The organism is Dermacoccus sp. CCH2-D9, from assembly GCF_001556795.1.
Classification (GTDB): Bacteria; Actinomycetota; Actinomycetes; order Actinomycetales; family Dermatophilaceae; genus Dermacoccus; species Dermacoccus nishinomiyaensis.
In genome coordinates, this window is record NZ_LSJT01000041.1 from 1 (window position 1) to 112388 (window position 112388).

The 112388-nt window shown below is 69.6% G+C and carries 97 protein-coding genes, 2 tRNA genes and 1 pseudogene; 44 read left to right on the forward strand and 56 right to left on the reverse strand.

Annotated features, from left to right (window positions below; translation table 11 throughout):
• Nucleotides 1-18: 18 nt before the first annotated feature.
• On the reverse strand, nt 19-666 hold the full coding sequence (locus tag AX669_RS02935; protein WP_062256463.1) for a TetR/AcrR family transcriptional regulator: 648 nt from the start codon (nt 664-666) through the stop codon (nt 19-21).
• Between the two features lie 103 nt (nt 667-769).
• Between AX669_RS02935 and AX669_RS02940 the strand changes: the two genes are divergently transcribed.
• Entirely contained in the window at nt 770-2470 is a 1701-nt protein-coding gene (locus tag AX669_RS02940) for an FAD-binding oxidoreductase (protein ID WP_062256465.1), read from the forward strand.
• Nucleotides 2467-3363, forward strand: coding sequence for a diacylglycerol kinase family protein (locus AX669_RS02945; protein WP_062256467.1), 897 nt, complete (start codon nt 2467-2469; stop codon nt 3361-3363). Before AX669_RS02940 ends, AX669_RS02945 begins: the two co-directional genes overlap by 4 nt.
• 20 nt (nt 3364-3383) lie before the next feature.
• Here AX669_RS02945 and crtI read toward each other — a convergent pair whose 3' ends face one another.
• From crtI to AX669_RS02985, 8 genes are all read right to left on the reverse strand, one after another.
• Complete coding sequence (gene crtI, locus AX669_RS02950) at nt 3384-4865, reverse strand: phytoene desaturase family protein (RefSeq protein ID WP_062256470.1); 1482 nt, start codon at nt 4863-4865, stop codon at nt 3384-3386.
• On the reverse strand, nt 4862-5581 hold the full coding sequence (gene idi / locus AX669_RS02955) for an isopentenyl-diphosphate Delta-isomerase (protein WP_074039754.1): 720 nt from the start codon (nt 5579-5581) through the stop codon (nt 4862-4864). The genes crtI and idi overlap by 4 nt, the downstream gene beginning before the upstream one ends.
• Before the next feature lie 55 nt (nt 5582-5636).
• Nucleotides 5637-6845 (reverse strand): polyprenyl synthetase family protein, encoded by a 1209-nt coding sequence (locus AX669_RS02960; protein ID WP_062256472.1) that lies wholly within the window; start codon nt 6843-6845, stop codon nt 5637-5639.
• On the reverse strand, nt 6842-8587 hold the full coding sequence (locus AX669_RS02965; RefSeq protein ID WP_062256474.1) for an FAD-dependent oxidoreductase: 1746 nt from the start codon (nt 8585-8587) through the stop codon (nt 6842-6844). Before AX669_RS02965 ends, AX669_RS02960 begins: the two co-directional genes overlap by 4 nt.
• Nucleotides 8584-8901 carry a lycopene cyclase domain-containing protein gene (locus tag AX669_RS02970; protein WP_038566746.1) on the reverse strand — a complete coding sequence of 106 codons (318 nt, stop codon included), beginning with the start codon at nt 8899-8901 and terminating at the stop codon, nt 8584-8586. The genes AX669_RS02965 and AX669_RS02970 overlap by 4 nt, the downstream gene beginning before the upstream one ends.
• A 1-nt stretch (nt 8902) precedes the next feature.
• Nucleotides 8903-9373 (reverse strand): lycopene cyclase domain-containing protein, encoded by a 471-nt coding sequence (locus tag AX669_RS02975; RefSeq protein WP_040014990.1) that lies wholly within the window; start codon nt 9371-9373, stop codon nt 8903-8905.
• Nucleotides 9374-9404: 31 nt separating this feature from the next.
• Nucleotides 9405-10430 carry a DUF5914 domain-containing protein gene (locus tag AX669_RS02980; protein ID WP_062256476.1) on the reverse strand — a complete coding sequence of 342 codons (1026 nt, stop codon included), beginning with the start codon at nt 10428-10430 and terminating at the stop codon, nt 9405-9407.
• Nucleotides 10431-10509: 79 nt separating this feature from the next.
• Nucleotides 10510-11469, reverse strand: a complete 960-nt coding sequence (locus tag AX669_RS02985; protein WP_062256604.1) for a phytoene/squalene synthase family protein — start codon at nt 11467-11469, stop codon at nt 10510-10512.
• A 327-nt stretch (nt 11470-11796) separates the two neighbouring features.
• Here AX669_RS02985 and AX669_RS02990 point away from each other — a divergent pair, with 327 nt between their 5' ends.
• On the forward strand, nt 11797-13011 hold the full coding sequence (locus tag AX669_RS02990; RefSeq protein WP_062256479.1) for a glycosyltransferase: 1215 nt from the start codon (nt 11797-11799) through the stop codon (nt 13009-13011).
• Nucleotides 13012-13048: 37 nt separating this feature from the next.
• A complete protein-coding gene (locus tag AX669_RS02995) occupies nt 13049-14677 on the forward strand; it encodes a glycosyltransferase family 39 protein (protein WP_197418841.1) in 1629 nt (542 codons plus the stop codon).
• Nucleotides 14678-14792: 115 nt separating this feature from the next.
• Here the strand turns inward: AX669_RS02995 and AX669_RS03000 are convergent, their stop codons facing one another.
• A complete protein-coding gene (locus tag AX669_RS03000; RefSeq protein ID WP_156444898.1) occupies nt 14793-15515 on the reverse strand; it encodes a hypothetical protein in 723 nt (240 codons plus the stop codon).
• Nucleotides 15516-15750: 235 nt separating this feature from the next.
• Here AX669_RS03000 and AX669_RS03005 point away from each other — a divergent pair, with 235 nt between their 5' ends.
• The gene (locus AX669_RS03005) at nt 15751-17166 is read left to right on the forward strand and encodes a tryptophan-rich sensory protein (protein WP_062256606.1); all 1416 of its coding nucleotides are present in this window, start codon (nt 15751-15753) and stop codon (nt 17164-17166) included.
• A complete protein-coding gene (locus AX669_RS03010) occupies nt 17166-17888 on the forward strand; it encodes a CPBP family intramembrane glutamic endopeptidase (protein ID WP_062256485.1) in 723 nt (240 codons plus the stop codon). The genes AX669_RS03005 and AX669_RS03010 overlap by 1 nt, the downstream gene beginning before the upstream one ends.
• Before the next feature lie 203 nt (nt 17889-18091).
• On the opposite strand, the gene AX669_RS03015 is transcribed toward AX669_RS03010, so the two are convergent.
• Nucleotides 18092-18733, reverse strand: a complete 642-nt coding sequence (locus AX669_RS03015; RefSeq protein WP_231729382.1) for a DUF3253 domain-containing protein — start codon at nt 18731-18733, stop codon at nt 18092-18094.
• Nucleotides 18734-19055: 322 nt separating this feature from the next.
• Between AX669_RS03015 and AX669_RS03020 the strand changes: the two genes are divergently transcribed.
• Nucleotides 19056-20240, forward strand: a complete 1185-nt coding sequence (locus AX669_RS03020) for a glycosyltransferase (protein ID WP_062256489.1) — start codon at nt 19056-19058, stop codon at nt 20238-20240.
• 210 nt (nt 20241-20450) lie between these two features.
• On the opposite strand, the gene AX669_RS03025 is transcribed toward AX669_RS03020, so the two are convergent.
• Nucleotides 20451-21512 (reverse strand): GNAT family N-acetyltransferase, encoded by a 1062-nt coding sequence (locus AX669_RS03025; protein ID WP_062256491.1) that lies wholly within the window; start codon nt 21510-21512, stop codon nt 20451-20453.
• Nucleotides 21513-21549: 37 nt separating this feature from the next.
• Between AX669_RS03025 and AX669_RS03030 the strand changes: the two genes are divergently transcribed.
• Nucleotides 21550-22272 (forward strand): GNAT family N-acetyltransferase, encoded by a 723-nt coding sequence (locus tag AX669_RS03030; protein WP_231729383.1) that lies wholly within the window; start codon nt 21550-21552, stop codon nt 22270-22272.
• 191 nt (nt 22273-22463) lie between these two features.
• On the opposite strand, the gene AX669_RS03035 is transcribed toward AX669_RS03030, so the two are convergent.
• From AX669_RS03035 to AX669_RS03080, 10 genes are all read right to left on the reverse strand, one after another.
• Entirely contained in the window at nt 22464-23336 is an 873-nt protein-coding gene (locus AX669_RS03035; protein WP_051805565.1) for a glycosyltransferase family 2 protein, read from the reverse strand.
• Complete coding sequence (locus AX669_RS13800; protein WP_231729384.1) at nt 23336-24859, reverse strand: glycosyltransferase; 1524 nt, start codon at nt 24857-24859, stop codon at nt 23336-23338. The genes AX669_RS03035 and AX669_RS13800 overlap by 1 nt, the downstream gene beginning before the upstream one ends.
• The gene (locus tag AX669_RS03045) at nt 24859-26253 is read right to left on the reverse strand and encodes a glycosyltransferase (RefSeq protein ID WP_062256497.1); all 1395 of its coding nucleotides are present in this window, start codon (nt 26251-26253) and stop codon (nt 24859-24861) included. The genes AX669_RS13800 and AX669_RS03045 overlap by 1 nt, the downstream gene beginning before the upstream one ends.
• Nucleotides 26250-27053: a glycosyltransferase family 2 protein gene (locus AX669_RS03050; RefSeq protein WP_082740547.1), complete on the reverse strand. Its 804-nt coding sequence runs from the start codon at nt 27051-27053 to the stop codon at nt 26250-26252. Before AX669_RS03050 ends, AX669_RS03045 begins: the two co-directional genes overlap by 4 nt.
• Nucleotides 27050-28369 (reverse strand): glycosyltransferase family 2 protein, encoded by a 1320-nt coding sequence (locus AX669_RS03055; protein WP_006946667.1) that lies wholly within the window; start codon nt 28367-28369, stop codon nt 27050-27052. The genes AX669_RS03050 and AX669_RS03055 overlap by 4 nt, the downstream gene beginning before the upstream one ends.
• A complete protein-coding gene (locus tag AX669_RS03060; protein ID WP_156444899.1) occupies nt 28366-29547 on the reverse strand; it encodes a hypothetical protein in 1182 nt (393 codons plus the stop codon). The genes AX669_RS03055 and AX669_RS03060 overlap by 4 nt, the downstream gene beginning before the upstream one ends.
• Before the next feature lie 83 nt (nt 29548-29630).
• Nucleotides 29631-30602 carry a WcbI family polysaccharide biosynthesis putative acetyltransferase gene (locus tag AX669_RS03065; protein ID WP_062256501.1) on the reverse strand — a complete coding sequence of 324 codons (972 nt, stop codon included), beginning with the start codon at nt 30600-30602 and terminating at the stop codon, nt 29631-29633.
• On the reverse strand, nt 30599-32308 hold the full coding sequence (locus AX669_RS03070) for a PIG-L family deacetylase (RefSeq protein WP_062256503.1): 1710 nt from the start codon (nt 32306-32308) through the stop codon (nt 30599-30601). The genes AX669_RS03065 and AX669_RS03070 overlap by 4 nt, the downstream gene beginning before the upstream one ends.
• Entirely contained in the window at nt 32308-33294 is a 987-nt protein-coding gene (locus AX669_RS03075) for an acyl-CoA dehydrogenase family protein (RefSeq protein ID WP_231729385.1), read from the reverse strand. The genes AX669_RS03070 and AX669_RS03075 overlap by 1 nt, the downstream gene beginning before the upstream one ends.
• On the reverse strand, nt 33291-35372 hold the full coding sequence (locus tag AX669_RS03080; protein WP_062256507.1) for a catalase: 2082 nt from the start codon (nt 35370-35372) through the stop codon (nt 33291-33293). The genes AX669_RS03075 and AX669_RS03080 overlap by 4 nt, the downstream gene beginning before the upstream one ends.
• A 246-nt stretch (nt 35373-35618) precedes the next feature.
• Between AX669_RS03080 and AX669_RS03085 the strand changes: the two genes are divergently transcribed.
• The 4 genes from AX669_RS03085 to AX669_RS03100 all read left to right on the forward strand — a co-directional run bounded on the left by AX669_RS03085 (nt 35619) and on the right by AX669_RS03100 (nt 39362).
• Complete coding sequence (locus tag AX669_RS03085) at nt 35619-36629, forward strand: SDR family oxidoreductase (RefSeq protein ID WP_062256509.1); 1011 nt, start codon at nt 35619-35621, stop codon at nt 36627-36629.
• A gap of 78 nt (nt 36630-36707) precedes the next feature.
• Nucleotides 36708-37202, forward strand: coding sequence for a pyridoxamine 5'-phosphate oxidase family protein (locus AX669_RS03090; protein ID WP_062256511.1), 495 nt, complete (start codon nt 36708-36710; stop codon nt 37200-37202).
• Nucleotides 37203-37314: 112 nt separating this feature from the next.
• Entirely contained in the window at nt 37315-38511 is a 1197-nt protein-coding gene (locus AX669_RS03095) for a zinc-dependent alcohol dehydrogenase (protein ID WP_062256513.1), read from the forward strand.
• 209 nt (nt 38512-38720) lie between these two features.
• Entirely contained in the window at nt 38721-39362 is a 642-nt protein-coding gene (locus AX669_RS03100; RefSeq protein WP_231729387.1) for a HEAT repeat domain-containing protein, read from the forward strand.
• Nucleotides 39363-39466: 104 nt separating this feature from the next.
• Here AX669_RS03100 and AX669_RS13545 read toward each other — a convergent pair whose 3' ends face one another.
• A complete protein-coding gene (locus AX669_RS13545) occupies nt 39467-39823 on the reverse strand; it encodes a hypothetical protein (RefSeq protein ID WP_062256517.1) in 357 nt (118 codons plus the stop codon).
• Between the two features lie 207 nt (nt 39824-40030).
• Nucleotides 40031-40513 carry a hypothetical protein gene (locus AX669_RS03110; RefSeq protein WP_062256519.1) on the reverse strand — a complete coding sequence of 161 codons (483 nt, stop codon included), beginning with the start codon at nt 40511-40513 and terminating at the stop codon, nt 40031-40033.
• Nucleotides 40514-40662: 149 nt separating this feature from the next.
• Here AX669_RS03110 and AX669_RS03115 point away from each other — a divergent pair, with 149 nt between their 5' ends.
• The 3 genes from AX669_RS03115 (at nt 40663) to AX669_RS03125 (ending at nt 43616) form a co-directional block, all read left to right on the forward strand.
• A complete protein-coding gene (locus tag AX669_RS03115) occupies nt 40663-41358 on the forward strand; it encodes a response regulator transcription factor (RefSeq protein ID WP_062256521.1) in 696 nt (231 codons plus the stop codon).
• Nucleotides 41359-41521: 163 nt separating this feature from the next.
• Nucleotides 41522-42955 (forward strand): guanitoxin biosynthesis heme-dependent pre-guanitoxin N-hydroxylase GntA, encoded by a 1434-nt coding sequence (gene gntA / locus AX669_RS12920; RefSeq protein WP_082740526.1) that lies wholly within the window; start codon nt 41522-41524, stop codon nt 42953-42955.
• Nucleotides 42948-43616 carry a DUF1989 domain-containing protein gene (locus tag AX669_RS03125; protein ID WP_006946721.1) on the forward strand — a complete coding sequence of 223 codons (669 nt, stop codon included), beginning with the start codon at nt 42948-42950 and terminating at the stop codon, nt 43614-43616. Before gntA ends, AX669_RS03125 begins: the two co-directional genes overlap by 8 nt.
• Before the next feature lie 199 nt (nt 43617-43815).
• On the opposite strand, the gene AX669_RS03130 is transcribed toward AX669_RS03125, so the two are convergent.
• The 4 genes from AX669_RS03130 to AX669_RS03145 form a co-directional block, all read right to left on the reverse strand.
• Complete coding sequence (locus AX669_RS03130; RefSeq protein WP_062256523.1) at nt 43816-44124, reverse strand: hypothetical protein; 309 nt, start codon at nt 44122-44124, stop codon at nt 43816-43818.
• A 63-nt stretch (nt 44125-44187) separates the two neighbouring features.
• Complete coding sequence (locus AX669_RS03135) at nt 44188-46002, reverse strand: GNAT family N-acetyltransferase (RefSeq protein WP_082740529.1); 1815 nt, start codon at nt 46000-46002, stop codon at nt 44188-44190.
• Nucleotides 46003-46125: 123 nt separating this feature from the next.
• Nucleotides 46126-47322, reverse strand: a complete 1197-nt coding sequence (locus tag AX669_RS03140) for a pirin family protein (RefSeq protein WP_062256526.1) — start codon at nt 47320-47322, stop codon at nt 46126-46128.
• 308 nt (nt 47323-47630) lie between these two features.
• Nucleotides 47631-47715, reverse strand: a tRNA-Ser gene (locus tag AX669_RS03145).
• A gap of 195 nt (nt 47716-47910) precedes the next feature.
• Between AX669_RS03145 and AX669_RS13220 the strand changes: the two genes are divergently transcribed.
• Complete coding sequence (locus AX669_RS13220; protein WP_006946922.1) at nt 47911-48345, forward strand: hypothetical protein; 435 nt, start codon at nt 47911-47913, stop codon at nt 48343-48345.
• A gap of 171 nt (nt 48346-48516) precedes the next feature.
• Nucleotides 48517-48792: an HU family DNA-binding protein gene (locus AX669_RS03155; RefSeq protein WP_006947090.1), complete on the forward strand. Its 276-nt coding sequence runs from the start codon at nt 48517-48519 to the stop codon at nt 48790-48792.
• 165 nt (nt 48793-48957) lie between these two features.
• Here AX669_RS03155 and epsC read toward each other — a convergent pair whose 3' ends face one another.
• Entirely contained in the window at nt 48958-49557 is a 600-nt protein-coding gene (gene epsC, locus AX669_RS03160) for a serine O-acetyltransferase EpsC (RefSeq protein ID WP_050786596.1), read from the reverse strand.
• A 116-nt stretch (nt 49558-49673) separates the two neighbouring features.
• Nucleotides 49674-50606 carry a cysteine synthase A gene (gene cysK, locus AX669_RS03165; protein ID WP_062256527.1) on the reverse strand — a complete coding sequence of 311 codons (933 nt, stop codon included), beginning with the start codon at nt 50604-50606 and terminating at the stop codon, nt 49674-49676.
• Nucleotides 50607-50825: 219 nt separating this feature from the next.
• Between cysK and AX669_RS03170 the strand changes: the two genes are divergently transcribed.
• The 4 genes from AX669_RS03170 (at nt 50826) to AX669_RS03185 (ending at nt 55827) form a co-directional block, all read left to right on the forward strand.
• A complete protein-coding gene (locus AX669_RS03170) occupies nt 50826-53171 on the forward strand; it encodes a (Fe-S)-binding protein (protein ID WP_062256530.1) in 2346 nt (781 codons plus the stop codon).
• Nucleotides 53172-53543: 372 nt separating this feature from the next.
• Entirely contained in the window at nt 53544-53924 is a 381-nt protein-coding gene (locus AX669_RS03175; RefSeq protein ID WP_038566703.1) for a hypothetical protein, read from the forward strand.
• On the forward strand, nt 53921-54355 hold the full coding sequence (locus AX669_RS03180; protein ID WP_156444900.1) for a hypothetical protein: 435 nt from the start codon (nt 53921-53923) through the stop codon (nt 54353-54355). The genes AX669_RS03175 and AX669_RS03180 overlap by 4 nt, the downstream gene beginning before the upstream one ends.
• Nucleotides 54352-55827 carry a hypothetical protein gene (locus AX669_RS03185; RefSeq protein WP_156444901.1) on the forward strand — a complete coding sequence of 492 codons (1476 nt, stop codon included), beginning with the start codon at nt 54352-54354 and terminating at the stop codon, nt 55825-55827. Before AX669_RS03180 ends, AX669_RS03185 begins: the two co-directional genes overlap by 4 nt.
• Before the next feature lie 134 nt (nt 55828-55961).
• Here AX669_RS03185 and AX669_RS03190 read toward each other — a convergent pair whose 3' ends face one another.
• Together AX669_RS03190 and dcd are read right to left on the reverse strand one after the other, a co-directional pair.
• On the reverse strand, nt 55962-57185 hold the full coding sequence (locus tag AX669_RS03190; RefSeq protein WP_062256538.1) for an alpha/beta hydrolase: 1224 nt from the start codon (nt 57183-57185) through the stop codon (nt 55962-55964).
• Between the two features lie 2 nt (nt 57186-57187).
• Complete coding sequence (gene dcd / locus AX669_RS03195; RefSeq protein WP_062256540.1) at nt 57188-57763, reverse strand: dCTP deaminase; 576 nt, start codon at nt 57761-57763, stop codon at nt 57188-57190.
• A 200-nt stretch (nt 57764-57963) separates the two neighbouring features.
• On the opposite strand from dcd, the gene AX669_RS03200 reads away from it, so the two are divergent.
• Nucleotides 57964-58037 (forward strand) — tRNA-Gly (locus AX669_RS03200).
• Nucleotides 58038-58081: 44 nt separating this feature from the next.
• Here the strand turns inward: AX669_RS03200 and AX669_RS03205 are convergent.
• On the reverse strand, nt 58082-58720 hold the full coding sequence (locus AX669_RS03205) for a Fur family transcriptional regulator (RefSeq protein WP_082740531.1): 639 nt from the start codon (nt 58718-58720) through the stop codon (nt 58082-58084).
• Nucleotides 58721-58854: 134 nt separating this feature from the next.
• Between AX669_RS03205 and AX669_RS03210 the strand changes: the two genes are divergently transcribed.
• Nucleotides 58855-60702, forward strand: a complete 1848-nt coding sequence (locus AX669_RS03210) for an acyl-CoA dehydrogenase (protein ID WP_062256543.1) — start codon at nt 58855-58857, stop codon at nt 60700-60702.
• A gap of 171 nt (nt 60703-60873) precedes the next feature.
• Here the strand turns inward: AX669_RS03210 and AX669_RS03215 are convergent, their stop codons facing one another.
• The 4 genes from AX669_RS03215 to AX669_RS03230 all read right to left on the reverse strand — a co-directional run bounded on the left by AX669_RS03215 (nt 60874) and on the right by AX669_RS03230 (nt 66242).
• Nucleotides 60874-62109 (reverse strand): acetate/propionate family kinase, encoded by a 1236-nt coding sequence (locus AX669_RS03215; RefSeq protein WP_062256545.1) that lies wholly within the window; start codon nt 62107-62109, stop codon nt 60874-60876.
• Nucleotides 62106-64181 (reverse strand): phosphate acetyltransferase, encoded by a 2076-nt coding sequence (gene pta / locus AX669_RS03220; protein ID WP_062256547.1) that lies wholly within the window; start codon nt 64179-64181, stop codon nt 62106-62108. The genes AX669_RS03215 and pta overlap by 4 nt, the downstream gene beginning before the upstream one ends.
• 157 nt (nt 64182-64338) lie before the next feature.
• Nucleotides 64339-64782, reverse strand: a complete 444-nt coding sequence (gene aroQ / locus AX669_RS03225) for a type II 3-dehydroquinate dehydratase (protein ID WP_062256549.1) — start codon at nt 64780-64782, stop codon at nt 64339-64341.
• Between the two features lie 77 nt (nt 64783-64859).
• Nucleotides 64860-66242, reverse strand: coding sequence for an MFS transporter (locus AX669_RS03230; protein WP_006946954.1), 1383 nt, complete (start codon nt 66240-66242; stop codon nt 64860-64862).
• Between the two features lie 149 nt (nt 66243-66391).
• On the opposite strand from AX669_RS03230, the gene AX669_RS03235 reads away from it, so the two are divergent.
• Entirely contained in the window at nt 66392-66754 is a 363-nt protein-coding gene (locus AX669_RS03235) for a nuclear transport factor 2 family protein (protein WP_006946988.1), read from the forward strand.
• A 161-nt stretch (nt 66755-66915) separates the two neighbouring features.
• Here the strand turns inward: AX669_RS03235 and AX669_RS03240 are convergent, their stop codons facing one another.
• From AX669_RS03240 to AX669_RS03250, 3 genes are all read right to left on the reverse strand, one after another.
• Nucleotides 66916-68826 (reverse strand): NHL domain-containing thioredoxin family protein, encoded by a 1911-nt coding sequence (locus AX669_RS03240; protein WP_040015046.1) that lies wholly within the window; start codon nt 68824-68826, stop codon nt 66916-66918.
• A 654-nt stretch (nt 68827-69480) separates the two neighbouring features.
• The gene (locus tag AX669_RS13810) at nt 69481-70506 is read right to left on the reverse strand and encodes a nitrilase-related carbon-nitrogen hydrolase (RefSeq protein ID WP_006947062.1); all 1026 of its coding nucleotides are present in this window, start codon (nt 70504-70506) and stop codon (nt 69481-69483) included.
• A 2-nt stretch (nt 70507-70508) separates the two neighbouring features.
• Nucleotides 70509-72689: a cytochrome c oxidase assembly protein gene (locus tag AX669_RS03250; protein WP_062256551.1), complete on the reverse strand. Its 2181-nt coding sequence runs from the start codon at nt 72687-72689 to the stop codon at nt 70509-70511.
• A 213-nt stretch (nt 72690-72902) separates the two neighbouring features.
• Between AX669_RS03250 and AX669_RS03255 the strand changes: the two genes are divergently transcribed.
• The 3 genes from AX669_RS03255 (at nt 72903) to AX669_RS03265 (ending at nt 76542) form a co-directional block, all read left to right on the forward strand.
• The gene (locus AX669_RS03255; protein WP_062256553.1) at nt 72903-73394 is read left to right on the forward strand and encodes a MarR family winged helix-turn-helix transcriptional regulator; all 492 of its coding nucleotides are present in this window, start codon (nt 72903-72905) and stop codon (nt 73392-73394) included.
• 18 nt (nt 73395-73412) lie between these two features.
• Nucleotides 73413-75314 carry an MDR family MFS transporter gene (locus AX669_RS03260; protein WP_062256555.1) on the forward strand — a complete coding sequence of 634 codons (1902 nt, stop codon included), beginning with the start codon at nt 73413-73415 and terminating at the stop codon, nt 75312-75314.
• A 136-nt stretch (nt 75315-75450) separates the two neighbouring features.
• The gene (locus tag AX669_RS03265; protein WP_062256557.1) at nt 75451-76542 is read left to right on the forward strand and encodes a hypothetical protein; all 1092 of its coding nucleotides are present in this window, start codon (nt 75451-75453) and stop codon (nt 76540-76542) included.
• 45 nt (nt 76543-76587) lie between these two features.
• Here the strand turns inward: AX669_RS03265 and AX669_RS03270 are convergent, their stop codons facing one another.
• The 4 genes from AX669_RS03270 to hisC form a co-directional block, all read right to left on the reverse strand.
• Nucleotides 76588-78054: a dihydrolipoamide acetyltransferase family protein gene (locus tag AX669_RS03270; protein ID WP_062256559.1), complete on the reverse strand. Its 1467-nt coding sequence runs from the start codon at nt 78052-78054 to the stop codon at nt 76588-76590.
• Between the two features lie 14 nt (nt 78055-78068).
• Nucleotides 78069-79109 (reverse strand): alpha-ketoacid dehydrogenase subunit beta, encoded by a 1041-nt coding sequence (locus tag AX669_RS03275; RefSeq protein ID WP_082740533.1) that lies wholly within the window; start codon nt 79107-79109, stop codon nt 78069-78071.
• Nucleotides 79106-80323: a thiamine pyrophosphate-dependent dehydrogenase E1 component subunit alpha gene (locus AX669_RS03280; RefSeq protein ID WP_311200781.1), complete on the reverse strand. Its 1218-nt coding sequence runs from the start codon at nt 80321-80323 to the stop codon at nt 79106-79108. The genes AX669_RS03275 and AX669_RS03280 overlap by 4 nt, the downstream gene beginning before the upstream one ends.
• Nucleotides 80324-80574: 251 nt before the next feature.
• Nucleotides 80575-81681, reverse strand: a complete 1107-nt coding sequence (gene hisC / locus AX669_RS03285; protein ID WP_038566667.1) for a histidinol-phosphate transaminase — start codon at nt 81679-81681, stop codon at nt 80575-80577.
• A 100-nt stretch (nt 81682-81781) separates the two neighbouring features.
• On the opposite strand from hisC, the gene AX669_RS03290 reads away from it, so the two are divergent.
• On the forward strand, nt 81782-82837 hold the full coding sequence (locus tag AX669_RS03290) for an esterase family protein (RefSeq protein WP_062256561.1): 1056 nt from the start codon (nt 81782-81784) through the stop codon (nt 82835-82837).
• Between the two features lie 68 nt (nt 82838-82905).
• The gene (locus AX669_RS03295) at nt 82906-83310 is read left to right on the forward strand and encodes a phage holin family protein (RefSeq protein WP_062256563.1); all 405 of its coding nucleotides are present in this window, start codon (nt 82906-82908) and stop codon (nt 83308-83310) included.
• Nucleotides 83311-83313: 3 nt separating this feature from the next.
• Here the strand turns inward: AX669_RS03295 and AX669_RS03300 are convergent, their stop codons facing one another.
• Nucleotides 83314-83916, reverse strand: a complete 603-nt coding sequence (locus tag AX669_RS03300) for an NUDIX domain-containing protein (RefSeq protein ID WP_369815054.1) — start codon at nt 83914-83916, stop codon at nt 83314-83316.
• Between AX669_RS03300 and AX669_RS14160 the strand changes: the two are divergent.
• A pseudogene (locus AX669_RS14160) lies at nt 83876-83968 on the forward strand (hypothetical protein); the annotation flags it as partial. The gene AX669_RS03300 and the pseudogene AX669_RS14160 overlap by 41 nt on opposite strands.
• Nucleotides 83969-84024: 56 nt before the next feature.
• On the opposite strand, the gene AX669_RS03305 reads toward AX669_RS14160, so the two are convergent.
• Nucleotides 84025-84600, reverse strand: coding sequence for a DivIVA domain-containing protein (locus tag AX669_RS03305; protein ID WP_062256565.1), 576 nt, complete (start codon nt 84598-84600; stop codon nt 84025-84027).
• A 126-nt stretch (nt 84601-84726) separates the two neighbouring features.
• On the opposite strand from AX669_RS03305, the gene AX669_RS03310 reads away from it, so the two are divergent.
• Nucleotides 84727-84948 (forward strand): hypothetical protein, encoded by a 222-nt coding sequence (locus AX669_RS03310; RefSeq protein ID WP_038566657.1) that lies wholly within the window; start codon nt 84727-84729, stop codon nt 84946-84948.
• Here the strand turns inward: AX669_RS03310 and AX669_RS03315 are convergent.
• Complete coding sequence (locus AX669_RS03315; RefSeq protein WP_062256567.1) at nt 84938-85903, reverse strand: NADPH:quinone oxidoreductase family protein; 966 nt, start codon at nt 85901-85903, stop codon at nt 84938-84940. The genes AX669_RS03310 and AX669_RS03315 overlap by 11 nt on opposite strands.
• A 2-nt stretch (nt 85904-85905) precedes the next feature.
• Nucleotides 85906-86619, reverse strand: a complete 714-nt coding sequence (locus tag AX669_RS03320) for a TetR/AcrR family transcriptional regulator (protein WP_074039683.1) — start codon at nt 86617-86619, stop codon at nt 85906-85908.
• A 40-nt stretch (nt 86620-86659) separates the two neighbouring features.
• Between AX669_RS03320 and AX669_RS03325 the strand changes: the two genes are divergently transcribed.
• From AX669_RS03325 to AX669_RS03350, 6 genes are all read left to right on the forward strand, one after another.
• Nucleotides 86660-87937 (forward strand): acyl-CoA dehydrogenase family protein, encoded by a 1278-nt coding sequence (locus AX669_RS03325; protein WP_062256569.1) that lies wholly within the window; start codon nt 86660-86662, stop codon nt 87935-87937.
• Entirely contained in the window at nt 87934-89106 is a 1173-nt protein-coding gene (locus tag AX669_RS03330; RefSeq protein ID WP_062256571.1) for a phosphotransferase family protein, read from the forward strand. The genes AX669_RS03325 and AX669_RS03330 overlap by 4 nt, the downstream gene beginning before the upstream one ends.
• Nucleotides 89103-89831, forward strand: coding sequence for a histidine phosphatase family protein (locus AX669_RS03335; protein ID WP_074039785.1), 729 nt, complete (start codon nt 89103-89105; stop codon nt 89829-89831). Before AX669_RS03330 ends, AX669_RS03335 begins: the two co-directional genes overlap by 4 nt.
• 125 nt (nt 89832-89956) lie before the next feature.
• Nucleotides 89957-90976 carry a UDP-glucose 4-epimerase GalE gene (gene galE, locus AX669_RS03340; RefSeq protein ID WP_006947110.1) on the forward strand — a complete coding sequence of 340 codons (1020 nt, stop codon included), beginning with the start codon at nt 89957-89959 and terminating at the stop codon, nt 90974-90976.
• Between the two features lie 149 nt (nt 90977-91125).
• The gene (locus AX669_RS03345) at nt 91126-91761 is read left to right on the forward strand and encodes a bifunctional 2-polyprenyl-6-hydroxyphenol methylase/3-demethylubiquinol 3-O-methyltransferase UbiG (RefSeq protein ID WP_062256576.1); all 636 of its coding nucleotides are present in this window, start codon (nt 91126-91128) and stop codon (nt 91759-91761) included.
• Nucleotides 91762-91888: 127 nt separating this feature from the next.
• Nucleotides 91889-92464, forward strand: a complete 576-nt coding sequence (locus tag AX669_RS03350; RefSeq protein ID WP_062256578.1) for an alpha-ketoglutarate-dependent dioxygenase AlkB — start codon at nt 91889-91891, stop codon at nt 92462-92464.
• 58 nt (nt 92465-92522) lie between these two features.
• Here the strand turns inward: AX669_RS03350 and argS are convergent, their stop codons facing one another.
• Nucleotides 92523-94307, reverse strand: a complete 1785-nt coding sequence (gene argS, locus AX669_RS03355) for an arginine--tRNA ligase (protein ID WP_062256579.1) — start codon at nt 94305-94307, stop codon at nt 92523-92525.
• Between the two features lie 200 nt (nt 94308-94507).
• Between argS and AX669_RS03360 the strand changes: the two genes are divergently transcribed.
• The 4 genes from AX669_RS03360 (at nt 94508) to cydB (ending at nt 98903) form a co-directional block, all read left to right on the forward strand.
• Complete coding sequence (locus AX669_RS03360; RefSeq protein WP_062256581.1) at nt 94508-95254, forward strand: hypothetical protein; 747 nt, start codon at nt 94508-94510, stop codon at nt 95252-95254.
• 345 nt (nt 95255-95599) lie between these two features.
• Nucleotides 95600-96121 (forward strand): hypothetical protein, encoded by a 522-nt coding sequence (locus AX669_RS03365; RefSeq protein ID WP_062256583.1) that lies wholly within the window; start codon nt 95600-95602, stop codon nt 96119-96121.
• A gap of 138 nt (nt 96122-96259) precedes the next feature.
• On the forward strand, nt 96260-97798 hold the full coding sequence (locus AX669_RS03370) for a cytochrome ubiquinol oxidase subunit I (protein WP_062256585.1): 1539 nt from the start codon (nt 96260-96262) through the stop codon (nt 97796-97798).
• 16 nt (nt 97799-97814) lie between these two features.
• A complete protein-coding gene (gene cydB / locus AX669_RS03375; RefSeq protein WP_062256587.1) occupies nt 97815-98903 on the forward strand; it encodes a cytochrome d ubiquinol oxidase subunit II in 1089 nt (362 codons plus the stop codon).
• A gap of 118 nt (nt 98904-99021) precedes the next feature.
• Here the strand turns inward: cydB and AX669_RS03380 are convergent, their stop codons facing one another.
• Nucleotides 99022-99549, reverse strand: coding sequence for a hypothetical protein (locus AX669_RS03380; protein WP_156444902.1), 528 nt, complete (start codon nt 99547-99549; stop codon nt 99022-99024).
• A 291-nt stretch (nt 99550-99840) separates the two neighbouring features.
• On the opposite strand from AX669_RS03380, the gene AX669_RS03385 reads away from it, so the two are divergent.
• Nucleotides 99841-101064: an MFS transporter gene (locus AX669_RS03385; protein ID WP_062256591.1), complete on the forward strand. Its 1224-nt coding sequence runs from the start codon at nt 99841-99843 to the stop codon at nt 101062-101064.
• A 147-nt stretch (nt 101065-101211) separates the two neighbouring features.
• Here the strand turns inward: AX669_RS03385 and AX669_RS03390 are convergent, their stop codons facing one another.
• The 5 genes from AX669_RS03390 to AX669_RS13550 all read right to left on the reverse strand — a co-directional run bounded on the left by AX669_RS03390 (nt 101212) and on the right by AX669_RS13550 (nt 107022).
• Nucleotides 101212-101895, reverse strand: a complete 684-nt coding sequence (locus AX669_RS03390; protein ID WP_006947030.1) for a type 1 glutamine amidotransferase domain-containing protein — start codon at nt 101893-101895, stop codon at nt 101212-101214.
• A 271-nt stretch (nt 101896-102166) separates the two neighbouring features.
• Nucleotides 102167-102625: a hypothetical protein gene (locus tag AX669_RS03395; protein ID WP_197418842.1), complete on the reverse strand. Its 459-nt coding sequence runs from the start codon at nt 102623-102625 to the stop codon at nt 102167-102169.
• A gap of 39 nt (nt 102626-102664) precedes the next feature.
• Nucleotides 102665-104035, reverse strand: a complete 1371-nt coding sequence (locus AX669_RS03400) for an NAD-dependent succinate-semialdehyde dehydrogenase (protein ID WP_062256594.1) — start codon at nt 104033-104035, stop codon at nt 102665-102667.
• Between the two features lie 173 nt (nt 104036-104208).
• The gene (locus AX669_RS03405; protein ID WP_062256596.1) at nt 104209-105537 is read right to left on the reverse strand and encodes a sodium:proton antiporter; all 1329 of its coding nucleotides are present in this window, start codon (nt 105535-105537) and stop codon (nt 104209-104211) included.
• A 237-nt stretch (nt 105538-105774) separates the two neighbouring features.
• Nucleotides 105775-107022, reverse strand: coding sequence for a hypothetical protein (locus AX669_RS13550; RefSeq protein WP_062256598.1), 1248 nt, complete (start codon nt 107020-107022; stop codon nt 105775-105777).
• A gap of 258 nt (nt 107023-107280) precedes the next feature.
• On the opposite strand from AX669_RS13550, the gene cydD reads away from it, so the two are divergent.
• Complete coding sequence (gene cydD / locus AX669_RS03415) at nt 107281-108885, forward strand: thiol reductant ABC exporter subunit CydD (RefSeq protein WP_062256600.1); 1605 nt, start codon at nt 107281-107283, stop codon at nt 108883-108885.
• Nucleotides 108882-110693, forward strand: a complete 1812-nt coding sequence (gene cydC / locus AX669_RS03420) for a thiol reductant ABC exporter subunit CydC (RefSeq protein ID WP_082740541.1) — start codon at nt 108882-108884, stop codon at nt 110691-110693. The genes cydD and cydC overlap by 4 nt, the downstream gene beginning before the upstream one ends.
• A gap of 263 nt (nt 110694-110956) precedes the next feature.
• On the opposite strand, the gene AX669_RS03425 is transcribed toward cydC, so the two are convergent.
• Nucleotides 110957-112195: a hypothetical protein gene (locus AX669_RS03425; protein WP_156444903.1), complete on the reverse strand. Its 1239-nt coding sequence runs from the start codon at nt 112193-112195 to the stop codon at nt 110957-110959.
• Between the last annotated feature and the right edge of the window lie 193 nt (nt 112196-112388).

A 112388-nucleotide genomic window follows, 5' to 3' on the forward strand; every position in this document is an offset into this window, starting at 1 on the left:
GGCAGGGGGCGGTCGACATCAGGAGCGGCCTTCCGTGGGGGTGGTCCGGTGGTCAGAGGCTGCCGGGCTGGGCGCGAGGTACCCGTCGAGCAGATGGGCCGCCTCGACGAGCCACACCTGACGAGGGGCGATCTGCTCGAGCGGTCGACGACTGACGAGGTAGGGCATGAGCGCCTGCATCGCGCCCATCGCGAGGACGTCGGCCGGCGCATCGCGCACCGAGCCATCGAGCTGCGCGAGGGCGATCGCGGCGCTCAACGCGTCGAGAATGCTGCGCTGGCTGCGCCCGACACGTTCGACGAGATAGGGCAGGAGCAGTTCGGGGTCGTGCTCGATCAGCGCCTGCGTGAACTCCGTCGAGAGCGCCTCGAGCGTGGTGATCGCGGCGCGGACGATGACGTCGCGGGTGACGGCGCCCGCCTCGTCGTTTGCGGGTTCGCCCGCGGGTTCGTTCGCGGGAACCTGGGGCAGCGCGTCGCTTGCGGCGGCGGCGAAGTCGGCGACGAGGGCCTCGCGCACGAGGTCGTCGAGCGTCGCGCCACGTCGGTAGAGGGTGGCCCGACTCATGCCTGCGCGGCGGGCCACCGACGTCATCGTCGCGCGGCGAAAACCGTAGGCGATGACCTCCGCCCGCACTGCGGCCAGGATTGCATCGTCCTGCGTCATGCGTCCTCCTCGCTGTGCGGTCGCCGCCACGATTGGCCCGTCGAAACGATGAAACATTGAGACAAATCGTGAGTCAGTGTCTCACGCACGGCATGATGGAGACATGAAGGATGACGCGAACCTCGTCGAGACCGCCCCGCGCTCGGTGTGGCACGGCTGGGGAGACCCGCAGCTCAAGAAAGAACTCTCCCCGCTCGTCTGGCGCGGGTTGAAGCTCGCCAAGGGCATCGAACCGGCTGAGCAGGACACTCCGCCCGTCGCGCTCGACGACGTCGAGCTGCCCGCCTCCACCCTCGACGACGACGACCTCGCCGCCCTGCGCACACTCGTCGGCGACGCGCACGTCAGCGTCGAACGACGCGAGCGCATCGAGCACGCCGGGGGCAAGAGCTACCCCGACCTGTACCGGCTGCGCACCGGCGACGGCAGTCACGCGCCGGACGCCGTCGTGTTTCCCGCCGACGGCAGCGAGGTCGTCGAGGTGCTGCGCCTCGCCGCGCAGCGTGAGATCGCCGTCGTCCCGTTCGGCGGTGGCACGAGCGTCGTCGGCGGTGTCGACCCCGTGCGCGGTCGGTTCGCGAGCGTCATCAGTCTCGACCTACGGCGCCTCGACGCCGTCGTCAGCATCGACGAGACGTCGCGCACCGCGACGCTCCAGCCCGGGCTGCGCGGCGCCCAGCTCGAAGCCGTGCTGCGTCCGCGCGGACTCACGCTCGGACACTTCCCGCAGAGCTACGAACAGGCAACGCTCGGCGGATATCTCGTGACGCGCAGCTCCGGGCAGGCGTCCTCCGGGTACGGACGGTTCGAGCAGAACGTCGTCGCCGTCACCCTCGCCACGCCCGAGGGCGAGCTGACGCTCGGCGGGCGGACTCCCAGCTCGGCGACGGCCGCCGGGCCGAAGCTCATCGACGTGCTCATCGGCAGCGAGGGCACGCTCGGCGTCATCACCGAGATGACGCTGCAGCTGCACGAGGGACCGACCGAGTTCGCTTACGAGACCTGGGCGTTCGACTCGTTCACCGACGGGTTCGACGCGTTCCGGGCGCTCGCGCAGGATCTCGGCCACGGCGTCATGCCGGACGTCAGCCGCCTCTCCGACGGTGAGGAATCACGCACGATCCTGGCCCAGTCGGCGCGAGGGCTCGCGGCGATGGCGACCTTCGCCGCGCGCGGCGCCCGCGAGCCGTCGCTCGGGGTGCTGCGTTGGGAGGACACCGACCGCACCACCCTGCGTCGGCGCCGGCGACAGGCGCACCGCGTGCTGCGCGCGTCGGGTGCGCGACGTGCGCCCGCGTCGATCGCCGAGCACTGGATCAGCCACCGCTTCCGCGGGCCCTACCAGCGCGACCACCTCATGGATCGCGGCATCTTCGTCGAGACGCTCGAGACGGCGACGACGTGGGCGAACCTGCCGACGCTCTACCGCGCGGTGCGCGATGCGATCAGCGCCGAGATCGGCCCGCACGCCGTCGTCCAGTGCCACGTCTCGCACCTCTACGACGGCGGCGCCTCGCTCTACTACACGTTCTTCTGCCGCGAGGAGAGCGACCCGCTCGCCCAGTGGCGCCGCGTCAAGACGGCCGCGAGCGACGTCATCGCGGCACACGGTGGCACGATCACGCACCACCACGCCGTCGGCACCGACCACCGCGCCTGGGCCGCTGACGAGATGGGCGAGCTCGGCGCGCGCATCCTGCGCGCGGTGAAGAACGAGCTCGACCCGGCCGGAATCCTCAACCCCGGCAAGCTCGTTCCGCCGGTCGACGACGCCCCCGACGCGTGCGAGGCCGGGGCGTCATGACGCGGCCCGTCACCCTGGTCGTCAACCCGGCTGCGCGCAAGGGTGCGACGCTGCGCATGATCGATCCGGTAACGGACATCCTGCGCGCGCACGGTTGGCACGTCGACGTCGTGGTCACGCGGTCGGCGGACCACGCGTCGCAGGTCGCCGCGGACGCGAGCGTCGACGACCTGCTCGTCACGCTCGGCGGCGACGGGCTCTACGGGCGGGTGGCCGCGGGCGCCGTCGTCAGCGGCTGCCTCATGGCGCCGTTGCCCGCGGGGCGTGGGCACGACCTCGTCCGCGCACTCGGGGGCCCGGGCGACGTGCGACGCGCCGCGCAGCTGCTCGCCGTCGCGCGCGAACGCCGCCTCGACGTCGGACTGGCCGGCGACGGCGACCCGTCGACCGCCACGGTCTTCCTCGGTGTGGCGACGCTCGGCTACGACTCGATGGCGAACACGTACGCCAACGACGCTCCGCGCGCGGTGCCGAGTTCGCTCGTCTACGCCTACGGCGGCGCTCGAACGCTCGTGCACGCGCGGCCGCGACCGTTGACGCTCGTCGTCGACGGGGTGACGCACGAGTTCACCGGGTGGAACGTCGCGATCGGCAACTCGGGGCGATTCGGCGCCGGGATGCGCGTCAACCCCGACGCGTCGATGAGCGACGGGTTGCTCGACGTCACCGTCGTCACCGACATCCCACGCTGGCACTACCCGGCGATGCTGCCGCGCCTGTTTCGCGGCACCCATGTCGACGGGGTACGTGTTCGAGCGCTGCGCGGACGCGAGATCCGCGTCATCACGCCCCACGTCGGGGATGTCTATGCCGACGGCGACCTGCTCGAGGCGTCGCCGACGACGTTCCGTGCGCTGCCCGACGCCCTGCGCGTCCTCGTGCCGGCGCCCTGAGACGCCTGAGCGTCGAGCCGTCAGCGCCCGACGTAGGCCTCGACGCGCGCCGCGGCGAGCTTGCCGCTGACGAGCACCATCGGCACGCCGACACCCGGCACGGTGCCGGAACCGGCGAAGAATACGCCGGGGCGGCGGCGTTCGACGTTCGGCGGGCGGAACGGGCCGGTCTGCAGGAACGTGTGGCTGAGCGCGAACGGCGTTCCCGCGGCCATACCCTGCGCCTGCCAGTCGGTGGGATCGACGAACTCGTCGGTGACGATCGTCGTCGGGTAGCCGGCGTCATCGAGGAAAGCGAGCAGTTCCTCCTTCATGCGCGGCCGCTCGGCCGCCCAGTCGACACGCCCGACGTCGAGGTTGGGTGCGGGCTCGAGGACGTACAACGTCGAACAACCCTCCGGCGCGGCGGTGGCGTCGTCACGAGACGGAATGGTGACGAGCCGCGACGGGTCCTGCATCCGCGTGCCGCGCACGAGCAGATCGTCGAACGACTCCTCCCACGCCGTGCCGAAGTGGATGTTGTGGTGCGCGGCGTCGCTCGGCACACCCTCGACCCCGAGGTGCCAGACGACCGCGGACGGCGAGTACGTCGCACGCTTCAGGACGGCCGGCGGTTCGAGGTCGTCGAGCAGCGTGCGGTAGGCGATGGGCAGGTCGGTCGTGCAGACGATCGCGTCACACGGCAGCCGCTCGTCACCACTCGGGCCGGACATCTCGACCCCGGCGACGGCGCCGTCAGCGCGGGTGAGGATGCGCGTCACCGTCGTGTCGTAGCGCTGTTCGACGCCTGCGCGCCCGAGCGCACGCGCCATCGCCTCGGGCACCTCGCGCATGCCGCCGGCCGGGAACCAGACACCCTCGATCGAGTCCATGTACGTGATGACGGCGTACAGCGCGAGCGCCTTCTCCGGCGCGAGACCTGCATACATCGCCTGGAACGAGAAGATGCGGTGCAGGCGTTCGTCGTCGAAGCGCTCGCGGATGACGGGCCCGAGGTGACGGAACCCGCCGAGCCTCACGAGCCGCGCGGCTGCAGCCGGGTTGCGTAGCAGGTCGAGGGGTGAGTCGAAGTTCGCGTCGATGAAGTGCGGCATCTCGACCTCGTAGAGCCGCCGCAGCCACGCGACGAAGTCGTCGAACGCCGCTGCGTCCTTCGCGCCGCACTCGCGCGCGATCTCCTCGCGCATCGCCTCGTGGCCGTGGCGGACGAAGATCGTCGAACCGTCCGCGTAGCAGGCGCGGTAGGCGGGGTCGAGCAGCGTCAGGTCGAGCACATCGTGTACGCCCACGCCGATCTGCGCGAGGGCTTCGTCGACGAGGTCGATCATCGTCAGGACGGTCGGGCCGGTGTCGAACGTGAACCCGTCCCGCTCGAGGCGGATGCCACGCCCACCCGCCTGCGCCTGCTTCTCGACGATGACGACGTCGTGCCCGGCGCCGCGCAGATGACAGGCTGCGGCCAGGCCGGCGAGGCCGGCTCCGATGACGACGACGCGACTCATGCGAGATCCTTCTCATCGAGGGGTTCGTGTTCTTCGTGCTGCGTGTGCTCGTGCGCGGTCTCATCGTGCGGGAGCGCGAGCGGCGAGAGGCCGTTCTCCCCCAGCTGCTCGGCGAGCAGCACGATCTGCTCGGCCGCCCACGGGCTGAGCAGCGCCGGAGTGCGACGCGCGAGGTGGACCGCGTCGGGCCAGGCGATCCAGGCCCACTCGCATACCTCGTCGGGGTGCGGTTCGAGCTGCGCCTGGTCGATGCGCCCCACCAGCACCGGGCAGATCTCGTGCTCGACGATGCCGGACGCGTCGACCGCACGGTAACGGTAGCTCGGCAGGACGACGCGCAACTGCGTCACATCCAGCCCGAGCTCTTCACGCACGCGCCGGCTCACCGCGTCCTGCGTGGGTTCGTCGGGGCGCGGATGCCCGCAACAGGTGTTCGTCCACACACCCGGCCACGCGACCTTCGTCAGCGCGCGACGGGTGAGCAGCAGGCGACCCGCGTCGTCGAGCAGGTAGCTCGAGAAGGCGCGATGCAGCGGCGTGTCACGGGTGTGCACCTCGGCGCGCGGGCACGTGCCGATCGCGGCGCCGTCATCGTCGAGCAGGACGACGACGTCGTCGGTCGCGGCCGGCACACCCGTAGTAGGAGCGGCGGGCGCGGCACCGAACGTCGCTTCCGCTGGCTTGCCGGGCGCGTCGATCATCGGCGTCTCGCGCATCGGGGGTGCTTCTTTCGAGTCGTCGGCGTGAGGTGCTGGATGATCCTGACGACGTTCACGCATCGCGCACCGCCAGTTCGTCGGCGAAACGCGTGAGTTCGTCACGCACCGCGCCCTGCGGCAGCGCCGCGAGAGCATCGAGGGCATCAGCGTGGCGATCGGCGATGCGGGCGACGGCCTGCGCGCGCACGCCCGCCGCGTCGAGGCGCTGCAACCAGGTGTGTGTCTCGGCCTCGTCGAGTGGTTCGCGACCCGGCGCCAGGCGTCGCGTCAGCTCGCCGTCGAGGGCCGAGTCGGCGAGGCCGAGGACGGTCGTCGGCTTGCGTTCGCGCAGATCCTCGCCCGCCGGTTTGCCCGTGACGGCGGGTTCGCCCCACAGGCCGATGATGTCGTCGGCGAGCGCGAACGCCTCACCGAGCGCGGCGCCGAATCGGCTCAGCCACGCCGGTGGCGCGCTCTCGCCGGCGAGCAACGCGCCGATCTCGAGGGGGCGCTGCACCGTGTACGCGCCCGACTTTGCGTGCGCGACGCGGCGTGTGCTCACCTCGTCGAGGCGTGCCTCGGCGGCGAAGACGAGGTCGAGCCGCTGGCCGGTGACGAGCTCGACGACCGCTGCGTCCCACGCGTCGGCCACGTGCTCCGGCAGAGCGCGGACGAGGCGGTTCGCGAGCGCGAACGCGAGATCACCGGCGAGAACGGCGACGCTGTCGCCGAGGCGCGCAGCGTCGGGGCCGTCGGGCTGAGCTGCGGCGGCTCTCACCTGGTGGTGCGCGGTCGGAGTGCCGCGTCGCGTGTCAGAGGCATCCATGACGTCGTCCTGCAGCAACCCGAACAGGTGCAACAACTCGAACGCCGCAGCGACACGAACGACAGCGTCGGTGGTCGCGGGGTCGTCGTCGGGGTTGGTGCACTCGCGCGCCGCCAGGTACCCGAGGCGGACGAGCCGGGGCCGCACGAGTTTGCCGCCGGCTGCGAGAAGATCACGCACGAGCGTCTCGAGCGACGATGCCTCGACCAGCGCTGACGAGGGCAGTCCGGCCGTCACCACACCGCCGGCGTCGGCCGCGAAGGCAAGGCTCTCGGCCAAGCGCGCCTGCACGGCGTCGAGAAAGCTGGCGGCATCGGTGAGACGGCACGCGTCGCTGCGGCGTCCTCCATCTCGACTCTCGGTGTCGCAGCGTCCCGCGGCGCGCCGCTCGCGCCCGAGTCCTTCGAGCCCGGAACGTCCGGCGTCGGGGGCGACGTCGTTCTGCCGTCCGCTCATCGGCCACGCCCTGACGAATCGCGACCTACCGTCGTGAGGCCACGCTCGCGCAGGCGCAGCGCCGCACGGGTGGCGCGCAGCGACCGCGGGAACCGCGCCCGCGTCGGCACGCTCCACAGCTCGTGCCCGGGCAACCCCCAGTGGCGCAGCAACGCGTTCGCGGCCTGGAAACCGGTCGTCGCCGCCCGCTCCATGAGCGCGACGGGCAGCTCGCAGCGCACGCCGTCACCGGCGAGGACGAGCTTCGGCTGCGGCGTGACGACGCCCGGGCGCGCGGCCCACTCGTCCGTACCGGCGAGGGGGCAGTCGGCCTCGACGAGCACCTCCTCGTGCACCGGCTCGCACCCGGTGAGCTCAGGGTGCAGGCGCTCGAGCTGATGTCGTAGGTCGGCGAGCACTTCGTCATCGGTGACGTCGTCGGGCACCGCGTAAGCATGCAGTTCGACGACGCTGCCGCAGCACCGCTCGGCCCACTGCGCGGCGCCGTCCTCGAGGTCGTGGACGAGAGAGACGTTGTCGAGATGGCCGTACGCGGCCGTGCCGACGAACGGCGTGCTGCCCGCCGCGACGGGGCAGTCGAACCACAGTCGCTGCACGATGAAACGAGGCGCCATCTCCCCGGTCAGCACGGACGCACGCCAGGCCTCGTCGCCGAGGTCGGTGCCGTCGACGAGACGCTGCAGCACGTCACGACTCGTCGCGATGACGACGGCGTCGGCGCGGAGCGAGCCATGGGCATCGTCACGGTCAATGGCGAAGTCAAGGCGGCCGCGACTCGCCTCGTCGGTACCCGCCGCACCCGCAGCCGCGCCGGCGCTGACACGGAAACCCTCGCCGTCGCGCTCGATCGACTCGACGCGACAACCCGTCACGACGTGCGCGCCGAGGTCCTCGAGGTAGGAGCGCAGCGGTCGCCACATCGTCGTGTCGAAGTCGTCGCGGCTGACGTCGAACAGCAGCCCCTCGCCGGAACCGAGGAAGTACATGTGGAACATGGCGACGAGTTCGCCGGCGGAGAAGTCGCGCGGGCCGGCGAAGAAGCTGCGTGCGAACACCTCGAGCGCGAGCGAGCGCATGCGTTCGGGGAACCGCAGCGCGTCGAGGGCGTCGGCGGCGCTCACCCCGTCGTAGCGCGAATACGTGGCGGGGAAATCGACGTCGAGCAGGTCGAGGGCGCGGTCGGCGTCAACGCGCGTCAGGTCGCGCAGACCGAACGAGGGGCTGCGGGCGACGAACGACAGGAAGTTGAGCGGCGGCCGCGTCGCGATCTGCGTGAACGAATCCTGCGTACCGTCCGCGTGACGCAGCGGGTAGTCGTCGACGGGGCGCAAGCATTCGAGGCTCGGGTCGACGCGGCGCAGCAGCGCGCGCAGGTTGTAGTACTGGCGGAAGAACGCGTGAAACCCGCGGCTCATCGTCGCTCGATCGTCCGGGGCGCCCGACGCGTCAGCGCCCCGGGTCGGCACGTCGACGGGCCAGCTGCGCACTCGGCCACCGAGGCTGCTCTCCGCCTCGATGAGCGTGACGCGCACGCCGCGCTCTGCCAGCCCGACGGCGGCGCTGATGCCGGCGATCCCACCACCCACGACGACGACGTGGGGGGCCGCGGCGTCCGCCACCCTCGACGCAGCAGGGCCGCCCCGACCGTCAGGCTCATGCCGTTCGGCCGCCGCATCACGTCCGGGGCGCCACGGCGGCACCCGTCGCAGCCCCGCCGTGAAGGCCTCGATCGTCGCGCTCATCGTGCGTTCTCCTTTCGGCGGCGGCCGTGGTGTTCCCACAGCAGGATCGTCAGCGTCACCATCGAGAAGCCGAACCCGAAGTCCTCGATCGGGATGTCCCACGGAAAGCGGATGCCGAGGAACTGATCGCGCCCGTAGAGGACGATCGGGTCGCTCAGCTTCGTCAGCCAGCCGTCGACGAGGATCTGGAACGCGAACACGATGACCATCGAGCACCAGTAGCGCGCCGAGGTGAAGATGCCGGTGCGCCAACGCCCTTCGAGAGCGACGACGCCGATCATCGACGCGACGGTCAGCACGGTGTACTCGGGCACGTCACACCTCCCTCGACGGGCGATGATCGCCTCGCGCGGACGAGCCATCAGCCGCCACATGGCGTCCCTCGCCCGCCCGCCCGTCCGAATCGACCCGGGCGAGAGCACTTCTCGCGCTCCCGCTCGAGCGCCACGAGGCGAGCAGGCGCAGGCAGAACCCGACGGCTCCGTACGTCAGCAGCCCGCAGATCGGGATGACGACGAAGAACACGAGCTCCTCGATCGGCATCGGGGTGAGCGGCACATCCCAACCCGACGTGAACCGCGGCGAGTACGACCAGTGATCGCGCACGATCCCGACGATGTCCCACACACTGAACAGCACGACGACGGGCAGCAGCGCCGCGAGCAACCGTCGCGGGCGTGAGTACACGCGGGCGCGCAGGACGAGTTCGAGCGGCAGCGTGATGAGCAGGCATCCACCCATGAGCAGCAGGTACTGATAGGGATCCCAGGACGCGGGCAGGCTCATGTCGCCCACCCCACCACGACGTCGGCCGCCGTCACGACTGCCCGTCCCTCGCGAAACCCGAACGCAGTTCGTAGCGACGCTCCGCGTACTCGAGGTCGTCGACCCACAACTGGCCCTGCGTGCGCAGCACGAGCGGGCGGATGAGCGGCGCGAATGCCCGCGCCGCACGGAAACCGGGGCGCTCGGAGTGCGCGATCGTCGCCTCGTGAATGACGCTGCGAGCCGGCTGCTCGGCGCTCGCCGGCTGCACGCACGTCGCGTGGGTCTCGACGGTGCTGCCGACGCCCTCGCCGTCGATGATCGTCATCGTGATCGTGCGGCTGTCGGCGCACGTGAACGCCGCGCGCACCGGAACGCCGTAGGTGTGGTTGAGGCGGAACGTCACGTCGGTGACGAGGCAGTCGTCGTCGCTCGCGTCCTCGTCGACGACGAGGTGGCTGAACGCGTATGGGTGGAACCAGGCCCCGTGCCACGGGTCGAGGCGATTCGCGATGACGTCGGACGTCTCGCAGCGCGCTTCACGCGTGTAGACCGCGACGAGCGCCTCGTCGAGTGGAGCGCGCGGGGGCAGCACCGGCGCATCGCTCGGCGTCTCGCCGTCGCTGGGCAACCGCACCCAGAACAGGACGCCGTCGTCGTGCGCGGGGTAGGTGAGCCATTCGCCCGGCCACTCGCTCGGCAGCCGCAGCCCGTGCCAGCGGCACAGCACGTCGCCGTCATCGGTGTGGCAGTTCTCCAGCAGCGCACCCATGTGCGGGCACGCGCCCGGCCCCGCGAGCGCCGAGCCGTCGGTGCCGCGCCACAACGCGATCTCGCGTCCGAGGATCGTGCGCACCGTCGAACGCCCCGCGACGACGTCCGTGCTCGCCGCCGCGACGTGCCAGCCACCCGCGTCCTGGGCGAGGGCGCGCGCCAGCATCCGCTCGATGCGGGGCACCGCGGCCTGACGCCACGTCGAGCGAATCTGCTCCTCCGGCGGCTGCGGGACGCGTCGGATCGGGTTGCGCCGCGCGATCTCGGCACGCAGTTCGGCGCGGTTGCGGGGCGGGCGTCTCATCTGCGGCTCCTTCGGCGAGTTTCGGTGGGCGAGGGGGTGCGGTGGGTCGAGCCGGTCTCCATCGTCGGGTGCACCTCGCTCATGACGCGGATGACGTCACGGCCGGCTCGTTCGCCACGGCCGATGACGAGGGCGCGACCGGCGCCGCAGTTCGGGCGCGTCCGGTGACGACGACGGCTCCCGCGATGGCGCTCTTGCGTGCTGCGGAGACGCGGTGGCGCGTGCTGAACACGTCGTAGTCGGCCGCCTCGATGAGGCACAGGATGCGTGAGTACATCGCGAGCGCCGCGCCGACGCACCGTCGCGACGAGGCAGGCAGGTGCGGCAGACCGGCTTCGGCGTCGTGGAACAGCGCGCGGTTTCGGGCGATCTGCTCGGCCATGAACGCGCGCCACTGCGAGGTGACGCGGCGCAGCCACGGGTCGGCGCCGTGCGCGGCGAGTTCGTCGGCGGGCAGGTAGACGCGACCGCGTTCGAGGTCTTCGCCGACATCGCGCAGGAAGTTCGTCAGCTGGAACGCGAGCCCCAGCGCGCGGGCCGGAGCGAACGCGGCCTCCCGCGAGCGCGGGCGCAGCACAGGCAGCATCATCTCGCCGATGACGGCGGCCGAGCCCTCCATGTACTCGTCGCGCAGCTGAGGCCACGACGCCCACGACGTGCGGACGAGATCGAGCTGCATGGCGCCGAAGAAGCGGTCGTAGCAACCGGAATCGAGGTCGAGACGCCGGGCGGTGTCGACGATGGCGGCGAACAACGGGTCGTCGCTGCGCCCCGCGGCGAGGTCGGCCTGGAAGCGCTGTTCGAACTGCGCGAGACGCTCCCCCGGCGGCAACGATGCGTCGAGGCCGTGCCCGGTGGCCTCCTCGGGCTCGTCGACGATGTCGTCGGCCAGGCGGCACAGGGCGTACAGGCCGTAGACGTCGCGGCGCTGCTGCGGCGGCAGGAACAGCGTCCCCCAGTAGTACGTCGTGCCGTGCATGCGGGTGATGTCGCGCGCCTGGCGGTAGCCATGCGTGAGGAGGGCCTCGGGGTCTGTCACGAGTGCCTCCACGGGTGGCGGGGTGTGAACGTCCATCGGCCGGTCGCAGGTGAGGGGGACCTGCTCGCGGGTCCGAACCATGAGCATAGCCGCCGACGCGCCGATGCGAGCGCCCCGGAGGCGTTGGAAAATCACGGAATTCGACCATGGGGGTTGGCGTTCGCGACCGTGCCGCGGCGACTCTGCGGGCCCGTTCGTGCCGTCGTGGCGGCACTACGATGAGGGCACCCGTCCGGCTATTCGAAGGTGTGCCATGCGATTCCGACGCCCGCGCGAACGCGACGCGAGCACCGAAACCCCGTGCGTTCACCCGTCGGAGCAAGCTGCATGAGGGTCGTCATCGCCGCCGCCGGCAGCCGCGGCGACGCCGTCCCGTTCGGGGTGCTCGCCGCGCGTCTCGTCGCCCGTGGGCACGACGTCACCGTCGTCACCCACGCGTCGCTCGCGCACGTCATGCCTGACGGCCCGCGCGTCGTGACGGTGGCGAGCGATCCGGGCGCCCTCCTCGCCGGCCCGGCGGGCACCGCACTGCGGCGTGGTGATCTGCGCGCGCTCAACCGCACGCGCAACGTGTTCGCCGAGTTCCTGCAGTCGTTCGGGCCGACCACGCGTGAGGCGCTCGCGGGCGCCGACGTCCTCGTCGCCTCCAGCTTCGCCATCGCCGCCGTCGACGAGGCGATGCGCGCCGACGTCCCCGTCGTCCGCGCGCACCTGTGGCCCGAGTTCGACACGCTCGACGGGCCGATGCCGCTGCTGCCGTACGCGTGGACGCTGCCCACCGGTGTGCGGCGTCGCGCGCGTGGAGCGCTGCGGCGCGTCGAACCGTACTTCGCGGGCGTCGACGGCGGATGGGCCGACGGCCGACTCGACCTGCGCGCCGCCCACCCCACGGGCCTGACGACGGCGACTCTTGGCTCGCTGCACGCGTACAGCCCGCTGCTCGCCGAGCCGGTGGACGACTCCCGCACTGTCGTCACGGGGTGGTGGCGCGAGGCGCCGCACGAGGGCTTGTCGGAGCGCACCCGGGCGCTGCTCGCCTCCGGCGACGAGTGGATCGCCGTCGGGTTCGGCTCGATGCACCAGAACTCACCGGGCCGCGTCGTCGACGTCGTCACCGAGGCGTGCCGGAGACTCGGCGTGCGCGCGCTCGTCCAGCTCGACGGTGCGCCGCGCGAGGCGGATGGCGTCGTCGTCGGCATCGATGACGAGCCGCACCACGCGCTGTTCGCGCAGGTGCGCGCCGTCGTCCACCACGGCGGGTCGGGGACGACGGGTACCGCGCTCGCCGCGGGCGCGCCCAGCGTCGTCGTCCCGCACTTCGCCGACCAGTACCACTGGGCGCACCGCCTCCACACGCTCGACCTCGCACCCGCGCCGCTGCCGCGTCGATTGCTCACCGCGGGGTTGCTGACGCGTCGGCTGCGCGCGGCGATGAGTGCTGGAATGCGCGAGCGTGCAGTGGATCTCGGACGTCAGGTGGCGACCGAGGACGGCGCGGGCGTGGCCGTCGCCGCCATCGAACAGTTCGTCGGCGGGGCATGACATGACGCCGTCCGCGTCGAGTTCATCGAGGTGGCGTGTGTCGGCGCGGTTCGTCGAGGCGCAGCCGTGGTGGCGCCCCGGTGCTCCGGCAGCGCTGGCCGTCATGATCGTGCTGCTCGCGACGTCGTCGCGCCACGGTTTTCACGGCGACGAGCTGTACTTTCGCATGTTGCCGCCCGCGTGGTGGTACGACGATCAGCCGCCGCTCACCGTCTGGCTCGCGCACGCAGCGGCGTCGGTGAGTGACGCGGTGTGGGTGCAACGGCTGCCGGCCGCGCTCGCGGCGGGGGCGGGCGCGCTCGTCGCGGGGCTGTTTCCGCGGCTTCTCGGCGCTGATGTGAGGGTGCAGCGCATCGCCGCGTGGGCGCATGCGTTCACCGTCTATCCGCTGCTCATGGGGCACGTCATGCTGACGGCGAGCCTCGATCTGCTCGCGTGGCAGCTCGTCGTGCTCGGTGTCGTCGCTGCGCTGACGGGGCGTCGCCATGCGCTGACGTGGGCCGGCGCGGCGGCTGGGGTGGCGTGCTGGAACAAGCTGCTCGTCCTCGTGCTCGTCGCGGCGGCCTTCGTCGCGCTCGCCGCGTGCGCCCGGTGGGTGCTGCGCACCCGTGACGCCTGGTGCGGCGCCGCGTTGCTCGTCGCGGTCGGCGGGTTCCAGGTGGGGGCGCAGATCGTTCACGGCGTGCCGATGCTCGACGTCTCGGCCGACCTCGTCGCCCGTCATGGGGCACTCAACCGGTGGCTCGTCGTGCCACTGCTCGTCGTGTTCGTCGGACCGCCGTTCGTGCAGGTCGCGTGGCGGGGGTTGTGGTGGCGCCCGGGAAGTCGTCGCGCCGCCCACCCCGGAGCTGACGACGGCCACGACGGCGGTGGGCGCGTCGAGGCGGGCGGCTGGCGCAGCGGTCCCGCTGACGACGCCCGCGTCAAGGCGTTCGGCGGCGTCACGAACGATCCTTTCTCCACCGACGACGGTCACGCCGGCCGCATCGCCCCGGACCCACCACAACAGCGCACCGGGCCGGTGTTCGCCGTCATGGCCGCGATCGTCCTTGTGTTAGCGCTCGTCTCCCCTGCGCAGCCCTACTACGCGGTCGCGGTGTTCTTTCCGCTTGTCGCGGTCGGTTGGGCGCGGGCGGCTGTGGACGAGGAGCACGTGTGGCGGCGCGCGCCCATCGTCGTGACGGCGAACGCCGTCGTCGCAGCCCTCATCTGCCTACCGATCGTGCCCGCTTCGTCACCGGCGTTCTCCATCGTCTCCGCCCTCGACCCCATGCAGCGCGACCAGACCGACTGGCCGTCACTCGCCGCCCAGATGGCGACAGCCCGTCCGACGGGTGCGGCCATCGTCACCGATTCGTATGCCCTCGCCGGAGCTGCACATCAGTACGGCCCTGCGCTCGGGGTGCCGCGTGCCGACGTTGCCTCGTGGCACAACGCGCTCTGGAGCCTCGGGCCGCCACGCAGCGACGGGGACACGCACGACGTCCTCGCCGTCGGTGGGGACGAGCACCGCATCCGTGCGGCGTTCACACGCTGCGACCCCGCTGGACGGCTCATCGCGCCGCACGACCCGTTCGGCCTCGACGGCACGACGATGCTGCGATGTTCCGACCCGCGAGGAGGATGGGGCGCCGTCTGGCCGACGTTGCGCCGCCTCGGCGGTTGAGGCGCACTCCCCTACTCCTCGTGTGGCGCGGCGCGCGTCCAAGGCCGCGATGTTGCCCACTTCTTGGGGCGCGGGCGCCGTGACACCCGGGCAACATCGAGGGAGGCGGGGTGTGTCAGGGTGCGGTGATGTCGCGCGGGCGTCGCAGCAGGTCGAACGCCACGACGACGAGAGCAACTGCGAGCGCCAGCAGCGAGACGCCCTCCGCCACCCCGCGCGGGATGAGCGCCGGCGCCGGCATGACGTGGTCGAGACTCATGAGCGACGACACGGCACCCAGCGCCCCGAGCGCGCGCGTCAGCGTGTGACGGGGCTCGCGCTCGCTCGCGAACCGATCGTGATCCCCTCGTGAGTCGGCCGACCGCACCCCCACCAGCCCATGTGCGAGCAACAGGACGGACGGCGCCGGCAGCGCGAGCACGCCGCCCACCATGTGCACCCCGATGGCTCCGTCAGCGGGAAAGACCGCGACCCACACGAGTCCGACGCCGAGGCAGACGAGCGCCGCCGTCAGCAATCGTCCGAGTCGATCGTGCGTCAGAACCCCCGCCGTCAGGATGCAGGCTCCTGCGACGCCCACGGCGACGTTGAAGAGGTCGGCGCGCGGCGAGCAGACCCAGAATCCGTGCCAGTCGCGGCAGATCGTGCGTCCGAGGTCGCTGATCATCGCGCGCCGCCAGGAGAACGACGCACCCCGAGCATGCACCGCCGCGACGTACGCGCCCACGCACAGCACGAGCCCGAGGACGAGCAATGCCGCCGCCGAACGCTCGCGCCGAGCCGAGCGGCGCTCGACTCGGAGCGGCGGGTGCGAGGGCTCGCCCTGAGGTTCGGACACGTCGAGGAGTGTAGGCCGCAGCCGCCCAGCCCCCTCTGGGCGCCGGCAGGCTGGAATGACGGCGAACCGTTCCCCACGCACCGCGGCGCTCAGGTGCGCCCGCATGAGCGGCGCAGCTGACGCCCGCGCTGAGCAACCCCGCTGTGACCGGCGCCGCTGACGCCGACGTCAGGTACGACTATCCTGAAATTCCAACGTGATCCACGCGCATTCCTCGATGAAACGGATGGACTTCATGACCTCTCGCCTCGCCCTCGTCACCGGGGCCACCGGATACGTCGGCGGCCAGGTGGCCGCTGAACTCGTCGAGCGGGGATGGCGCGTGCGCGTGCTCAGCCGCAGCGAGAAGAAGGTGCGTGCGCTGCCGTGGGGCGAGCACGTCGAGGTCGTCGAGGGTGACGCGTCCGAGGCCTCCGACGTCGCGCGCGCCATGCAGGACGTCGACGTCGCCTGGTACCTGCTGCACTCGATGAGCACGTCCGACGACTTCGTCTCCGAGGAGAAGGAGATGGCCTCGACGTTCGCCGACGCCGCCCGCGACGCCGGCGTCTCGCGCATCGTCTACCTCGGTGGCCTGCACCCGGACGACGAGGACGTCGAGCAGTTGTCCGACCACCTGCGCTCGCGCGTCGAGGTGGGCCACGTGCTCATCGACTCCGGCGTTCCGACGGCGGCGCTGCAGGCGGGCGTCGTCATCGGTGACGAGTCGTCGTCATTCATCATGCTGCGCAACCTCAGCGAGCGCCTGCCCGGCGCGATCGCGCCGAAGTGGATCAAGAACCGCATCCAGCCGATCGCCGTCGCCGACGCCGTGCACTATCTCGTCGGTGCCGCCGACCTGCCCGCCGACGTCAGCCGCACCTTCGACATCGGCGGCCCCGAACCGATGCCGTACGGCGACATGATGAAGCGCTACGCGAAGGCGACGAAGCGCTGGCTGCCGCGCATCGTGGGCACCGCGCCGGTGACGACGGCCGGACTCGCCGGGCACTGGATCGGCCTCGTGACGCCCGTCTCCAGCAGCCTGGCGGCGCCGCTCATCGGCAGCCTGCAGCACGACACCGTCGTCCACGAACGCGACCTCGACGACCTCGTCGGCGCACCTCCGGGCGGTCACACGACGTTCGAGGATGCCGTGCGCGCGGCCGTGAAGGACCTCGACACCTCGCGCTGGGTACGCACGCTCGGGCTGACGTCCGCCGCCGTCGCCGCGACCGCCGTCGCCGGCTCGCTGCTGACCGACCCGAAGTCGGCGTGGTACCGCACGCTGCGCAAGCCGGCGATCCAGCCGCCGCCCGCCGCGTTCCCGATCGTGTGGAGCGCGCTCTACACCGACCTCGCGCTCATCTCGAGCCTGACGATCGCCGACCTCGCCGAGACGGGCCGCACCAAGGAACAGCGGGCGTACATCGCGGCGCTCGCCGCGAACCTGGCCCTCAACGTCGGCTGGAACGGCACGTTCTTCGCCGCGAAGAAGCTGCGTCCGGCGGTGCTGGAGGCTGCGGTGCTCGCCGCCAGCTCGGCCGACCTCGTGCGCCGCGCGCACAAGGCCTCGCCGGAGAAGGGCGTCGTGCTCGCGCCGTACGCGGCGTGGACGGGGTTCGCCACCGTCCTCAGCGCCGTCATCGCCCGTCGCAACCCGGGACGCTGATGGCGACATCGCACCGCTCACCTCGCCACGTCTTCGGCGCCGCGCTCGCAGGGGCACGCGACGTCGAACTACGTGACGCCGCAACCGATCCCGTGCCCGAGCATCGTCTCGGGGCGACGCGGGTGATCATCGGCGCGACGGGCGTCGCGGCCGCCGTCGCACTGTCGTGGTCGCTCAATCTCGAGCCGGGGCAGGCCCTGTTCTACCCGGCGACGTTCCTCGTCGCCGTCATCTACGGAGCGGGGATCTTCGCGGCCGGCCGGGTCGGGGCGACCAGGCTGCGCTGGCGCGCTGACGGACGCGAACTGCTCGAGGCGTTCGGCATCGGCATCGCGTTGGCGCTGTTGTTCGTCGTCGGCGCGTTTCTCGTGCGCTTCATCCCGGCGCTGCGCGACCCCGTCTCGCACCTGCTCGACCATGCCCGCAAGGGCAGCCTGCCGATCGTCGCACTGACGACGGCCGTCAACGGCATCGCCGAGGAGGTGTTCTACCGAGGCGGGCTCTGGCGCGTGCTGTCGCCGAGGAAGCGCGTGCTGTGGACGACGGTCGCCTACACCGCCGTCACGGCCCTGACCGGCATTCCGCTGCTCGCACTCGCCGCGGCGATGCTCGGCTTCGTCGTCGCCGTCCTGCGTCAGCAGTCGGGCTCGCTCGCGGGGCCGATCGTCACGCACCTGACGTGGTCGATGCTCATGCTGTTCGTCCTGCCGCACGTCGTGTAGTGAGATCGGCCGCCCGACGCCCTTGACGTGGGTGTCCCCCCTCTGCGATCTACGGTGGATGTCAACCTGTGGTGCCAGGCTGACACTCACGGCGGCGTCGGGGGACGGTCGCGGCGGATCTCGAGTGATACGCCCGTCGTCAGACTGAGCGTCAGCGATTTTCGCCCGACATCGCGTCGGCAGCGACGCGATGTCGGGGAACATCACGACGTGGGGCGCTCCCCAGCGTCACCACGAATGTCATCGTCAGCGCCACCGTCGGCAAAGATGATCCTGACGGGCCCGCGAGCTGTCTCGTCGACGGCCTTGCCCTTCTGGGTGACGAGCACCTCGCCTGCCGCTCGCATTCGATGCGTCACGGCGCGGACGGCGGGCATGAGGTCGCGCCACCCGTCATCGCCGTTCGTCGCATCGCTGCCCCCGGTAGTGGTCGACTCGCCTCCGACTTGGGTCGCCGTCTCGTGGCCACTAGCCTGCGAAATACCGCCGCCATGGATGTCAGTGTGCGCGCCGCTGCCGACCACGCGCGCGACGTCGCTGGGGCAGATGCTCTTGCCGGCGCGATGACGCAGCAGCGCGCGGATCGTCGCTTCGATGCGGACGTCGCGTTCGTCGTCGGACGGAGTAGTCCACCATTCGTAGCCCCGTTCGCCGAGAGCGATCTTGGCCGCCTGCACGCGCGGTCGGGCGTGCTCGGCGTCCGTGCGCACGAGGCGACGGGCGGCCATCAGTTCGTCGACGAGTTCTTGCCGCAGCTTCGGCGGGATGCCGGGGTCGGACGCGCGCCAGCGTCGACCGTTCACGACGATGTAGCGACCGTCCGGGGTGCGCTCGGGTTCACTCACCCGCCCACTGTGACGGCCCACGCCGCCGCGTGTCCACCGGAGCACGTCTGACATGCCCGCGCCGATGAAGACGGGGCTGCCTCGCGCCGCCTCCCCGGGGCCTGGCTCATGTCGGCGGCACCGTCTGACTGCAGATGCGCGATGCACTTGTCAGGCCGAGGGACGATCGTTGCCCGGATTGGCGTCGAACATGACGCGAATCCGGGCAACGATGATCCGTCAACGGGCGAGCCTGCGGGTAGGGTGACGGCGCCCGCCCTCGGTCGCGTTCACTGTGTCGTGCTCAGTGTCGTAGCCGATGAGATCGCCTCCAGGAGAAGCCATGATTCGTGTCGCGTCGGTTCCGGCCGATCACTCCTACGTCGCGCACCTCTCCCCGACCGGCGAGACACCAGGCGACGGGTGCGACGAGGTGATCCGCCTGCCCGACCCGCTCGTCATCGCTGACGACGGCTCGACGCGCTGGTGGCCGCCGCGCATCCTCGATCCGGCCTGGCTACGCGAGCATGCCGGCGAATTCGACGTGCTGCACGTCCACTTCGGGTTCGAGTCGTTCAGCCCTGAGCACCTGCGCGAGGTCGTCGAGGTGGCGCACGAGCTGGGCAAGGGCGTCGTCGTCACGGTGCACGACCTGCGCAACCCGCACATCAAGGACCCGGCGGCGCAGCTCAGCCGACTCGACGCGCTCGTGCCGGCGGCTGACGCCGTCATCACGCTGACCCAGGGCGCGGCTGATGCGATCCAGGCTCGCTGGGGTCGCGACGCCGTCGTCGTGCACCACCCGCACATCGTGCCGCTGGACGTGATGGCCACGCTCCTGCTCGATGACACTTCCTCTCGGACGAACCGCGCCGACGCGCGGTCGAGCGACGACAGCACAGCGGCGCCCGCGCGAAATGATCGTCGGCGAATCGGCTTGCACCTCAAGAGTCTTCGCACGAACGTCGACGCAGCGGGAGCGCTCGACGCGCTCGCCCTCGTCGCCGATGAGCGGCCTGACGTCGAGATCGTCGTGACGATGCACCGCGCCGTTGCGGACCCGACCGATCGCGGTCACGACGCCTGCGTCGTCGAGCGCGCCGAGGCGCTGGCGGCGCGCGGCGCCATCACGCTCGTCCTGCACGAGCCGATGGATGACGCGACGCTGTTCGCGTTCGTCGGCGGCCTCGACGTCAGCGTCATGGCGAACGTCTGGGGCACCCACTCGGGGTGGATCGAGATGTGTCACGACCTCGGCGTGCGCGTCGTGGCACCGAACATCGGGTTCTACGGCGAACAGCACGCGCCCGTCCTCTACGATCTCGCGGGCAGGGGCGATGAGGCCGAGGACGGTGATGCCGCCAGTGAGGACGCCACCGTCGACGCTCGCAGGCTTGCCGACACGATCCTGGTCGCCGTCGACCAAGGGCGCGCTGCCCCGGCCGACGTCGCCGAACGCCGCGACGAACGCGATGCCGGAGCACGCGTTCACTCCGAGATCTACCGCGCCAGCATTCCCACTCGTTGACGCGACGTCGCCCCTGGCGCGTCTGTGAGCGACATACGTCGCGTGCCTTAATGTGCACGAAATTCGCGATTTTCGTCCACCTCTGCGAGCCGCGTCCCGGTCTGCGGATCCTCGTCACATCGGCGATGTCGTGGTCACCAGCGCTGCTCCGTCGCCCCCCCCGCGGACTCTATGACGCTCCAGTCGCGCCGTTGACCCGTCGGCCAATCGTCAGTGCGGCACCGAGCTGTTCTCCGCTGACACCGTCGTCGGCACGGTGCTCGCCACGGGCGCCGACGAGTCCGCGCTGTCCTGCGGGCCTCGAGCCCGCTGCGTCTGACGACGTTCCGCGAGATGTTCGCGGGCTTCGAGGGCACGTCGCGCTCCGGGCACGATGTCGCGTTCCCAGGTGCCGAGGTGGGTGACGTCCTCGCCACCGAAGGAACGCTTGAAGGCGCTGAATCCCGCCCAAGGATGGTTCGGCTCGTCCGGTGGTGCGAGGCCGAAGAGGTCAGCGGTCCGAATGCCTGCGTCGTGGGCGTCGAGCAGCGCGCGCGTGATGAGGGGCTGGTTCGGACGCAGTTTTCGATGCTCCACGGGCATCGCGGCGTGGGCGAAGAGCCGTTGGGTGGGGCTGTCGTAGACGAGGGTGGCGCACAGCGGGGCGCCGTCCTTCCACGTCGAGTAGAGGGTCGCCGCGTCCACCGGCATCATCGCGGAAGCCACTGCGTGCAGGTAGCTGGCCGAGCGGGCGACGATGTGCTTGTGCCCCGCAGCCTGCGACAGGAACGCGGCGAGGATGGTGACGTCGTCCGGGTTGCGGCTCGTCCGCACCTCCAGGCCCTTCTTCGCGTGGTTGCGGTGAATCGTGCGGATGCTGCCCGTCGCCGCGGCGAGGATGGCGTCCGGGCCCGGAGTCAGGTCGATGAGGCGAGTGTGCTTCGGTTGGTGATCGTGCAGCGCCGGGTGGAATCTGTCTGCCTCGAGCACGTCCCGCCACAGCGGCAGGTCCGACCAGAGGGCCTCGCGTTCGCTGCTGCGCGGCTCGACGCGAACCCACCAGGCTCGCCGTCGACGAGCATGGGCGTGGATGGCGCGCAAGGCGTCGTCGAGTGCGCCGGCGTCACGGCAGATCGGCCCGTACGGCACGTACAGGTAGGAGCCGACCGCGCGCTTCTCCTCGACGCACAGTGCCGACCACCCGTCTCCCTGCAGTGTCGACGTCTGCTTGCCGAGCTTGCGTTGGACATTGGCCCACGCGTCGGTCTGCAGTGGCGATTCGAGCGAGAACATTCGAGGTTCCGATCATCGGGGCGATAACGCTCAGGCGATGTGCAGCACGGACGAAGACCGCGAGGCAACTTCCCGACCGTATCGCGAGACTCACCCCCTGACCGCGCATCCTGAGCCTTCGGCATGTCACCCGGTTGCCGCTGATCGCCGATGGGGAGAGAGTGAGACCATGCTCCCCGCCGAACTGCCGAACCTGGGGGACGGACGTGTCACCCTTCGCGCTTTCGTGAACGATGACGTGGATCTGGTTCGCAGCGTTGCCCGCGACCCGCTGATTCCCCTCATCACGACCGTCCCCGCGAGCGGTTCCCATGACGACGCGCTGAGTTACATAGCGCGTCAGCACGAGCGACTACGGACCGGCGCCGGGTACTCCTTCGCCATCACCGACCAGCACGATCAGTGCATCGGCAACATCGGCCTGTGGCTCAGCTCCATCCACCAGGGGCGTGCCTCGACGGGGTACTGGCTGGCGCCGGCGTTCCGGGGACGCGGCTACGCGAAGCGCGCACTTGCCATCCTGAGCGGTTGGGCCGAGACGCTCGAAGACGTGGCCCGCCTCGAGCTCTACGTCGAGCCGTGGAATGAGGCGTCATGGCGTTGCGCCGAGGCCTGTGGTTTCGAACGCGAAGGACTGCTGCGTTCCTGGCAGCAGGTGGGCGATTCGCGCAAGGACATGTTCATGTACAGCCGCATCCGCGTCGATGAAAGCGCCCAGGCTGAGGCCTCCCCGCGGAGCGGCGGCGGCGACGGCGCGTAGTCGGCCCGTCCGCGCTCTTCGTCTCGGTGGCGATGCGTCACCCCGCGGTACGAATGTGGACGGGATTCGCAGATGGGGACGTAGATCGCAGGATGGCCCCGGCGCGCCGTGTACAACTGCGATTTTCGTCCACATTCGCGATTCTCGGACAGGCCTGCGAATCCTGTCCACATTCGGGCACACCGCAAGGCTCAATGCGGCGACGCCAGGGACAACGACGTAGGGGTCCACTCGACGAGGCCTTCGTCGGCGAACGCCTGCAACCAGCCCTCCATCGGCCAGGTGCCCCACCGCTCGCGGTAGAGGTTCGCGTTGCGCACGATGTCGACGACGTGATGGCGCGGCGGGTTCGCGCTCGGATGCCACTGATGCAACGCGTGCGCGCCGCCGACCCACGCCATCCGCAGGCCCGCGTCACGGGCTCGCATGCCGAAGTCGGTGTCCTCCGCGCCGTACCCGACGTACCGCTCGTCGAAACCGCCGCACGCGCGCCAGGCGTCGGCATCGAGCGCAAACGCGAGCGACCACAGGAGACGATGGTCGTCGTCGACCTCGACCGCACCCGACGACGGCGCGGGGCGCGCAGCATGCGGAGCGACGAAACGTCTTGCAGCCGCCGGGAATTCACCGTCGAGACGATCGTCCTCCCCCAGATACGTGACGATGCCGTTGAGCACGGCACGCTCGCCGCGAGCATCGAGCTGACGCTGCGCGTCACGCGACGCATCGACGAAACCGGGCAGGGGGACGCAGTCGACATCGAGGAAGACGATGAGTTCCGCGCCATCATCGAGTGCCGCCGTCGCGCCGACGTTGCGGGCCCGCGCGGTCGGCATGCCCAGCGGGTGATCGTCGAGGGGCACGATGCTGACGCTCTCACCCATGACGCCCGCCGCGCGCAGGTCGTCACCCAGATCAGGCATGTCGACGGCGACGATGACGTGTCGCACGTCGGGCGCCACCTCATCGAGGAACCGTCGCTGATTGACGAGGTGCTCCAGACGCCCCCGCACCGGAGTGACGACGGCGACGGGCAGCGTCCGGCCCGACCCCATGTCGGTCATCACGGCAGCGTCCCATCACCGAGTGCGGGCGTCTCGGCGCCGGTAGCGGCTGGCCAGCCGGAGCCGCCCTCGACGACTCCACGCGCAGCGCCCCCGGCTTCGCGGACGCCTCGCTCTGCGACACCTGCGCGCGCAACATCGTCGATGCCGTGCCTGCTCCCACGCACAGCACCTCCCAGATCGTCGGCCTCAGTTCCAGCGGCTAGGTCAGCGACGCCCCCGCGCGCAGCGGCCTCGATGACGTCAGCCGCGCGGTCAACAGCGCCGTCGACGCACCAGCGCGCCCACGCACGTCCTGTCGATCGCTCGTCGTCCCCGGCGAGGAGTTCACGGATGCCGGCAGCGACCTCGTCAGCGGTCGCACCCAGAGTCAGCCTGCGCGCGATGCCGGCGTCGTCAAGAGCACGAGCCATGTCGGCCTGCTCGTCGAACGGACGCTCCTGCGGCACGACGACGGCAGGAACACCGAAGGCAGCGACGTCCGCAAGAGCATTCTGCCCCGCGTGGGTGACGACGACGTCAGCCGTCGCGAGCAGAACCTCGACGGGGTGGTCGGCGTCGGGCGTCCGCCAATGGACCTGCGGCACAGCGCGTTCGACGGCGCCCGGAAGCTCAGCGTCGTCCCAGCCCTCGCCGCCGACGAGGAGCACACCACGCAACCTTGGTATCTCTTGGGCGCCCCGCGATGTCGCGTCCGAGAAGGCCCCTCTCGGCATGCCCGCCGAAAGGCCCTCCGGAACGTTCACCGCAGCACCGTCAGAATCGCTGCCCGCCAAGGCATCTGACGAGGCCCCTCGCCGTGCGCCCAGCGAAGGGCCTCCCGCAGCGTCTATTGCTGCACCGCCGGATCCGGCGCCCGGTGCAGTGCTCTGCGAGACGTCCGCCGCGACGCCGCAGCCGCCGGCATCGCGGGAACCGTCCGCCCGCGGGCCAGACGCAACACTTTCCGAGGAGTTCGGGGAGGCACATGCCGACGAACCACCGCCCGCAGCGTTCGGCCCCGCAGCATGACCCGCGAAGCGCGACAGGCCACCGACTTCGACCGTCTTGTCGCGATGGCGTTCGAGGTGCGGCGCGACGTCGAGCCGCGCCGGCCAGGGCGCCAGCACAGCCGCCGCCAGGTCGAACGCCAGCGCATGCGGTGCGTCGTCGCGTCGCCCGGGCTGAGCCACGACGACGACGGGGACGCCGAGCAGCCGCACGAGAGCGGTCACCTCGACGGAGACGTCGACGACGACGACGTCCGGGCGCGCCTGCGTCACCCACGCCGCGATCTGCGCCGAACGCTCGGCGTAGCCACCGCCGAGCGGAGCCCAGTGCAGACGCCCACCCGCATCGGGGTCGACGAACGGTGCATCCGCTTCATCGGCATCCGACGCGAGCGCGACCTGATCCCCGTCGGGCAGTGCGCCGCTGCCGAGATAGGTGATGACGTGCCCGCGCCGCGTCAGTTCGGCACCGATGACGCCCGCCCGCGTCGCGTGCCCCCGCCCGTGATGGTGCACGTAATAACCGATGCGCATCACGACATCGCCCCTGTCGCGTCCGGTTGGGCGCCGCCTGAGACGCTGTCGCCCGAAAGGCTCCCCGGGAGCAACGGACGGTCCGCAACGTCGCTGCCCATGCCGTTCGGCGCGCTCACCCCCGGACGAACCCCGGCTGGAGGCTTCATGTCCTCACGGATGACGAGCCGCCGCGCGTCGGCGTCGCTCGGGAGCGGGTCCAGCGGTGTGTGACGTTCGACGGATCGCGCGCCCGACGCAGGCTGCGAACGGCGCGCCGCGTCAACCGCCTCCGTCAGCACCGCGAGATGCCCGTCGATGCAGGCATCGAGAGAGAAATGGCGGACGGCGCACTCGCGCACCGCCGCGCGATCGAGAGCGTCAACTTCGGTGACGGCAGAGGCCAGTCGCGCGACGAGCACGTCGTCGGGCGCCGCCATCACGGCTCCTGCCGGGAGCTCAGACGAATCCACGACCGGATTCTTCGACGCGTCGACGAGGACACCCATGTCCGGTCGCACCACCTCGACGAGACCACCTCGTGCGAGGGCGATGACAGGCGTCCCGCACATCGCGCCCTCGACGGCGACGAGGCCGAACGGCTCATCCCATGCCGGTGTGACGAACAACGCGTCGCTCCGCCCGACGACCTTCGCCACCTCCTGCGGCCGCAATGCGCCGAGATGCTCGACGTCACCCCCGAGCCGCGGCGCGATCTCCGCCTCGAAGTACGCGGCATCGCTGACCGGCCCGACAAGAGCCAGCCGTCGCCCGGCCATCCGCGCCGCATCGATCGCGAGATGCGGCGCCTTCTCCGGCGTGATCCGACCGACCCAGGCGAGACGGCCGTCGGCAGCACCCGGCCCGAGGACGAAACGCGACTCGTCGACACCGTTCGCCACGACCTGCCGCGTCACCGTCGACCACTGCGCCGCGAGGGCTTTCGACACCGCGACGAACCGCGACGCCGGCGAGGCGAGGGCAGCGCCGAGCTCCATCCACGGAAACGGCGGCGTGTGCAACGTCGTGACGACCGGCGCGTCGTAGGCGCGCGACAGCGACATCGGCAGGTGGTGCAGGCTGTGGTTGGCGACGACGTCGAGCTCACCGGCACGATCCCGGCGCGCCAGTTCGGCGGCCGCGAACGTGAACGCGTGATGGTCGTCGAGAAACGGCTTCTCCGGCAGCTGCGGGTCGAGCGCGGCAACCGCCGAGAACCGCGGCAGCGCCGGGTACGTCACGACCTCGTCGGCCACGTCGGCCGGCGTCCCCTCGGCCGCGAACAGCACGACGTGGTGGCCGCGCCGACGGAACCCGGCGACGAGCGCCGCCGTCAGCGATTCCTGGCCGCCGGCGAACGGCTCGCTCAACGGGTTGCGGTTCGTGGCGAGCACGGCGATGCGCAGCGACGTCATGCGACTCCTCCTCGCAGGTTGGCCAGATACGTCGCGAACCCGCCGACAGCTCGCCCGTCGAGACGGCTCGACGTGACGACGCGCGCGTCATCGGCCGCCCGCACGAGGCGCTCGTCCTCGGCGCGCAGCCGCTCGACGAGGTCTACGTCCTCGTGCAGCGACAGCGGCGCGAACCCGCCGACCCGCAGGTACGCAGAGGCGCGCACACCGAGATTCGCGCCGTGCACGTGAGGATGCCCCTCCCGCAGATGGTGTCGTTCCATCCACTCTGCGCGCCGCGCGCCGGTGAGAGCCGCGTCCGGTTCGACGGTGCCGACGTACGCGTCGGCGCCGGCGTTGGCCGTCGCGATGTGGGCGCTCAGCCAGTGCGGCGGGACGTGCGTGTCGGCGTCGGTCGACGCGAGCCACAGCGCGTCGGCATCGATGCCGTCACGTTCCGCCCATTCGAGCGCGCAGCGCACTCCCGCGGCACGCGCTCGCCCGACGCTCCCCGCCGTGACGACGAGCGGCTCCACGCTGAACTGCCCGCGGTGCGCCGCGGCGCCCGCGAAGGCACGCACGATGGCCTCGCTGTCGTCGGTGCACGTGTCGAGGACGATGCACGCACGTAACGTCATCGCCGGCGCGAGATGAGCAACCTCGACGAGCGCTCGTTCGAGCGCCGTGAGGCAGTGCGCAAGCGCCTGCTCTTCGTCACGCGCAGGCACGATGACGGTGGCGCCGGCGAGAGCAGGGCGAGGCGAACCGTCACGGCTGCGAGTGAGCGCACGTGTCACGCACGGATAGGTGCGCTCGCTCATGACCACCTCCGTCGGCCCCAGGCCTCGAGGTCGAGGGGCCCGTCTGCGGGCACGGTGTCGACGATCGGTGACGCATCCGCGGACGATTCGACCGGCCCAGCGACCCTGTCATTTCTGCGATTTTCGTCCACATTCGTCCGATGACGGGTGCGCGCCGCCGTCACGACGCCGCCCACCCATGGCGCGCCGTCGCACGCTGCGAGCAGACCCTCGGCATCGCGCAGAACGCACGGCTGCATGACGTCGACGATGAACTCAGCGCGCTGCAGAACGTCGTCGGACGGTTCGCCGGCGCACACGCGAGAGTCATCGGCGAGCACGTCGGGACGGTGTTCACCGCACCAGATCCCGACGTCCGCGAGCGCGAGCCACGACTCGAGGGCGGCGTACTCGCCGCTCGGTGCCACCGTTCGCGCCGGCCGCCAGAACACGACGACGCGCGGGGCGCGCCAGATACCGTGGCGCCCCCGCACGTCTGGCTGTGGAATGCGGGCAGCGAGCGCGAGCTGCTCGCCCTCCTTGAGCTGCGCGAGATCGGCTCGCTCCCCCGCGTCGGGGCCGTCGTGCCAGGCCACCGCGGCCGGCGCATGACGCAGGGCGACGCCGGTGTTCCAGGCGCGATAGGCGAGATCCCAGTCTTCGCCGCCGTACCCGACGAGGCTCTCGTCGAACCCGTCGAGTCGTTCGAACGCGTCGCGCGTCATGCCCATGACGGCGCTGATGACGAGTCGCCAGTCGCCGTCGCCGGCGTCACGCAGGTCGTTCGTGCGCGTATAGCCGTCGCGCAGCCACTGGGGTGCGGCGAGGACGTCACCGTCGGCCGGCGCCTCGGGATCGGTTGCCGCACACCAGGACACGACGTCGTCACCCCGCGCGGCGACGGCACTGAGATCGGCATGCCGACGGGCTCCGACGACGAGGGCGCCGGCGCCCGGCGCCTCGCGCGACGCCTCTCGCAAGGCGTCGACCATCGCGGCACAGTAGCCGGGCGTCGGCACGGTGTCGCCGTCGAGGAAGAGGACGACCGGTGACGACCCGGCGCGCGCGCCGAGATTGCGCACCGCCGCGGCGCGGAAGCCCTCGTTCGCCTGTCGCAGGAGCGTGACGCCGTCGGGGACGCTCGGCGGGGTGGCCGAACCGTCATCCGCGACGACGACGTGGAGGCGCAGCGACGAATCATCCTGCGCCGCAAGGGAATCCAGCACCCATCGCAAACGCTGCGGGTCTTCGAAATGCGTGACGACGACGTCGACGTCGCGTCCGTCACCCACGCTCAGGTCAGCCCCTTGCTCGCCCGCGCGAGCGTTCGCGCTCACCCGACACCACCCAGGGGCGTCAGGTGCGCGGCGAGCAGTTCGCTTTGGCGACGCGCGGCGTCCGGCGTCGTGAGCAAGCCGGGATGCGACGGGTTCGTCACGGTCACCATCGGGTCGCTCAGCGCCGCCCGGGCGGCATCGACGAAAGCGTCGACCACCCCATCCCGATCACCCGACTCGCTTGCATCTGTACGAGGTTCGACGACCGTCACCGACCCGGGTGCCGTCGTCGACAGTTCGGTGACCCACGGCGTGGCCAGCGTGATCGGCCGGCGACCGGCGGCGATCCATCGGCCGATCGAACCCGACGCGGAGATGTGACGGTAGGCCGCGAGCGGCACGGCGATCGTCGCGATCGCGGCGTCCATCTCGTCCTCGCTCAGGTGCCCGAGAACGCGCAGTTCGATTCCGCGCGCGTTCGCGGCGCGGCGCAAGTCATCGACGAAGTCCTCGTGCCCCTCGACCACCGCGCCGAGCAGAACGAGGTCGCGACCCAGCGCCGCGGCAACATCGAGCGCCAACTGCGGATCCTTGCCCGGATGGACGAACCCGAGGACGCCGACGGGCGCGTCATCGCCCAGGGCGAGCACCGCGTCGCCCGCCGCGGTTGCACTCGGTCGTGCATCGACCGGCAACGTGACGACACCGACGCCAGCGACATCGGCGTCGCCGAAACCCCGAGCGGCGCTGTCAGCGTCACCGGCATGCGCTGCGACGACGTCACCCAGCATCGCGCGCTCGGCCTCGCTGCACACCTGAACAGACGCGGCGGCCGCGACGATGCGCGCATACAGCGCAGCGCGACGTTCGTAGCGCGCCTGCCCCTCGGCGGGCTGCGGAATGTCGTGAAGCGTGACGTGCACGGGCCGCGCGGCGCCCTCGATCGCGCGCACCCCGGCTTCGATCGCCCGGTGGTCGGCGCCGAGCAGCGCGTCGGTGAGGTGAACATGCACGGGCCCCGCATCGTCCGCGAGGTACGCCGCGAGGTCACGCGCGCCGGTCCCCACGTCGAGCATCGACGTGCGGCGCGCACCGGCGAGAGCCGCCCCGTGGCGCGTCACCCCGTGCTCGGGCGGGCCGAGCAGGAGGTGGTCGACGGTTGCAGCCGCATCACCCGATGCAACGTGCGCGCTGCGGGGTTCCTCAGCGGCAGTGCTCGCCGGGCGCGTCGTCGTCATCCTCGTATTGTCATGTGCGACGGGGCTTCTCGTCATCTTGACGTCCGTCGGATGTTCGAACGCATCGCCGCTCGGTGCGGCGCTCACACGTCACCGTCCACGATCTCGAGCAACGTCGCATGTCGACGCACCGCGTCCGCGAGTGCCTGCGGGTGCTCGGCGTACCACGCGGCGTGGGCGGCGACGATCTCGTCCTCGCCCACCGCCTGACCGCGCACCTGCCACACGCGGGCGACGTCGTCATCGCTCATCGGCACCTGCGCGAGCGCGGCGGCGCGCTCGTCCATCGGCGCGACGAGGGCGCCGAGCAGCGACCGGCCAGGGTCGTACTCGCGGGGTGCGCCGAGGTCGAGGGCGGCCGCGATGCGGTCGGCGACCTCGACGAGGACGTCGTTCGTCGGGTGGTTGATGACGTGGACGCTGCGCCGTCCAGGGCGCGCGAGGGCATCACGAATGTCGACGGCGCCGTGCGCCTCGATGCGCCGCGTCAGCTCGGCGAGGGATGCGTCGCGCAGGGCAGCGACGGCGCGCTCGTCGAGCTGCGGCAGGTCGTCGCTCGTCATGCGAGTCGCGTGGTCACCCGCTCGGCGGCACGCCGCGATGACGCGCAGATCGTGATACGGCACGATCGGCGGCTCGCCCGCGGGCGTGCGGACGATGACCTGCGCCGGGTGCAGCCCCGCCCACCGCATGACGGGCACGATCGTCGACCTGACGTGCGGCGCCGCCGTGAGCAGTTCTTCCGTGCCGACGGGCAGGCCGCGATACCCGGGGGCGACGGGTTGTGTGACGAGGTAGTGGGCCTGCGCGAGGGTGCGATGCAGATGCGGCACGTCATCGGCGACCAGTTCGTGCGCCGGGACGAGGCGGATCGTGCGGATGCGATCGCCGTACCGACCGTCGAGAAGTACGCGCAGCGACTCCGCCTGGCAGTTGCCGTGGACGACGAGCACCGGGCGGCCGTCAGGGTCGGACGTCGGCACGGGGTCGGTGAGACCGTAGAACTCGCCGTAGTGCAGGTTGCGAGGCGTCGCCTCGACGGCAGGCGTTGTCATGAGACGTCTCCTTCGACGTCATCTCTGGCACTTTCGCCGCTGGCGGCGCCAATGCCGCGCTCGCCGTCAGCCGACGAATGTGGACGAAAATCGCCGATGTGGACAGGATTCGCCGATGTGGACGGGATTCGCAGGACGGCGCGGGTGTCGCGCGACACGGGGGCCGATGCGGCGGTTGGGGCATCGCCGTTGCTCGGGCGAGCGACCACGATGGCGACGTCGTCGTCTTCGTAACGCGCGAGCGTCGGCCACACGAGGCGCACCTGCTCATCGACGAGACGCCCGTCGAGGGGGATGTCACGCGTCGGGTGCAGCCAGTTCGCCACGACGACGACACCGTCATCGCGCAGCAGTGCGTCGATGCCGGCAAGGGTCGCCAGCAGCGTCGCGCCGTCGAGGAAGTAGCCGATCTCGCTCAGCACGACGGTGTCGAACCGCTGCCCTTCGTCGGCGAGTTCATCGAGCACAGAAGGCAGTTCGGCGTGGCGCCAGTCGACGCCGTCGACGTCACGTCGACGAGCGCGCGCCAGCGCCTGGGCGCTCCCGTCGACCGCGACCACGCCGTCGGCGCGCTCGGCGAGCACCCGCGTCAGGGCGCCCGTGGAGCATCCGAGATCGAGCACGCGCCCGAGATGCTCGTCAGGCAGCATCGCCTCGATGAGGGCACGGCGACGCCGCTCGTACCAGCGCGTCTCGACACCCCACGGGTCGTCGCTGCCCTCGAACATCGCGTCGAAGGATGCCGCCGGCGTGCGGCCGTCATCGAACGAGGCGACGCGGGGCAGCGCGCCATCGGGGTCGAAGAGTGTCTCGACGAGACGTTCGAAGTGGGCGAGGACGCCGGCGTCGAGCATCGCAGGCTCGGCTGCGGGGCGCGCGAACGTCCCGATCTGTGACGAGTACGCCGCGATGGCTGCGCGTTTGCGCTGGAGCGAGGCGACGTCGGGGACAGCGAGAACACTGCTCTCCCAGACCGTTTCGGCGACCGACGATGGATCGCCCCAGTGCCACCACCACAACGGATAGCTGACGCACGCCGCCCCGAGCTGCGCCGCGACGTCACGCGCCACGGCTCCGCACGTGTCGTGGTCGATGTGCGCATCGGCCTCCGCCGGGGCGACGACGAGCACCCGCTCAGTTCCCGACCCACGCACCGGCGTCATCGACGGCGTCACCGTCGAGGTCACATCGGTGGCTGCGTCATCGCAGCCGACCGCTCTCGAGGGCGACTGGTCCGACACCGTGGATGCCTCCGCCGCAGTTACCCGCACGACGCGCTCCAGCGCAGCGGCCAGCTCGGCACGGTGGTCAGCGACGCGGCCGTCAGGTAGCGCAAGGCGCTCAACCCGCCCGAGCGCACCGCCGAGCAGCACACCGAGAGCGTCGTCGAACTCGCGACGACGGACTTCGCGGACGACCTCGAATGTCAGTCCCGTTGCCGCAGAGTGCGATCCCTCGCCGTCGGTGACGAGGGCGACGTCTACGGGCGACCCCGCGTCCGCGAGCATCGCCAAGAATGCGCCGACGGCGAGTGTCTCGTCGTCGGGGTGAGCCGCGACGACGACGACGCGGCTGTACCGGGCAGCGAGGGCTTCGACGTCGAGGTGGCCAAGCGACGCCCATGGCGTCCCTCGCAACCACGTGCGTTCGCTCGTGCCGGGCTCCCGCGACGACCACGAGGCCGGCGCGGCGGGCATCCCGCGCATCAGTGACGCTCCAGCGTGGCGGCGCCGATGGCGGCGAGGTCGCGTTCGGCATGGTGCTGGCGCACGTAGACACCGAGGTCGGCAACGCGCCGCGCGTGGGTCTCGTCGCTCGTCAACGGGCCGGGGCCGAGCGCGTGGCCACAGATCGTCAGCGCCTGCTCCGCCGCATCGGCGACGACTGCTCGCACGCGCGACGACAACGCGAGACCCGCTGCACCGCAGGCGTTTCCACCGTCGATCGCGCGGGCTGCGTCGGCGAGTACCGCGTCGAGCAGATACGTGATGACCTCGAGCCGGCCCAGATGCATGAGCGCGATCTGATCGGGTTCACGCCGCCCCGCAGCCGCACGAACCGCTGTGACGAGGCCGTCCACGCCGCCCGCCCAGACGGCGGCGACACCGATGCCACCCCACGCGAAACCGTCACGGCCGAGGTAGAAACCTGGCTCCCCGACGGGCGTCGCGGGCATCGCGTCGAATGTCAGCGACGTCGAACGGATCGCGACGAGCCCACGCGACACCCAAGGCTCCTCGGCGCCACGCACCCGCGCATCCGTGAGGTCGACGGCGAACAACCGCTGTCCTTCAGGCGTACCGGCCGTCACGAGCGCATGCGACAACTGCTCACCGAGCGAGCACCACGGCTTCACCCCGTCGAGCACCCAGCCGTCACCCTCGCGACGCGCGGCGAGGCCCGGCGCCCGCGCCGCGAACACACCCCAGGCGCCGTCCCCACCGCCGGGCAGCACGTCGCCCGGCGCAACCCCCGCCTCGGCGAGGATCGCAAGCGCATCGAGGTGCGGTTCGATGACGCGGGCCGTCGTCACGTCGAAGGCGCCGAGCGATCGGAGCGTGTCGAGATACACCGCGCTGTCGCGGCCCAACGCCGCTGCGGCGGAAGCAAATTCACCGGCAGCGGCAAGCGCCGCCCCGACGTCCCCAGCAGGGAGATCGGGGCGGCACAGCGCGCGAGAGGGTTCGCTCAAGCGGAGAGCTCCCGCTTCCAGAAGCGCAGCGCACGGCACGTCTCGACGAAGCCCTTCGCGCCGGCCGCGTCGCTGACGTCGACGAACCCGTCGTCCTTCTTCGACGCCACACCCGCGGCTTCGACGAGACCCGACGCGTCCGGGCCGAGGGCCAGGAACTTGTTGTGCGCGACGGCGTCCGTCACGAAGTCACGAGCCTCAGCGACCTTGCCGAGCGTCGCCGCACCGTCAGCCGACGGCAGCAGTGCGACGGCGTCGAACAGCACAGACGGCGCACCGGCGATGGCGTGATCGGCGGCGAGCTTCTCGCCGTTCGACAGCGTGACGCCACCGACGGCCTTCGCGACGATCTCGACGACCGTGCCCTCGGCCTCGGCGGCCGAACGCACCGCGGCGAGCAGGTCGGCGTCGGTTCCGTCGCTGACGACGACGCCGATCTTGCGGCCGGCGAAGCTGTCGGGTCCGTTCTTCACGATGCTCAGCGCGTCGGAGACGGGCAGGTCGTGACGCGGCGCCACCTTCGCGGGCGAGGCCTCCGGCAGCTCCATCGCGAGCTCGTCGGCGACGCGCTGCGCGAGCGACTCGTCGACGTTGCGCAGGTTGCCGAGCATGCGCGTGCGGATCTCGGGGATCTCGCACTTGCCGAGCTCGAACGCGAACGCGTCGACGATGTGCTTCTGCTCGACCTCCGTCTGGCTCTTCCAGAACTGGTTGGCCTGGCTGTAGTGGTCGGCGAACGACTCCGCACGCAGACGGCGCGCCTCACCCTCGACCTTCGTCGGGTACGTGTCCGGCTGGAACGTCGTCAGCGCGCGCGGGCCACGGTCGTCACCCGAGAAGCCGTTCGGCTCGTAGTTGGCGCGGCCCCTCTGGTGCGCGAACTGCATGTGACCGTCACGCTGGAAGTGCGCGACGGGGCACTTCGGCGCGTTGACGGGCAGCTGCGTGTGGTTGGTCGAGCCGAGGCGCGACAGCTGCGTGTCGAGGTAGCTGAAGTTGCGGCCCTGCAGCAGCGGGTCGTTCGTGAAGTCGATGCCGGGCACGACGTTCTGCGTCATGAACGCGACCTGCTCCGTCTCGGAGAAGACGTTGTCGACGACGCGGTTGAGCGTCATCTTGCCGAGCGGGCGGATCGGGACGATCTCCTCGGGGATGATCTTCGTCGAGTCGAGCACGTCGAAGTCGAAGCTGTCGGCGAACGCGTCGTCGAACACCTGGACACCGAGTTCGTACTCGGGGAAGTCGCCGCTCTGGATCGCGTTCCACAGGTCACGACGGTGGAAGTCGGCGTCGGCGCCGTTGATCTTGACGGCCTCGTTCCAGACCACCGACTGCATGCCCTGCACGGGCTTCCAGTGGAACTTGACGAACGAGCTCTTGCCGTCGGCCGTCACGAAGCGGAAGGTGTGGATGCCGAAGCCCTCCATGAAGCGGAAGCTGCGCGGGATCGCGCGGTCGCTCATCGCCCACAGGGCCATGTGCGTCGACTCGGGCATGAGGGAGATGAAGTCCCAGAACGTGTCGTGCGCGCTCGCCGCCTGCGGCCAACCGCGGTCCTGCTCCTCCTTGACCGAGTGCACGAGGTCGGGGAACTTGATCGCGTCCTGGATGAAGAAGACGGGGATGTTGTTGCCGACGAGGTCCCAGTTGCCCTCCTCGGTGTAGAACTTCGTCGCGAAGCCACGGACGTCGCGCGCGAGGTCGGCGGAGCCCATGTTGCCGGCGACCGTCGAGAAACGAACGAACGTCTCCGTCTGACGGCCCTTCTTGCCGAACAGGTAGGCGGCCGTGAGGTCGCTGTGGTCGTCGTAGCTCTCGAACACGCCATGCGCGCCGTAGCCGCGGGCGTGGACAACACGCTCCGGGATGCGCTCGTGGTCGAAGTGCATGATCTTGTCGCGGAACGCGGCGTCCTGCAGCAGCGACGGGCCGCGGTCGCCCGCACGCAGCTGGTTCTGGTCGTCGGTCACCGGAATACCCTGCGACGTCGTCATGGCGTTGCCACCGCTCACCCCCTGGTGCAGCTCGTCCCCGGTGCCGCGCGTGTCGGGGCTCGTGGTGCGCTCGTTGTCGCTCATGGCTCTCCTCATGCTGGTGGTCGTTCGATCATGGCCTCTCGACCCTATGTCGGAGAGTAAGGCCACCGCACCCCCTCTCACCACGCCCCTACGGATGTGGACGAAAATCGCAGATGTGGACAAGGATCGCAGCGAGGCCCAGGGCGCTGACGGGACATGAGCCGCCGGGCACCCGTGTGGGTGACGACTCGGTGTGAGAGGCGAAACCCATTGGAAAAATTAGGGATCGACTCTAGGGTGAAACTCATGGAGACGTCGCGCAGCCAGTCGGATCACCCGGTCAGTTCGCCGAACCAGAATGCATCGGCTTCGTCAGAGAAGCCCTTGGCACTCGTCGCGGGAGCCTCGCGCGGGCTGGGTTTTCTCGTCGCCACCGCCCTCGCCGACGCCGGGCACCGCGTCGTCCTCGCATCTCGCTCCGCCGACGCCCTGGCGAAGGCCGCCGACACGCTTGTCTCCCACGGCCACGCGCGCAGTGCCGTCTCGACGATCGTCATGGACGTGAGTGATCGCGACGGGGTGGCTCGAGCCGTCGCCCAGGTCGAGCGCGAGCACGGCCCGATCGACGTCGCCATCCACGTCGCCGGTGTCATAGAGGTCGGCCCGGCCGAGAACACGACGCACGAGCACATCGAAGGCGCGATGAACATCATGGCGTGGGGGCCGATCAACCTCTCCGACGCCGTCATCCCCGGCATGCGCGAACGCGGGCGCGGGCGCTTCGGCGTCGTCACCTCCATCGGCGGCCTGCTGAGCGCACCGCACCTGCTCGCCTACTCGACGGCGAAGTTCGCGGCCGTCGGCTACACCGAGGGCCTCGCCGCGTCGCTCGCCCGCACGGGCGTGAGCGCCACCGTCATCGCCCCGGGGTTGATGCGCACCGGTTCGCACACGGCCGCACAGTTCTACGGCAACGCGCAGGCCGAATACGCGTGGTTTGCGCCCGCCGCGTCGCTGCCGTTCGTCAGCATGGACGCGACGAAGGCCGCGCGACGCATGGTCGACGGCGTCCTCGCCGGCAAGCCGTACGTCATCCTCACGCCCGCCGCGAAGCTCGGCGCACGCGTCCACGGCGTCATGCCGGGCGTGACGACGCGCGTCATGGGCCTCGTCGGGCGTGCGCTGCCCGGGCCCGTTCCCGGTGCGACGACGCCTGTCCCCGGATCGAAGCTCGCACCGAAGGCCGGACGATTCGTCAAGCTCCTCACGACGCTCGGTGATCGCGCGTCGCGCAGCAACCTCGAACCCGAGGGTTGAGCGGCCCCGGGTCGCGCCACCCGAAGATTTGAACCCAACCACCCGAGCATCCCAGACCCCCGACGAAAGGCACGCACCATGTCTGCTGGAACCCCGAAGTCCGACATCTCGCAGGAGCAGGTCGTCGAGATCATGCGTGGTGAGCGCTTCGTCATGCTCACCTCGATCGCAGTCGACGGGGCCCTGCACAGCCACCCGATGACGCCGCAGGAGGTGACGGACGACGCCGACGTGTGGTTCTTCGTCGGCCTCGGCACCGAGCAGGCGCAGGCGCTGCAGAGCAACCCGCAGGTCAACCTGTCGTTCGCGCACCTCGGTTCGTGGCTGTCCGTCGCGGGACGCGTCGAGTTCGTCGACGACCGCGCCAAGGTCGACGAGCTGTGGGGCGACGACGTCGCCGCGTGGTACGACGGCGGCAAGGACGACCCGGACCTCGGTCTCGTCCGCGTCGTCAGCGAGTCCGCGCAGTTCTGGGGCCAGCCCGGCGGCAAGGCCTCCGCGCTCGCGAGCATCGTCAAGGCGCGCGTCAGCGGCGAGCGTCCGAAGGGCCAGAGCGCCACGACCGAGCTGTGACGAACCCGGGAGCCGAACCGACGCGCGGCGGCTCCCGGCACCACGCTCCCCACCACCCCATCCCCACCAGCTGATCGCCGCACGTCGCGGTGATCCTCTCGAGGAGAAACTGATGCGAGCACTCACCTGGCAGGGCCAGGGCAAGGTCTCGGTCGAGCAGGTCGCCGACCCGAGCATCCAGGAGCCCACCGACGCGATCGTGCGCGTCACCTCGACCGCGATCTGCGGTTCGGACATGCACCTCTACACCGTCCTCGCGCCGTTCCTGACGAAGGGCGACATCCTCGGCCACGAGTTCATGGGCATCGTCGAGGAGGTCGGTTCGGGCGTCACGAACCTCAAGCCCGGCGACCGCGTCGTCGTGCCGTTCAACATCTCCTGCGGCCACTGCTGGATGTGCAACCGAGGCTTGTTCGCGCAGTGCGAGACGACGCAGAACGTCGACCAGGGCACCGGCGCGAGCCTGTTCGGCTTCACGAGCCTGTATGGTGCGGTGCCCGGCGGCCAGGCGGACTACGTCCGCGTGCCGCACGCCGATTTCGGCCCCATCAAGGTGCCCGAGGCCGGCGAGGACGAGCGCTACCTCTACCTGTCCGACATCCTGCCGACCGCGTGGCAGGGCGTGCAATGGGCGAACGTGCGCCCCGGCGACACGCTCGCCGTCATGGGCGCCGGCCCCGTCGGTCAGCTCGCCGTCGCGAGCGCGCAGTACCTGGGGATCGAGGACGTCATCGTCGTCGACCGCGTGCCGGAGCGCCTCGAGCGCATGAAGGCCCGCGGCGCCCGCACGATCAACCTCGACGACCTCGACGGCTCGCAGGTCAGCGCCGTCGGCGACGCGGTGCGCGACCTGACGGGCGGGCGCGGTGCGGACGGCGTCGTCGACGCCGTCGGCATGGAGGCACACGGCAACCCGGTTGCCGCTGCGGGCCTGTCGGCCGTGAGCAAGCTGCCGTCGGCGATCTCGGAGCCGCTCGCGAAGAAGGCCGGCATCGACCGTCTCGCCGCGCTGCACGCCGCGATCGACAGCGTCCGCCGCAGCGGCACCGTCTCCGTCTCCGGTGTCTACGGCGGCGCGCTCGACCCGATGCCGATGATGCAGATGTTCGACAAGGGCATCGCGATGCGCATGGGCCAGTGCCACGTCAAGCAGTGGACCGACGAGCTGCGCGACGTGCTCGTCGACGCCGACCCGTTCGGCGTCGAGCAGCTCGCGACGCACCGCGTCGGGCTCGACGAAGCGGCGACGATGTACGACGTGTTCCAGAAGAAGCAGGACGGCTGCCAGAAGGTCGTCCTCAAGCCCTGACGCACTGACGGCCTGGGATCGGGTCGGCGTCCACCGAGACGCTGGGCCACCCGGCCGCCCGGCCACCACAGGATGGCGGGTAACTCACGGGTAGGCGCGCGGTTAGGCGCCGACCTGTGAGTTACCCGCCATCGTGCGTTCTACGTCCAGGCGGCGCCGCCTGGAATGGTGCGCGGAATAGTGCGGGCGCGACGGGCGCTGCAGTGAGCATGACGCCCGAGCAGTACGCCGCGAACATCGCCCGCGCCCTCGACGTGCAGGATCAGTCGGTGCGGTTGCAGGCCGCGATGGCGGCGGGCACACATCCGCATCCCGACCTGCTGGAGACGCTCGTGCGTCGCTGCGGCGTCGAGCCCGACTTCTTCGTCCGCGAGACCCTCGCCTGGGCGCTGACGCGCCTGCCGGCTGACGACGTCCTGCCGCGCGTTCAGCGCGAGCTGGCGTCGAAGAACATCCAGGCGCGCACGCAGGCGTTGCACGTGCTGTCGAAGGTCGGCGACGAGCGCGCATGGCCCTGGATCACGCCCGAGTTCCTGCACGACGCCGACGACGATCTCGCCCGCACCGCTTGGCGCGCGGCCGCCGCACTGGCCCCGCAGAGTCAACATGGCTCTCTCGCTGACGAATTGGTCAAAGAGTTCGGCCGTGGTGACGCCGGCACGCAGATGGCGTTGAGCGTCGCATTGCTCGGTCTCGGCGACGCCGCCGTCCCAGCGGTCAGGTCGGCAATCCGGAGCCAAGACGCGGCCGTCACCGAACATGCTCGCGCGACCGACCTGCTGCGCACCCGCCCCGAGCTCGCGTTCGACGGCGCCGTCGAGGAAGCCAAGCGCATCGTCGCGATGGGTTGAGCGCGTCCGCTCCCCAGGCCGAACCCCACGACGATGGCGGGTAACGAAATAGCTGCCCACCCCCCGGAGCTCGGAAGCACACCGCCCGCGGGGCCGGGGATCGCTCAGCACCAGGCGGGCTTGTCGCCGTCGGTGCGGGGCTTGTCGAGGCCGACGTTGGCACGGCTGTGCGTGCTGGGGCTGGCTACGACGGTCGCGATGAACGCGGCGACGGCCTTGCGCGCCACCTCGGTGACCTTGACCTGCCCGTAACGTCTTCGCGGCCTTCTCGGCGCGTCGAACGCGGCGTTGACGTCCCTGGCGCCGCTGATCGGCGACGTCGCGACGACCTGGCCGGTGCTGGGGTTGACGACGTCCAGTCGGCCCTCCCCGTGTGCCTCGCCGTCGATGACGTTGCACAGCAGGGTGCTGATGAACTTCACCTCGAATGTAGCGGCGGCATGCACTGTGGTGCGCGCCATACTTGAATGACCCTTGTTTTTTACTGGCCCGCAGGTGGCGCCCATGGAAGCGCCTCGGGAGGGACGCCACACATGGCGGACACCACCGACCAACCTGGGCAGCTGGGGTCAGGCCGCGTCAGGGCGATCAGGCAGGGCGAGGCGCCCGCGCGGTCCAGCGGGGTGACTCGTCCGACGGCTCACCACCGGAGCGCAGCGGATGTCAGCTCAGCGCAGCGTCGCGGCCGCTTCGGCGTGGGCGGCGACGAGGCGTTCGATCTGGCTGTCGGCGCGCACGATGAGGTCGTCGAGTTCGGCGACGTCGATGCGCGCATCGTTGATCGCGAGCACGCGCATGCCCTCCCAGCCGGCCCGCTTGCCACGAACGGCCGCCAGCAGCGCCTCGAGTTCGAGCACGTCGCTCAGCGGCGAGCGGCGCACGAAACGGCCGTTGAGTTTCACGCGGCTGACGGTCTCGCCGACGCTCAGCGCGAGCTGCGCGAGCCGCGCCTCACCCACCCCGAGCGCGTCGGCCATGACGCGCAGGCGTGCGCGGTCCTCGGCGACCTCCCGCGTCAGCGTCGCGAGCACCTTCCGCGTGCGCGCCGAACTCTGCGAGCGCGACGCGCGCTCGAACAGGTCGAGCCCACCCTTCGATGCGGCCCAGTGATGAGCGACGTAGCTGGTGACGAACTTGTCGCGCGATTCCATGATCGACCTCCTGCAGGTCTGCGAGAACGGGTGTCACCGTCAGCCTAGGAGGTCACCGTGCGCGCGACCAGCCCGACGCAACACGGTGGATGTCGGAAGTTCGTCATGGTTGATTTCCTTGTGTCGCAACATGTTGGCAAGGTATCCCCATGTCGTCCCATCCGAGCACCGATGGAGCCGCACACCTCCGTCTGGCGACGGGTGAGGAGTCGAGGGGCGCGCCCGCACCCCGCGCACTGCGCGTCACCCTCGTCGACGACGACGCCCTCGTCATGGCCGGTTTCCAGGCACTGCTCGCGCCCTTCGCCGCACGCGTCGAGGCGACGTGCAGCCGCGGCGTGCCCACCGAACCCACCGACGTCGCGCTCTTCGACTGCTTCGCCGCCCCCGAGCCGGGGTGGGCGACGCTGGCGCGCCTGCGCGACACAGCCGCCGTCGCGCGCCTCGTCGTCTACACCAACGACCCTCCGCAGGCGCACGTCGGTGCGCTCACCGACTTCGGCGTCGCGGGCGTGCTGACGAAGCACGCGACGGCCGACGAGCTCGTCACCGCACTCGAACGCGTCGCCCGCGGCGAGCGCGTCGTCGACCCCGCGTTCCCCGTCGAGCTGGGTGACGACTGGTGGCCCGGGCGCGCCGAGGGGCTCACCGAGCGAGAGGCGCAGGCCGTCACGCTCATCTGCCGCGGCCTGCCCAACGGCGCGATCGCGCACGAACTCAACGTCTCCCTCAACACGCTCAAGAGCTACATCCGCTCCGCCTACCGCACCATGGGCGTCGCCTCCCGCAGCGAGGCGGTGCTGTGGGGCGTCGCCCGCGGACTGCACGTCGACGGCCGGCCCTGACGCGCTCACCACTTTCCAGCATGGCGCCGCGCAACGGCGGTCCATCAGGCAGCCGACGCTTCACCTCCTTGCGGGTGTGGCGCGAAACACGGTGAGCGACAACACTTCTCATCACCACCGACACCTCACGACCCTTGATCGTCGGATCGCTCGAAGGAGAGCTGTGCCCCGCCTGACCGTCGCCGTCGTCGCACGTAGCGAGCTGTTCGGATGGGGCGCGATGGCGGCTCTCGACGCGTTCGGCGTCGCGACACGCCTCGTGCTCGTGCGTGGCCCGGGCCTGCGCGCCGAGGATTTCGCGCTCGATGCCGACGTCGCCGTGCTCGAGTGGAACGAACCCAACCGCAACGCCTGGGATCAACTGCGCGCGCTGCACGCCGCGAACCCGACGGCGAAGCTGCTCGTGTCGTCGCTGCACACCGACGAGGCCGCCATCAGCCGGCTCCTCGCGCGCGGCGCGTCGGGAGTCGTCGGACGGTCGGCGAGCGCCGCCGATCTGCGCGCCGGGGTCGATGACGTGGTCGCGGGCCGAATCGTCCGCCCCGCGGTGCTTCGACCCTCCCCCACGGACGCGCGGCCGACCGTCCCCTCCGACGGGCTGACCGCGCGTCAGGCGCAGATCGTCGATCTCATCTGCTCGGGCATGCCGAACGCGCAGATCGCCGAGCACCTGCACCTGAGCGTCAACAGCATCAAGTCGCACATCAGAGGCGCCTACCGCGCGATGGACGTGCAGACGCGCCCTCAGGCCGTGTTGTGGGGTCTGGCGCGCGGCTACGGTGGTCATGTGTCTGACGATCACTGGCCGCCAGCCGCGGCCCCCACCTCATCATCCGGCTCGTCGACGCACCCAACCGATGACGACGAGTCGCAGGCCCCTGACCTCGCCGACTGGCTCGCCGAACAAGCCGACGCGGGCCTCGAGGGCGCGGACGAGGCAGCCATCCGCGACGTCATCGGCGCGATGATCGAGCACCCTCGGTTTCCGTGCCTCGGAGCGCGTTCGGCGCTGAAACGCGACGGCGCGCTCGTCCGCGTCTTCGACGACATGACCGATGACGCGTGTCTCTCGACGCTCAGCGCTGAGCTGGCCGACTTCGCCGCGATCGAGCGTGGCCCGCGCGAGTTCGGCTCGTTCATCGCCGTCTTCCGTCGCCCGCGGGCGGGCGACGAGCAGGAGTTTGAGAACCTCCTGTGGGGCATGCTGCAGCGATTGCACGATCGTGACGACGCGCCGTGGGCCGAGCGCGTGTCGCCCGACACGACGTCACCGCACTTCAGTTTCAGCCTCGGCGGCGTGCCGTTCTTCCTCGTCGGGTTGCATCCGCAGGCCTCGCGCATCGCGCGCCGTGCTCCGCTGACGACGGTCGTGTTCAACCTGCACGATCAGTTCGAGCAGCTGCGAGCTGACGGCGGCTTCGACCGGATGCGCGACGCGATCCGCCGTCGCGATGCTGCGTTGCAGGGTTCGATCAATCCGGTCGTCACCGATCATGGACGCTCGTCGGAGGCGCGTCAGTACTCTGGGCGGCACGTGGAGGACGACTGGCGTGCCCCGTTCACCGCGCACCCTTCGAAGGAGAATCCTGATGACTGACCCGCGACGCCCGCGCTCCCCCCACCCGCCGACGCCGCGGCCGCCGTACGCGGGCGGCCCCGAAGCTCCCGCCGACGGTTGGTCGCGCATCGCCCCGCAGACGGGGGTGCTCGTGCCGCTGGCGGCCGGTCAGGTGCTCGAGGTCGTCGACCCGTGTGGTGAGCAGGTGAGCGACTTCTACGCCGTCATGCAGGACGACATCGCCGAGTGCTTCTCGGCGGGGCGCACCGTCGACTACAACAACACGTTGTACCCATCGACGGGGCACCGGTTGTGGAGCAACCGCAGCAGCGTCATGGCGACGATCGTCGCGGACTCGGTGGGCATCCACGACATGACGGTGACGCCGTGCAGCCAGCAGACGTTCGACATCCTCTACCCCGAGTTCGACGGCGCCCCGCACCCGAGTTGCTTCGCGAACCTGTGCGGCGCGCTCGAACCCGTCGGCGTCGCGCCCGACCACATCGGCACGACGCTCAACATCTTCATGGACGTGTGGACGAGCCCCGACGGTGAACTGCACATCGACCCGCCGCCGACGCAGGCGGGCGACGTCTTCGCCATCCGCGCCGAAGCCGACCTGTTCGTCGGGCTGACGGCCTGCTCGGCCGAGAAATCGAACGCCGGCGTCTGCAAACCCATCGACTACCGGGTGCGCTGAGGCGCTGACGTCGCACCGGTCCTGTCAGCGAAAGTGGCGAAACAGGCGGCCGTTCAGGCCCCGTCGGGGCTCAGGCGCTCCGAGCAGAATGAGCATCGAGACGGCCCATGTTGTGTCACGAAAGCGCGAAATAGCGCGCGTTCATGACACACCATCCTTGGGTGGGGAGGCGTTGTGAGCCGACACGGCGCTCCGATGGTCAGCAGAACGTGACGCCCGACCCCGCCCATTTGGTGCCGTCCTTGATGAAGGACGCGACGTTGAGCGTCACGGTTGTCGTGCCGTAGCCGTCGACAGTCACGAGGTAACTGAGCGACACGGAGGCCGGGTTGGCGCTGCTCGTGCCGGAGGAGTTCGTGAGTGAGATGCCGATGTACGTGTTGCAGACCTGGGCTGTTGAACTGGCAGGACCACTGCAGCCGCCGTTCGGCGTGCCGGCTGTACCGGAGCCCGCGACGCCGGTGCCGCCCGTCAACGCGTAGCTCTTGCCCTGTGATGTACGACGCAACCGTCCCTTTGTGCGTGCTCGACGGGGCCTCCGTCATGCCCCCGAGCGCCCCGTCGTCACGCGTCAGCGCAGGTTCGTCGGCAGCTCCTCGAGCAGGCGCAGCCAGAGCTCCGACGACGTCGGGTAGCTCGGCACCGCGTGCCGAAGGACGCCGACCGGCACCTGGCCGACGATGGCGACCGTCGCCGCGTGGACGAGTTCGGCCGCCTCGTGGCCGACGAACGTCGCGCCGAGCAGGCACCCGGTGGCACGGTCGACGACGATCTTGGCGCTCCCCACACCGTCGTCACGCAGCAGAGCCGTACCCGCGGCGCTCGCGAACGGCACCGCGACGGTGACGACGTCATGCCCCGCTTCGCGCGCCTGAGCCTCGCTCGAGCCGACCGCCGCGACCTGCGGGTCCGTGAACACGACCTGAGGGACGGGAACGTCACGCGGCGGCGGCGTCTCGTGCGCGCCCGCGAGTCGGGCGCCGAGCACGCGCGCCTCGTACTTGCCCATGTGTGTCAGCGGCGCGCCGCCGCCGGCGTCACCGATGGCGTGCAGCCAGGTCGGCAGGCGCCCGGCGCGCACGTCGTCCGCGTTGACGCCGACCGCGTCGAGACCGACGTCGTCGAGGCGCGGGCGACGGCCGGTGGCGAGCAGGAGTTCGTCGGCGACGATCCGCTCGCTGCCCGATTCATCTCGTTCGACGGTGAGCGTCACTGGCCCGCCGTGCACGCGACCGAGGCCGGTGTCGGCGGCGCCGGCGCGGCTGGCGTCGGTGATTCGGGTGGCGAGGCGGACGTCGACGCCGGCCGTACGCAGCGCGTCGAGGACGGCCGCGCCGGCGAATGGTTCCTGGTCCGTGAGCAGCGCATCACCGCGCACGAGCATCGTGACGCTGCTGCCGAGGGCGCGCATCCACGTCGCGGCTTCGCAGGCGACGACCCCGCCGCCGACGATGACGAGCCGGTCAGGCACCTCGACGACGCCCGTCGCGTCACGCGACCCCCAGGCGTGCAGGTCGGCGAACATCGGCGGGACGACGGGCACCGAACCCGTCGCCAGCACGAGGGCGACGTCCGCTTCGACGACGGTGCTCGCGCCGCCGTCCGAGCTCACGCTCACCGTCTTCTCGCCGATGAGACGCGCGTGGCCGCGCATGACGTCGAGGCCTGCGCCCGTCGCCCAGTCGAGCTGGGAGGTGTCGTCGTAGTGCGAGACCCACGCGTCGCGGCGTGCGAGGAGCGCTGCGACGTCGAGTTCGGCGGGCCGCAGGCCGGGCAGGTGCTCGCTGGTCGCCCTGACGTCGAGCGGGCGCAGCAGCGCCTTGCTCGGCATGCACGCGTAATAGGAGCACTCACCGCCGAGCAGTTCGCCCTCTATCAGCAGGACGCTCAGCCCACCGTCATGGGCGTACTGAGCGACGTTCTCGCCCGTCGGCCCGCCACCGATGACGATGACGTCGACGCGGCGCACGCCGTCAGGGCCGTCAGACTCGGACGGGCGGTGAGGATCGGTGGCCGCGTCCGGACTGTCGACGCGGGGCACGCCGTCAGGACCCTTGGGCTCGGCGGGCATGCGTCCGTCCTTCGCCGTGGTCTCGGGTGCGCCGTGGACGAGGTCGACGTATTCGCGGTGACGCCCGATCCAGCCCTTGATGAACGGGCACAGTGGCAGCACGTCGTGGGTGCCGTCGGCGCGCACGTCGTCGAGCGCGAACCTCGCGACCTGTGAGCCGACGCCCTTGCCCTCGTAGCTCGGATCGACCTCGGTGTGCGTGAACACGATGCGCTGATCGGTGAGTTGATATTCGGCGAATCCGGCGAGGGCGTCACCGTCCCACGCCTCGTAGCGGTTGGCGTCGGTGTTCTTCGTCAACGTCAGGTCGGACACGGCGTTCTCCTTCGATGGGGTCGGGCTGAGCGAGTCGTGCGACGGGCGGTCCTCGTTGCGGGGCTGGGCATATGGTCGGCGGGTTCGTCGCGATGCGACGTGTGTCGCGTTCGCGAGCCATCGTCACCCTCCGCCGCGCCCGCGACGGTTACGCGGGCGCAGGCGAACCGGGGGCATGGTCGGCGCGGGGATGCGCTCGACGTCGCCGACATATCCCTCGACCGAGCCGAAACGCTCTGCACCCGCCTCGTATTCGTCGCGCGCGAGGACGATCTCGTCGTGGCTGCGGCCGATGAAGTTCCACCACATCACGATCTCCTCCTCGAACGGCGTGCCGCCGAGCAGGATGACGCGCGCGGGCTCATCACCGACGTCGAGCGTCAGCGTCGCGCGGCCTTCGTCGACGCAGCCGAGGTCGCCGCGTTCGAGGCGCGCGCCGTCGAGGGTGACCGTGCCGGTGTCGACGAGGATGCCGTGCTCGAACCCCTCGTCGACATCGAGGGTGACACGCGCGCCCGCGTCGAGGCGCAATTCGGCGCCGAGCAGCGGCGTGTGCGTGACGATCGGCGAATCGGCGACGCCGCGCAGTTCGCCGATGAAGACGAGCGCCGAACCCTGACCGCTCGGTAGCGGCACGCACTCGGGCGCGTGATGTTCGAACGCGCGGTCGCCGTCGCGGGTCACGTCGGGCAGTGCCACCCAGAGCTGGACGCCGTGCAGCGTCTCGGTGCCGGGCGTCGAGACCTCGGAGTGGACGATGCCGTGGCCGCTCGTCATGAGGTTGACCTCGCCGGGGCGGACGACGGCGTGCGCGCCACCAGAATCATGGTGTTCGATGGCGCCCTCGAACAACCACGAGACCGTCTGCAGCCCGGTGTGGGGGTGCGGCGGCACGTCCATGCCGACGCCGCGTTCCGGGCCGTAGTGGTCGACGAAGCACCACGCCCCGACGAACGAGCGGTCGCGGTGCGGCAGGGTGCGTCGCACCTCGAGGGCACGCAGCCCGCCGAGCGGAACCTGGCGGGGTGAGAGAACCTGAACGACGCCCTCGACGGGGCGTTCTGCGGTGGGCGCCTCGTTCGCCTGGGCGACGATCGCACCTGCAGGGTCGAGTCCACCGGCGGCCCTGACGTCGGCGTCGGCGCCTGACGTGCGGGCACCGGCGTCGCGGGTAGTGGTTCCAAGAGCGCCGTCGCGCGGGTATGGCGGGTGGGTGTTGTCGTGGACACCGTCGCCCTGGATGCCGGACGGGTAGGCGCCGGCGCCGGCGTGATGCGTGGTGTTGGTGCGGGCGCCTGTGTCCTGGGTGTCGTCGAGCATTTCAGCGCTCCCTGGTGTCGACCGTCAGCCCCGACGAATGGGGCCCTCATGCCACCCAAGCACCCACGGTGTGCAGGAGCAACAGTCGGCCGATCGTTGTGCACGAAAATCGCAGATGTGGACGAAAATCGCAGTTGGGTCGCTCTGCACCGTTAGGAGGGAGGTCGTGGGAACCGTCGCGCCGCGCAGGCTCGCTATCACTCACTCGCGCGTCGCTCCTGCCAAATCCCCAGCCTGTCATGCCGCAGATGAGTAGGACCCCCGCCGGGCGACTTCGTCGCTGATCCGGCGGGGGTCCTACTCATCTGCGGAGGGCGTGGGATTTGAACCCACGGTTGGTTTCCCAACTCCGGTTTTCAAGACCGGTGCACTCGGCCACTATGCGAGCCCTCCTCGTCGCTGCACCAACCGCGAACACCACGCGCAACGACCCTTCGAGCGCATCGTCATCGACGCTCCCAGCAGGGCCGAACCCAGGCGTCGCACGGCAACCGGGCAACGAGAAACCATCGTAAGGCACTGGCGCGCCAACGCAGATTGGGTAGGCTCGACGGCAAGTTGTCCGTTCACATGAAATGGAGCCACATCATGGGCAAGATCTCCTTCCTCGCCGGCGGCGTCGTCGGCTACGTCCTCGGTACGCGCGCTGGGGAGAAGCGCTACGAGCAGATCAAGAAGCAGGCCGACAAGGCCTGGAGCAACCCTGCCGTGCAGGACAAGGTCACCGCCGCGACGGAGACCGTCAAGGCCAAGGCGCCCGTCGTCGCCGCGGCTGTCGGCCAGAAGGCCGCTGACGTCAGCAAGGACGCAGCGCATGGCGTCGCGAGCAAGGCGTCGGACGCCAAGGACGCGACGACCTCCAAGGCCGCCGACGCGAAGGACGCCGTCTCGTCGAAGACGTCCGGCGGCAAGCACGCTGCGAAGGACGACAGCGACCTGCCCGAGACGATCCACCGCGACTCCAAGGGCGACCTTCACGCCGACACGAGCGGCTTCGGCCCCGGCGGCGAGAAGCTCCCCTGACCCCCACCCACTCGATTCGCCCTGACGCTCGAGGCGCACGACGTGCGACGAACCCCGCGTCAGGCGCGACATCTCGCGGGATTTCGCGTAGATTCGCAGACAGCGCGGCCTAACACAGCCCTTCGGGTGGCTGTCTCGGCCACGACCAGTCGGATAGAACAGGATTGATTCATGAACCGCAGTGACCTCGCCAGCACCATCGCCCAGCGCACCGGCGTCAGCGTCAAGGACGCCACAGCCGTCCTCGCCGGCCTCAACGACGTCATCATCGAGGCCGTCGGCCGCGGTGACAAGATCCAGCTCCCCGGCCTGCTCACGATCGAGCGTGTCGAGCGCGCCGCCCGCACGGGCCGCAACCCGCAGACGGGCGCCGAGATCGAGATCCCGGCCGGCTACGCCGCGAAGGTGACGGCCGGTTCCAAGCTCAAGGCCGCCGCCAAGGGCTGAACTGCCTGATCTGACGAAGGGGGCCGTTTCACCACATCGGTGAAGCGGCCCCCTTCGTCATGCCTGGCCGCGCGCCAGTCACCCGACAATGGTGCCCGGCTTTCGGGCAATCGATCCCCAGAAACCCGGGCAACATCGAGGTCAACGCGGGGGCAGTGCACACGATCAGATGTAGACGGCAGGGTCGCTGAACGGGTCGTGCTCGACGGCGGGCACCCGCACCTTCGCGGGCACACCGACGGCGACGCCCGTCGCGGGCACGTCCTTGACGACGACGGCGTTCGCGCCGACCTGAGCGCCATCGCCCACGACGATCGGGCCGAGGATACGAGCGCCCGCACCCACCGTCACGCCGTCCCCGAGCGTCGGGTGACGCTTGACCTTCGCGAGCGTCCGCCCACCCAGGTTGACGCCGTTGTAGAGCATGCAGTCGTCGCCGATCTCGCTCGTCTCCCCGATGACGACGCCCATGCCGTGATCGATGAAGAAACGCCGACCGATCGTCGCACCGGGATGGATCTCGACGCCGGTGACGGCCCGCGTCACCTGCGATCCGAGACGCGCCGGCAGCTTCCAGCGGCCGCCGCGCTGCCACATCGCATGCGTGACCCGGTGGCTCCACACAGCGTGCAGACCAGGCGAGGCGAGCGCCATCTCCAACCGCGAACCCCCGGCGGGGTCGCGTGCGAGGGCCGCGTCGACGTCCTCGTTCATCGTCTCCAGCGCAGCCCTTGCACGCGTCAACGGGTTCTTCGCCACCGTCATCTCCTCGAACTCGACTCTCGCCCAACAGCTCTGCTCATCATCGGCGCACCCGCCCGGGGTGCCCGAACGCCGGGGCGCGCGGTGCAGCACCACGCGCCCGGCCGATGAGACGGATGTCAGTCGACGATGCCCTCGAACAGGATCGTCGACAGATAGCGCTCACCGAAGCTGGGGATGATGACGACGATCGTCTTGCCCTTGTTCTCGGGGCGCGAGGCCACCTGCGAGGCTGCGGCCAGTGCGGCGCCGGACGACAGGCCGACGAGCAGCCCCTCCTGCGTCGCGGCCTTGCGCGCCCATTCGACGGAGGTCTCGGCGTCGATGTCGATGACCTCGTCGTAGATGTCGGTGTTGAGGATGTCGGGCACGAAGTTGGCGCCGATGCCCTGGATCTTGTGCGGCCCGGCCTGACCGCCGTTGAGGATCGGCGACTCGGCGGGCTCGACAGCGATCATCTTCACGTCGGGCTTGCGCTCCTTGAGCACCTCGCCGATGCCGGTGATCGTGCCGCCGGTGCCGATGCCGGCGATGACGATGTCGACGGCGCCGTCGGTGTCGCGCCAGATCTCCTCGGCGGTGGTCTTGCGGTGCACCTCGGGGTTGGCCGTGTTCGCGAACTGGCGGGCGAGGACGGCGCCGTCACGCTCGGCGGCGATCTCCTCGGCCTTCGTCACGGCGCCCTTCATGCCCTCGGCGGCGGGGGTGAGGACGAGTTCGGCGCCGAAGCCCTTGAGCAGCGCGCGACGCTCCTTCGACATCGACTCGGGCATCGTCAGCACGACGTCGTAGCCCTTGGCGGCGCCGACCATGGCGAGCGCGATGCCGGTGTTGCCCGACGTCGCCTCGACGATCGTCCCGGCCGGCTTCAGCTCGCCGGAGGCCTCCGCGGCCTCGACGATCGCCTTGCCGATGCGGTCCTTGACGGAGGCGGCGGGGTTGCTGAACTCGAGCTTCGCCGCGACGGTGACGTCGCGGGCGTCGATGATGCGGTTGATGCGCACGAGCGGCGTGTTGCCGATGGCCTCGGTGACGTTGGCGAGGATGGGCATGAGGGGGGCCTTTCGACGGTGGCGGCGCGTCCACTCTCGCCCCAAGGAGGCGAGCAGACGCGGTGCGATGACTGCTTATGACTTTACCAACACTGCGTTATCTACGTTTATGCCCACGGGCCAGGCAATAGCACACGTGCTCGTTGACTAATTCGAAATGGACACGACATCGCCCCGCCCCCGGGTTACCGGCCGGTAGCCCCGTCTAGACTGGGGCCCATGTCAGCCCTCCAGATCGTCGCCGCAGTGATCTGCGTCGTCATCACCGTCATCGGCGTCTCGCTGCTCGTGCGCGCCGTGGCACAGATGGTGGCGCGGTTCAAGGTCGGCGCACCCGAAAAGCGCACGGACAACCCCGGTGCGCGAACCGTCACGTTGCTGCGCGAGTTCCTCGGACACACGCGCATGTCCCGCCTGCCGATCGTCGCCGTCGCGCACTGGTTCACGATGATCAGCTTCGGCATCCTGTTCTTCACCCTGGTCACCGCCTACGGCCAGATCTTCAACCCCGACTTCACGCTGCCGATCATCGGAACGTTCGCTCCCTGGGAGTGGCTGACCGAGTTCATGGCGTGGACGGGCTTCCTCGGCATCTGCTGGCTCATCTGGAACCGCCGCAAGAACCACCCGGGCCGTTCGGCTGGCAAGGACGGCCGCAAGTCGCGCTTCTTCGGTTCGTCGTTCTGGCAGGCCTACTACGTCGAGTTCACGATCTTCGGCGTCGGTCTGTGCATCGTCAGCCTGCGCGCGCTCGAGTACGCGCTGGGCCGCGTCGACGGCAGCCACCACGCGAGCGTCCTGCACTTCCCGATGACGTTCTTCCTCGGCAAGCCGTTCGAGTCGATCGGCAAGGACGGCCTCGAGCAGCTCATCGTCGTCATCGCCGCGATCAAGATCCTCATCTCGATGGCGTGGATGATCACGATCTCGCTCAACACGACGATGGGTGTCGCCTGGCACCGCTTCCTCGCGTTCCCGAACATCTGGTTCAAGCGCAACGCGGACGGCCGCACGGCCCTCGGCGCCGCGAAGCCCATGATGGTCGACGGCGAGCCGCTCAAGGACGTCGAGAAGCTCGAGCTCGACGAGGACACCGTCCTGGGTGTCGGTAAGGTCGAGGACTTCACGTGGAAGGGCCTGCTCGACTTCTCCACCTGCACCGAGTGCGGTCGTTGCCAGAGCCAGTGCCCCGCGTGGAACACCGAGAAGCCGCTGTCGCCCAAGCTGCTCATGATGACGCTGCGCGACCACTCCGCCGCGAAGGCGCCGTTCCTGCAGGCCGCTGCGGCCGCGTCCGGGCCCGTCGACGAGAAGGGCCTGCCGACGGTCGCCGACCACTCCGGCGTCGACCTGCTGCGCACGCCGCTCATCGGCTCGACCGGCTACGACATCGCGAACCCGCTGACGGCGTACAACCCGGCCGGCACCACCGCGAACGGTGACGCGGCCGGTGCCATCATCGACGAGGACGTCCTGTGGTCGTGCACGACGTGTGGCGCCTGTGTCGAGCAGTGCCCCGTCGACATCGAGCACGTCGACCACATCGTCGACATGCGTCGCTACCAGACGCTCATCGAGTCCGCGTTCCCGACCGAACTCGCGGGCCTGTTCAAGAACCTCGAGAACAAGTCGAACCCGTGGGGCATGTCGGCGCGGGCTCGCCTCGAGTGGGCCAAGGGCCTGCCGTTCGACGTCAAGGTCATCGGCTCCGACGTCGAATCCGCCGACGAGGTCGAGTGGCTGTTCTGGGTCGGCTGCGCCGGCGCCTACGAGGACCGTGCGAAGAAGACGACGCGCGCCGTCGCCGAGCTGCTGCACACAGCGGGCGTCGACTTCGCCGTCCTCGGTGACGGTGAGAGCTGCACCGGCGACCCGGCACGCCGCGCCGGAAACGAGATCCTCTTCCAGATGCTCGCCGGCCAGAACGTCGCGACGCTCAACGAGGCGAAGGCGAAGAAGATCGTCGTCACGTGTGCGCACTGCTTCAACACGATCAAGAACGAGTACCCGCAGATCGGGGGCGAGTACGAGGTCGTCCACCACACGCAGCTGCTCAACCGTCTCGTGCGCGAGAACAAGCTGACGCCCGTCGCGGCGCCGGAGGAGTTCGCGCAGCAGCCGAAGGACAAGTCGGGCGCTGCGTCGACGGGCAAGTCGGTCACGTACCACGACCCGTGCTACCTCGGCCGTCACAACCAGGTCTACGCGCCGCCGCGCGAACTCATCGCGTCGCTGCCCGGCGTCGAGTACAAGGAGATGGAACGCTCCGGCGAGAAGTCCTTCTGCTGCGGCGCCGGCGGCGCTCGCATGTGGATGGAGGAGAAGCTCGGCGAGCGCATCAACCTCAACCGCACGAAGGAGGCCGTCGCCACCGGCGCCGACCGCATCGCCATCGGCTGCCCGTTCTGCCGCGTCATGATGACGGACGGCCTCACGGCCGAGCAGAGCGACGGCAACGCGCGCGAAGAGGTCGAGGTCGTCGACGTCGCCAACATGCTGCTAGCCGCGGTGCGTCGCGGTGAGGACACGAAGACCGTCGACGAGGGCGCGACGCAGACCGTCTGAGCCGCCGCACCCGCCCGTCACGGGCACGAGGGTTGACACCCGGGGCGCCTCGTTCCGCTGAGAGATCAGCGGGACGGGGCGCCCCGTTCGTCGTTTCATGGGGCGCCTCGGGCGGGGTTTGTTGAGGGAGGTTCGTTGAGCGGGGTTCGTCCATCCGAGTTCGCCTGCCAGGGTTCCGCTACTCACGCCCCCGCCTCGTGCGTCCAGATGCACCCGGGTGCATCTGGATGACGAGGCGGACCGGCGGCGCGGCCTCGTCATCCACAGGCAGTGACGGCCACGGGCCGTTTCGACGGCTCTCGGGAGGGCTGATCCACAGGGTCGCGGTGCCCGGGCTGCGCGGGGGCGACGCGGGGACCTAGCGTCGCCGTCATGAGCACTCTCGGAGACGACATCCGGGCGCAGCAGCGGCGAGCCGACCTGCTCTCGAGCGACCTCGCACAGTCCGCCACGGATCTGCGCACGACCATCACGACGACGCAGTGGACGTCCGGTGCGGCCGACCATTGCCGCAGCGTCCTCACCTCGTTCGCCCGCGACCTCGACGCCTGCGGTGACGACGCGGCGTCGTTCGCGACCGACATCGGCCGGCACGCCGCATCGGTCGAATCGCATCAGGCCAGCGTGACCAACGTCGTCATGGCGCCGATCGATCTCGCGCGCGATGGCCTGTCGAAGGTGGGCAAGGCCCTGCACCGCGACGAGAGCGAGGGTCCGTACGACTACTCCCACTACGGCGACTGGCGGGGATGACGATGACGCAGCCGTTCCTGCTCGTGCGAGCCCGTGCCGGGCAACACACGTCGTTGCTCGAGGTCACCTTCGCTGACGGGTTGTTCCGCCTCGCGAGCACCCGGGGCGCGAGCGTCCACGCCGCCGAGGACGTCGTCAGCGCCGTGCTACAGCTCGTCGTCGACGCCCCGCCCGACGCCGACGCCGACCTCGTCGTCATCGGCTGTCTGGACGAGGTCGCGACACCTTGCCTCATCGCAGCGCGCCGAGGCGGCGAGTGGTGCGACGTCGGGTTCGACGACGCAACACGCGACTGGTTCGACGTTCGCGCCGAGGTCGTGGCGGCACTCGTCGGCCTCCATGCGCAATCGGGCGCGCCGAGCGGCTACCTCGCGGCCGGCGACGCCCAGGATGAGATGCGTCCCGACGCCGGATGGGAGCACGCCGCATGAGAGTCGACCCGCCCAGTTCGTCGGTGACAGGCACCGTCATCGCTAAGAAGAGCGCCGGCCCGAGCGCCGTCGACGCCAACCTCGCTGATCTGCGCACCCTCGCCGCCGCGCTGACGACGGCGCACGGTGACGCGAGCAGCGCTTCCACCACGAGCCTGTCGATCGGCTGGGACCTGCCGTTCACCGGGGATGCCCTCTCCCCTGGCACGGCCACGACATGCGCCACGGCGTCACTCGACCTGGCGGCCACCCTGACGGCCACGGCGCTGCGCGCGCAGTTGCTCAGCACTCTCGTGAGCGCCTCGCTCGACGCCTACGAGCTCGCCGAGGCCTGCGCCGTCGCCCACATGAAAACAGCCATCGCGACGTACTCGCTGACGGTGACTCTGGCGAAGATCTCAATGCGCCAGTGGACCGGCAACGCGTCCTCGCCCGATACGACCGCGATGATCGTCGGTGACGTCGTCGCCATCATCGACGCGAGACTGCCGGGTTCGTACGAGGAGAATGTCGCCGGCATCAACATCGGCCTCGTGCGTGCGCTGGGCACTCCGAACCCCGTCACCACCTCGATCGTCAGCGGGCCCGATGCGCCCCGGCCCGCACCCGCGGTGCGCAGCGTCGGCCAGAGCATGGGACGCATCGACGATCTGTACGAGAACGGCAACGACTCCGCCCACATCCAGGTGCAGCGCGTCGTCGACCCGGCCACTGGCCAGGGCCGCTGGATCGCGATGATCCCCGGCACCGCGACGTTCTCCTGGAACGCCCGCACGCCACTCGACGGCTCCGGCAACGTTGCCGCCGCGGCGGGTCTCGTCAGCGGTGGCGAAGTCGCCGTCCGGGATGCCTTGCGCGATGCGATGCAGCGTGAGGGTGTGCTCGGCAAGGGCGAGCCGGTCATGCTCGTGGGTCACTCGCAGGGCGGCATGGTGATGACGAACCTCGCGCGCCGTCGCTCCGACGGTCTCAACGTCACCCACGTCACGACGTACGGTTCGCCGGTCGGGGCCGCCAAGCTCCCCGCGGGGGTGCGTACGCTCAACATCGAGAACTCGGCTGATTTCATCCATCGCATCGACGGGCGGGCCACCGGTGACGGCGACCCCGGACGCGTCCGACTCGTCATCGACGACCCGACGTCGGCGGTGACCGCGAAGGGTTCGACGAGCATCATCGAGCCGCACTCGCACGAGAAGTACCGGTGGAACTACGAGGCCGTCATGGGTCAGGAACGCGGACGCCCCGGCCCGCCGAGCGCCGCCGTCGACTTCGAGACCAGCGCGGCGCCGTTCTTCGAGGGCGAGGCACGCACCTACCGGTACGACGCCTCCCGCGAGCCCGGCGTCGAAGCAACACAGAACGCCGTCACGCCGACGCTGACGTGCACGTCGGAGACGACGCACAAGCCGTCACCGACGCCGAACTTCGGCGTCGGCCCCGCCGGGCAGTACCGGGTGACCTCCCCATGACCGCGCCCATCCGCGATCCCCGTCCCGATCCGCGATTCTTGTCCACATTCGCGATTTTCGTCCATATTCGCCCGGACGCTGCGGCTGAGGCGTCAGGGCCTGGTGGCCGGGCCGACGACCCCGCCGCCGGCGGTCTACGTCTCGACGTCCTCCGCACCGGTTGCCGGGATGGCACGGTCGCCCGGGGCGGCACCCTCGAGCAGGTGGTCGATGAGGAACCGCGAGGTCTCACGGTGCCAGCGGCGCGCCGCCCACAGCATCGCGTGCCATCCCGGCATCGAGACGAATCGGGCGTCACCCCCCAGGGCCGCGACGTCGTCGATGAGCTTCTTCGTCGCGACCGGGTTGGTCACGGTGTCGCGTCGGCCGTGGATGCCGAGCAGCGGGATGGTGCGGAACGTCGCGGGCTCGTACGCTTCTGCCGCCCACGGCGCGAGCGCCACGACGGCGGCGACGTCCTCGCTGCTCGCGATGTCGAGCGCAACCCGCCCGCCCATCGAGTGACCGGCGATGGCGATCGGCACGCCCGGGTAGCGATCGCGCAGCTCGCCGAGAGCCCACCGCGTGTCCTCGACGGCCGGCTTCTCCGGCTCGTTCCACCCCCGGACGGCGAGGCGCAGAGTCGCACCCCCGATTCGGCCGTGGCTACGACGCTCGACGTCGCGCGCGAACGGCACGATGCGCAGGTAGGCGGGGTCACCGCGACGCATCCGCAGGTGGCCTTCGACGTCGCCTCCGTGGACGAACAGCACGATCGCCTCGGGGTGACGCACACGCGGCATCGTCAGCAACGGGCTCGCGACGACGGCGGCACCACCCCGCTTCGTCGTCGCCGGACGCTGCGGCGCCTCGACGCTCACGGGGGCGTCGACGACACCAGAACCGTCTTGCGCGGGTGTGTCAGGAGCGGCACCCCCGGCATCGGCTCGCCCGCCGTCGTCGTCCGCCCTGCCGTCATCCTGCTCGTCCCCGTCGTCCTCACCCTCAGGACGATGCACGTGCGGCATGGGCATCGGCGGGTTGGTGGACTCCAGCACTTCGGACTTGCGACGAGTCGTTGCGGCACGCTGCGGCGCCCTCATGGCGTCGGCGTCGTCATCGACGGTGACACCGTCGAGCGCCTCGTCACCGAGTTCGTCGTCGCGCAGCAGCGCATCGGCGGCGTCGGCGGCGAGGCCGGCCACCTTGTCACCGAGGGAGGTCTCGTCGACGGGGGTGGCTCCACCGTCCGGTACGCGCGGAGAATCTGCTTGCCCCGGGGCGACCTCGACCTCGAGCTCGGAGCCGAGACGACGGCTGAGCTCGACGGCCGCGCGCGCCGGCAGCGACGTGACGTCGTCGTCGCGCTCGTCGGCCATCGTCAGACGTCGGTGCGGTGGAAGGAGGAGAAACTGCGGCTCGCGGTGGGGCCACGCTGGCCCTGGTAGTGCGAGCCGTATTCGGAGCTGCCGTAAGGGTGTTCGGCGGGGGAGGTCAGCTGGAAGAAGCACAGCTGGCCGATCTTCATGCCCGGCCACAGCTTGATGGGCAGCGTCGCGACGTTGCTCAACTCGAGCGTCACGTGGCCGGAGAAACCGGGGTCGACGAAGCCCGCCGTCGCGTGCGTCAGCAATCCGAGGCGACCGAGCGACGACTTGCCCTCGACACGAGCGGCGACGTCATCGGGCAGCGTGATCTCCTCGTACGTCGAGCCAAGGACGAACTCGCCGGGGTGCAGGATGAACGGCTCGGACGCGTCGACCTCGACGAGGCGCGTCAGTTCCGGCTGCTCGGCGGCGGGGTCGATGAAGGGGTACTTGTGGTTGTCGAACAACCGGAAGAACTTGTCGAGGCGCACGTCGATGCTCGACGGCTGGATCATCGACGGTTCGTACGGGTCGAGCACGACCCGGCAGGAATCGATCTGGCTCTTGATGTCACGGTCCGAAAGCAGCACATGGCTACGGTAATCGACGCGCGTCCGCCGCGGCCCCGCTCCCACTCATCGGCGCCGTCGGTGGCGAGAGGCCGACACACCGTCCGTCGTGACATGCACGTACGGCGCGGACGCGCTAGAGTACGAGGCGCTTGATCGACGCGCCGGCCGTTCACCAGGACGGGCGCCGAACGGGCAAGAACCCCGCCGTGGTGGGGATCGCGAGTGTAGTTCAATGGTAGAACATCAGCTTCCCAAGCTGAATACGCGAGTTCGATTCTCGTCACTCGCTCCAAGCATGTGGAAGGGGCCGGATCCGATGGGATCCGGCCCCTTCCGTCATTCTCGCTCGGCCTCGCCGGGACGCGAGGTCGGCTGTCGCTCCTTCGAGCACTGCGCACACCGGCCGAGCAGCGCGCCGTGCCCGGCGTCGAGCGTGAACCCCGTCAGCTCCTTGATTCTTGCGGCGAGTGGCGCGAACTCGGCCACGTCGACGTCGACGAAGCGCCCGCACGTGTCGCACTGCAGGTGCGCGTGGGCGTGCGGCGCGGCCTCGTGCCTGGTGACCTCGTGCCCGGCGGCAGCGCCCTCCCCCGAGTCCCCATCCGATGCACCAACATCGGCCTTCGCCCCCTCACGCGCCACATCGGCCGCCAGGTGGTAGATCGTCGCGCCGCCCGGAACGTGGGTGTGCGTGACGATGTCAGCGTCGACGAGAGCCTGCAGCGAGCGGTAGATCGTCGCGCGGTGGATACCCGGTTCGACCTCGTCGACGAGCGCCGCGACGGCGTCGGCGTCGATGTGACCCGGTTCGCGGCTCAACACGTCGAGGACGGCGCGTCGTCCAGGCGTGACGCGTTCTCCGCGCGCCCGCAGTCGTGCGAGGGCCGCGTCGCGGCGTGCTTCGCTCGGGATCGCGCCCGCGGGCACGTCAGCGTTCGCTGCAGCACCACGTGCGTCAGGGCTTCGAGGGGTCATGCCTCCATCGTCCGGGCTCCCCATCGGCGAGGCAAACCGAGCACTCAGCACATCGTCACGTACTCATGAGTAGACTTACCGGCGAGTAGCGTCTGGATCATCGCGCTGCACCCCTACCGATCTCGGAGGACATCTTGTCTCACTACAAGAGCAACGTTCGCGACCTTGAGTTCAACCTCTTCGAGGTCTTCAACCGTCAGGACGTGCTGGGCACCGGCATCTACGAGGACGTCGACGTCGACGTCGCGAAGGACATCATCGGCCAGGTCGCGAAGCTCGCCGAGGGTGACCTCGCGGCGAGCCTCATCGACTCCGACCGCAACCCCCCGGTCTACGACCCGGAGACCAAGTCGGTCACGATGCCGGAGTCGTTCAAGAAGTCTTACAAGTCGTACATCGACGCCGGCTGGGGCATGCTCGACGCCCCCGTCGAGCTCGACGGCATGAAGGTGCCGCCGTCCGTGCGCTGGTCGCTCGCCGAACTCGTCTGCGGCGCCAACCCGGCCGTCCACATGTTCTCCGCGAGCTACGCGTTCGCGTCGCTGCTGTACTTCATGGGCACCGAGGAGCAGAAGAAGCTCGCGAAGCACATCGTCGACGGCGGCTGGCACTGCACGATGGTGCTGACCGAGCCCGACGCCGGTTCTGACGTGGGCGCCGGCCGCACCAAGGCCACGCAGAACGACGACGGCACGTGGAACATCACGGGCGTCAAGCGCTTCATCACCTCGGCCGAGTCGGACATGGTCGACAACGTCGTCCACTTCGTCCTCGCCCGCCCTGAGGGCGCCGGCCCCGGCACGAAGGGCCTCAGCCTGTTCATCGTCCCGAAGTTCCACGTCGACCTCGAGACGGGTGAGCTCGGCGAGCGCAACGGCGCATACGTGACGAACGTCGAGGACAAGATGGGCCTCAAGGTCTCCACGACGTGCGAGGTGACGTTCGGTGACGGTGCCCCCGCCGTCGGCACGCTGCTCGGCGACGTCCACGACGGCATCGCACAGATGTTCAAGGTCATCGAGAACGCCCGCATGTTCGTCGGCACGAAGGCCATCGCGACGCTGTCGACCGGCTACCTCAACGCGCTCGAGTACGCCAAGGAGCGCGTCCAGGGTGCCGACATGACGACGCCGCAGAAGGACGCGCCGCGCGTCACGATCACGCACCACCCGGATGTTCGCCGCAGCCTCATGCTGCAGAAGGCGTACGCCGAGGGCCTGCGTTCGCTCGTCATGTACACCGCGTGCCAGCAGGACGTCGTCGACCAGGCGACGAAGGGCAACCCGGCCGCCGAGCTCGAGGAGGGCAGCCCCGCCGAGATGGCGGCGCGCCTCAACGACCTGCTGCTGCCCATCGTCAAGGGCGTCGGTTCGGAGCGCGCGTGGGTGCTGCTCGGCACCGAGTCGCTGCAGACGTACGGCGGGTCGGGCTTCCTCAAGGAGTACCCGCTCGAGCAGTACGTGCGTGACGCAAAGATCGACACGCTCTACGAAGGCACGACGGCCATCCAGGGTCTCGACTTCTTCTTCCGCAAGATCGTCAAGGATCAGGGTGTCGCCCTCGGCATGCTGCAGAAGGAGATCGAGACGACGATCGGCCAGGCTCCCGAGGCTCTCAAGCGTGAGGCGGGTCTGCTCGCGCAGGCCGCGACGGACCTCAAGGACATGGGTGAGTTCATGTTCGGCGCCGCGATGGGTTCGCTCGAGAAGCCGGCCGAGGCGTACAAGATCGGCCTGACGTCGACGCGTCTGCTGCTCGCTGCGGGCGACGTCGTCATCGGCTGGCTGCTGCTGCGGGCCGCCATCGTCGCGCAGGCCCGCCTCGAGGCGGGCGACGCCGGCAAGGACACCGACTTCTACACCGGCAAGGTTGCCGCGGCGCAGTTCTTCGCGCGCACCGTGCTGCCGCGCATGGCGTCGGAGAAGGCCATCACCATCGCCGAGGACGGCTCGCTCATGGACGTCCCGGAGAGCGCTTTCTGATCTGACCTCACCGGTCTCGACCAGAATCGCTGCGGCCCGGCTCCCTCACGAAGGGAGCCGGGCCGCAGCGATTCCTCGACGCCCCACATGACTCGTAGACGCACGATGTGGGGAGATCGCGGGCGCACCGCGACCCACTCGGTGCGCAACTGAAACGAGTGGGGGCGCGCGTCAGGCGTCAATCGCCGCCACCGCGTGACGCGCGATGGCAAGCTCTTCGTTCGTCGGGACGACGCACACGGTCACAGGCGATCCTGCCGCGGAGATGATGCGCGCGTCATGATCGTCGGCGCTGTTGGCGGCTGCGTCGAACGTCACGCCGAGCCACCCGAGACGGCGGCACACGGCCTCGCGGATGGCGGCGTTGTTCTCGCCGACGCCGGCGGTGAACGTGATGACGTCGACGCCCTCGAGCGCCGCCGCGTACGCGCCGATGTACTTGACGAGCCGGTGCACGTAGACGTCGAATGCGAGCTGCGCCGTCTCGTCACCGTCGTCGACGCGCCGCATGAGGTCGCGGAAGTCGCCTGACCCCGTCAGCCCGAGGATGCCCGACTTCTTGTTGAGCAGCGTGTCGATCTCGTCGACGCCGAGCCCCGCGACACGGTTGAGGTGCAGGACGACGGCCGGGTCCATGTCGCCACCACGCGTGCCCATGACGAGGCCCTCGAGCGGCGTCATGCCCATCGACGTGTCGACGGCGCGGCCCCCGTCGATCGCCGAGATCGACGCGCCGTTGCCGAGGTGGCAGATGATCTGCTTGAACCCCTCGACGGGACGTTCGAGAAACTGTGCGACCCGCGCCGAGACGTACTCGTGCGACGTGCCGTGGAAGCCGTAGCGACGGATGGCGTGCTCCTTCGCGAGCTTCGCGTCGATCGCGTAGGTGTACGCGGAGGCGGGCAACGTCGAGAAGAACCCGGTGTCGAACACGGCGACCTGCGGCAGGTCGGGAAAGATGCGCCGAGCCGCCTCGATGCCGAGCGCATGCGCCGGATTGTGCAGCGGCGCGAGGGTTCCGAGGCGTTTGATCTCGTCGAGCACGTAGTCGGTGATCATCTCGGGGCCCGTGAAGTTGCGCCCGCCGTGCACGACGCGGTGACCCACGACGACGACGTCCGCGTCCTCGATCGGCAACCCCGTCTCGGCCATGACCTTCGTCATCTCCTCGAGCGCGACGCCGTGGTCGGCCATGTCGACGTCGTGCGTCGTCTTCTCGCCGCGGTACTCGTGCGTGATCGTGCCGCCCGAGTCGCCGACCCGCTCGGCGAGGCCCTTGACGACGAACTCGCCCGTCACCGGGTCGACGATCTGGTACTTGAGCGAACTCGACCCCGCGTTGATGACGAGGACGTTGCCGGCCCCGCCGTCCCGCTCGCTGCTCGGCGCCTGCGCCACGTCGTTCATGCCTTCTCCTCCTGCGCCTGCACGGCCGTGATGGCGATGGTGTTGACGATGTCCTCGACGAGCGCGCCGCGCGACAGGTCGTTGACGGGCTTGTTGAGCCCCTGCAGCACCGGGCCCATGGCGACGGCACCCGCCGAGCGCTGCACGGCCTTGTACGTGTTGTTGCCGGTGTTGAGGTCGGGGAAGATCAACACCGTCGCGCGCCCTGCGACGGGCGAGTCGGGCATCTTCGACTTCGCGACGCTCGGTTCGACGGCCGCGTCGTACTGGATCGGCCCGTCGACGGCGAGTTCCGGCGCGCGCTCGTGCACGAGTTCGGTTGCGGCCCGCACCTTCTCGACGTCGGCGCCGCTGCCGGAGGTGCCCGTCGAGTACGACAGCATCGCGACGCGCGGCTCGATGCCGAACGCCGACGCCGTCTTCGCCGAACTGATCGCGATGTCGGCGAGTTGCTCGGCGTTCGGGTCGGGGTTGACGGCGCAGTCACCGTAGACGAGCACCTGATCGGCGAGCGCCATGAGGAACACGGAGCTGACGATGTCCGCGTCGGGGGCTGTCTTGATGATCTCGAAGCTCGGCTTGATCGTGTGGGCCGTCGTGTGCGCGGCGCCGCTCACCATGCCGTCGGCGAGCCCGAGGTGCACCATCATCGTGCCGAAGTACGACACATCCTGCACCGTCTCGCGGGCCAGCTCGATCGTCACGCCCTTCTTCTTGCGGATCTCGGCGTACTCGGCGGCGAACTTCTCGACGAGCTCCTCGTCGTGCGGGGAGACGATCGAGGCGGACGAGATGTCGAGGCCGTTGCTGCTCGCGAGCGCCTTGATCTGCGTCTCGTCACCGAGGATCGTCAGTTGCGCGATGCCACCACGCAGCACCTCGTCCGCGGCCTTGAGGATGCGCAGATCGTCACCCTCGGGCAGGACGATGTGCTTGCGGGCACTGCGCGCGCGATCGAGCAGACGGTGGCCGAACATCAGCGGCGTGACGGCGGCCGCCTCGTCGATGTCGATGGCGGCGAGAAGGCCGTCGGCGTCGATGGCTTCGCCGAACGCACGCAGCGCCGTCTGCTTCTTCACGACACTGCCGGAGCTGAGGGCGCTGCGCGTGCGCGCCAGGGCTGCCGTCGTCTCGAAGGTGCCCGAATCTGTCACGAGGATCGGCACGTCGAGCTTCGTGCCGTCGAGCAGCTGCTGCACGCTCTCCGGCGGGCGATAACCGCCCGTCAGGACGATGGCGGCGAGCCCGGGGAACGTGCCGGACTGATGCGCGAGGACGAGCCCGGGCAGGATGTCGTAGCGGTCGCCGGGGGCGATGACGGTGACGTCCTCGACGAGGCGCGTCAGCACGTTCGGCAGTGACATCGCAGCGACGACGAACCCGCGCGACTCGCGCTGCAGCCACTCAGGATTGCCGCGCCACAGCTCGGCGCCGGCGGCTTCTGCGAGCGCCGCGACGGTGGGTGCGACGAGCAACGGAACCTCGGGAATGACGCCGGCGACGGGCACGGACGCCGTCTCGGCGTCCTTCGTCAGTGCGAGGCGGATGCCGGTGACGTCACCGCTCGTGGCGCGGTTGACGACGATCGCGACGGGCGTTGCGTGCCTCGCGCGCAACTGCTCGCAACCCATGACGGCGACCTGCGCGATCTGCTCGGGGGTGCGCTCGCGCCCGTGGACGACGAGGACGACGGGCGCGCCGAGGTTCGCGGCGACCATGGCGTTGATCTCGGCTTCGCGGCCGGTCGAGACGTCCGCGAAGTCGCTGCCGAGCACCATGACGAGATCGGCGTCGGCGGACACCTCGTCAAAACGGGCCAGGATCGTTGCGAGCGAGCCCGACTCGTCATCGTGCATCTGGTCGTAGGTGACGCCGAGCGCGTCCTCGTAGGCCTGGTCGACGGCCGGGTGCGACAGCAGCAGGTCGACGACCTTGTCGCGGGTGCTGGTGGCGACGGGCCGGAAGATCGCGATGCGCCCGGCCTGGCGCGAGAGGAGGTCGAGCAGCCCGTAGGCCACGGTGGACTTGCCGGTTTCACCTTCGGCTGAGGTGACGAAGACACTGCGCGTCATGGTTTCCACCCTAGGCGAGAGCGGTGACAACCCGCCCGCGACCTTGGTCCTGTGCGTCGGGCGACGCGTCCGCCCGAGTCAGCCGTGCGGCGGTACCGATCACCACGCCCGACGAATGTGGAGAAAATGGCAGATGTGGACAGGAATCGCAGATGGGTCAGCGGGTCGCGGCGAGCGCAGCCAGGCGACGTAGCGCGAACTCGTAGCCCTGGACACCACACCCGACGATGACGGCCACCGCCTTGTCGCTCAAGTACGAGTGGTGCCGAAACGCCTCGCGCGCATGGACGTTCGAGATGTGCACCTCGACGAACGGCGCCTCGACACTCGCGAGAGCATCCCGGATGGCGACACTCGTGTGCGTGTACGCCCCCGCGTTGATGACGACGCCCGCGCTGTCGTGACGGATGCGCTGGATCTCGTCGACGAGCGCCCCCTCGTGGTTGCTCTGGAAGCACTCGACGCCGAACCCCCGCTCGTCACCGACCCGCGCGGCGAGCGTCTCGACGTCAGCGAGGGTGTCGGCGCCGTAGATCGACGGTTCGCGCTCACCGAGCAGGTTGAGGTTCGGGCCGTTGAGGACGTGCAGCGTGCGAGTCATGGGCCCATTGTCGTCGGGTTCGGGCGACGGATCCAGGTGGTGCCTCGGTGGTGGTTCCGCGACGCCTCGGGCATCCGTCACACCGCGTCCGCGCTACGCCCCGTGCTGCGGTGACCGAGCGCCCCCACCGTCACGACGAGCAAGCCCATCGCGACGGCAACGATGACGAATACCGGTGTACTGCCGTGGTCTTCGAGCACCGGCAGCAGGATGAACGGCAAGAACGCCGTGACGAGCTTGCTCAACGAGTACGCCGCGCCGGCAGCCGTGCCACGGATCGCCGTCGGGTACGAATCGGCGAGATACACGTGGTACGCGTTCGAGAACAGGTTCGACGCGCACGAGTACAGGAAGCCGGCGGCGATGATCTGAGCCGTCGACGACGCGAATCCGAACCACAGGCCGAAGATCGCCATGAGCGTCGCCGTCGCCATGACGAGGTACTTGCGCTCGATGCGCTCGACGATCGGCACGGCCAGCAGCGACCCGAGCGGGTAGCCGAGGTAGCTGAGCGCGACGAACAGCAGCGAGCTCGTGACGCTGTAGCCCTTCGCGACGAGGACGAGCGGCGCCACTGTCCCGAAGCCGTAGTAGCCGAACACCTCGAGGGCCGACAGCAGCCACAACATGATCGTGCGCTTCGTGTACGGCGCCTTGAACAGCGACGCCATCGAGACCTGACGGGACGCGACGGGCGTGAGCGACGCGTCCGGCTCGGCGAGGGTGTGGCCCTCGGCGCGCGCGGCGTCCTCGAACTCGCGGGTGATCGCGTCGGCCTCGTCGTGACGGCCCTGCGCCTCGAGCCAGCGTGGCGACTCGGGCAACCCGGTACGCACGGCCCACACGACGATCGAGCCGATCGCGCCGAAGACGAACAGCCAGCGCCACCCGTCGATGCCGAACGGCGTCATCGGCACGAGCCAGCGCGCGAGGAAGCCGACCGTCGGCACCCCGAGGAAGCTGATCGTGTACGCCCACGAGATGAACTGCCCGCGCTTGTTCTTCGGCAGGATGTCGGACAGGTAGGAGTCGCCGAGCGCGTACTCGCCGCCGATGCCGATGCCCGCGAAGAACCGCGTGATGACGAGCCACGCCGCGTTCGGGCTGAACGCGCCCGCGAGCGAGAACGCCGAGTAGAGCGCGAGGTTGACCATGAACGCCTTGCGCCGCCCGATGCGGTCGGCGAGGCGCCCCATGAACAGCGCCCCGATGAACTGCCCGATGAACGCCGACGCGAGCACCCACTTGAGCACGTCGCCCTTCAGCGCGAAGTCTTCCTTCAGCACCGCGGCGATCGTCGAGGCGAGAAAATTCTCGTACGCGTCGAAGAACAACCCGAGGCCGATGACGCCCGTGGCGAGCAGATGCTTGCGTGTGATCGGGAGCCGGTCGAGGCGTGCGGCGACCGACGTCCCCGTCGCGGGTGCCACCGACGCATTGGGCAGCGATGCTTCTGTCATCGCGGCAGCCTAGCCGCGGTGAGACTCGCGCACTAGGTTGAGGTCGGACAGCGATACACGGCATGCGGTCGGCTCGGGCCGACCGCATGGCGGTGGCGACGGACGGACGATGCTCGGCCGCCACACCCACGTGACGAGAGGACACCCGAATGCAGCGCGAATCCCGCGACGCTCACATCCGCCGCTACTACGAGGTCGTCGACGCCGGCGACGTCGAGGGCGTGCTCGACATCTTCACCGACGACGCCACCTACTGCCGCCCCGGATACGAACCCATGGCCGGCCGCGAGGCGCTGCGGGCGTTCTACTCGGGCGATCGCGTCATCGAATCGGGGCGCCACAGCGTCACGTCACTGCTCATCGACGGCGACGAGGCGTTCGTGCGCGGCGAGTTCAACGGGGTGCTCAAGGACGGCAGCGACGCGCACCTCGAGTTCGCCGACTTCTTCCGCTTCGGCGCCGGCGATCGCATCGCCTACCGCCAGACGTACTTCTACGCTCCGCTGGTCTGATGCCCGGGGGGGCACGCTTCGAAGGGGTGCCGACGTCACGTCGGCGGAGCATCGATCACTCGACGTGCTTAACACCGCCCACGCGGGCGCACTGCCTGAGAGCGGCAACCCCGCATCGCCGAGTTGCAGCTCCCCGGGGCCGGCAAGAGCAGACGTGATCGTCAGACGCCGCGCAGGTCGAGCGTCAGCGTGCGGGGGCCGTCGCCGGTGATGACGAGGGGGATGCCCCAATCCTGTTGGTAAAGATGGCAGGCGGCGTGCTCGGGCACCTCGCCGGTGTCGGGGTCGCCGTCGCAGGCGGCTGCGCGGACGCTGACGTGCAGGATGGCCGAGCCGACGCTCTCGTCGATCGTCAGCGTGCGCGTGAGCCCCTGCTGCTTGCCCGCTCCGTCGCGTAGGAACGCCTCGGGAGAGCTGCTCACCTGCAGCATCGTCGGGTCGCCGTAACGGTGGTCGAGTTTCTGCCCCGCCGGCGGCGTGAACGTGACGACGAGTTCCACTGCGCCCGAGGCGATCTCGCTCGGCGGGCGCTGCGTCTGCTGCGCATCGCCCTCGATGCGTTGCGCTTCGGCGGTCAGCGCCACCGGCGTCAGACGATGGGCGTTCGACTCGACGACGAGCAGGTGTGCATCAGCGTCCACCTCCCCCGGGACGACGATGACGTCGCTCGGTTCGGCCAGGCCCGTGGCGAGCGTCGTCACCTCGCCGCTCGACGGGTCGAAGCGCCGAATCGCGCCGTTGTACGTGTCGGCGACGGCGACGGATCCGTCGGGTAGTTCCGTGACACCGAGGGGATGCTGCAGCAGCGCCGCGTCAGCCGCGCCGTCGACGTGGCCGAAGTCGAACAACCCTTGCCCGACGTGGGTGGTCACCTCGAAACCCTCGTCGCTCACGCTGAGGCTGCGCAAGGCACTCGTCTCGGAGTCGGCGACCCAGACGTGTGAGCCGTCCGCGCTCGTCGCGAGACCGCTGGGCTGCGCGAACCAGGCGTCGTGGGCGGCGCCGTCGCGGATCCCCTCGTTGCTCGTGCCTGCGAGCACGGCGACGGTGTTGAGCTCGGGGCTCTCGCCCAGATGCAGCGCCCACAGCTGGTGCGTGCCCGCCATCGCGATGATGACGCGGTCGTGCCACCACGCGAGATCCCACGGCGTCGACAGCGCCTGACGCAGCGCCGGGCCGCCGCCGTCACGTTCGCGCAGCTGCTCGCCTGTGCCCGCGACGGTGCGAATCCGCCCGTCACTCAACCGAATCGCCTTGATCTCGTGGTTGACGCTGTCCGCGACGAGCAGGTCGTCGCCGGTGCGTGCGCGAGCCTCTTCGGGAAGGAGCAACAGCCCCTGTGGTTCGTTGAACACCCCCGGGCCGCCGTAGCGCGCGAGCTCCGTCTCGCCGTCCTCGGCGAGGTGCACGACCTGGTGGTGCGCGGTGTCGCTGACGAAGAAACCCCCGCTCGTCAGGTGCTCCCCGGCACCCGCGGAAGAGGCGGCGTCGTCCGCGCTCTGACGGCCCGTGGGCTGCGCCTGCACCGGGCGCGCCGGCGCGGTGATGACCTTTCCCGGGAAACGCAGCAACGTCTCGGGGGCAGGCGGCGCGACGTACGGACCGTCACCGCGACGCAGCGTCCCCTTGGTCGTGTGCTCGGCGATGAGGTCGTCGATGAGCACGCTCAATCCGTGCGCGTGTCCTTCACCGGACATCGACGCGACGATGTAGCCCTCCGGGTCGAGGACGACGAGCGTCGGCCACGCGCGCGCCGCGTACGCCTGCCACGTCGTGAGGTCGGGGTCGTCGAGGACGGGGTGGTGCACCGCGTACCGCTCGACGGCGGCTTCGAGGGCATCGCGATCGGCCTCGTGCTCGAACTTCGGCGAGTGCACGCCGATGAGGACGAGCTGGTCGCCGTATTTCTCTTCGAGCGGGCGCAATTCATCGAGCACGTGGAGACAGTTGATGCAGCAGAACGTCCAGAAGTCGAGGACGACGACCTTGCCGCGCAGGCTCGTCAGCGTGATGTCGGCGCCGCCGGTGTTGAGCCAGCCCCGCCCCGTCAGTTCCGGCGCCCGAAGTTTCATGACCGCTACCCTACGCGCCCGATCTTGCGTCACGAACGCATGCAATACCGCGCGTTCACGACGCAAGATCAGCGGCTGCACCGGCCAAGGCTGACTCACGTCGCCGAGCACGTCGCCGATCAACACCTGACGCTTGAGCTTGGGCAGCAGCCGCAGGGCGTGCATCATCGCCTCGGGCCGCGCCATTCGTCGTTGCGCCACCATGCTGAGGACGGTCGCCGCCGCACGATCACTGCGCAGCCATGACGCCAACCGCGCAGGCCTGCCAGCATCACCGCCTCTCGCCGTCAGCCCAGGCGGAATTGCCGGCGTTGAGCACGGCGGCCAAGATGGGTGATCGTTCGTCTCACCACCCAGCTGTGAGCACGTGCACCGCCTGTGTCCCGAGCATGCGGAATCGCCCCGCGACCACGTGCGTCCGGATCTGATGACGCGTGATGCCCAGCTGACGCAGTTGCCCCCCGCGAGACCACCCCGAACGTCGCGGACGCCAGTTCACAGGCGTGGGCGTCGGCGTGGGTCGTCTGCGCTGAAGTCACCCTCCGAGGGTGCCCGGATCGGGGTGGCGCGCGCTGAGGCCCTGTGGGCAGCCGGATGTTGTGTCATGAACGCACGGTGTGGCGCGCGTTCATGACGCAACATCCGGGGCGGCGGTCAGAGGCGACGGTCGCTCAGGACGGGGAAGGCCTCGCGGGTCGCGGCGACGTCGTCGAGGTCGATGTCGAGGGTGATGGTGCGTTCGCCGCGCCCGGCTTCGGCGAGCACCTCACCGGTCGGCGAGACGATGGCCGAGTTGCCGCCCATCTCCGTACCGGCGTGCGTGCCGGCGGTGTTGCAGGCGATGACGAACACCTGGTTCTCGATGGCGCGAGCCTGCAGCAGCGTGCGCCACGCCGCGATGCGCGCAGCCGGCCAAGCGGCAGGGATGACGAACACCTGGGCGCCCGCGTCGACCTGCTTGCGGTACAACTCGGGAAAACGCAGGTCGTAGCACGTCGACAGACCAACCTTGACGTGGCCGTCGGGCGCAGCCGCACCACCCCTCGCATCGTCGGCGACACTCGCGGCGGGGGCATCGTCCACCTCGCTGGAGGTGCTCATGTCGCCGTCGAGGTTGACCCCCGCCAGTTCGGCGCCCATCGCCCATTCGCTCTGTGACGCCTCGACGCAGGCCTCGGGGTTCGCCGGGTCGCAGACGGCGCCGTCGTCGGCTGCGACTTCGGCGGCCATGGCGCCACCGGCCCTGTCACCCAGCGCCAGGTCGAGGACGATGACCTCCTCGCCGGCTTCTAGCAGTTTGGGTTCGCCGTTGCCGAAGCCAAATCGGTGGATCTTGCGGTAGGTGCCGACGAGGTCGCCGTCACGGTCGAACATCAGCGAGGTGTTCCACAGCCCGCGCCCCTCGGGGCCCTTCTCGCCGGGCTTCTCGATGATCGAGCCGGCGTGAACGAATGCGCCGACGTTCGCCGCGGCCTCTGACAACGCCCGCGCGACGGTCCCTTCGACGCTCTGCGCCTTCTCGTTCCACGCCGGGTAGTCGAAACCTCCGGCGCTCCACAGTTCCGGCAGCACGACGAGGTCGGCGCCCTTCTGCGACTCGACGAGCGACGCGACGCGTTCGATGCGCGCCCCCATCGGCTCCGAATCGGTGTAGGCAAGCTGGATGACGGCGACGCGCATGGCTACTCCTTGTCGATGCCCCCGACGGTGACGCGGCCGGATTCGGCGCGCCCGGAGGGCTGCTCGGGACGTTCGTCGTGCTCACCCTCGACCGTAGTCGACGACGATGCTTCCGTCGTGCTCGACGACATCTGACGGGCCGGTTCTTCACCCTCCGCCTGACCGGGGGACGCAGCCTGACCACCCTGACCACCCCGCGAGGCGAGGTAGGCGTTGTAGGCCTTGAGCTCAGCGTCACCGTCGCGTTCGGCACGACGCTCCGCGCGCTGACCCTCGATGCGGTCGGACCGGTACCACTGCGCGGCGACGACCATGGCGAGCAAGAATGTCGGGCCCTCACCGGAGCCCCACGTGATCGTTCCGGCGGCCTGCTGGTCGCGCAGCGGATCCGAGACGTAGTGCAGGGCGGTGAAGAACGAGGGCGCGAGCAACGTGCTACCCGTCATCATCGCGACACCGAAGAATGCGTGGAACGTGATCGTGATGAGCAGCACGAGCAGCCGCAGCGGCGCCGGCCACTTCTTGGGGCCGGGGTCGATGCCGATCAGGGCCCACGCGAACAGGTAGCCACTGACGAGGAAGTGGATGTTCATGAGGATGTGACCGGTGTGCGTGCGCAGCGCCAGCTCGAAGAACGGCGTGTAGTAGAAGACGATGAGGCTGACGAAGAACAGGGCCGAGCTGACAGCAGGGTTGGCGACGACGTTGAGGTAACGGCTGTGCACGACCGACAGCAGCACCTCGCGCGGTCCGCGTGTGCCGTCGGAGCGCTTGGGCCATGCCCGCAGCATGAGGGTGACGGGCGCGGCCATGACGAGCAGGATCGGCACCGTCATCGAGATGGCCATGTGTCCGGCCATGTGGACGCTCATCATGACGCGCCCGTAGACCCCGGCGCCGCTGTCGATCGTCACGATGAACACGAGCCAAGCGAGCACCCACAGGATCGTGCGGTGGATCGGCCAGTGGTCGCCGCGGCGGTGCAGGCGCACAGCCCAGCGCACGTACTGGACGATGGCGATGACGGCGAACGTCGTCATCAGCCACTCGATGCGCCACTGCGAGAAGAAGTTCGCAGGCGTCAGAGCGGGCGGCGCCGGGTATCCGGTGAGCGCGACGACCGGGTCGGCGCTCTCGACGACCTGCCCTGACGGCGGCGCGGAGCGCGCGAGCGCCGCAGCGAGGCCCATCGTCGCGCCCATGACGAGCGCCTCGACGAGGGCGAGCCGGGCGAACAGCGCCTTGCTGGGCCGGTCGCTCGCATCACGTTCGAGGACGGCGACGACACGGCGTCGCTGCATGAGCCCGAGCGCGCCGAGCACGACGAGGCACAGTGCCTTCGCGACGATGACGAGGCCGTAGCGCGTCGTCACGTACTGGCTGAGGTCGGGTACGCGCAGCGTCGAGGCGAGCACGCCGGAGAAAGCGACGAAGCCGACGCACCACGTCGCGACGCTCGAGTAGCGCCGCACCGACGCCGCCGCGGCCTTGCCGAGGCGGCCCCACATGACGCCGAGGGCGATGATGCCGCCCACCCAGAGCGTCACGGGGACGAGGTGCATTATGAGCGAGTCGACAGCCGTCTCGTGATCGCTCGAACCGGCGGCGTGGCCGCTCAACGCGATCGGCCACAGCGCGAGCAGACCGAGTGCCGTCATCCATGCCAGGCTCGTGCGCGAGGAGTGCCACCAGCAGACCACCGCGATGACGAGCGCCGCGGTCGCCGTCAGCATCGGGTTGCGCAGGATCTCCAGCTGCCACGTGTTGCTCCACCACTGACCCGTGTACCCGCGCGAACCGACGGGGATGCCGGCCAGGTCGCCGTAGCTGAGGTAGCTGACGACGAGGGTCGCGCCGAACCACAGGGCTGCGCTGATCGAGGCCCAGCGCCCGATGCGCGCGACCCGCATCGTCTTGTGGCCCTCGGCGACGAGAAACGCACCGAGCCCGGTGAAACCGATGGTCGCCGCCATCGCGACGTCCGCCGCGGGCTTGAACAGAGCAATGCCCCAGCGCACGATCGCGCCGGCGTCGAGCAGCTGCTGCGGCTTGCTCGCTCCGGTGAACACGACGGCGCCGGCTGCGACGGCGACCGCGAGCGCCATCGCAGCCGCGAGCAGACGCCCGCCACCGAGCGGCCCTGTGGGGGCAGACGGGGTGGTTTTCGTGGCGCTCGAACTCATGCTCCCAGCCTACGTGGGCCCGGTGACAACCCCTCGCGCCACCCGATCCCCTGACGTCCAGCGTCGTCATGCCCGACAGGGCCCGCCCGGCCCGGCGACCCATCCGTCCATCCAATCGACCCCACCCCATTGAATTTGCTTGCATGGCACAACCAAACATATAGTTGTGCAGCCCAAGCATTCTTGGGCATTCCCTCCCCTCAAGGAACCGAAGTGACCGTCGACCTCCCCGTCGCACGCGACATCGCGACATCCTTCGTCGGGGCCGCGAAGGCGATGAGCGCGCACAAGCGCAAGTTGCCACGACCCCACCCGCACGCCGACCACGGCGCGCTGCCCCTGCTCTACGCCCTCGAGGCGGAGCCGCTGCGCGTCTCGGCCCTCGCCGACATCGTCCACTCCGACGTTTCGACGGTCAGTCGCCAGGTGAGCGCACTCACCGACGGCGGCCTCGTCACCAAGATCTGCGATCCGCAGGACGGACGCGCGCAACTCGTCACCCTGACGCCCGACGCGCGCGAACTCGTCAGCACACTGCGCGAGGATCGCGCCGCGTGGATGCAGAACCTGCTCACCGACTGGAGCACCGCGGAAGCCCGCGAGTTCCAGCACCTGCTGCTCAAGTTCACCGCATCGCTCGATGCCTACCAGGGCGGCTGCACGCCCCGCGCCGGGCAACCCACTCCCCTTCGTCCCCCAGCCTGAACGTCGAAAGGCACCCTCTTGTCTGCACAGACCGCTGCGCCACCCGCGCAGCAATCGAGCTCGGCAGAGCTCTCGCACGGCCAGATCATGACGATCCTCGCGGGTCTCATGATGGGCATGTTCTTGGCCGCACTCGACCAGACGATCGTCTCCACCGCCATCCGCACCATCGGTGACGACCTGCACGGCCTCTCCGCGCAGGCCTGGGTGACGACGGCCTACCTCATCACCTCGACCATCGCGACCCCGCTGTACGGCAAGCTCTCCGACATCTTTGGCCGCCGCGGGTTCTACCTGTTCGCGATCGTCATCTTCGTCATCGGCTCGCTCGCATGCTCATTCGCGAACAGCATGTACATGCTTGCCGCGTTCCGCGCCATCCAGGGCATCGGCGCCGGTGGCCTCATGTCGCTGGCCCTCGCGATCATCGGTGACATCCTGCCGCCGCGCGAACGCGCCAAGTACCAGGGTTACTTCCTCGCCGTCTTCGCGACGAGCTCCGTCCTCGGCCCCGTCATCGGTGGCTTCTTCGCCGAGCAGGGCCACATCCTCGGTCTCACCGGCTGGCGCTGGGTCTTCCTCATCAACGTGCCGATCGGCATCGTCGCCTTCCTCGTCGTCGCCCGCACCCTGCACCTCGAGCACACGCGTCAGGACCACCGCATCGACTACTGGGGCGCCGTCGCGCTCACCGTGGGCCTCGTGCCGCTGCTGACCGTCGCCGAGCAGGGACGCACGTGGGGCTGGGGTTCGGGCAAGTCGATCGCCTGCTTCGCCATCGGCATCCTCGGCCTCATCGGTTTCGTCCTCGCCGAGGCGAAGATGAAGGACGAGGCCCTCATCCCGCTGCGCATCTTCCGCCACCGTGCCGTGACGGTCACCGTCGTCGCCTCCGTCATCATCGGCATGGCGATGTTCGGCGCCATGATGATGCTGCCGCTCTACATGCAGATCGTGCACAACGCCTCCCCGATGAAGTCGGGCCTCATGATGCTGCCGCTCGTCGCCGGCATGATGACGGCCTCCATCACAGCCGGCCAGTTGACGGCTCGTACGGGTCGCGTGCGCGAGTTCCCGATCATCGGCACCGCCATCGTCACCGTCGGCATGTTCCTGCTGCACACGATCAGCGCCGACACGCCGCTGTGGCAGGTCATGGTGTTCATGGCCATCGTCGGCATCGGCCTCGGCAACTGCATGCAGGCGCTGACGCTCATCGTGCAGAACGCCGTCAGCCCCCGCGAGATCGGCATGGCCACCTCGTCCGCCACGTTCTTCCGTCAGATCGGTGGAACCGTCGGCGTCGCCATCTTCTTGTCGATGCTGTTCTCGACGGTGGGCGGCAACATCAAGACGAACCTCACCGACGAGGCGAAGACGCCCGCGTTCCAGCAGGCCCTCAAGAGCGGTCTCGCCGACAAGGAGCTCATGAAGGACGAGCACGCCTACGGCATCCTGCAGAGCCTGGCGAACCCGAAGTCCGGCGGCGGCGCCCTGAACAACGTGAGCGAGGACTCCTCCGTCATCGCTCGCCTGCCGAAGGCTGTTGCTCACCCGTTCGAGGCAGGCTTCGCGCAGTCGATGGACCACGTGTTCCTGCTCGCCTCAGGCATCGCACTGCTCGGTTTCATCACCCTGCTGTTCCTGCCGAAGATCGAGTTGCGCAAGCAATCGGCGATGGCCGCGGCCGCGGCCGCGGCGCAGGACAAGTCGAACGCCGCGCTCGCCGCTGACGGTGGCGCGGCACGTCGCGCCGACACCGCAGCCGACGGTGGCGTGGACGCAGGTTCGACGCCCGCCGACGAGACGCACGATGACGTGAGCGACGCCGTCGCCGCCGCCATCGCGCGCGTCGAAGCGCGCAAGCACGGCGAGCAGGTCGATCACTCGGTCGCTCGTCACGCGTCCCACGACGAGTGACGGCTGCTCGCGACGCACGCTGAGTGATGCCCACCCCGACCTGTTCGGGGTGGGCATCACTCGTCTTCGGCGCACCCGATGTTTGAATGGGCGGTTCATGGTCGGCGCCGCACGACGGGCCGAGGGAGGGACAGGCATGGAGCACTGGCAGCTCGATCACCCCGAACGCGGAACGTTGGAGGCCTACGCCGGGTCGGCTGACGAACTCCGTACCGTCGACCCGGGATTCACACCCGGCGCACCGGATCCCGGCCGCGACGATGACGGCACGGGCGCGTCGCCGGTGGGCGACGAGGGGCACGGGGTCAAAGAATCTTCGACGGGTGCGCCGGTCATCACGCCGGTCATCACGCCGGCCGGTGCCAGTCGCGCCCGCGGCAGCACCCGCCGCCGGGCAGGCGAGCGTCTGCCCCTCTCGCCGGGGCGAAACGAGAAGCTGCGCACCCACCTCGGCCTCGACGATGAGTGGGCGCGCCCAGGGCTCGTGCTCATGCGTGACGGGGTGGTGTTCGCCCGCCGCCGCAGCATCGGCAACGTCAAGATCCGCCTCATGCGTTCCACACCCGACGGGCACTTCACCGAGCACACCCAGGCGACGGAGAAGCCGCGCGTCGAGGTGAGCGTCAACCCGGTGCGCGGGTACGTCATGGACGTCCAGCTGCGCGACGACGGCGGGGTCACCGCCTTCGATGCGCCGGTGGGTTCGATGGCGGCACACCGGTACGCCGCGATGGATTCGTCGCCGCTCAAGCGGGTGCTTTACCCGATCCTCGGCGGGCTCGGCAAGAGTGGATGGGCGGTCAGCGTGCTCGTCCTCGGTCCCCTCGTCGCGCGATTGCTCGCGTGGATCTTCGGCCCGATCATCGCGTGGATGGCATCACTCGTGCCGGACATCGACTGGCCCGAGATCCCATGGCCGAGCGTCTCGTGGCCCTCGGTCGACCTGCCGTCGATCCCGTGGCCCAGGCTGCCGTCGTGGACCCCACCGGGCTGGCTCGCATGGTTGCTCGAGCACCCGAAGGTGTGGGTACCCATCGTCGCGGCCGCGTTCTGGGGCGTCACCGCGAATCGCAACCGCAGACGCTCGGAGCGCAAGAAGGCCGAGTGGGCCAAGCGTCACGCCTACGCGCGCCTCGCGGCCGATCTGCACACCCTCCACGACTCACGCACCGAGGACGCTCAGGGCGCAGCTGAGTCACTTCGTGCCACGCGAGTCCGTCAGGACTGACGCAGGTGGCACGCGTGACTCAGCCGGCCGAACGAGGGAGCGAAATCAGCCCCAGAGCATCGCCTTCGCGGGGTTCTCGAGGATCTGGCCGACGGTCGACAGATACCGCGAACCGACGTCGCCGTCGATGATGCGGTGGTCGAAGCTCAAGGACAGCTGCGCGATCTGGCGGATCACCATCTCCTGCTCGCCGCGCTCGTTCTCGACGACCCACGGCATCGGACGCACCGTGCCGATGGCGAGGATGCCGCTCTCACCGGGCTTGATGATCGGCGTGCCCGAATCGACGCCGAAGACACCGATGTTCGAGATCGTGAACGTGCCGCCGTTGAGGATGGCCGGGCTCGGCTTGCCGTGGCGTGCGATCTCGACGAGCTTCGCGATCTCACGCCCCAGGTCGCCGAGGCCGAAGCGGCCGGCGTCCTTGACGTTCGGCACGAGCAGCCCACGGTCGGTGGCCGCGGCGATGCCGAGGTTCACCTCGGAACGAATGACGATCTCGCCGTTCGCGTCGTCCCACAGTGCGTTCATCATCGGCTCACGCTGCATCGCGATGAGGCACGCCTTCGCGACGACGAGCAGCGGCGTCACCTTGATGTCCTTGAGCTCGCGCATGCCCTGCAGTTCGCGGACGAACTCCATCGTGCGCGTCATGTCGACGGTGAGGAACTCCGTGACGTGCGGCGCCGTGAACGCGCTGCTCACCATGGCCTGCGCCGTCACCTTGCGCACGCCCTTGATCGGGATGCGCTCGTCGCTCAGACCGGCCGGGGCCGGAGCGGCAGCCGTCGGCTTGTCGGGGCGCACCGACGGGGCACTGGCCGCAGCCTTCGCGACGGTGTCCGCACTCGGCGCTGGTGGGGCGCTCGACGCGACGCTCGGCGTCGACATCGCCGCGGGCGCGTTTGAACCCCCGGCCTTCTTCACGTCGTCCCGAGTGACGACGCCGTCGTCGTGCGAGGGTTCGACAGTATCGATGTCGACGCCCTGCTGCTTCGCGAACCCGCGCGTCGCGGGGGCGGCGAGCGTGCCGCCACCCGACGCGCCGCCACCGGCTCCACGGCCGCGACGAGCGCGGCGCGTCGAGCTCGACGGCGTCGGGCCGTAGCCGACGAGCGTCTTCTGCTGCGGCTCGTCATCCGACTCGCCGGTCTCGGCGGGCGCGACGTCGGCCGCCGTCTGCATCTCGGCCGCGACCTCGCCACCGTCAGCAGCTCCGGAAACGTCATTGGCGGCACCGGCAGCGCCACCGTCCGCAGGTGCTGTATCGCCGCCGACGTCGATCGTGACGATCGGCGTGCCGACCTCGACCGTCTCGCCCTCGGGTACGAGGATCGATGCGACCCTCCCGGCCCACGGGATGGGCAGTTCGACGAGCGACTTCGCCGTCTCGATCTCGAGGACGACCTGGTTGACGTCGACGGTGTCGCCTGCGGCGACGTGCCACGTCACGATCTCGGCCTCGACGAGCCCTTCACCGGGGTCGGGCAGGGTGAACTCTTGAATGGCCATGTTCGGCGGTACTCCTAGAAGCTGAAGGACGCGTCGACGGCGTCGAGGATGCGGTCGAGCCCGGGCAGGTATTCGCGCTCGTGGCGGCTCGGCGGGTAGGGGATGTCATAGCCGGTGACGCGTTGCACGGGCGCTTCGAGCGAATAGAAGCAGCGCTCCTGCAGGAGCGCTGCCAGCTCGGCGCCCACGCCGTACGAGCGTGCGGCCTCGTGCACGATGACGGCGCGGCCCGTCTTGCGCACGGACTCGCAGATCGTCTCCTCGTCGATCGGCGACAGCGTGCGCAGGTCGATGACCTCGAGCGAGCGACCATCCGCCTCGGCGGCCGCGGCGACGTCGAGACACGTGCGCACCATCGGGCCGTACGCGAGCAGCGTCAGGTCGGCGCCCTCGCGCAGCACCTCGGCCTCGAAGAGGCCGCGAGCGGGGCCGGCGGCGAGGTCGAGCTGGTCGGGGCTGGGCTCGTGGTAGCGGCGCTTGGGCTCGAAGAAGATGACCGGGTCGTCGCAGTCGATCGCCTGACGCATCATCCAGTACGCGTCGACGGGGCGCGAGCAGACCACGACGCGCAGGCCGGCGGTGTGCGCGAAGTACGCCTCGTTCGACTCGCTGTGGTGCTCGACGGCGCCGATGCCGCCGCCGAACGGGATGCGGATGACCATGGGCAGCTTGACGGCGCCCTCGGTGCGGTTGTGCACCTTGGAGACCTGGCTGACGATCTGGTCGAACGCCGGGTACACGAACCCGTCGAACTGGATCTCGACGATCGGGCGGTACCCGCGCATCGCGAGGCCGACGGCCGAGCCGACGATGCCGGATTCGGCCAGCGGCGGGTCGATGACGCGCTCGCCGAACTCCTTCTTCAACCCGTCGGTCAGGCGGAAGACGCCGCCGAGCTCGCCGACGTCCTCACCGATGACGACGACCTTGTCGTCGGCCGCCATCGCGTCGTGCATCGCCGCGTTGAGCGCCTTGGCAAGGGAGAGCTTCGGGGCCTTCTTGGGTTTCGCGGCCTTCTCGGCGCCGGGGGCCGTGCTCGTGGTAGCGCCGCTCATGCTGCATCGTCCTCGAAGGAGGCGAGGTAGGCCGCGAACTCGTCGCGCTGAGCGGTGAGCTGGTCGTCCATGACCGTGTAGGCGTGGTCGAACATCGCCGTCATCTCCGGGTCGGGCATCTCGAGGCACGAGCGGCGCCACTCGGCGGCGAGCTCCTTCGCCTCGGCGTCGACGTCGTCGAAGAACGCCGCGTCGGCGTGGTTCTCGAGCTCGAGCAGCGAACGCAGGCGCGCGATCGGATCCTTTGCCTTCCACGCCTCGACGTGCGCCGAGTCGCGGTAGCGCGACGGGTCGTCGGACGTCGTGTGCGCGCCCATGCGGTAGGTGAACGCCTCGACGAGCGTCGGGCCGAGCCCGCTGCGCGCGTTGTCGAGGCTGCGACGGGTGACGGCGTACGTCGCGAGGACGTCGTTGCCGTCGGTGCGCACGCCGGGGAAGCCGAAGCCGTCAGCGCGCTTGTAGGGCGGGATGATGAACTGACGCGTGTTCGGCTCGCTGATCGCCCAGCCGTTGTTCTGGATGAAGAAGACCATCGGCGAGTGGTTGACGGCCGCGTAGACCATCGCCTCGTTGAAGTCGCCCTGGCTCGTGCCGCCGTCGCCGGTGAATGCCATGACGGCCGCGTCGACGTTCACGTCCCCCGTGCCGACGACACCGTCGAGGCGCAGGCCCATGGCATAGCCGACGGCGTTGAGCATCTGGTTGCCGATGACGATCGTCGAGGTGTTGAAGTTGTGCTTGCGCGGGTCGTGGCCGCCGTGCGTGACGCCGCGGTAGAGCGCGAAGACCTGGCTCGGCTGGATGCCGCGGCAGAACGCGACGCCGTGCTCGCGGTAGCCGGGGAAGCCGTAGTCCTGCTCGCGCAGCGCGTGGCCGGCGGCGACCTGGGCGGCCTCCTGGCCGAGCAGCTGCGGCCACAGGCCGAGCTCGCCCTGGCGCTGCAGGCTGTAGCCCTCGATGTCGAATCGGCGCACCAGCACCATGTCGCGGTACATCGCGCGCACCTCTTCGGCCGTGATGGCCTTGAGCGCTTCCATGTAGGGCTCATTGACGCTCGTCATCGGCGAGCGGGTGCCGTTGGGTGCGATGAGCTGCACCATGTCGGGGCCGCCGTCGGTGATGTCCGGCTTGCCGTCGAGGGCATGACCGGCCACGTGCGTCACCCCATCGAGGTGCGCTGCGTGATTGGTGCGCGAAGCGTCGGGAATCGTCATCGTTTCCTCCTTGCGCGACGTCGCCCTGAGTGCGGGGCGCGAGGCGTTCGGGGGTGACGTCACGGAGTGCGGGACGCCACCACAGGGCTTGTGACGCAGGTCACGCCACCTAGGAGACGCTACCTGGCTACCGACGAGTAATTCGCATCCGAACGACGGTTTCTTCGGCCAGGTTCACAGTCGTATCGAGGCGCGAAACCCCCGTCTCACGATGTGATCGGCATCACTCGAATCTAGCCCGCAGAGACGACTCACCCCGCGTAGAAGCGCGTCACGACGTCGATGAGACGGTCGTTGGCCTCGACCTCGGCGATCGTGCAGCGCACGCCGTCACCGTCGAAGGGGCGCACGACGAGTCCGTTCTCGTCCGCGAAGGCGGCGAACTCGAGTGCCCGCTCGCCGAGCGGCAGCCACACGAAGTTGGCCTGCGTGTCGGGGATGTCGACGCCCGCCTCGCCCAGGGCGTCGACGACGCGTCGACGCTCAGCGACGAGGGAGACGACGCGCTCCTGCAGTTCGTCGAACGCTGCGATGCTGGCGATGGCGGCCTTCTGCGCCATGTCACTCACGCCGAACGGGGTGGCCGCCTTGCGCAGCGCCGTCGTGATGCGCGGGCGCGCCAACGCGTAACCGACGCGCAGCCCCGCGAGGCCGTAGGCCTTGGAGAAGGTCCGCAGGACGACGACGTTGGGAAACTCGCGGTAGATGGCGAGCGCGTCCGGCGCATCGTCCGCGACGACGAACTCGAGGTAAGCCTCGTCGAGCACGACGAGCAGATCCTCCGGCAGCGACCGCAGGAACGCGCGCAACTCGTCAGCACGCACGCTCGGGCCCGTCGGATTGTTGGGTGTGCAGACGATGAGCAGCCGCGTGCGATCGGTGACGGCAGCCGCCATCGCATCGAGGTCGTGCCGCGCGTCGGCGTCGAGCGGCACCTGCACCGAGCGCGCCCCCGCGAGCGCGACGACGATCGGGTACGCCTCGAACGAGCGCCACGCGTAGACGACCTCGTCGCCCGGCTCGCACGTGATCTGGATGAGGGAGGCGAGGACGCCCACCGAGCCCGTGCCGAAGCTCACCTCGTCGGCGCTCACACCCACCCGCTGCGCCAGGGCGTGCGTCAGCTCCGACGACGCCATGTCCGGGTAACGGTTCATCGTCGTCGCGGCCTCGCGCACGATGTCGAGCACGGACGGCAGCGGCGGGTACGGGTTCTCGTTGCTGGAGATCTTGAACACACTCGTGACGCCGCGCTCGGAATCCTCCGCGGCCATGGCCGCCGGCCTGCCCGGCTTGTATCCCGGCACGGAGTCGAGGGTGGTGCGCAGACGGACGGGGGTCTCCAGCGATTCGCTCATGCTCCCAGCCTAGGCCGCGCGAGGTTTCCAGATGCTCCTCATCGTTCCCCCAGCAAGGGCACCTTTAATGACGCCGAGAATCAGATCAGGGGAGGCCACCTTGTCCATCACCAGCCCGTCGCTGCTCACCCTCGTGGTGATCGGCGCCGTCATCGTGCCACTGGCGCTCGTCCTGGTGCGCCAGCGCACGAAGGCGACGTGGCAGCGCGCCGTCGGCAGTTGGGTGGCGGTCGTCGTCGCCCAGGGCCTCGCCGTCGCCTCCCTCGGGCTGTACGTCAACCGTCAGTACGGTTTCTACTCGAGCTGGGACGACGCGCTCGGCAAGACGGACAACGGCGCGGCCGCCATCGCCGCCGGTGGTGTCGACGCCAGCTCCGCGGGCAGCGGCCGCTTCGAGTCGTTCCCCATCACCACACCGGGCGGTGGCACCGCGCAGAGCGTCGCCTGGTTGCCGCCGGGCTACCACGACAAGACGAACGCCAACAAGCGTTACCCCGTCCTCGTCGTGCTGCCTGGTTACGCCAACACCGTCGGCTCCACCGTCGAGAACCTCAACTTCGGTCAGACGGCTAGCGCTCTCGTCGAGAAGGGGACGACCGCCCCGTTCGTCGCCGTGTTCGCGCCCTACCAGACGGTGCAGGGACGCGACACCGAGTGCACCAACATCACGCACGGCCCCCAGGAACTGACGTTCCTGACGCGGACGGTGCCCAACGCCATCCGTTCGCACCTGCGAGTCGCCAAGGAGTCGAAGCAGTGGTCGGCGCTGGGCTGGAGCACCGGCGGGTACTGCGCGGCCAAGGCGCTCTACACCCGTTCCGGTTCACCATGGGGCTCGGCAGTCTCGATGGGTGGGTACTTCGAATCGATGACGGACGGAACGACGGGCGACCTCTACCGCTCGAAGAGTGAGCGCGACCTCAACTCCCCGTCCTACCTCTACCGCCTCTACCAGATGCCCACGACGCGCATGCTCCTCGTCGCTAGCCGTGAGGACAAGGCGACCTGGACCACCTCGAAGCGCATGGCCGACCTGGCCAAGGCCGATCCGCACGTGTCGGCGATGTGGATCGCGCACGGCGGGCACAACTACAACACATACGTCCCCCACCTGGGCGAGATGATCCAGTGGGCGTTCACCCAACCGCAGACCTGAGGCCGGCCGTCAGCGAGCGCGCCGCTCAGATCGAGGAAACATTCAGCCCTACGGGGCAGAGTGGGTTCATGCGCACACTCGTCAAGGTCGCCATCAACGCGGCCGCCATCTGGGTGGCCGCCGCCCTGCTCGAGGGCATGACGCTCGCGGACGGGTTCACGACGAACTCGACGAAGCTGGTCACGGCACTCGTCGTCGGCGCACTCTTCGGCGTCGTCAACGCGCTCGCGCGGCCCCTCGCGAAGCTGCTCGGGCTGCCGTTCCTCATCCTGACGCTCGGGTTGTTCATCTTCGTCATCAACGCGGCGATGCTCATGCTGACGTCGTGGCTCGCGGGTCAGCTCGGCGTCGCGTTCCACATCGACCGCTTCTGGCCGACCGCTGTCGTCGGAGCCGCCATCGTGTCGGTCGTGTCATGGATCCTCGGGCTCATCATCGACCCGGACGACGAGCGCAGCGACTACCGCGTCTGAGGCTCAGGCCCAGCCCGGCTCGTCACCGTTCTCGAGGTAGACACCGCTCTCGCCGTTCTCGATCGCCGTGACGGCGCGCCGGATCACCTTGGCGGTGTAGGCCGCGACGTGGTCGTCGAGTTCGTCGAGGCCGACGAAGTGGATGCCGGCGATCTCCTTGCGCTGCAGCGCGAATTCGCCTGCCGGACGGTCGAGTTCGACGTCGAACAGGTAGAGCATCGCGTCGTCCCAGCCGCGCCACGGCGGCAGCCACGACACGACACGCAGACCTGTGATCGTCGCCGTCGCGCCGAGTTCCTCCGCGATCTCCCGCACGAGGGCGTGCGCCGGTGACTCGTGCGGGTCGACGACACCGCCGGGCAGATCCCAGAACTTCTTGTACGACAACTGACACAGCATGACCCGACCCTCGGCGTCACGCACGAGCCCCTGTGTGATGGTGCGCGTGCGCGGCAGCTTGCGGTTGAGGTAGACCGCCGCCTTCGAGACAGTGTTCTCGTCGGGCAGGCCCTCGGCGTCGACCTCGGCGCGCGTCGCACGACGCAACTCGTCGACCCCTGCAGGTGTGCCGCTCTGCGCGGCGTCGTCGACCGGCGAGCTCGTCACGGGGGCCGACTTCTCATCGCCTGAGTTCTCGAGGGCGCGGTTCTCGGGAGCCTGGTTCTCAGGGGCCCGGCTGTCGTGGGCGGGCTTGTCGGGATCGGTCATCGCTCGTCATCCCTCCGGTCGCAGGTGGGCGATCTCGTCGAGGAAGTCGTCGACTTCTTTCGGGTCGTATCCGCGCCGCAAGCCCGACGACGCGAAACGCGCCTGCGCCGGGTCGGGCAGCTCGACGCCGCGGCGCATCGCGACGACGACGGAGTCGAGGTAGTCGTCGACGTCGCTCTCGTCGTAGCTCGTCGCCGTGCGCCGCAGCAACGTGAAGTGCTTGTCGCGCACGCGATCCATCTGCTGCGAACTCCAGCGCGGCGCGCCGTCACGCGCACCCGCGAAGGCCGCCAGTTCGACTTCCTGAGCGCGACGTGCCACGTCCTGCGGATCCTCGATCGGCGTGGTGCGTCGCCACACCGACAGCACGGTGCGCAGACCGTCGACCTGCCCGAGGTTCAGCCCGCCGCGCGCGGTGCGCCGCAGCACCATCGCATCGAGGTCGGGCAGCGGCTTGCCGGCTCTCATCGCGATGACGGCGCGACGGCGCAGGCGCTCGACGTCCTCACGTTCGTACCCGATGGTGCTCGGCGCGAAACGCGCTCCTTCGACGCAGGCGATCTGCTCGGAACTCCACGACATGCCCCCACCTTTTCACGTCCTCGCAAACCCCGCCCGCCGACGATCCGTGCTTGGCTGAGCCAAGAGCGTGAGTCGCACCCTAAGCGCGATCGGCGCAGGCGACGCGGCTGCTGAGGGGGAGGCCATTTGCCGACGAGCGAGTACGTCACGACCCACGCAGGTTCCGGTGTCATCAACGCCGTCCTGGCCGGAATGCTGGGGCTGCTCGCCGTGACGGTGTTCGTCGTCGGCGCCCTCATCGGCGCCACCGGCCTGCTCGTGCGCCGGGCCTGCAGAGCGGATCCCGAGCAGAACGAGGCGAGTGCGCCCGGCTCGGCACCGGGCGGCACCCGAACCGTCACAGCGTGAGGACGAGCTTGCCCGTCGCGCGGCGCTCCTCCATCTCGGCGATGGCCTCGCCGGCACGCTCGAGGGGGCGCACCTCGCCGAGTACGGGTGAGAGTTGACCGGAGGCGACGAGCGGCTCGATCGCCTTCCACTGCGCGGGGACGGTCTCGGGGCGCGGCATCCAGAACGCGCCCCACCCGACGCCGACGACATCGACGTTGTTGAGCAGTAGCCGGTTGACCTTCACCTCGGGAATCGCGCCGCCGGTGAACCCGATGACGAGCAAGCGGCCTTCGCCTGCGAGGCTGCGCAGCGAGTCGGTGAAGCGGTCGCCGCCGACCGGGTCGACGACGATGTCGACGCCGCGGCCGTCCGTCAGCTCCATGACGGCGTCCTTGAACCCGTCGGGCGCGATGACGTCGTCCGCGCCGGCCTGGGTGGCGATCGCGCGCTTGTCGTCGCTCGAGGCAACGGCGATCACGCGCGCACCACGCGCCTTGGCGTGCTGGATCGCGGCGATGCCGATGCCGCCGGCCGCACCATGCACGAGCACCGTCTCCCCCTCGGCCAGGCGCCCACGTCGGTCGAGGGCGAACTGCACGGTGAGGTAGTTCATGGGCAGCGCCGCACCCGTCTCGAAGCTGACGTCGTCCGGCAGGTGGAAGACGAACGGCGCTGCGACGCACACCTGCTCGGCCATCCCCCCGAAGCCGGGGAAGGCGACGACACGGTCGCCCACGCTGAACCCCGACCCCTCGGGCGCCTGGGCGACGACGCCCGCCACCTCGGCCCCGAGCGTGAACGGCGGCTCGGGCTTCATCTGGTACAGCCCACGGGTCAGCAACGCGTCGGGGTAACACAACCCGGCGGCGCGCACGTCGATGAGCACCTCGTGCGGCTTCGGCGTGGGGGCGTCGACGTCGTTGATACGGACGGCACCGGGCCCGTCGAGGGTGACGACCTGAACTGCGCGCATGGCTACTCCTTGGTGGGGGTCTGGGAGGTGTGATCGTGAGGGGTGACAGGCTTGGGCACGTCAGGCCCGCAGTCGTGGCGGGGCGCGCCGTCGTCCTGGGGGGAGAAGTGCGACGGCGTGATCGCCACGCCGCTCAACGCGTCGAGCGCCGCCAGCGCATGACGGACGGTGGCGCCGGCGTCGAACTGCTCGCGCACGGCGGGGCGTGTGCCCTGGACGGCAAGATCCTCAACGTACGCGAGCCAGGCGTGGACGACGGCGGGGTGCGGCGTCGTCGAATCGGGTTCTGTGGCAAGCGAATCGAGGACGATGCCGGTGAGGCGCTCCCGCAGCGTGACAGCGACCTCGGCTCCCCCGACGTCGGCGAGGCTGCCCTCGACGAGGGCGCGATAGAGCTCGTGTCGGCGTTCGATCTGAGCGACGAACGCCTCGACCATCGCGGCGAGCGCCGCGCGGCCCGTCACGTCGTCGGGCGGGGTGACGTTGCGCAGGATGCGGCGACCCGCGGCTGCGACGACAGCCTCGTAGTACGCGGTCTTCGACGGGAAATAATGGAAGAGCAACCCGCGCGAGATGCCGGCCTCCTCGGCGACGGCGTCGAGCGCGACGTCCTGGATGGGTCGCTCGGTGAGCATCTTCAGCCCGATGCCGAGCAGCTGACGGCGGCGCTCGTCCTGTGTCAGGCGCTGACGGGGTCTGGAATCTTTCTCGCTCACCCTATTGAGCATTGCTCAACAAAGGGGTTACGGTCAAGACATGGACCTCACCGTTTCGCCCCGCGCGGCCGAGATCGCCGCAGACGTCGACACCTTCGTGCGCGAGAGGATCGAGCCCGCCGAGGCCGAGATCACGCGCGACTACGCCGCGATGCGCGCTCGCGGCGAGAACTCGTTCGTCGTGCACCCGAAGATCGACGAGCTCAAGGCGCAGGCGCGCGAAGCGGGGCTGTGGAACCTGTTCCTGCCCGCCGGCGAGCACGGCGACGAGTGGGCCGCACGCTTCGGCACGCGTGGCGGCAAGGGTTTCTCCAACGTCGATTACGCCGCCATCGCGGAGAAGACGGGCCGCACGGCGCTCGCGCCGCTCATCTTCAACTGCAACGCCCCCGACACCGGCAACATGGAGGTGTTGCTCAAGTACGGCACGCGCGAGCAGCAGGAGGAGTGGCTCGTGCCGCTGCTCGAGGGAAAGATTCGTTCGGCGTTCCTCATGACGGAGCCCGCGGTCGCGAGTTCGGACGCGACGAACATGGCGGCGCGCGCCGAGGTCGACGGCGACGAGATCGTCATCAACGGCCGCAAGTGGTGGAGTTCCGGTGCAGCGCACCCCGACTGCAAGGTATTCGTCTTCATGGGTCTGACCGACCCGGACGCACCGCGTCACGCCCAGCACTCGATGGTTCTCGTGCCGGCCGACGCGCCCGGTGTGACGATCGAGCGTGCGCTGCCCGTCATGGGTCAGCTCGACGAGCCGCTCGGGCACTGCGAGGTGTCGCTCGAGAACGTCCGCGTGCCGGCGTCCAACGTGCTGTCGGGGCCGGGTCAGGCGTTCGCCATCGCGCAGGGACGCCTCGGCCCGGGCCGCATCCATCACTGCATGCGCCTCATCGGGCTCGCCGAGATGGCGCTCGAGCGCGCCTGCCGTCGTGGCACCGAGCGCGTCGCGTTCGGCAAGCCCCTCGTGCAGCTCGGCGGCAACCGCGAGCGCATCGCGAAGGCCCGCATCGACATCGACATGGCGCGTCTGCTCGTGCAGAACGCGGCAGCGAAGCTGGACGCCTACGGCACCGAAGGCGCGCGCGTCGACGTCAGCGCCATCAAGGCCGTCGTGCCGCAGATCGCCTGCGACGTCATCGACTTCGCCATCCAGATGCACGGCGGCGGCGGCATGAGCGACGACTTCCCCCTGACGTCCGCTTATGCGACGGCGCGTTCGCTGCGTCTCGCGGACGGCCCCGACGAGGTGCACCTCGGCATGGTCGCGCGCGCCGAGCTCAAGCCTTACCTGGCCGCCGTGAAGGGTGAGGCCAAGTGAGCCCGGCCCCGGACACTCCTGGCGCTCCCTCGGCCCCCACCGCCCCCACGGCGGCGCCCGTCGACGACGTCGCGACGAACGCCTCCGACGTGCGCAGCGAGGATGCGTTCGACGTCGAACGCGTCGCCGCATGGCTGCGTGAGCACGCGCACCCCGACGCCGACACGAGCGGACTCGACGCGGCGCCGGAGGTCAAGCAGTTCACCGGCGGCGCGAGCAATCTGACGTATCTGCTGCGTTACCCGACCCGTGACCTCATCCTGCGTCGTCCGCCGGCGGGCACGAAGGCGAAGGGCGCGCACGACATGCGCCGTGAGCACGACATCCAACGCGCGCTGGCGCCCGTGTTCCCCGCCGTCGCGCCGATGATCGCGTTCTGCGACGACGCCGGCGTCATCGGCAGCGACTTCTACGTCATGGAGCGCCTCGACGGCATCATCCTGCGCAAGAACATTCCCGCTGAGCTGGGTCTCGGCGAGGCCGAGGTGCGGGCGCTGTGCACCGCCGCGATCGACCAGCTCGTCGCGCTGCACTCGATCGACGTCGCCGGCACCGAGCTGGAACGCTTCGGCAAGGGCGAGGGGTACGTCAAGCGGCAGGTCGACGGATGGTCGGCGCGCTACCGCAAGGCACGTACGCACGGTGTGCGTCACGGCACCGGATCGTTCGAGAAGGTGATGGCCTGGCTCGACGAGCACCAGCCACACGACGTCGGAAACTGCCTGATCCACAACGATTTCCGCTTCGACAACCTCGTCCTCGCGCACGACGACCCGACGCGCGTCATCGGTGTCCTCGACTGGGAGATGGCGACGCTCGGCGACCCGCTCATGGATCTCGGCGGCGCCCTCGCGTACTGGGTGCAGGCCGACGACGACCGCATCATGCGCGGCTCACGCCGTCAGCCCACGCACGCGCCCGGCATGCTCACGCGCGACGAGGTGTGGCAGTACTACGCGCACGCGTCGGGGCGTGCGATCAGCCCCAAGGATCAGCTGTTCTACGAGATCTTCGGCCTGTTCCGACTCGCCGTCATCGCCCAGCAGATCTACTACCGGTATGCGAACGGCCAGACGAGCAACCCCGCGTTCAAGCAGTTTCGCGGCATGGTGATCTACCTCGAATGGCGCTGCCGGCGCCTCATGCGACGCGCGGGACGGCTGTCGTGAGCGTCATCCACCTCGTGCGGCACGGGCAGGCCGGGCCGTCGCGCGCGGCATACGACCAGCTGTCGGAGCTCGGCGAACGTCAGGCACGCCTCGCCGGCGAGGGGTTGGCGGCGCGCGGCGTGACGCCCGACGTCCTCGTCACGGGCACGATGCGGCGTCAGCAACTCACCGGGTCGCGGCTGTGGGAAGCCGCCGGGTGGGAGTCGGACGTCAGCACGGATGCAGGGTGGAACGAGTACGACCACGACGCGATCATCGAGGCGTACAAGCCCGCGTACCGCAACCACGCCGTCATGCGCGCCGACCTCGCGCGTCACCGTCACCCGCGCAAGGCGTTTCAGGAGATGTTCGTCGCGGCCGCGTCGCGTTGGGCGAGTGGCGACTTCGACGACGACTATCCCGAGACGTTCTCGCAGTTCCGCGACCGCGTCGCGCTCGCGCTCGGGCGCGTGACCTCGCGCCTGGAGTCGGGGCGCAGCGCCGTCGTCGTCAGCTCCGGCGGGCCGATCGCGTGGGTCGCCGCGGGGCTGCTGACGGCGCCGTCACCGGCATCGACGCTGCCCGCGGCGTTGCCTGACGGCGCGGTGACGGTGTGGCGGCGCCTCAACGAGGTGACCGTCAACACGGGCGTGACGACGGTGCTTGCCGGGTCGGCGCTCACCGCAGTGAGCCTCAACGACCACGCTCATCTCGGCGGGGATCGTTCGCTCATCACGTATCGGTGAGTGCTCGCCGCGGGGCGCTGGGGATGTCGGCTGCGGCCGCGGCGTCCTTGATGCCCGAGATGCCCTGGGCCGACGCACAGCCGCGTCTCATCGTTCTCGGCGGGTGGGGCGCCTAGGCTGAGGTCATGCGCGTACTCGTTGCCGGTGGTGCCGGCTACATCGGATCCCACACCGTCCTTGCCCTGATCGAGGCGGGGCACGAACCCGTCATCGCCGACAACTTCTCGAACTCGAGCCCGGCCGTGCTGCCGCGCCTGGAGAAGATCGCCGGCCGCTCGATCGACTTGCACGAGATCGACCTGACGGACGCTGCCGCGACGAGTGCCCTCGTCGCCTCGGTGAAGCCGGACGCCGTCATCCACTTCGCGGGGTACAAGGCCGTCGGTGAGAGCGTGGAGAAGCCGCTCATGTACTACACGAACAACCTCGACTCGACGTTCTCGCTGCTGTCGGCGATGACGGCGCACGGCGTCGAGAAGTTCGTGTTCTCGTCGTCGGCGACGGTGTACGGGCCCGACGCGCCGCTGCCGTACAGCGAGACGTACGAGCCGCTGCGCGCGACGAACCCGTACGGCTGGACGAAGGCGATGATCGAGCAGATCGTCACCGACGTCGCCGCTGCGTCGCCCGGTTTCAAGGCCGCGCTGCTGCGTTATTTCAACCCGATCGGCGCGCACTCGTCGGGGCTGATCGGTGAGGATCCGAGCGGCATCCCGAACAACCTCATGCCGTACATCGCGCAGGTCGCCGTCGGGCGCCGCGAGAAGCTCGGGGTCTTCGGCGACGACTACGACACGAAGGACGGCACCGGCGAGCGCGACTACATCCACGTCGTCGATCTCGCGGCGGGGCACGTCGCGGCGCTGGATCATCTTGACGCCATGGACGATTCGGCGCGCGCGTTCAACCTCGGCACGGGTGAGGGCACGAGCGTGTTCGAGTTGCTGCACGCGTTCGAGCGGGCGTGCGGCCGCGAACTGCCCTACGAGGTCGGGCCGCGACGTGCGGGCGACCTGCCGACGACGTTCGCCGACCCCACGCGCGCTCGCGAAGAACTCGGTTGGAAGGCCCAGAAGACCATCGACGACATGTGCACCGACACGTGGCGCTGGCAGTCGGCCAACCCGAACGGCTTCGGGGGCTGAGCCGACGCCGTTCGGAAACCGCATGGCACGGTCTCTCGAGTCCGTGCCCCGCATGTTCAGGCTTCGGCGAGGCGCCGAACCACGCCCCGTCCTGTGCCTCCGGCCCCGATGATGGAAGCAGACGTGCGACCCACGACGAGGAGACTGGCATGACCGAGCCGACGCGCGAGTCGCGACGCGAGAACCCGAGCTGGGCGGAGTGGGTGAGCGAGGATCCGACGCGTTCGCAGTGGTACGTCGACCGCATCCGCGCCATGGCGGCGCGCGGCGACGACCTCGGTGGCGAGGCGCGGCTCGTCAACGCGCTCGTCACGCCCGGCTCACGCATTCTCGACGCGGGTTGCGGGCCGGGACGTGTGGCCGCCGCGTTGAGTGCCCTCGGGCATGACGTCGTCGGCGTCGACCTCGACCCCGTCCTCATCGCCGCCGCACGCGAGGACCACCCGTCGCTGCGTTTCGAGGTGGTCGACCTCGCACGGCTGTCCCTCGACGATCTCGACGTCACGCCGTTGGACGCGATCGTCTGCGCGGGCAACGTCATGCCGTTCATGCCGGACGACGCACGCCGCGACGGCCTGGCCGCGATGCGTCAGTGCGTGCGTGACGGCGGGCGCCTCGCCGTCGGCTTCGGCGCGGGCCGCGGCTACACGTTCGAGCAGTTCTTCGACGACGCCGACGCCGCCGGCTGGCGCCTCGACGCGCGCTTCTCGACGTGGGAGATGCACTCCCCCGCGCATGACGACGGCTTCGTCGTCGCGGTCTTCACCGCTGTCGCGCCGAGGTGAGGTTACGCGCCGCGTGATGCCCCACCCATGCGTGGGATCGCTCGAGTGAGGAAGGGCGACGTCGGGATGCCCCACTCGTGCGTCGTGCCGCATCATGGGGGCGGGCACCTGCCAGGGAAGGGGCGGCATGGGCGAGGCACCGATCGAGCTGCGCGCGACGTATCTGTCGACGGAGGAGGCGGACCACCTCATGTCGCACCTCGTCGGCGCGACACCCTGGCGGACGTCGTCGCTCACCATGTACGGCCGCATGATCGCGATGCCACGCCTCATCGCCTGGTACGCCGACGCGCCGTACACCTTCTCCGGCTCGACACAGCCGCCGAACGCATGGACGCCCAAGCTCGCCGCGCTGCGGGAGCGTCTGGCCGCCGACACCGGAGCGCCCTACAACTCGGTGCTGCTCAACCTCTACCGCGACGGCCAGGACTCCATCTCCTGGCACAGCGATGACGAAGCCGAGTTGGGCCCTGCGCCCACCATCGCAAGTGTCTCGCTCGGCGCCACGCGCGACTTCGTCATGCGCCGCAAGGACGATCACACGGTGAAGGAGACGGTCGCACTCACGCACGGGAGCCTCGTCGTCATGCGCGGCGACTCGCAGAGCGCGTGGCAGCACGCAGTGCCCAAACGGGCGCGCGTCACCGAACCACGCATCAACCTGACGTTCCGTTGGTTCGAGCCCCGCGCCGAACATCCCTGACGCTCCTGCAGGATCGAGCGAAATCGCAGATGGGGCAGGTTCGGGAGGGCCCCGAGCGTCACATCTTCTCGGGCGTCTCGATGCCCAGCAGCGACAATCCGTCGACGAGGACGCCCAGCGTCAGTTCGCACAACGCCAGACGCGACGCACGGACTTCGTCGGCATCGGCCTTGAGCACCGGGCACTTCTCGTAGAACGCCGTGAACGTCGTCGCCAGTTCGAACAGGTACCCGGCGAGGCGATGCGGCTCCAACGACTCGCCGACGGCAGCCACGACGGCCCCGAAGTCGAGCAGTTTCAACGCGAGGGCGCGTTCGGCGTCCTCGCCCAGCGTGATCTCCGCCGCAGGCGAGTACCCCGCCTCGGCGGCACGCGCGAGGATCGAGCGAATGCGCGTCGCCGCGTACTGGAGGTAGGGGCCGGTGTTGCCCGTCAACGCCAGCATGCGGTCGAAGTCGAAGATGTACTCCGAGTCGTGCGAGACCGACAGGTCGGCGTACTTCACCGCGCCGATGCCGACCTGACGCGCGACGACGGCGCGCTCGTCGTCGCTCATCTCCGCCTTCGACTCGCTGACGACGCCCGCGGCGCGGTCGACGGCCTCGCCGAGCAGGTCCATGAGCAGCACCGAGTCACCCGAGCGCGTCTTGAACATCTTGCCGTCCTTGCCGAGCACCGACCCGATCTGCACGTGGATCGGCGTCGACTCGGGGCGGATGTAGCCGGCCTTGTCGGCGGCGGCCCACGTCATGCGGAAGTGCAAGTTCTGCGGCGCGCCGACGACGTACACCATCCGATCGCCCTGGAGGTCGAACGAGCGGTGACGCACCGTCGCGAGGTCGGTCGTCGCGTAGCCGTACCCGCCGTCGGACTTGCGGATGATGAGCGGCACCGGCGCATCGTCGCGCCCGGTGAACTCGTCCTGGAAGATGCACAGCGCCCCGTCGGAGACGACGGCGATGCCACGCGACTCGAGGTCGTCGCAGATGCCCGCGAGCTCGTCGTTGTACGTCGACTCACCAGCGAGGTCGGCGTCGGTCAACGTCACGCCGAGCAACCCGTAGACCTTGTTGAAGTACGCCTTCGAGCGCTCCATCAGCTTGTTCCAGTGCGCGAGCGTCTCGGGGTCACCGCCCTGCAGCAACGTCACGCGCTTGCGGGCCCGCGTGTTGAAGTCACCCTTCGAACCGGCGGGCTCGGCCTTCTCGGCCGTGTCGAACTTGGTGCGCGCCGCCTGGTAGAACGCGTTCGGGTCGCTCTCGAGCAGCGCCGCCTCCGGCGAATCCTCGCCCACCTCGAGAAGGTGCTCGATGAGCATCCCGAAGGGCGTGCCCCAGTCGCCGACGTGGTTCTGCCGGATGACGGTGTGCCCGAGCCGCTCGAGCACACGCGCCAGCGAATCCCCGACGACGGTGGTGCGCAGGTGCCCGACGTGCATCTCCTTCGCGACGTTCGGCGAGGAGTAGTCGATCGGGATGATCTCGGTCTTCGCTGCCGGCGCGACGCCGAGCGAGCCGTCCGCGAGGATCGTCGACGCCTGCGCCGCGACCCAATCCGTCGACAGCGTGATGTTGAGGAAGCCGGGCCCGGCGATCTCGACGTCGTCGACGAGTGCCATGACCTCGTCGTCCGCGCGCAGCGCCTCGACGATCGCAGACGCCACCTCGCGCGGGTTCTTGCCGACCTTCTTCGCGAGTGCCATCGCCGCGTTGACCTGCACGTCGGCGCTCGTCTGCTTCTTGTTCGCAGGACGGATGACGGGGTCGGCGTCGCGCCACTCGTCACCGAGGGCCGAGGCGATCGCGTTGCTCAGATGACCGGTCAGTGCGGAGATGGCGTCCATGACGTCAAGATTAGTGGCGCGCGCAAATTCCTTTCCGCACGCCGGCAGCGCGCGGCCCGAACGACGCAAACGATCATGCCGGGGCACCCACCGCTCGACTCCCTCGGCGACGAAGGGCACGATGACGGCGCCCGACACGTCTGAACGGTGAAGGCCACCTGCAACACTGGGGGCACAACCAACTTCTCTGGGAGGAAACCATGACGAAGCTCCGCACGTCCGCCCTCGCCCTCGTCCTCGCGGCCGGCACGGCAGCCGGTGTCACCGGCTGCTCGAGCAAGGAGGCTCCGAAGGCCAAGGACGCCTGGAACAAGGCCCAGGACACCGCCGGCGCCTACAAGAGCCTCGAGCTCAAGGGCGAAGGCACCTCGGACGGCAAGCCGGCCACGATGACGGCCAAGGGCGACGTCAACGGCGGCAAGCTCGAGATGAGCGGCAAGATCGGCGACGGCACGATGGACCTCATCACGGTTGACTCCAAGAACTACATGAAGGCCAACAAGGCCTTCTTCACGCAGACGAGTTCGGGTTCGCCCGCGGCATCCAACACGGACAAGATCGCCGACAAGTGGCTCGAGATGCCGGCGGACGGTTCGTCCAACACCGGGTTCAAGGAACTCATCGACAACATCAAGAACGACTCCTCGGAGCCGAACAAGAAGCTGCTCTCCGACAAGGCCACCGTGTCGGAGGACAAGGTCGACGGCAAGGATGCCTGGAAGATCCAGAGTGAGGACAAGAAGGTCACCGCGTGGGTGTCGCAAGAGGATCGCCGCGACATCCTCAAGACCGAGGGCTTCGACAGCGCCTCCGTCGCCTCCACGTCGGGCTCGTCGGCGAAGTCCGATGAGTCGATGAAGACGGTGACGTTCCTGTCGCACGACAAGGATTACGGCATCAAGGCACCGAGCGGTGCCACGTCCATCACGGACGCAATGGGCAGCTGAGCTGTTCCTCCGCCTCCCCGACAGGACGACCGCGTTGCCCGCGTCCCGCACGCTCAGCACCATCGCCGTGACGGCGGTGGTGCTGAGCGGCTGCACGATGGGGCATGACGCGGGGCAGCCCGCGTCGGGTCCGGTGAAGGGCCCGTCGGGGAGTTCGACGGCACCAGGCACCGCATCGATGAGCGCCTCGGCCCCTGCGGAACAGCCGAGCGCGAAGGATGTCTGGTCGCGCACCCAACAGTCGGTGCGCGGTTACACCTCCCTGTCGTTGACAGGAACGGACAGCGCGGACGGCTCCGGCCCCAGGGCCACCTTCCTCGGCGAGCTGGACGGGAGCCGTCGGAGATGTCCTACGACGGTGACGAGGTGGGCCACGTGACGATGTGTCGCATCTCCCATGACGTCTACCTCAAGGGCGATCGCACGTACTGGGATTCCGTCGACAAGGACGACCCATCCCTCCAGGGCTCGAGCCCACCGGCGAACCGGTGGATCAAGGTGCCCGACAGCGCGTTCGGCCAGAAGGACCTGTCCGACCTCAGCGCCAAGTCGTACATCGAAGCCATGGGCGACACCACCGACGCCAAGTGGGGTCACCTCGGCGACGGCACCCTGACGCCCGCGACGCTCGACGGCAAGCCGGTGTACAAGATCGCCAGCGCTGACGGAGACACTCGCGCCTGGGTGACCACCGACGACACGCACGACCTCCTCAAGGTCGTCGACGAGGCCGCGGGCACGGACGACCTGGGCACGGCGACGTTCTCACGCTGGAACGAGAAGATCGCGGTGCCCCGCCCCGTCGGCGCTCTGGACGGTGCGGAGATGGCGCCGGACCCGTCACCGTCCGGCGAGGCCACGACCTGACGCGTGGCCGGCAGCCGGTTCGGGCGCCGCGTGAGGCACGACACGCCTACGTCAGGACCATGGTCCCCACGGATTGCGGAACCCACCCCGTAGCGTGGTTGTGAAAGTCTTCACATTCGTCTCGTCGAGGGGTCACTCATGGATGCCTTGGAGCTGGCGAGATGGCAGTTCGCCATCACGACGGTCTACCACTTCCTGTTCGTGCCGATCACGATCGGCTTGTCGGCCGTCGTCGCCGGCTACCACACCGCGTGGTTGCGCACGGGTAACACGCAGCATCTGAGGGTCGCGAAGTTCCTCGGCAAGCTGTTCACGATCAACTTCGCGCTCGGTCTCGTCACCGGCATCGTGCAGGAGTTCCAGTTCGGCATGAACTGGAGCGACTACTCGCGCTTCGTCGGCGACATCTTCGGCGCGCCGCTCGCGATCGAGGCGCTGCTCGCGTTCTTCCTCGAGTCGACGTTCCTCGGTCTGTGGATCTTCGGCTGGGGCCGACTGCCGAAGAAGCTGCACGCCGCGACGATCTGGCTCGTCCACATCGGCACGGTGCTGTCGGCGTACTTCATCCTCGCCGCGAACTCGTTCATGCAGAACCCCGTCGGTTACAAGTACAACCCGACGACGCACCGCGCGGAGCTCACCGACTTCGTCGCCGTCCTGACGAACAAGGTCCAGCTCGTCACGTTCCCGCACGTCATCGCGAGCTCGTACATGGTCGGTGGCGCCGTCGTCATGGGCGTCATGCTGTGGAACCTGCGCAAGCGCACGCTGGCGGCCGAGGCCGTGAAGGGCGAGGCTCTCGAAGGACGTTCCGACGGTTCGACGGGCGCGACGAAGTTGGCGTCGACCTCCGACGACCTCACGATGTACCGCAAGGGCTCGCGCGTCGGCGCGATCGTCCTGCTCGTCTCGAGCCTGTTCGTCGTCATCACCGGCGACCTGCAGGGCAAGGTCATGACCGAGGTGCAGCCGATGAAGATGGCTGCCGCCGAGGCGTTGTACGAGACGCAGGAGAAGGACGCGCCGTTCTCGATCTTCACCGTCGGTACGCGTGACGGCAAGCAGGAGAAGTTCGCGGTCACCGTGCCCAACCTGCTGTCGTTCCTCGCGACGGGTGACTTCCACGGCAAGGTCGAGGGCATCAACAACCTCGAGGAATCCCAGAAGGCCAAGTACAGCGGCAACGAGCTGACGGCGGCGGACACGTACGCGCCGAACATCATGTGGTCGTACTGGAGCTTCCGCTGGATGATGGGTTGGGGCGCGATCTCCATGCTCATCGCCTGCTGGGTGCTGTGGCTGACCCGCAACGGCCGCAACGCGACGAACCGCTGGATGGGCCCGGCCGCCCTCGTCGGCGCGCTGTCGCCGGTCGCGGCGATGAGCATCGGCTGGATCTTCACCGAGATCGGCCGTCAGCCGTGGATCGTCAACGGCCTCATGACGACGAAGCAGGGCGTCAGCCCGAGCGTCACCTCGGGTGAGGTGCTGGCGTCGATGATCGTCTTCACGCTGCTGTACGGCGCACTCGCCGTCGTCGAGGTGAAGCTGTTCATGGACTACATGAAGAAGGGCGCCGAGCCCGTCGCCTCCGACGGTGAGGATCTGCCCGGTGGTCACGACGATGGCCACGGCTCCGCCGGTTCCGACGATGACGAACTCGCGTTCGCGTACTGATAGGCGAGGTTGAACGATGGAACTCACGACTTTCTGGTTCATCATCATCGGCGTGCTCTGGACGGGTTACTTCGTCCTCGAGGGCTTCGACTTCGGTGTTGGCATGCTGCTTCCCGTGCTCGGAAAGGGCAAGGCGGAGGCGACGGGCGTCACCGACCCGGTCACCGACCACATCGGCGAGAACGAGCGACGCCGCCGCGTCATGCTCAATACGATCGGCCCGGTCTGGGACGGCAACGAGGTGTGGGTGCTCACTGCTGGTGGCGCGACCTTCGCCGCGTTCCCGAACTGGTACGCGACGCTGTTCTCGGGCGCCTACCTGCCGCTGCTGCTCATCCTCGTCGCGCTCATCGTGCGCAACATGGGCTTCGAGTACCGCCACAAGCGTGACTCCGACGGCTGGCGCCGCGGCTGGGACGCCGCCATCGTGTTTGGTTCGTTCCTGCCGGCGATCCTCTGGGGCGTCGCGCTGACGAACATCGTCCACGGCCTGCCGATCAACCAGGACATGGAGTACACGGGCAACCTGCTCACCATGCTCAACCCGGTGTCGCTGCTCGGCGGCGTCACGACGATGCTCGTGTTCATGACGCACGGCTGCTTCTTCGTCGCGCTCAAGACCGACGGCGCCATCCGTCACGACGCTCGCGCGCTCGGCACGAAGATCGGCCTCGCGGCCGCCGTCGCCGCCGTCGTCCTGCTGCTGTGGCTGGGCATCGAAGGCGGCTCGGTGTGGTCGTGGATCACGACCGCCGCGCTCGCCGTCATCTTCCTCACCGGGCTGTTCTTCAACATGCGCGGCAAGGAGGGCCTGGCGTTCCTGTGCACGTTCGTCGCGATCGCCCTGTTCGTGCTGACGTACTTCCTCATGCTGTTCCCGAACGTCATGCCGAGCTCGACGAACCCGGCGTGGTCGCTGACGACGACGAACGCGGCGAGCTCGCACCACACGCTCGTCATCATGACGTGGGTCGCGCTGATCTTCACCCCGATCGTCCTCATCTACCAGAGCTGGACGTACTGGGTGTTCCGCAAGCGCATCACGACGCGTCACATCCCCAAGGCGGTCGACCCGAGCCGCCCCGACCCGATCAAGGTCCATTGACGCGGAGCGTCGCGACCTGATCGCTTCATGACTTCGCTGTGAGCGAAGGTGCAACAGCAGGCGCCACCATTCCAGAGGAATGGTGGCGCCTGCCCTTGCGGGTGACGTCGCGGATGGGTCACACGACGCGGTAGGCCCCGATCTGGATCACGTCCGTGCCGTCGATCGCGACGGCGCCACGGCCATTGACGTAGACCGAACTCGTGAGCGCGGACGACGTAGCGCTCGTCCAGCTAAAACTGGGAATCGTGACGGTTCCATTGACAGGCGCGGGCACGGGCGCCGTGAGGGTGGCGAAGTAGCGATAATACGTGATGCCGTTGTCGACGTACGTCTGCTTATCCTGAGTCACCTGCGACCAGCCCGTCGACCCGGTGAACTGCAGGCCCGACACGTTGACGAGCACCGAGGCCCTGACATTCGTCAGCCTGGTGTTCGACGTCACGTTGAGGACCTGATAGTAGCTCGTGCCGTCGTTGTTGCTCTGCACGGTGAGCACGCGCGACGAACGTGTGATGTAGAAGGCGCGCCTGATGCTGGGCGGAGGGGGAGAGCCCGCGTTGGACGGTGCTGCCGCGGCCACGGTGATGGCGGGCAAGCTCCACGCCGCACCGGAGGTGATACTGCGACGGGTGATGTTTGTCATGGTGTCCTCGGATCGGGTGCCAGCGTCGGGATGATGTGCAGTACATCGTGAAGCGTCTCACAGCAAGTCAAGGTGACGATACCCCTGGGGACGATTTTCTCGCTCCATGAACCCCGGCAGCTTCAGCTTCCTGCCGGTTCAAAACGTTTGACGGGCTGCGACGCGTGTCGGGCACCCGCGCGCTTCGCACGCCCTCTGGCGCCGGATCGTGACGCTCGGCCCATTCCTCGGGACAGCGATCTATCAGGGGCCAGTTGGTGTCGGGGCCGACTCACCCCCATCATGTCCTCCATGACCACGACACCCGTCCTGCATGACGCCGATGCCGCACTCCACGGACGCGGTTTCTGGCTGCTTGCGGCGGCGTTTCCCATCCTCATGGCCTACTCGACCGTGCCGACGCCGATCTATCCGCTCTACCAACGCCACGATCACTTCCCCACCGTGATGATCACGGCCATCTTCGCGGCCTACGGGCTGGGCGTCATGGCAAGTCTCTACCTCGCGGGCCACCTGAGTGACCAGTTCGGGCGACGCCGCATGATCGCGATCGCCACCGCCGTCTCCCTGGTGAGCGCCGCGATCTTCATCGGTTCGCCGTCCGTGCCGGCGCTGTTGGTCGCACGGCTGCTGTGTGGTGTGGGGATCGGCGTACTGACTCCGGCAGCAACAGCGATGCTCGGTGAATTGCGGCGCGTTCATCGCCCGCACGAGCCGAGCAGTTTCGCCTCGACGGTGGCCTCGAGCGTGAACACTGGCGGGCTGGCCCTCGGCCCCCTCGTCGGTGGAGTCCTCGTGCAGTGGGCCCCGGCCCCCTTGAGGACGCCCTACGTGGTCTTCTTCGTCCTGCTCGCCGTGGTGGGCCTCGCGCTCACGTTAGTTCCCGAGACCAACCCGGCAACACCGGCGAACGAGCGCCCGAGGTATCGACCGCAGCGCGCCGTCGTCCGACCAGGTCATGAAGCCCGTTTTCGCTCAGCGCAGGTCGTGGCCGGCGCGGCCTTCGCTGCACTGGGCATCCTGACGTCGATGACGGGGACGTTCCTGGCGCAGGTCGCACATCGCTCGTCTCCGCTCGTGTGCGGCGTGGTCGTCTTCCTCGCCATGGGGGCATCTGCCCTGGCCCAGGTCGCCCTTCCGATCCCCAACCCGCGAACGAAGATCGCGTGCGGCGTCCTGTTCACCGTCGCCGGCCTCGGGTGCGTCGCGGCGTCCGCATTCACCCACCCCTTCGTCCTGTACGCAGGCGGCGCGGTCATGGCGGGGGCCGGGATCGGCCTGCTCTTCCAAAGTGCTGTCGCCGTCGGTTCCGCGGTCAGCGAGGCCGGACACACCGGGGGAAGCGTGGCTGGTGTCTTCCTGGCCGCCTACATCGGCATCACGATCCCCGTCGTGCTGGCGGGGTTGCTCACGACACGCCTGTCCATCAGCGCGAGCCTGGCTCTCTTCTGCGCGCTCACCTCGCTGGTCGTCCTCGTCGCGAGCATCCCCATGATGCGCGGGGCATCGGACTGAGCCCGTTCATCTCGCACGACGAGGCGCCACGCCACGTGAGAGCCGAGCCCAATCGGCCCTTCGCCGGCCGCCCGTGAACACCGAAGGCGCCTGGACCCCATGGGGATCCAGGCGCCTTCAGCATGTTCGCGCGTGGCGCCGCCAGGCTCAGCTCAGGCGCTCGAGCAGCTTCTTGGCGAGCGCCTCGGACGATGCCGGGTTCTGACCCGTCAGCAGGTCACCGTCGACGACGGTGAACGGCTGCCAGGCGGGGCCGGTCGAGACGTCGGCGCCGAGTTCGCGCAGCCGGTCCTCCAGCAACCACTTGGCCTTGTCAGCCTTGCCGGCGGCCTTCTCCTCCTCATTGGAGAAGCCGGTGATCTTGCGTCCGGCGACGACGGGCTCGCCCGCCGACGTCCGCGCCGGGAGCAGCGCTGCCGGGCCGTGGCACACGATCGCGACAGGCTTGCTGCCCTTGAGCGCGTCCGCGATGAGCTTGCCGGACGTGGCGTCCTGCGCAAGGTCTTCCATCGGGCCGTGCCCACCCGGGTAGAACACCGCGTCATAGTCGCCGAGGACGACGTCCTCGAGCTTCATGGGGTGCTGCAGGCCGTCGATCGCGTCGAGGTCAGGACGCACGTCAGCGCCGCCGTTCGCGTCGGGGGCGAGGCTGACCTCATCGGCCACCGGCGTCACACCGCCGGGCGTGGCGAACGTGACCGAGTGACCTGCCCCGGTGATCAGACGGTAGGGGGTGAGAAGTTCTTCCGCCCAGTAACCCGTCGGGACGCTCGAGCCGTCGGCCAGGGTCCAGGAGCGGGCGCCGGTGACGACGAAGAGAACGTTGGACATGTCAATCTCCTTGGTGATTCAGTGAGCGGCGTCCGCATCGGGGCGAGTCGTCACTCGTGGTAGGTGAGGCACTCCTCGATCGGCCAGCCGAGCTGCTGCCACATCGGCAGCTTGTTCCACTCCTTGACGAATTCGACGAGCTTGTCGTCTTCGACGCGGAACAGGGCGCATGTGTACTCGTGCGCGAGGTCGAGGTTGGCCTTCTCGGTCTACGTGAGCTGCGTGGTGTCCGACATTGGGGTCTCCTTCGCTTGGGTGCGAAACGGTGAGATCAGCGACGCGAGCCGCGTCGGGGGAAGCCGGCCGCCGACAGCGCCGCAGCGATGAGGGCGGGCTGGCCGAACAGGCGGACGAGGCGCTTGGTGTCGGTGTCGAGACCGAAGGCGTCATGCCGCTCGGCGTACTGGCTGATGTTGCCGGGGAAGATCGCGGCGTAGAAGGCGGCGAGCGCCACCCCCACCGCGGCGCGACGCTGCGGCAGGGTTAGCATCGCCGCACCGAACGCGACCTCGACGACACCGGAGGCGAGGACGACGACGTCCTTGTCCATCGGGAACCAGTCCGGCACCTGCGCCTGGAAGTCCTTGCGGGCGAACGTCAGGTGCGAGACACCGGCGAACGACATGAAGGTTCCGAGACCGAGACGGGCCACCTCCTGCCCACGGGTCGCCGGCGGGGCCGGCTCGGCGAGTGACCGGACGGATTCGATCAGTCGGGTGAAACGAGTCATGGTTGTTCACTCCTCGCGTCGCGGGTCACGACGCATCGATCACTTGGCGACGCGGACGAGCTTCGTGTTGGCGAATTCACCGAAGCCCCAGCGTCCGAGCTCACGCCCGTAACCGGAGCGACGGACGCCGCCGAAGGGAAGGCCGGCCTTCGTCGTGCCGTGCTCGTTGACGTACGCCATGCCGACCTCGAGGCGCCGGGCGATCTGCTCCGCCTTGTCGGTGTCCTTGCCCCAGACGGAGCCGGACAGGCCGAAGGAGGAGTCGTTGGCGAGCTCGACGGCTTCGTCGATCGAGTCGTAGGAGTAGACGACGGCGACGGGGCCGAAGATCTCCTCCTTGAAGGCGTCCATCTCACGCGTGACACCGGTGAGCACGGCGGGGGCCATCCAGGCGCCGTCCTGCTCGAGCGCCGTGCCACCCGTGCGCAGGGTCGCACCCTGCTCGACGGCGCGCTCGACCTGGGCGATCGCGTCGTCGCGAGCCTCGACCGACGAAAGCGGGCCCATGTCCGTGCCCTCGTCGTCCGGGTTGCCGACCTTCATGCCCTCGACGGTGGCGACAACGCCGTTGACGAAGTCGTCGAACATCGTCGACGGAACGAAGATGCGCTTCGGGGAGTTGCAGGCCTGCCCGGCGTTGCTCATGCGCGCGGTGGCGACGGCCTTCGCCGTCTCGGCGACGTCGACGTCGTCGAGGACGATGAGCGCGTCCGAGCCACCGAGTTCGAGGACGCTCTTCTTGAGGTTCTGCGACGCGGTCTCGGCGACGGCCTTGCCGGCGCCCTCGCTACCGGTCAGGGAGACGCCGCGCACGCGCGGGTCCTCGATGATCGACGTGATCTGCTCGTTGCTGACGAACAGGTTGATGTAGGCATCCTGCGGCACACCCGCGGCGTGGAGGATCTCCTCGATCAGTTCGGCCGTGCGCGCGCAGATCGAGGCGTGCTTGAGCAGGATCGTGTTGCCGAGCATGAGGTTCGGCGCGACGAACCGCGCGACCTGGTAGTGCGGGAAGTTCCAGGGCATGACGCCCATGAGCACACCGATCGGGTCGGTGACGACGAGCGACTTCGCGTCGTCGCCGATGTTCAGCTGCTCCTCGACGAGCAGCTCCTCACCGTGCTCGGAGTACCAGCGGAAGATCGACGACGCGAGCGCGACCTCACCCTGCGCCTGCGCGAGCGGCTTGCCCATCTCGGCGCCGATGACGCGGGCGAGCTCGTCGGCGCGCTCGTCGTAGATGTCGGCGACCTTGGCGAGGACGGAGGCGCGCTCGGACGCGTCCGTCGTGCGCCACGTGCCGAACGCGGCGTCGGCGCGCTCGATGGCGCGGGTGACGTCAGCATCCGTCGCGGAGTTGTACTCCTTCTCGACGACGCCGGTGGCGGGGTTCTCGGTGCGGTAGGCCATGAGGTCTCTCCTTCAGATCGATGAGCTCTCTCATCGATCACAACACCACCGGCCCCCAGAAGCATTCCTGCACGCAGTTTTTCACCTCGAGGGGTGAAGAAACGCGCCCGCGTGTGCGGCCCTGCCAGCCCGGCGCCGGGGTGCAGCGCAGGCGCCCCCGGGGCGCAGGTGGATCAAGCGTCCGCGAGCGCCCGACGGTGGTTCGTGCGGTGACGTTCGAGCCACTTCATCGCGGGCGTGACGGTGGAGCCGTGCACGACGACGCTGACGATGATGGCGAGGGCGATCGTCGACCACAGCCAGTCGCTGCCCGCGAAGTCGGCGTGCCCCGTCGCGTACGCGATGTAGAAGATCGAGCCGATGCCGCGCACGCCGTAGAACGACGTGATCCAACGCTCCCCCGTCGTCAGGCCGACGGCCTTCGCGGTGTCGTTGCGCCGCCCGAGCAGCGACAGCCACGCCCCGCCGGGCCTGATGACGAGGATGAGGGCCGCGACGATGACGGCACTGCGCCAATCAGCGTGCGCGAGAACACCGTTCGTCGCCGCCGCGCCGAGCAGCAGGAGCATGACGAGGGTGAGGATCTGCTCGAGACGTTCGATGAACGCGTGCATGTCCGCGTAGTAGCGGTGGCCGCGCTCGGCCTGACGCATCGCCATCGCCGTGACGAACACGGCGAGGAACCCGTACCCGCCGGCGAGCTCCGTCAGCCCGTACGAGCACATGATCGCCGCGAGCGCGGCGAGCGGCTCACCGGCGTCGGCGAGGCGATACTTCTTCGCCGGCAGCCGGAAGAACAGCTTGCCGAGCACCCACCCGACGACGAGGCCGACGGCCACGCCGAGCGCGACCTTGCCGACGAGTTCCCAACCGAGCCACTTCCACCCCCAGTGCGACGGCGAGCCCTCGCTCGCCCACAGGATCGCGGCGTAGACGAACGGGAACGCGAGACCGTCGTTGAGACCGGCCTCCGACGTCAGCGCGAACCGCACCTCGTCCGACTCGTCGATCTCGGTGTCCTGCGTCATCTCCTGCGTGGCCTCGGTCTGCGGCCCATCGACCTGGACGTCGGAGGCAAGCACCGGGTCCGTCGGGGCGAGCGCCGCGGCGAGCAGCAACGCCGTCGGCGCGGCCAGACCGAGCGTCCAGCCGAGCAGTGAGACGCCCACGATGCCGAGCGGCATCGCGATGGCGAGCAGACGCCACGTCGGCGCCCACGCGCGCCACGACGTCAGGCTGCGAACGCGCATCGGCCGATCGAGGGCGAGACCGACACCCATGAGCGCGACGAGCACCGTCGCCTCGGAGGCATGCAGGACGAACGCCTCGTGCTCCTGCGGCGAGAACGTGAACCCCTTCGGCATCGGCGCGAGGCCGACGAGCGCCCCGACGCCGAGCAGCACCATCGGCGTCGACAACGGGAAGCGCTCGACGGCGGTCGGGAGGAAGACCGCGAGCAGCAGCGCGAAGCCGAGCACGATCCAGACGAGGTCAATGGCCACGAGACGCCTTCGATTCAGTGGGAACTCAGGGGGAGGGATTCGCTCGCGACAGTAGGCGATGAGCGCACCCGCCGCACGTCGGCGTCCGAGCGCGCACCCCGTCGGCCCTGCGCTCCGCGTCGTGTCCAGCCCGCGTGGCACCTGGGATCCGCGCCGATTCGAAGGCCAGCCGGACGCACCACACCCCACCGGGCGAGGGCCAGGGTGGGGCGTGGTAGGCGGTTCAAGACCGCGGCGTCACTGCTGAAGGCGACGGCGAGCGACGACGATGCCGCCGAGCGCACCCGCACCGACGAGACCCGCGACGCCGAGCGAAAGGGCGTTGGTGTCGTCACCCATGCGGTCGGTCTCGACCTTGGGGCCCGTGCCGGGCGTGGTCGCAGCCGTCGTCGACGTCGTCGTCGTCGGGACGGTCGTGTTGGTCGTCGGCGTCGTCGGAACCGGGGTGGTCGGAACCGGCGTCGTCGGAACCGGGGTGGTCGGGACCGGCGTCGTCGGAGCCGGCGTGGTCGGAGCCGGCGTGGTCGGAGCAGGCGTGGTCGGGACCGGCGTCGTCGGGGTGGGGGTCGGCTCGGTCGGCTTCGGCGTCGGCGTCGTGGGCTCCGGGGTCGGGTCCGTCGGCGTCGGGTCCGTCGGCGTCGGGTCCGTCGGCGGGACGACGATCGTCACAGTCTTCGACACGATGCGCTGGCTCGTGCAGACATCGGCGCTCAGCGTCACCTCGTAGGTACCCGGCTTCGGGAAGGTGACGACGACAGGATCGCCGCTCAGCATCACCGGGTCGAACTCGACCGAGCCGTGCTTCGTGCAGGTGGCACGCTTGATGCCACCCTTCGTGGCGCCGCCGGAGACCTCGGCACCTTCCGGGAACGACATCGTGTACACGAGCGGCACACCGTACTTGGCGTGCTTGTTGCGGCCGTACTTCATCTCGTGCTGCGTGCCGGTGACGGAGGGCACGAGGGTCGCGGTCAGGCCGTCCACGGTGTACTCGATGTGCGCGGCGGCTCTCACCTTCGGCGCGGGCGCCGGCTTGGCGATGTTGACCGTCGTCGTCTTCTCGACCGTCTGCAGGCCGCCCTCACCGCAGTAGTAGCCGGTGGCCGTGATCGTGTACGTGCCCGCCTTGCGGTAGGTGTGCGAGTAGCCCGAGGAGACCGAGTCACGGAACGGCGAGGTCGGGCCGGTCGTCTCGCAGGTGAGGCCGGGGCGACCGTCGTAGCCGTCGGGGTCGCTGTCGTCGCCGTAGTCGACGAAGAACGCCATCGCGCCGTAGCGGCTCATCGCCTTCCGGCCGTCGTTGGCGTAGTACTGGACGCCGCTGTCCTTGTAGGCGACGTCGACCGTCTTGCCCGTGACGGTCGCACCGAGAGTGATCGTCATCGACGGTTCCTGGGCGGCGTTGGCGGCGGGCGCCACGATCGTCGCGGCGCCGAACAACGACGCGACGGCGACGGCCTTGGTGACACGAATCGAGCGGCTCATGGGTTCTCCTGAGAATCTGCTGGTCCTGGTTTCGTCCGCGCGCGCCGCCCGGGATCGATCGACGCAGGCGCAGAGTGCGCGAGCCTCCCGAACCGCACGCCGACAGGTGCTGGCAGCCATGAGAAGCCCTCCCGCGCTCACCCTACCCAGCACGGACACGCCGCAGTGAGTTGGGTCACAAGGTTCCCCGAGGGCTCTCTCGTACATCCCGTTTCGCCCGTTGCGAGGGCTGTCACCGTCGGCTGCGAGAATGGGGCCATGCGTCCGTTCGACCCCCACCTGCTGCGCGCCGCGCCCGCCACCCGCCTCCCGGTCGCCGTGCTGGCCCTGCTGGGCGGCCTCGGCGGCATCGTGGCGATCGCACAGGCCGTGGCGGTGGCGCACCTCGTCGTCGCCGTCGTCGAGGGGCACGCGCTGCTGACGCCGGGCCTGTGGGTGCTGGCGCTGTTCGCAGCCCGCGGAATGCTCTCCGGCGCAACCGAACTCGCGGCAGCCCACGCGGGTGCACGCGTCTCCGGCGCACTGCGCGAGGCCGCGATGCGCCGCTGGATGACGCAGACGGCGGACGAACGCCCCGCACCGAGCGCGATGCTGACGATGGCGACGAAGGGTGCCGCCGCCGTCGAGCCGTACGTCGCGCGCTATCTGCCGGCGCTCGTCACCGCGGGCGTCGTGCCGGTGCTCGCCGTCGTCGCGATGCTGTGGGTCGACTGGCGCAGCGCGCTCATCGTCATCGTCACCCTGCCGTTGCTGCCGCTGTTCGCCGCGCTCATCGGCAAGTACACGCAGCGCGCCACGGCGGAACGCTGGGTCGAGACGACGATGCTCGCCGGTCACTTCGCCGACGTCGTTGCCGGGCTGCCGACGCTCGTCGCATACGGGCGCGGCAACCATCAGGTCGAGCAGGTGCGCAAGGTCGGCGATCGTCACCGCAGCGCGACGATGCGGACGCTCCGCATCGCATTCCTCTCCTCCGCAGCCCTCGACCTGCTCGCGACGATCTCCGTCGCGATGGTCGCTGTCGCCGTCGGCCTGCGCCTCGCGAACGGCCACGTCTCCCTGCTGACCGGCCTCATGGCGATCCTCATCGCCCCGGAGGCCTACTGGCCGATCCGTCGCGTCGGGCAGGAGTTCCACGCGGCGGCCGACGGCGCCGAAGCCATCGACTCGCTGCTCGCCGACGAGCGTGAACGCCCCTGGCACGCCCCCGCACCCGAGACGTCGAGCGGCCTCGCGCGCGCCATGATGAGCGGCGTCACCTACACCTACCCGGGCCAGAGCGCGCCCGCGATCACGCACACGACGGGAGTCGTCCGCGACGGCCTCACGGCCCTAACCGGCCCGAGCGGCTCCGGCAAGTCGACGCTGCTCGAGATCCTCGCCGGCGCGCGCAGGCCCGATTCGGGGCGCCTCGAGGTGCCCAGCACGCACCTCGTCAGCCAACGTGCGTTCATCGCGCCGATGTCGGTGCGTGCCAACCTCGAGCTCGGCAACGACGCGAGCGTCGACGAGATGCGCACCGCGATGGCGGCCACGGGGTTCGACGACGTCGTCCTGTCGATGCCCGACGGGGTGCGAACATCGCTCGGCGACAACGGCTTCGGCTTGTCCGCCGGGCAACGCGCGCGTCTCGTGCTGACGCGCGCCTGGCTCTCCGACGCGGCCATGGTGCTGCTCGACGAACCGACCGCCCACCTCGACCCGGCGAGCGCCGCCGACATCCGCTCGGCCATCGTCGCGCTGAGCAAGCGCAAGCCGGTCGTCGTCGTCACCCACGACAACGCCCTTGCCGCCGCAGCCGACCATCAGTGGCGCGTCTCTGCCCGCTCACCCCAGCGTTACGAACAGGAGGTGACGGCATGAGCAGCGTTGCCTCACGAGCCGATTCGAACAGTGCGTCACGCCAGGGCGTGACACATGCCGATGTGACACCCGACGATGTGGCACCCGCCGACGACGCGCGAGGCGGCTTCGCGCGCGAGCGCGGATCGCGCCCGGATCAGCGCCGCCCGCTGCTCGTGCCGGTGCGCGGCGTCATCATCGCGGGCCTCATCGGCGCTCTCGCGTTCGCCTGCGGCGTGGCGCTGACGGCGACATCCGGCTGGCTCATCGTGCGCGCGAGCCAGCGCCCCATCGTCCTCACGCTGCTGACGGCGATCGTCGCGGTGCGCACGTTCGGCATCGGACGCCCCGTCTTCCGGTACGTCGAGCGGCTCGTCTCGCACAACGCGGCGCTGGCCGACCTCACCGAGCGGCGCACGGCGGCCTACCGTCAGCTGCTGCCGCTCACGCCCGCGCGGTTGGGCACTCGCCGACGCGCCGATCTGCTCTCCGGTGTCGTGCGCGATCTCGACGACGAGGTCGACATCCAGGTGCGCGTCATCGTCCCCCTCATCACGACGGTCGGTGCTGCCGCGGTGGCGCTCGTCGCGACGTTCCTCATCCATCCGCCGGCCGGGTTCGTCATGCTCGGGTTCATCGTCGTCGCGGCGCTCGTCGGGTGGCTGGATCTCGCCCTCGAGCGGCACGGGCAGGCGGCGTCCCTCAAGGCGCGCGGCCAGGTCGATCGCGTCGCGCACCTCGTGAGCTCCGGCGCCACCGAACTCGCGGCGATCGGCGCGACGGACGCTCCGATGGCGTGGCTCGCGCACGCGCAGAAGAACGTCGAGAAGGCCGCGACGGCGCAGGCACGCGGCCGCGCCGCAGGTGTTGCGCTCACGCTCCTCGCGACGGGCGCCGCCACCCTGCTCATGGCGTGGACGCTCGACGGCGAGGTCAGGTCGGGCGCCATCGACGGGCCGTTCGCCGCGCTGCTGCTGCTGACGCCGCTGGCGCTCGGCGACGTCGTCGGGCTCATCCCGGACGCGGTCGGTTCGTTCGCGCGCTCGGCCGCGGCCCGGGATCGTCTGCGGGCGCTGCTGACGCAGGAACCCGCCGTCGCCGCCCGCGGCACGCACGGCGTCGCCGACGGCGCGCCGAGGATCGAACTCGACGACGTCACCGCGTCGTGGACGGGCGCGCGCACCGACACCGGCCCGCACACGCTGACGATCGCGCCGGGCGAGCATCTCGCCATCACCGGCCCGAACGGGTGCGGCAAGTCGACGCTGCTCGCCGTCCTCGCCCGCCACCTCGACCCCAGCGGCGGCATCTGCCGCTGGGACGGCGTCGACGTGCGTGATCTCGACGCCGACGCCGTGCGCTCGCGCATCGCGTTCGTCGACGACGACCCGCACCTGTTCGCCGGGACGCTTGGCGCCAATCTGCTTCTCGCGCAGCCGGATGCGAGTGACGACGAGGTGCGCGCGGCACTGCGTCGCGCCGGCCTCGGTGGGTGGCTCGACGAGCTCACCGACGGCCTCGACACCCATCTCGGCGAGTACCTCGTCGGCGCCGGCCGTGACGGCGCCGCGACGGCCGGCACGGCCACCGAGCGCTCCCTCTCCGGCGGCGAACGCGCCCGCCTCGGCATCGCCCGTGCGCTGCTGAGCGAACGCCCCGTCATCGCGCTCGACGAACCCGTCGCTCACCTCGACGGCCCGACCGCCGACGCCGTCATCCGCGACCTGCTCGAAGCCAGTGGCGGGCGCACCGTTGTCATGGTGAGCCACCACCCCGTCGCCTTCGATGCGCTCGACCGCGTCGTCGAGTTGGAGTTCGCGCGAGCCTGATCGCCTAGGGCGGTCGGCGTTCGGTGCGTCGATGGACCAGGACGGCGAGCATCGCTGCCCTGGGGCAAGAACGCACCGCCGGCGCGGGGGTCGTCGGTGCGCCGAGCACCGTGGTCTCAGGGTGGCGACGCGCCGATGGGCAACGCCCAGCGAGTCAGGGAACGCCCATCGGTTCCTCAGCCCGCCACACGTTGCCCACCAGGATGGACGCGCCGGGGGCGGCGCGTCAGTGGCCTCGCCCAGCCCTTGAATCAGCCCTTGAATCAGCCCCTGAGGATGCGACGCAGAATGCCCTTGCAGGACGTGTCGTCCCGCGCCGGCAACGGCTTGGGCGCCTCGATCGTCTCTGGCTGCTTCACGGCGTCGATCGGCTCGGCTGCGTCGATGGGCTCCGGACGTCCGACACTCCAGGCGTCGTCTTCATCATCACTCGACGGGGCCTGACCGCCGTTCGCGGCCCGCGTGTCGTCGGAGGCACGTTGCGGCGACGAACTGGCCGCTGCGTCACCGCCCGATCCGTCCACCAGAAGCGCGGGGACGCTGGAGGACGCGTCTGACGAGTCACCCACCGTCCGGGCCGTCTCGGCAGACTCTCCCTCTGCAGCGTGGCCTGCGGTCGCGAGGCGTTCGCGCTCGGCCGCGCGGCGGGCGAGTTCGGCGGCGACGGGCGCCGGGGCGCCCATCGCGTCGCGATCGTCGTGGGGCTCACGCACGCGAGCGACCTCCTCCTTGGCGGGGGCGACTCTGCGAAGCGCCGCAAATGCCGGCGCGGGTGCCTCGTCGTCTCCCCCGGCGGCTGCGTTACCTGTCACTGACGACTCGTCATCGGGCGCAGCAGCGTGGGCATCGGACGCGGAGGTCTCGTCACGCGACTCGAACGCCTCACCCACGTGCGCCGACGCCTCGCGACGCGAGCCGGGCACCGCATCACGCGACGTGGGGGTCTCGTCGTGGGATGCGCCGGCGTCGTCCACCTGAGCACGCGACGTGCCATCCGCCTCGGGCGACGGCAGGCGCGGCGTCATCGCGGTCGGACCGCTCGGGTGGGCGAAGGGATCGAAGTCGTTTCCGGCGTGCGGGTCGAACGCGGCGACCGGCGCCTCGTCGGCAAACGGGTCGTCCGCGGCCACGTCGGAGGGATGAGACGCGACGGCCGGGTCACGCGACACGATCGGCTCGTCCCACGGCGACGACTCGGTCGTGGCACCGGTCTGCGTCGAAGCGGGAGTAGCGTCGGCCGGCGTGCGGTCGAACGCACCCCCGCCCATGCCAGCGTGATCGAGGACGGAATCCGCGGCTGCGGGGTCGGCGGCCGAGCCGACGCGGGTCTCATCGAGGTGACGCGGTTCGCTCTGGTGCTCGGCAACCACGTCGCTGCGGGGCGCCGCCGGCTCGATCGGGGGGATCTCGGAGCCGGCGGGCTCGGCGAAGACCTCGGGCGTGGCGTAGGCGCTGAACTCGGGGTGGTAGTGCCCCTCCGCCTGGCGGTCAGCGTCGGACATCGCACGGCGAACATCGCCGCGAGGCAACGGAACCCGATGATCCGTCGCAGGGTAGGAGATGATCGATTCTTCGCTGACAGGCTCGTGTACGACGGGCACCTCACCTGCGCTCTGGGCCTCTTCGCCCTGCTCATCGACGTGGTTCGCGTCCGCGGCCGACTCGGTGGACTGTCTCTTATACACATCTCCGAGC

Excerpts from the sequence above, each read along its gene's own strand:
- AX669_RS02935 (WP_062256463.1), bottom strand. The coding sequence starts at position 666 with ATGACGCAGGACGATGCAATCCTGGCCGCAGTGCGGGCGGAGGTCATC.
- AX669_RS02940 (WP_062256465.1), top strand. The coding sequence starts at position 770 with ATGAAGGATGACGCGAACCTCGTCGAGACCGCCCCGCGCTCGGTGTGG.
- AX669_RS02945 (WP_062256467.1), top strand. The coding sequence starts at position 2,467 with ATGACGCGGCCCGTCACCCTGGTCGTCAACCCGGCTGCGCGCAAGGGT.
- crtI (WP_062256470.1), bottom strand. The coding sequence starts at position 4,865 with ATGAGTCGCGTCGTCGTCATCGGAGCCGGCCTCGCCGGCCTGGCCGCA.
- idi (WP_074039754.1), bottom strand. The coding sequence starts at position 5,581 with ATGCGCGAGACGCCGATGATCGACGCGCCCGGCAAGCCAGCGGAAGCG.
- AX669_RS02960 (WP_062256472.1), bottom strand. The coding sequence starts at position 6,845 with ATGAGCGGACGGCAGAACGACGTCGCCCCCGACGCCGGACGTTCCGGG.
- AX669_RS02965 (WP_062256474.1), bottom strand. The coding sequence starts at position 8,587 with ATGAGCGCGACGATCGAGGCCTTCACGGCGGGGCTGCGACGGGTGCCG.
- AX669_RS02975 (WP_040014990.1), bottom strand. The coding sequence starts at position 9,373 with ATGAGCCTGCCCGCGTCCTGGGATCCCTATCAGTACCTGCTGCTCATG.
- AX669_RS02980 (WP_062256476.1), bottom strand. The coding sequence starts at position 10,430 with ATGAGACGCCCGCCCCGCAACCGCGCCGAACTGCGTGCCGAGATCGCG.
- AX669_RS02990 (WP_062256479.1), top strand. The coding sequence starts at position 11,797 with ATGAGGGTCGTCATCGCCGCCGCCGGCAGCCGCGGCGACGCCGTCCCG.
- AX669_RS03005 (WP_062256606.1), top strand. The coding sequence starts at position 15,751 with ATGACCTCTCGCCTCGCCCTCGTCACCGGGGCCACCGGATACGTCGGC.
- AX669_RS03010 (WP_062256485.1), top strand. The coding sequence starts at position 17,166 with ATGGCGACATCGCACCGCTCACCTCGCCACGTCTTCGGCGCCGCGCTC.
- AX669_RS03020 (WP_062256489.1), top strand. The coding sequence starts at position 19,056 with ATGATTCGTGTCGCGTCGGTTCCGGCCGATCACTCCTACGTCGCGCAC.
- AX669_RS03025 (WP_062256491.1), bottom strand. The coding sequence starts at position 21,512 with ATGTTCTCGCTCGAATCGCCACTGCAGACCGACGCGTGGGCCAATGTC.
- AX669_RS03030 (WP_231729383.1), top strand. The coding sequence starts at position 21,550 with ATGTGCAGCACGGACGAAGACCGCGAGGCAACTTCCCGACCGTATCGC.
- AX669_RS03035 (WP_051805565.1), bottom strand. The coding sequence starts at position 23,336 with ATGACCGACATGGGGTCGGGCCGGACGCTGCCCGTCGCCGTCGTCACT.
- AX669_RS13800 (WP_231729384.1), bottom strand. The coding sequence starts at position 24,859 with ATGCGCATCGGTTATTACGTGCACCATCACGGGCGGGGGCACGCGACG.
- AX669_RS03045 (WP_062256497.1), bottom strand. The coding sequence starts at position 26,253 with ATGACGTCGCTGCGCATCGCCGTGCTCGCCACGAACCGCAACCCGTTG.
- AX669_RS03050 (WP_082740547.1), bottom strand. The coding sequence starts at position 27,053 with ATGAGCGAGCGCACCTATCCGTGCGTGACACGTGCGCTCACTCGCAGC.
- AX669_RS03060 (WP_156444899.1), bottom strand. The coding sequence starts at position 29,547 with ATGACGACGACGCGCCCGGCGAGCACTGCCGCTGAGGAACCCCGCAGC.
- AX669_RS03065 (WP_062256501.1), bottom strand. The coding sequence starts at position 30,602 with ATGACAACGCCTGCCGTCGAGGCGACGCCTCGCAACCTGCACTACGGC.
- AX669_RS03070 (WP_062256503.1), bottom strand. The coding sequence starts at position 32,308 with ATGCGCGGGATGCCCGCCGCGCCGGCCTCGTGGTCGTCGCGGGAGCCC.
- AX669_RS03080 (WP_062256507.1), bottom strand. The coding sequence starts at position 35,372 with ATGAGCGACAACGAGCGCACCACGAGCCCCGACACGCGCGGCACCGGG.
- AX669_RS03085 (WP_062256509.1), top strand. The coding sequence starts at position 35,619 with ATGGAGACGTCGCGCAGCCAGTCGGATCACCCGGTCAGTTCGCCGAAC.
- AX669_RS03090 (WP_062256511.1), top strand. The coding sequence starts at position 36,708 with ATGTCTGCTGGAACCCCGAAGTCCGACATCTCGCAGGAGCAGGTCGTC.
- AX669_RS03095 (WP_062256513.1), top strand. The coding sequence starts at position 37,315 with ATGCGAGCACTCACCTGGCAGGGCCAGGGCAAGGTCTCGGTCGAGCAG.
- AX669_RS03100 (WP_231729387.1), top strand. The coding sequence starts at position 38,721 with ATGACGCCCGAGCAGTACGCCGCGAACATCGCCCGCGCCCTCGACGTG.
- AX669_RS13545 (WP_062256517.1), bottom strand. The coding sequence starts at position 39,823 with ATGGCGCGCACCACAGTGCATGCCGCCGCTACATTCGAGGTGAAGTTC.
- AX669_RS03110 (WP_062256519.1), bottom strand. The coding sequence starts at position 40,513 with ATGGAATCGCGCGACAAGTTCGTCACCAGCTACGTCGCTCATCACTGG.
- AX669_RS03115 (WP_062256521.1), top strand. The coding sequence starts at position 40,663 with ATGTCGTCCCATCCGAGCACCGATGGAGCCGCACACCTCCGTCTGGCG.
- AX669_RS03125 (WP_006946721.1), top strand. The coding sequence starts at position 42,948 with ATGACTGACCCGCGACGCCCGCGCTCCCCCCACCCGCCGACGCCGCGG.
- AX669_RS03140 (WP_062256526.1), bottom strand. The coding sequence starts at position 47,322 with ATGCTCGACGACACCCAGGACACAGGCGCCCGCACCAACACCACGCAT.
- AX669_RS13220 (WP_006946922.1), top strand. The coding sequence starts at position 47,911 with ATGGGCAAGATCTCCTTCCTCGCCGGCGGCGTCGTCGGCTACGTCCTC.
- AX669_RS03155 (WP_006947090.1), top strand. The coding sequence starts at position 48,517 with ATGAACCGCAGTGACCTCGCCAGCACCATCGCCCAGCGCACCGGCGTC.
- epsC (WP_050786596.1), bottom strand. The coding sequence starts at position 49,557 with ATGACGGTGGCGAAGAACCCGTTGACGCGTGCAAGGGCTGCGCTGGAG.
- cysK (WP_062256527.1), bottom strand. The coding sequence starts at position 50,606 with ATGCCCATCCTCGCCAACGTCACCGAGGCCATCGGCAACACGCCGCTC.
- AX669_RS03170 (WP_062256530.1), top strand. The coding sequence starts at position 50,826 with ATGTCAGCCCTCCAGATCGTCGCCGCAGTGATCTGCGTCGTCATCACC.
- AX669_RS03175 (WP_038566703.1), top strand. The coding sequence starts at position 53,544 with ATGAGCACTCTCGGAGACGACATCCGGGCGCAGCAGCGGCGAGCCGAC.
- AX669_RS03180 (WP_156444900.1), top strand. The coding sequence starts at position 53,921 with ATGACGATGACGCAGCCGTTCCTGCTCGTGCGAGCCCGTGCCGGGCAA.
- AX669_RS03185 (WP_156444901.1), top strand. The coding sequence starts at position 54,352 with ATGAGAGTCGACCCGCCCAGTTCGTCGGTGACAGGCACCGTCATCGCT.
- AX669_RS03190 (WP_062256538.1), bottom strand. The coding sequence starts at position 57,185 with ATGGCCGACGAGCGCGACGACGACGTCACGTCGCTGCCGGCGCGCGCG.
- AX669_RS03205 (WP_082740531.1), bottom strand. The coding sequence starts at position 58,720 with ATGACCCCTCGAAGCCCTGACGCACGTGGTGCTGCAGCGAACGCTGAC.
- AX669_RS03215 (WP_062256545.1), bottom strand. The coding sequence starts at position 62,109 with ATGAACGACGTGGCGCAGGCGCCGAGCAGCGAGCGGGACGGCGGGGCC.
- pta (WP_062256547.1), bottom strand. The coding sequence starts at position 64,181 with ATGACGCGCAGTGTCTTCGTCACCTCAGCCGAAGGTGAAACCGGCAAG.
- aroQ (WP_062256549.1), bottom strand. The coding sequence starts at position 64,782 with ATGACTCGCACGCTGCACGTCCTCAACGGCCCGAACCTCAACCTGCTC.
- AX669_RS03230 (WP_006946954.1), bottom strand. The coding sequence starts at position 66,242 with ATGACAGAAGCATCGCTGCCCAATGCGTCGGTGGCACCCGCGACGGGG.
- AX669_RS03235 (WP_006946988.1), top strand. The coding sequence starts at position 66,392 with ATGCAGCGCGAATCCCGCGACGCTCACATCCGCCGCTACTACGAGGTC.
- AX669_RS03240 (WP_040015046.1), bottom strand. The coding sequence starts at position 68,826 with ATGAAACTTCGGGCGCCGGAACTGACGGGGCGGGGCTGGCTCAACACC.
- AX669_RS13810 (WP_006947062.1), bottom strand. The coding sequence starts at position 70,506 with ATGCGCGTCGCCGTCATCCAGCTTGCCTACACCGATTCGGAGCCGATG.
- AX669_RS03250 (WP_062256551.1), bottom strand. The coding sequence starts at position 72,689 with ATGAGTTCGAGCGCCACGAAAACCACCCCGTCTGCCCCCACAGGGCCG.
- AX669_RS03265 (WP_062256557.1), top strand. The coding sequence starts at position 75,451 with ATGGAGCACTGGCAGCTCGATCACCCCGAACGCGGAACGTTGGAGGCC.
- AX669_RS03270 (WP_062256559.1), bottom strand. The coding sequence starts at position 78,054 with ATGGCCATTCAAGAGTTCACCCTGCCCGACCCCGGTGAAGGGCTCGTC.
- AX669_RS03275 (WP_082740533.1), bottom strand. The coding sequence starts at position 79,109 with ATGAGCGGCGCTACCACGAGCACGGCCCCCGGCGCCGAGAAGGCCGCG.
- AX669_RS03280 (WP_311200781.1), bottom strand. The coding sequence starts at position 80,323 with ATGACGATTCCCGACGCTTCGCGCACCAATCACGCAGCGCACCTCGAT.
- hisC (WP_038566667.1), bottom strand. The coding sequence starts at position 81,681 with ATGAGCGAATCGCTGGAGACCCCCGTCCGTCTGCGCACCACCCTCGAC.
- AX669_RS03295 (WP_062256563.1), top strand. The coding sequence starts at position 82,906 with ATGCGCACACTCGTCAAGGTCGCCATCAACGCGGCCGCCATCTGGGTG.
- AX669_RS03305 (WP_062256565.1), bottom strand. The coding sequence starts at position 84,600 with ATGTCGTGGAGTTCCGAGCAGATCGCCTGCGTCGAAGGAGCGCGTTTC.
- AX669_RS03315 (WP_062256567.1), bottom strand. The coding sequence starts at position 85,903 with ATGCGCGCAGTTCAGGTCGTCACCCTCGACGGGCCCGGTGCCGTCCGT.
- AX669_RS03325 (WP_062256569.1), top strand. The coding sequence starts at position 86,660 with ATGGACCTCACCGTTTCGCCCCGCGCGGCCGAGATCGCCGCAGACGTC.
- galE (WP_006947110.1), top strand. The coding sequence starts at position 89,957 with ATGCGCGTACTCGTTGCCGGTGGTGCCGGCTACATCGGATCCCACACC.
- AX669_RS03345 (WP_062256576.1), top strand. The coding sequence starts at position 91,126 with ATGACCGAGCCGACGCGCGAGTCGCGACGCGAGAACCCGAGCTGGGCG.
- AX669_RS03350 (WP_062256578.1), top strand. The coding sequence starts at position 91,889 with ATGGGCGAGGCACCGATCGAGCTGCGCGCGACGTATCTGTCGACGGAG.
- argS (WP_062256579.1), bottom strand. The coding sequence starts at position 94,307 with ATGGACGCCATCTCCGCACTGACCGGTCATCTGAGCAACGCGATCGCC.
- AX669_RS03360 (WP_062256581.1), top strand. The coding sequence starts at position 94,508 with ATGACGAAGCTCCGCACGTCCGCCCTCGCCCTCGTCCTCGCGGCCGGC.
- AX669_RS03365 (WP_062256583.1), top strand. The coding sequence starts at position 95,600 with ATGTCCTACGACGGTGACGAGGTGGGCCACGTGACGATGTGTCGCATC.
- AX669_RS03370 (WP_062256585.1), top strand. The coding sequence starts at position 96,260 with ATGGATGCCTTGGAGCTGGCGAGATGGCAGTTCGCCATCACGACGGTC.
- cydB (WP_062256587.1), top strand. The coding sequence starts at position 97,815 with ATGGAACTCACGACTTTCTGGTTCATCATCATCGGCGTGCTCTGGACG.
- AX669_RS03380 (WP_156444902.1), bottom strand. The coding sequence starts at position 99,549 with ATGACAAACATCACCCGTCGCAGTATCACCTCCGGTGCGGCGTGGAGC.
- AX669_RS03385 (WP_062256591.1), top strand. The coding sequence starts at position 99,841 with ATGACCACGACACCCGTCCTGCATGACGCCGATGCCGCACTCCACGGA.
- AX669_RS03390 (WP_006947030.1), bottom strand. The coding sequence starts at position 101,895 with ATGTCCAACGTTCTCTTCGTCGTCACCGGCGCCCGCTCCTGGACCCTG.
- AX669_RS03395 (WP_197418842.1), bottom strand. The coding sequence starts at position 102,625 with ATGACTCGTTTCACCCGACTGATCGAATCCGTCCGGTCACTCGCCGAG.
- AX669_RS03400 (WP_062256594.1), bottom strand. The coding sequence starts at position 104,035 with ATGGCCTACCGCACCGAGAACCCCGCCACCGGCGTCGTCGAGAAGGAG.
- AX669_RS13550 (WP_062256598.1), bottom strand. The coding sequence starts at position 107,022 with ATGAGCCGCTCGATTCGTGTCACCAAGGCCGTCGCCGTCGCGTCGTTG.
- cydD (WP_062256600.1), top strand. The coding sequence starts at position 107,281 with ATGCGTCCGTTCGACCCCCACCTGCTGCGCGCCGCGCCCGCCACCCGC.
- cydC (WP_082740541.1), top strand. The coding sequence starts at position 108,882 with ATGAGCAGCGTTGCCTCACGAGCCGATTCGAACAGTGCGTCACGCCAG.
- AX669_RS03425 (WP_156444903.1), bottom strand. The coding sequence starts at position 112,195 with ATGTCCGACGCTGACCGCCAGGCGGAGGGGCACTACCACCCCGAGTTC.